The sequence below is a fragment of the Aureimonas sp. CAS genome, from assembly GCF_059838215.1.
Genome location: NZ_CM187563.1, coordinates 3074889 through 3185472 on the forward strand (window position 1 = coordinate 3074889; position 110584 = coordinate 3185472).

At 68.2% G+C, this 110584-nt stretch carries 110 protein-coding genes, 2 tRNA genes, 1 other RNA gene and 1 pseudogene (2 of these 114 only partly in view); 56 read left to right on the forward strand and 58 right to left on the reverse strand.

Features of this window, described 5'->3' with window-relative positions:
- Positions 1-1199, reverse strand: partial view of a DNA polymerase III subunit gamma/tau gene (locus tag AC6R2M_RS14795; RefSeq protein ID WP_500487615.1) — the 5' portion only. 796 nt of this gene lie to the left of the window's left edge; the window shows 1199 of its 1995 coding nt (coding positions 1-1199); the start codon lies at positions 1197-1199; its stop codon lies beyond the left edge, outside the window.
- A gap of 304 nt (positions 1200-1503) precedes the next feature.
- Here AC6R2M_RS14795 and AC6R2M_RS14800 point away from each other — a divergent pair, with 304 nt between their 5' ends.
- Positions 1504-2106: a methyltransferase family protein gene (locus AC6R2M_RS14800; RefSeq protein ID WP_500483426.1), complete on the forward strand. Its 603-nt coding sequence runs from the start codon at positions 1504-1506 to the stop codon at positions 2104-2106.
- 78 nt (positions 2107-2184) lie between these two features.
- On the opposite strand, the gene ffs is transcribed toward AC6R2M_RS14800, so the two are convergent.
- Positions 2185-2282, reverse strand: an RNA gene (gene ffs, locus AC6R2M_RS14805) — signal recognition particle sRNA small type.
- Positions 2283-2360: 78 nt separating this feature from the next.
- Between ffs and AC6R2M_RS14810 the strand changes: the two genes are divergently transcribed.
- The 3 genes from AC6R2M_RS14810 (at position 2361) to AC6R2M_RS14820 (ending at position 4046) form a co-directional block, all read left to right on the forward strand.
- Positions 2361-2771, forward strand: a complete 411-nt coding sequence (locus AC6R2M_RS14810) for an HIT family protein (RefSeq protein ID WP_500483427.1) — start codon at positions 2361-2363, stop codon at positions 2769-2771.
- Complete coding sequence (gene nudC / locus AC6R2M_RS14815; RefSeq protein WP_500483428.1) at positions 2768-3697, forward strand: NAD(+) diphosphatase; 930 nt, start codon at positions 2768-2770, stop codon at positions 3695-3697. The genes AC6R2M_RS14810 and nudC overlap by 4 nt, the downstream gene beginning before the upstream one ends.
- 199 nt (positions 3698-3896) lie before the next feature.
- Positions 3897-4046, forward strand: coding sequence for a DUF1127 domain-containing protein (locus AC6R2M_RS14820; protein WP_500483430.1), 150 nt, complete (start codon positions 3897-3899; stop codon positions 4044-4046).
- 178 nt (positions 4047-4224) lie between these two features.
- Here the strand turns inward: AC6R2M_RS14820 and AC6R2M_RS14825 are convergent, their stop codons facing one another.
- Together AC6R2M_RS14825 and AC6R2M_RS14830 are read right to left on the reverse strand one after the other, a co-directional pair.
- Positions 4225-5091 carry a prephenate dehydratase gene (locus tag AC6R2M_RS14825; RefSeq protein ID WP_500487616.1) on the reverse strand — a complete coding sequence of 289 codons (867 nt, stop codon included), beginning with the start codon at positions 5089-5091 and terminating at the stop codon, positions 4225-4227.
- Between the two features lie 6 nt (positions 5092-5097).
- A pseudogene (locus tag AC6R2M_RS14830) lies at positions 5098-5811 on the reverse strand (3-deoxy-manno-octulosonate cytidylyltransferase); the annotation flags it as partial.
- 257 nt (positions 5812-6068) lie between these two features.
- Between AC6R2M_RS14830 and AC6R2M_RS14835 the strand changes: the two are divergent.
- The 11 genes from AC6R2M_RS14835 to AC6R2M_RS14885 all read left to right on the forward strand — a co-directional run bounded on the left by AC6R2M_RS14835 (position 6069) and on the right by AC6R2M_RS14885 (position 18397).
- Positions 6069-6977 (forward strand): c-type cytochrome, encoded by a 909-nt coding sequence (locus AC6R2M_RS14835; RefSeq protein WP_500483431.1) that lies wholly within the window; start codon positions 6069-6071, stop codon positions 6975-6977.
- Between the two features lie 220 nt (positions 6978-7197).
- Complete coding sequence (locus tag AC6R2M_RS14840; RefSeq protein WP_500483432.1) at positions 7198-9237, forward strand: extracellular solute-binding protein; 2040 nt, start codon at positions 7198-7200, stop codon at positions 9235-9237.
- The gene (locus tag AC6R2M_RS14845) at positions 9234-11114 is read left to right on the forward strand and encodes an extracellular solute-binding protein (protein ID WP_500483433.1); all 1881 of its coding nucleotides are present in this window, start codon (positions 9234-9236) and stop codon (positions 11112-11114) included. Before AC6R2M_RS14840 ends, AC6R2M_RS14845 begins: the two co-directional genes overlap by 4 nt.
- A 33-nt stretch (positions 11115-11147) precedes the next feature.
- The gene (locus AC6R2M_RS14850) at positions 11148-12230 is read left to right on the forward strand and encodes a microcin C ABC transporter permease YejB (protein WP_500483435.1); all 1083 of its coding nucleotides are present in this window, start codon (positions 11148-11150) and stop codon (positions 12228-12230) included.
- A 73-nt stretch (positions 12231-12303) separates the two neighbouring features.
- The gene (locus AC6R2M_RS14855; protein ID WP_500487617.1) at positions 12304-13437 is read left to right on the forward strand and encodes an ABC transporter permease; all 1134 of its coding nucleotides are present in this window, start codon (positions 12304-12306) and stop codon (positions 13435-13437) included.
- 6 nt (positions 13438-13443) lie between these two features.
- Positions 13444-13683 (forward strand): hypothetical protein, encoded by a 240-nt coding sequence (locus tag AC6R2M_RS14860; protein WP_500483437.1) that lies wholly within the window; start codon positions 13444-13446, stop codon positions 13681-13683.
- A 173-nt stretch (positions 13684-13856) separates the two neighbouring features.
- A complete protein-coding gene (locus AC6R2M_RS14865; protein WP_500483439.1) occupies positions 13857-14102 on the forward strand; it encodes a type II toxin-antitoxin system VapC family toxin in 246 nt (81 codons plus the stop codon).
- Between the two features lie 2 nt (positions 14103-14104).
- Positions 14105-15160, forward strand: coding sequence for a cation diffusion facilitator family transporter (locus AC6R2M_RS14870; protein WP_500483440.1), 1056 nt, complete (start codon positions 14105-14107; stop codon positions 15158-15160).
- Positions 15161-15165: 5 nt separating this feature from the next.
- Entirely contained in the window at positions 15166-16812 is a 1647-nt protein-coding gene (locus tag AC6R2M_RS14875) for an ABC transporter ATP-binding protein (RefSeq protein ID WP_500487618.1), read from the forward strand.
- Positions 16809-17456, forward strand: a complete 648-nt coding sequence (locus tag AC6R2M_RS14880) for an NUDIX domain-containing protein (RefSeq protein WP_500483442.1) — start codon at positions 16809-16811, stop codon at positions 17454-17456. The genes AC6R2M_RS14875 and AC6R2M_RS14880 overlap by 4 nt, the downstream gene beginning before the upstream one ends.
- Entirely contained in the window at positions 17453-18397 is a 945-nt protein-coding gene (locus tag AC6R2M_RS14885; RefSeq protein WP_500483444.1) for a 2-hydroxyacid dehydrogenase, read from the forward strand. The genes AC6R2M_RS14880 and AC6R2M_RS14885 overlap by 4 nt, the downstream gene beginning before the upstream one ends.
- Here the strand turns inward: AC6R2M_RS14885 and copM are convergent.
- The 4 genes from copM to AC6R2M_RS14905 all read right to left on the reverse strand — a co-directional run bounded on the left by copM (position 18391) and on the right by AC6R2M_RS14905 (position 21547).
- On the reverse strand, positions 18391-18801 hold the full coding sequence (gene copM, locus AC6R2M_RS14890; RefSeq protein WP_500483446.1) for a CopM family metallochaperone: 411 nt from the start codon (positions 18799-18801) through the stop codon (positions 18391-18393). The two genes, AC6R2M_RS14885 and copM, sit on opposite strands and share 7 nt — an antisense overlap.
- Before the next feature lie 65 nt (positions 18802-18866).
- The gene (locus AC6R2M_RS14895; protein WP_500483448.1) at positions 18867-19739 is read right to left on the reverse strand and encodes a C40 family peptidase; all 873 of its coding nucleotides are present in this window, start codon (positions 19737-19739) and stop codon (positions 18867-18869) included.
- Positions 19736-20086, reverse strand: coding sequence for a MarR family transcriptional regulator (locus tag AC6R2M_RS14900; protein WP_500483450.1), 351 nt, complete (start codon positions 20084-20086; stop codon positions 19736-19738). Before AC6R2M_RS14900 ends, AC6R2M_RS14895 begins: the two co-directional genes overlap by 4 nt.
- Positions 20087-20170: 84 nt before the next feature.
- Positions 20171-21547: a leucyl aminopeptidase family protein gene (locus AC6R2M_RS14905; RefSeq protein WP_500483452.1), complete on the reverse strand. Its 1377-nt coding sequence runs from the start codon at positions 21545-21547 to the stop codon at positions 20171-20173.
- A 178-nt stretch (positions 21548-21725) separates the two neighbouring features.
- On the opposite strand from AC6R2M_RS14905, the gene AC6R2M_RS14910 reads away from it, so the two are divergent.
- Positions 21726-22532 (forward strand): tetratricopeptide repeat protein, encoded by an 807-nt coding sequence (locus AC6R2M_RS14910; protein WP_500487619.1) that lies wholly within the window; start codon positions 21726-21728, stop codon positions 22530-22532.
- A 100-nt stretch (positions 22533-22632) separates the two neighbouring features.
- On the opposite strand, the gene AC6R2M_RS14915 is transcribed toward AC6R2M_RS14910, so the two are convergent.
- The 9 genes from AC6R2M_RS14915 to AC6R2M_RS14955 all read right to left on the reverse strand — a co-directional run bounded on the left by AC6R2M_RS14915 (position 22633) and on the right by AC6R2M_RS14955 (position 31318).
- Positions 22633-23613, reverse strand: a complete 981-nt coding sequence (locus tag AC6R2M_RS14915; RefSeq protein WP_500483454.1) for a type II secretion system F family protein — start codon at positions 23611-23613, stop codon at positions 22633-22635.
- A 46-nt stretch (positions 23614-23659) separates the two neighbouring features.
- Entirely contained in the window at positions 23660-24655 is a 996-nt protein-coding gene (locus tag AC6R2M_RS14920) for a type II secretion system F family protein (protein ID WP_500483456.1), read from the reverse strand.
- 4 nt (positions 24656-24659) lie between these two features.
- The gene (locus AC6R2M_RS14925; protein ID WP_500483458.1) at positions 24660-26111 is read right to left on the reverse strand and encodes a TadA family conjugal transfer-associated ATPase; all 1452 of its coding nucleotides are present in this window, start codon (positions 26109-26111) and stop codon (positions 24660-24662) included.
- 52 nt (positions 26112-26163) lie between these two features.
- Positions 26164-27450: a CpaE/TadZ family protein gene (locus AC6R2M_RS14930; protein WP_500483460.1), complete on the reverse strand. Its 1287-nt coding sequence runs from the start codon at positions 27448-27450 to the stop codon at positions 26164-26166.
- Positions 27450-28106: a CpaD family pilus assembly protein gene (locus tag AC6R2M_RS14935; RefSeq protein WP_500483462.1), complete on the reverse strand. Its 657-nt coding sequence runs from the start codon at positions 28104-28106 to the stop codon at positions 27450-27452. Before AC6R2M_RS14935 ends, AC6R2M_RS14930 begins: the two co-directional genes overlap by 1 nt.
- Positions 28103-29686 carry a type II and III secretion system protein family protein gene (locus AC6R2M_RS14940; protein WP_500483464.1) on the reverse strand — a complete coding sequence of 528 codons (1584 nt, stop codon included), beginning with the start codon at positions 29684-29686 and terminating at the stop codon, positions 28103-28105. Before AC6R2M_RS14940 ends, AC6R2M_RS14935 begins: the two co-directional genes overlap by 4 nt.
- A gap of 2 nt (positions 29687-29688) precedes the next feature.
- A complete protein-coding gene (cpaB, locus tag AC6R2M_RS14945; RefSeq protein ID WP_500483466.1) occupies positions 29689-30495 on the reverse strand; it encodes a Flp pilus assembly protein CpaB in 807 nt (268 codons plus the stop codon).
- A gap of 132 nt (positions 30496-30627) precedes the next feature.
- The gene (locus AC6R2M_RS14950; protein ID WP_500483468.1) at positions 30628-31119 is read right to left on the reverse strand and encodes an A24 family peptidase; all 492 of its coding nucleotides are present in this window, start codon (positions 31117-31119) and stop codon (positions 30628-30630) included.
- 19 nt (positions 31120-31138) lie between these two features.
- Positions 31139-31318: a Flp family type IVb pilin gene (locus AC6R2M_RS14955; protein ID WP_500483470.1), complete on the reverse strand. Its 180-nt coding sequence runs from the start codon at positions 31316-31318 to the stop codon at positions 31139-31141.
- A 235-nt stretch (positions 31319-31553) separates the two neighbouring features.
- Here AC6R2M_RS14955 and AC6R2M_RS14960 point away from each other — a divergent pair, with 235 nt between their 5' ends.
- The 4 genes from AC6R2M_RS14960 (at position 31554) to upp (ending at position 34944) form a co-directional block, all read left to right on the forward strand.
- The gene (locus AC6R2M_RS14960) at positions 31554-32009 is read left to right on the forward strand and encodes a pilus assembly protein N-terminal domain-containing protein (protein WP_500483472.1); all 456 of its coding nucleotides are present in this window, start codon (positions 31554-31556) and stop codon (positions 32007-32009) included.
- 79 nt (positions 32010-32088) lie between these two features.
- A complete protein-coding gene (locus AC6R2M_RS14965) occupies positions 32089-33279 on the forward strand; it encodes a phosphopentomutase (RefSeq protein WP_500483474.1) in 1191 nt (396 codons plus the stop codon).
- Positions 33276-34280 carry an adenosine deaminase gene (locus tag AC6R2M_RS14970; RefSeq protein ID WP_500483476.1) on the forward strand — a complete coding sequence of 335 codons (1005 nt, stop codon included), beginning with the start codon at positions 33276-33278 and terminating at the stop codon, positions 34278-34280. Before AC6R2M_RS14965 ends, AC6R2M_RS14970 begins: the two co-directional genes overlap by 4 nt.
- A 34-nt stretch (positions 34281-34314) precedes the next feature.
- Positions 34315-34944: a uracil phosphoribosyltransferase gene (gene upp / locus AC6R2M_RS14975; RefSeq protein ID WP_500483477.1), complete on the forward strand. Its 630-nt coding sequence runs from the start codon at positions 34315-34317 to the stop codon at positions 34942-34944.
- Between the two features lie 196 nt (positions 34945-35140).
- On the opposite strand, the gene deoA is transcribed toward upp, so the two are convergent.
- From deoA to AC6R2M_RS15010, 7 genes are read right to left on the reverse strand one after another with little or no spacing between them, the layout of a single operon-like run.
- A complete protein-coding gene (gene deoA / locus AC6R2M_RS14980) occupies positions 35141-36454 on the reverse strand; it encodes a thymidine phosphorylase (RefSeq protein ID WP_500487620.1) in 1314 nt (437 codons plus the stop codon).
- A gap of 5 nt (positions 36455-36459) precedes the next feature.
- On the reverse strand, positions 36460-37224 hold the full coding sequence (gene deoC / locus AC6R2M_RS14985; RefSeq protein ID WP_500483479.1) for a deoxyribose-phosphate aldolase: 765 nt from the start codon (positions 37222-37224) through the stop codon (positions 36460-36462).
- A gap of 6 nt (positions 37225-37230) precedes the next feature.
- Complete coding sequence (locus AC6R2M_RS14990) at positions 37231-37983, reverse strand: purine-nucleoside phosphorylase (protein ID WP_500487621.1); 753 nt, start codon at positions 37981-37983, stop codon at positions 37231-37233.
- Positions 37984-38021: 38 nt separating this feature from the next.
- Entirely contained in the window at positions 38022-38417 is a 396-nt protein-coding gene (locus AC6R2M_RS14995) for a cytidine deaminase (protein ID WP_500483481.1), read from the reverse strand.
- 28 nt (positions 38418-38445) lie between these two features.
- Positions 38446-39411, reverse strand: a complete 966-nt coding sequence (locus AC6R2M_RS15000) for an ABC transporter permease (RefSeq protein ID WP_500483483.1) — start codon at positions 39409-39411, stop codon at positions 38446-38448.
- Positions 39411-40547: an ABC transporter permease gene (locus AC6R2M_RS15005; protein ID WP_500483485.1), complete on the reverse strand. Its 1137-nt coding sequence runs from the start codon at positions 40545-40547 to the stop codon at positions 39411-39413. Before AC6R2M_RS15005 ends, AC6R2M_RS15000 begins: the two co-directional genes overlap by 1 nt.
- Before the next feature lie 34 nt (positions 40548-40581).
- Positions 40582-42108, reverse strand: coding sequence for an ABC transporter ATP-binding protein (locus AC6R2M_RS15010; protein ID WP_500483487.1), 1527 nt, complete (start codon positions 42106-42108; stop codon positions 40582-40584).
- 156 nt (positions 42109-42264) lie between these two features.
- On the opposite strand from AC6R2M_RS15010, the gene AC6R2M_RS15015 reads away from it, so the two are divergent.
- Together AC6R2M_RS15015 and AC6R2M_RS15020 are read left to right on the forward strand one after the other, a co-directional pair.
- A complete protein-coding gene (locus tag AC6R2M_RS15015; RefSeq protein ID WP_500483489.1) occupies positions 42265-42699 on the forward strand; it encodes an acyl-CoA thioesterase in 435 nt (144 codons plus the stop codon).
- Entirely contained in the window at positions 42696-42902 is a 207-nt protein-coding gene (locus AC6R2M_RS15020; RefSeq protein WP_500483491.1) for a SlyX family protein, read from the forward strand. The genes AC6R2M_RS15015 and AC6R2M_RS15020 overlap by 4 nt, the downstream gene beginning before the upstream one ends.
- Here the strand turns inward: AC6R2M_RS15020 and AC6R2M_RS15025 are convergent.
- The 4 genes from AC6R2M_RS15025 to AC6R2M_RS15040 all read right to left on the reverse strand — a co-directional run bounded on the left by AC6R2M_RS15025 (position 42896) and on the right by AC6R2M_RS15040 (position 45987).
- On the reverse strand, positions 42896-43528 hold the full coding sequence (locus tag AC6R2M_RS15025) for an FMN-binding negative transcriptional regulator (RefSeq protein ID WP_500483493.1): 633 nt from the start codon (positions 43526-43528) through the stop codon (positions 42896-42898). The genes AC6R2M_RS15020 and AC6R2M_RS15025 overlap by 7 nt on opposite strands.
- Positions 43529-43594: 66 nt before the next feature.
- A complete protein-coding gene (locus AC6R2M_RS15030; protein WP_500483495.1) occupies positions 43595-44590 on the reverse strand; it encodes a BMP family lipoprotein in 996 nt (331 codons plus the stop codon).
- A gap of 409 nt (positions 44591-44999) precedes the next feature.
- On the reverse strand, positions 45000-45665 hold the full coding sequence (gene msrA, locus AC6R2M_RS15035; RefSeq protein ID WP_500483497.1) for a peptide-methionine (S)-S-oxide reductase MsrA: 666 nt from the start codon (positions 45663-45665) through the stop codon (positions 45000-45002).
- Positions 45666-45678: 13 nt separating this feature from the next.
- A complete protein-coding gene (locus AC6R2M_RS15040; RefSeq protein WP_500483499.1) occupies positions 45679-45987 on the reverse strand; it encodes a hypothetical protein in 309 nt (102 codons plus the stop codon).
- Positions 45988-46206: 219 nt separating this feature from the next.
- On the opposite strand from AC6R2M_RS15040, the gene AC6R2M_RS15045 reads away from it, so the two are divergent.
- The 3 genes from AC6R2M_RS15045 to AC6R2M_RS15055 all read left to right on the forward strand — a co-directional run bounded on the left by AC6R2M_RS15045 (position 46207) and on the right by AC6R2M_RS15055 (position 50374).
- Positions 46207-47880 carry an acyl-CoA dehydrogenase family protein gene (locus AC6R2M_RS15045; protein WP_500483501.1) on the forward strand — a complete coding sequence of 558 codons (1674 nt, stop codon included), beginning with the start codon at positions 46207-46209 and terminating at the stop codon, positions 47878-47880.
- Positions 47881-47890: 10 nt separating this feature from the next.
- Complete coding sequence (locus AC6R2M_RS15050) at positions 47891-49291, forward strand: FAD-binding oxidoreductase (RefSeq protein WP_500483503.1); 1401 nt, start codon at positions 47891-47893, stop codon at positions 49289-49291.
- A 150-nt stretch (positions 49292-49441) separates the two neighbouring features.
- Positions 49442-50374: a dihydrodipicolinate synthase family protein gene (locus AC6R2M_RS15055; protein ID WP_500483505.1), complete on the forward strand. Its 933-nt coding sequence runs from the start codon at positions 49442-49444 to the stop codon at positions 50372-50374.
- Between the two features lie 46 nt (positions 50375-50420).
- Here AC6R2M_RS15055 and AC6R2M_RS15060 read toward each other — a convergent pair whose 3' ends face one another.
- From AC6R2M_RS15060 to AC6R2M_RS15075, 4 genes are all read right to left on the reverse strand, one after another.
- Positions 50421-50612: a Trm112 family protein gene (locus AC6R2M_RS15060; RefSeq protein WP_500487622.1), complete on the reverse strand. Its 192-nt coding sequence runs from the start codon at positions 50610-50612 to the stop codon at positions 50421-50423.
- A 125-nt stretch (positions 50613-50737) separates the two neighbouring features.
- Positions 50738-51418: an LON peptidase substrate-binding domain-containing protein gene (locus AC6R2M_RS15065; RefSeq protein ID WP_500487623.1), complete on the reverse strand. Its 681-nt coding sequence runs from the start codon at positions 51416-51418 to the stop codon at positions 50738-50740.
- A gap of 98 nt (positions 51419-51516) precedes the next feature.
- Complete coding sequence (trxA, locus tag AC6R2M_RS15070) at positions 51517-52482, reverse strand: thioredoxin (RefSeq protein ID WP_500483507.1); 966 nt, start codon at positions 52480-52482, stop codon at positions 51517-51519.
- 15 nt (positions 52483-52497) lie between these two features.
- Positions 52498-53064 carry a prolyl-tRNA synthetase associated domain-containing protein gene (locus AC6R2M_RS15075; protein ID WP_500483509.1) on the reverse strand — a complete coding sequence of 189 codons (567 nt, stop codon included), beginning with the start codon at positions 53062-53064 and terminating at the stop codon, positions 52498-52500.
- Between the two features lie 78 nt (positions 53065-53142).
- Between AC6R2M_RS15075 and AC6R2M_RS15080 the strand changes: the two genes are divergently transcribed.
- Both AC6R2M_RS15080 and AC6R2M_RS15085 read left to right on the forward strand, forming a co-directional pair.
- Positions 53143-53217 (forward strand) — tRNA-Gly (locus AC6R2M_RS15080).
- Between the two features lie 230 nt (positions 53218-53447).
- Positions 53448-55028, forward strand: a complete 1581-nt coding sequence (locus AC6R2M_RS15085; protein ID WP_500483511.1) for a gamma-glutamyltransferase family protein — start codon at positions 53448-53450, stop codon at positions 55026-55028.
- Positions 55029-55076: 48 nt separating this feature from the next.
- On the opposite strand, the gene AC6R2M_RS15090 is transcribed toward AC6R2M_RS15085, so the two are convergent.
- Together AC6R2M_RS15090 and AC6R2M_RS15095 are read right to left on the reverse strand one after the other, a co-directional pair.
- The gene (locus tag AC6R2M_RS15090; protein ID WP_500483513.1) at positions 55077-56048 is read right to left on the reverse strand and encodes a Bug family tripartite tricarboxylate transporter substrate binding protein; all 972 of its coding nucleotides are present in this window, start codon (positions 56046-56048) and stop codon (positions 55077-55079) included.
- Positions 56045-57241 carry a CaiB/BaiF CoA transferase family protein gene (locus AC6R2M_RS15095; protein ID WP_500483515.1) on the reverse strand — a complete coding sequence of 399 codons (1197 nt, stop codon included), beginning with the start codon at positions 57239-57241 and terminating at the stop codon, positions 56045-56047. The genes AC6R2M_RS15090 and AC6R2M_RS15095 overlap by 4 nt, the downstream gene beginning before the upstream one ends.
- A 114-nt stretch (positions 57242-57355) precedes the next feature.
- Between AC6R2M_RS15095 and AC6R2M_RS15100 the strand changes: the two genes are divergently transcribed.
- On the forward strand, positions 57356-58312 hold the full coding sequence (locus tag AC6R2M_RS15100) for a LysR family transcriptional regulator (RefSeq protein ID WP_500483517.1): 957 nt from the start codon (positions 57356-57358) through the stop codon (positions 58310-58312).
- 59 nt (positions 58313-58371) lie between these two features.
- Here AC6R2M_RS15100 and AC6R2M_RS15105 read toward each other — a convergent pair whose 3' ends face one another.
- The 13 genes from AC6R2M_RS15105 to AC6R2M_RS15165 all read right to left on the reverse strand — a co-directional run bounded on the left by AC6R2M_RS15105 (position 58372) and on the right by AC6R2M_RS15165 (position 69963).
- Positions 58372-58839, reverse strand: coding sequence for a GreA/GreB family elongation factor (locus AC6R2M_RS15105; protein ID WP_500483519.1), 468 nt, complete (start codon positions 58837-58839; stop codon positions 58372-58374).
- An 84-nt stretch (positions 58840-58923) separates the two neighbouring features.
- Positions 58924-59337, reverse strand: a complete 414-nt coding sequence (locus AC6R2M_RS15110; RefSeq protein ID WP_500483521.1) for a curlin — start codon at positions 59335-59337, stop codon at positions 58924-58926.
- Positions 59338-59429: 92 nt separating this feature from the next.
- Positions 59430-59837, reverse strand: a complete 408-nt coding sequence (csgH, locus tag AC6R2M_RS15115) for a curli-like amyloid fiber formation chaperone CsgH (protein ID WP_500483523.1) — start codon at positions 59835-59837, stop codon at positions 59430-59432.
- 47 nt (positions 59838-59884) lie between these two features.
- Positions 59885-60322 (reverse strand): curlin, encoded by a 438-nt coding sequence (locus AC6R2M_RS15120; protein ID WP_500483525.1) that lies wholly within the window; start codon positions 60320-60322, stop codon positions 59885-59887.
- A gap of 195 nt (positions 60323-60517) precedes the next feature.
- Positions 60518-61519, reverse strand: a complete 1002-nt coding sequence (locus AC6R2M_RS15125) for an MBL fold metallo-hydrolase (RefSeq protein ID WP_500483527.1) — start codon at positions 61517-61519, stop codon at positions 60518-60520.
- 94 nt (positions 61520-61613) lie between these two features.
- Positions 61614-62744 (reverse strand): zinc-dependent alcohol dehydrogenase family protein, encoded by a 1131-nt coding sequence (locus tag AC6R2M_RS15130; protein ID WP_500483529.1) that lies wholly within the window; start codon positions 62742-62744, stop codon positions 61614-61616.
- A 7-nt stretch (positions 62745-62751) separates the two neighbouring features.
- The gene (locus AC6R2M_RS15135; protein WP_500483531.1) at positions 62752-63528 is read right to left on the reverse strand and encodes a glucose 1-dehydrogenase; all 777 of its coding nucleotides are present in this window, start codon (positions 63526-63528) and stop codon (positions 62752-62754) included.
- Between the two features lie 40 nt (positions 63529-63568).
- A complete protein-coding gene (locus AC6R2M_RS15140) occupies positions 63569-64249 on the reverse strand; it encodes an ABC transporter ATP-binding protein (protein ID WP_500483533.1) in 681 nt (226 codons plus the stop codon).
- Positions 64250-64254: 5 nt separating this feature from the next.
- Positions 64255-64998 (reverse strand): ABC transporter ATP-binding protein, encoded by a 744-nt coding sequence (locus tag AC6R2M_RS15145; protein ID WP_500483535.1) that lies wholly within the window; start codon positions 64996-64998, stop codon positions 64255-64257.
- Positions 64995-65954: a branched-chain amino acid ABC transporter permease gene (locus tag AC6R2M_RS15150; protein ID WP_500483537.1), complete on the reverse strand. Its 960-nt coding sequence runs from the start codon at positions 65952-65954 to the stop codon at positions 64995-64997. The genes AC6R2M_RS15145 and AC6R2M_RS15150 overlap by 4 nt, the downstream gene beginning before the upstream one ends.
- Positions 65954-66859 carry a branched-chain amino acid ABC transporter permease gene (locus AC6R2M_RS15155; RefSeq protein ID WP_500483539.1) on the reverse strand — a complete coding sequence of 302 codons (906 nt, stop codon included), beginning with the start codon at positions 66857-66859 and terminating at the stop codon, positions 65954-65956. Before AC6R2M_RS15155 ends, AC6R2M_RS15150 begins: the two co-directional genes overlap by 1 nt.
- A gap of 85 nt (positions 66860-66944) precedes the next feature.
- Positions 66945-68243, reverse strand: coding sequence for an ABC transporter substrate-binding protein (locus tag AC6R2M_RS15160; RefSeq protein ID WP_500483541.1), 1299 nt, complete (start codon positions 68241-68243; stop codon positions 66945-66947).
- A gap of 253 nt (positions 68244-68496) precedes the next feature.
- Entirely contained in the window at positions 68497-69963 is a 1467-nt protein-coding gene (locus AC6R2M_RS15165) for an aldehyde dehydrogenase family protein (RefSeq protein ID WP_500483543.1), read from the reverse strand.
- A gap of 337 nt (positions 69964-70300) precedes the next feature.
- On the opposite strand from AC6R2M_RS15165, the gene AC6R2M_RS15170 reads away from it, so the two are divergent.
- The 6 genes from AC6R2M_RS15170 (at position 70301) to AC6R2M_RS15195 (ending at position 77050) form a co-directional block, all read left to right on the forward strand.
- Positions 70301-70795 (forward strand): TadE/TadG family type IV pilus assembly protein, encoded by a 495-nt coding sequence (locus tag AC6R2M_RS15170; RefSeq protein ID WP_500483545.1) that lies wholly within the window; start codon positions 70301-70303, stop codon positions 70793-70795.
- A gap of 7 nt (positions 70796-70802) precedes the next feature.
- Complete coding sequence (locus AC6R2M_RS15175) at positions 70803-71345, forward strand: TadE/TadG family type IV pilus assembly protein (RefSeq protein WP_500483547.1); 543 nt, start codon at positions 70803-70805, stop codon at positions 71343-71345.
- 38 nt (positions 71346-71383) lie between these two features.
- Positions 71384-73186 (forward strand): pilus assembly protein TadG-related protein, encoded by a 1803-nt coding sequence (locus AC6R2M_RS15180; RefSeq protein WP_500483549.1) that lies wholly within the window; start codon positions 71384-71386, stop codon positions 73184-73186.
- 152 nt (positions 73187-73338) lie between these two features.
- Positions 73339-74298 carry a TAXI family TRAP transporter solute-binding subunit gene (locus AC6R2M_RS15185; protein ID WP_500483551.1) on the forward strand — a complete coding sequence of 320 codons (960 nt, stop codon included), beginning with the start codon at positions 73339-73341 and terminating at the stop codon, positions 74296-74298.
- 140 nt (positions 74299-74438) lie between these two features.
- Positions 74439-76601: a TRAP transporter permease gene (locus tag AC6R2M_RS15190; RefSeq protein WP_500483553.1), complete on the forward strand. Its 2163-nt coding sequence runs from the start codon at positions 74439-74441 to the stop codon at positions 76599-76601.
- Positions 76598-77050 (forward strand): DUF1850 domain-containing protein, encoded by a 453-nt coding sequence (locus AC6R2M_RS15195; RefSeq protein ID WP_500483555.1) that lies wholly within the window; start codon positions 76598-76600, stop codon positions 77048-77050. The genes AC6R2M_RS15190 and AC6R2M_RS15195 overlap by 4 nt, the downstream gene beginning before the upstream one ends.
- 114 nt (positions 77051-77164) lie before the next feature.
- Here the strand turns inward: AC6R2M_RS15195 and AC6R2M_RS15200 are convergent, their stop codons facing one another.
- From AC6R2M_RS15200 to AC6R2M_RS15215, 4 genes are all read right to left on the reverse strand, one after another.
- Positions 77165-78124: a D-2-hydroxyacid dehydrogenase family protein gene (locus AC6R2M_RS15200; protein WP_500483557.1), complete on the reverse strand. Its 960-nt coding sequence runs from the start codon at positions 78122-78124 to the stop codon at positions 77165-77167.
- Between the two features lie 116 nt (positions 78125-78240).
- On the reverse strand, positions 78241-79818 hold the full coding sequence (locus AC6R2M_RS15205; protein ID WP_500483559.1) for a tripartite tricarboxylate transporter permease: 1578 nt from the start codon (positions 79816-79818) through the stop codon (positions 78241-78243).
- 28 nt (positions 79819-79846) lie between these two features.
- On the reverse strand, positions 79847-80344 hold the full coding sequence (locus tag AC6R2M_RS15210; protein ID WP_500483561.1) for a tripartite tricarboxylate transporter TctB family protein: 498 nt from the start codon (positions 80342-80344) through the stop codon (positions 79847-79849).
- A gap of 83 nt (positions 80345-80427) precedes the next feature.
- Positions 80428-81420: a Bug family tripartite tricarboxylate transporter substrate binding protein gene (locus tag AC6R2M_RS15215; protein WP_500483563.1), complete on the reverse strand. Its 993-nt coding sequence runs from the start codon at positions 81418-81420 to the stop codon at positions 80428-80430.
- Positions 81421-81828: 408 nt separating this feature from the next.
- Between AC6R2M_RS15215 and AC6R2M_RS15220 the strand changes: the two genes are divergently transcribed.
- From AC6R2M_RS15220 to AC6R2M_RS15230, 3 genes are all read left to right on the forward strand, one after another.
- Positions 81829-83211, forward strand: coding sequence for an MmgE/PrpD family protein (locus AC6R2M_RS15220; RefSeq protein WP_500483565.1), 1383 nt, complete (start codon positions 81829-81831; stop codon positions 83209-83211).
- Between the two features lie 126 nt (positions 83212-83337).
- Positions 83338-84069 (forward strand): FCD domain-containing protein, encoded by a 732-nt coding sequence (locus AC6R2M_RS15225; RefSeq protein WP_500483566.1) that lies wholly within the window; start codon positions 83338-83340, stop codon positions 84067-84069.
- Between the two features lie 120 nt (positions 84070-84189).
- Complete coding sequence (locus AC6R2M_RS15230) at positions 84190-84396, forward strand: hypothetical protein (RefSeq protein ID WP_500483568.1); 207 nt, start codon at positions 84190-84192, stop codon at positions 84394-84396.
- A 109-nt stretch (positions 84397-84505) separates the two neighbouring features.
- Here the strand turns inward: AC6R2M_RS15230 and AC6R2M_RS15235 are convergent, their stop codons facing one another.
- The 4 genes from AC6R2M_RS15235 to AC6R2M_RS15250 form a co-directional block, all read right to left on the reverse strand.
- Positions 84506-85846: an HlyD family type I secretion periplasmic adaptor subunit gene (locus AC6R2M_RS15235; RefSeq protein WP_500483570.1), complete on the reverse strand. Its 1341-nt coding sequence runs from the start codon at positions 85844-85846 to the stop codon at positions 84506-84508.
- A gap of 10 nt (positions 85847-85856) precedes the next feature.
- Complete coding sequence (locus AC6R2M_RS15240; RefSeq protein WP_500483572.1) at positions 85857-88076, reverse strand: type I secretion system permease/ATPase; 2220 nt, start codon at positions 88074-88076, stop codon at positions 85857-85859.
- A 17-nt stretch (positions 88077-88093) separates the two neighbouring features.
- The gene (locus AC6R2M_RS15245) at positions 88094-90139 is read right to left on the reverse strand and encodes a type I secretion protein (RefSeq protein WP_500483574.1); all 2046 of its coding nucleotides are present in this window, start codon (positions 90137-90139) and stop codon (positions 88094-88096) included.
- A gap of 194 nt (positions 90140-90333) precedes the next feature.
- Positions 90334-92256, reverse strand: coding sequence for a hypothetical protein (locus tag AC6R2M_RS15250; protein ID WP_500483576.1), 1923 nt, complete (start codon positions 92254-92256; stop codon positions 90334-90336).
- Positions 92257-92830: 574 nt separating this feature from the next.
- Here AC6R2M_RS15250 and AC6R2M_RS15255 point away from each other — a divergent pair.
- The 11 genes from AC6R2M_RS15255 to AC6R2M_RS15305 all read left to right on the forward strand — a co-directional run bounded on the left by AC6R2M_RS15255 (position 92831) and on the right by AC6R2M_RS15305 (position 103228).
- The gene (locus AC6R2M_RS15255) at positions 92831-93601 is read left to right on the forward strand and encodes a helix-turn-helix transcriptional regulator (protein WP_500483578.1); all 771 of its coding nucleotides are present in this window, start codon (positions 92831-92833) and stop codon (positions 93599-93601) included.
- A complete protein-coding gene (locus tag AC6R2M_RS15260; protein WP_500483580.1) occupies positions 93598-94092 on the forward strand; it encodes a hypothetical protein in 495 nt (164 codons plus the stop codon). Before AC6R2M_RS15255 ends, AC6R2M_RS15260 begins: the two co-directional genes overlap by 4 nt.
- 688 nt (positions 94093-94780) lie before the next feature.
- Positions 94781-95302 (forward strand): hypothetical protein, encoded by a 522-nt coding sequence (locus AC6R2M_RS15265; protein ID WP_500483582.1) that lies wholly within the window; start codon positions 94781-94783, stop codon positions 95300-95302.
- A 249-nt stretch (positions 95303-95551) separates the two neighbouring features.
- Complete coding sequence (locus AC6R2M_RS15270; protein ID WP_500487624.1) at positions 95552-96112, forward strand: transglutaminase-like cysteine peptidase; 561 nt, start codon at positions 95552-95554, stop codon at positions 96110-96112.
- A 641-nt stretch (positions 96113-96753) separates the two neighbouring features.
- Positions 96754-97680, forward strand: coding sequence for a LysR family transcriptional regulator (locus tag AC6R2M_RS15275; RefSeq protein WP_500483584.1), 927 nt, complete (start codon positions 96754-96756; stop codon positions 97678-97680).
- A gap of 113 nt (positions 97681-97793) precedes the next feature.
- Positions 97794-98594, forward strand: a complete 801-nt coding sequence (locus AC6R2M_RS15280) for a carbon-nitrogen hydrolase family protein (protein ID WP_500483586.1) — start codon at positions 97794-97796, stop codon at positions 98592-98594.
- Between the two features lie 11 nt (positions 98595-98605).
- On the forward strand, positions 98606-99277 hold the full coding sequence (locus AC6R2M_RS15285) for an RraA family protein (RefSeq protein ID WP_500483588.1): 672 nt from the start codon (positions 98606-98608) through the stop codon (positions 99275-99277).
- 32 nt (positions 99278-99309) lie between these two features.
- Positions 99310-100365, forward strand: coding sequence for an ABC transporter substrate-binding protein (locus AC6R2M_RS15290; RefSeq protein ID WP_500483590.1), 1056 nt, complete (start codon positions 99310-99312; stop codon positions 100363-100365).
- 124 nt (positions 100366-100489) lie between these two features.
- Positions 100490-101548, forward strand: coding sequence for an ABC transporter ATP-binding protein (locus AC6R2M_RS15295; RefSeq protein ID WP_500487625.1), 1059 nt, complete (start codon positions 100490-100492; stop codon positions 101546-101548).
- Positions 101545-102423, forward strand: a complete 879-nt coding sequence (locus AC6R2M_RS15300; protein ID WP_500483592.1) for an ABC transporter permease — start codon at positions 101545-101547, stop codon at positions 102421-102423. Before AC6R2M_RS15295 ends, AC6R2M_RS15300 begins: the two co-directional genes overlap by 4 nt.
- Before the next feature lie 10 nt (positions 102424-102433).
- Entirely contained in the window at positions 102434-103228 is a 795-nt protein-coding gene (locus AC6R2M_RS15305) for an ABC transporter permease (protein ID WP_500483594.1), read from the forward strand.
- A 264-nt stretch (positions 103229-103492) separates the two neighbouring features.
- On the opposite strand, the gene AC6R2M_RS15310 is transcribed toward AC6R2M_RS15305, so the two are convergent.
- The 3 genes from AC6R2M_RS15310 to AC6R2M_RS15320 all read right to left on the reverse strand — a co-directional run bounded on the left by AC6R2M_RS15310 (position 103493) and on the right by AC6R2M_RS15320 (position 104605).
- A complete protein-coding gene (locus AC6R2M_RS15310; protein WP_500483596.1) occupies positions 103493-103711 on the reverse strand; it encodes a hypothetical protein in 219 nt (72 codons plus the stop codon).
- 28 nt (positions 103712-103739) lie between these two features.
- Positions 103740-104429, reverse strand: a complete 690-nt coding sequence (locus AC6R2M_RS15315; protein ID WP_500483598.1) for a hypothetical protein — start codon at positions 104427-104429, stop codon at positions 103740-103742.
- An 86-nt stretch (positions 104430-104515) separates the two neighbouring features.
- Positions 104516-104605, reverse strand: a tRNA-Ser gene (locus tag AC6R2M_RS15320).
- A 446-nt stretch (positions 104606-105051) separates the two neighbouring features.
- Here AC6R2M_RS15320 and minC point away from each other — a divergent pair.
- The 8 genes from minC to AC6R2M_RS15360 form a co-directional block, all read left to right on the forward strand.
- Positions 105052-105804 (forward strand): septum site-determining protein MinC, encoded by a 753-nt coding sequence (gene minC / locus AC6R2M_RS15325; RefSeq protein ID WP_500483600.1) that lies wholly within the window; start codon positions 105052-105054, stop codon positions 105802-105804.
- Between the two features lie 41 nt (positions 105805-105845).
- The gene (minD, locus tag AC6R2M_RS15330) at positions 105846-106664 is read left to right on the forward strand and encodes a septum site-determining protein MinD (RefSeq protein WP_500483602.1); all 819 of its coding nucleotides are present in this window, start codon (positions 105846-105848) and stop codon (positions 106662-106664) included.
- The gene (minE, locus tag AC6R2M_RS15335) at positions 106661-106939 is read left to right on the forward strand and encodes a cell division topological specificity factor MinE (RefSeq protein ID WP_500483604.1); all 279 of its coding nucleotides are present in this window, start codon (positions 106661-106663) and stop codon (positions 106937-106939) included. The genes minD and minE overlap by 4 nt, the downstream gene beginning before the upstream one ends.
- 186 nt (positions 106940-107125) lie before the next feature.
- Positions 107126-107287, forward strand: coding sequence for a hypothetical protein (locus AC6R2M_RS15340; protein ID WP_500483606.1), 162 nt, complete (start codon positions 107126-107128; stop codon positions 107285-107287).
- A 109-nt stretch (positions 107288-107396) separates the two neighbouring features.
- On the forward strand, positions 107397-108374 hold the full coding sequence (locus tag AC6R2M_RS15345; protein WP_500483608.1) for a 1-phosphofructokinase family hexose kinase: 978 nt from the start codon (positions 107397-107399) through the stop codon (positions 108372-108374).
- Entirely contained in the window at positions 108371-109189 is an 819-nt protein-coding gene (locus AC6R2M_RS15350; protein WP_500483610.1) for an inositol monophosphatase family protein, read from the forward strand. The genes AC6R2M_RS15345 and AC6R2M_RS15350 overlap by 4 nt, the downstream gene beginning before the upstream one ends.
- Before the next feature lie 135 nt (positions 109190-109324).
- On the forward strand, positions 109325-110185 hold the full coding sequence (locus tag AC6R2M_RS15355; protein ID WP_500483612.1) for a DMT family transporter: 861 nt from the start codon (positions 109325-109327) through the stop codon (positions 110183-110185).
- A gap of 98 nt (positions 110186-110283) precedes the next feature.
- Positions 110284-110584: the beginning of a phospholipase D-like domain-containing protein gene (locus AC6R2M_RS15360; RefSeq protein WP_500483614.1), read on the forward strand. 992 nt of this gene lie beyond the right edge of the window; only the first 301 of its 1293 coding nucleotides appear in the window; it begins with the start codon at positions 110284-110286; its stop codon lies off the right edge, out of view.

Here is a 110584-nt window from a genome sequence, read left to right on the forward strand (position 1 = left end):
AGCGCGGTGAGCGCGGCCGGCATCTCCGGCACCTGCCCCGAGCGCAGCATGGCGAGGAGCTCGCCGACGCCCGGCAGATCGGCCGCATGGGCGATGCGGATCAGAGCCATTTCGGCGGCCTGCATGGGCGAGGCGGCCTGACGGGCCTCCTCGATCGCCTTCAGGAGCATCTGCCAGGTCTGCGAGAGCGTGCGCACCGAAAGACGCGCCGCGAAATCGGCCCCGCGCTCGGCTTCGGCGGGCGCGAGCGAGGCGTCGGACGCCGCCTCCGGCACGTAGCGCAGCGACGTGACGAGATGGGTGAAGTCGGCCAGATCGGTCAGGACGACGACCGGATCGGCGCCGCTGGCATATTGCCCGCGCAGCTCGCTCAGCGCCGCGCCGCCGTCGCCGCGCATCAGGTGATCGAACAGATCGACGATGCGGGCGCGGTCGGCGAGCCCCAGCATGTCGCGCACCGCCTGGCCCGTCACGATGCCGGCGCCGTGGGCGATGGCCTGATCGGTGAGGGAGAGGGCGTCGCGCACCGAGCCCTCCGAGGCGCGTGCGATCAGGCGCAGCGCCTCCTCCTCGACCTCCACGCTCTCGGCCTGCGTGACCGCCCTGAGATGGGCGATCATCTCGGCGGCGGGGACGCGGCGAAGGTCGAAGCGCTGGCAGCGCGACAGAACCGTGATCGGGACCTTGCGGATCTCGGTCGTCGCGAAGACGAACTTGACGTGTTCGGGGGGCTCCTCGAGCGTCTTCAGCAGGCCGTTGAAGGCCTGCGTGGACAGCATGTGGACCTCGTCGATGATGTAGACCTTGTAGCGCGCCGAGACCGGCCGGTAGCGCACCTGCGCGATGATCTCGCGGATGTCGTCGATGCCGGTGTGGGAGGCCGCGTCCATTTCGACGACGTCGACATGGCGCCCTTCCATGATGGCACGGTCGTGGACGCCCTCTTCCGGCATCTCGACGCTCGGCCGGTCCACCGTGTCGGTCTGGTAGTTCAGCGCGCGGGCGAGGATGCGGGCCGTCGTCGTCTTGCCGACGCCGCGGACGCCGGTGAGCATCCAGGCCTGCGCGATCCGGCCGGCCTCGAAGGCGTTGGTGAGCGTGCGCACCATCGGCTCCTGGCCGATCAGCGCTTCGAAGCTCTGCGGACGGTATTTGCGGGCGAGAACCCGATAAGGCCCCGTGGACGCGCCCGGCGGCAAAGTGTCGAGCGAATCGGCCATCGCGTTTCGTTCGCTTCCTCAATGATCTGCGGCGGGCTGGGACCTGCGACCCGCGGCCGCCGATGGCTGGGCGGACCCTACAGCATCGGTCGGAAGCGCTTCAATCGCTTTTCGAGCCGCGGCGGTCCCGCGCCGGAGACATCCGGCCGTCTTCGCCATGAGATTGCCGCGATCCGATCCGTCATGTCGCGAAGGCCGGTCGCGGCCGCATGCCTCGGCTTCGAAAGGTCGGAACGGCGACCGGGCGTCCAAAGGGGCGCACGGCGCTTCGGGAACATCGCACATGACGATCAGCGAATATCAGAAACGCCGCCGCGCCGTTCTCTCCGGCATGATCCTTCTCGCCTTCCTGATCCTCCTCACCGTCGGCTCGGCTTGGAACCCGGCGGGTCACGAGGCCGTGGAGGCGGTCGGGCTGGCGGCGATCATGGTCGGCATTCTCGGGCGCGTCTGGTGCACGCTCTATATCGGCGGACGCAAGAACGAGGAGATCGTCCGCGAAGGGCCCTACTCGATGGTCCGCAATCCGCTCTACGTCTTCTCGACCGTCGCGGCGGCCGGCGTCGGCGCGCAGACCGGCAGCCTTGTCGTCGCCGTCCTGTTCCTGGCGGTCTGCGCCCTCGCCTTCTCCGTCGTCATCGACCGGGAGGAGCGTCATCTGACGGAGCTGTTCGGCGAAGGGTACAGGGACTACCGCAGCAGCGTCCCGCGCTTCATTCCCGACCCGCGCCTCTTCAGCGATCGTCCGCTCCTGGCGGCGCCGGCGGGACGGATCTACCGGACGCTGGGCGACGGACTGATGTTCCTGGCAGCGATCCCGGCCTTCGAGCTGGTCGAGCATCTGCAGGCCGTCAGCGGCCTGCCGGTCCTGCTCCGCCTCTACTGAACGGAGCCCGGACCGCCGCGGGCCCGAGGTCAGCGGCGCGTCGCCGGACGGGGACGCATCGTCAAACGGGGGAAAAGGGTGGGAGGCTGGCACGGTGACCCGTGCCGAGGCTCGTTGGGGCTGCTTCCTTCCGGACCTGACCCGGTTGGCGAGTGGCTCGTCCACCACCAACCTCCCGCGACTACATATCGTCCGTCGCCGTCCTAAATGCAACCCGCCCGACGCTTTCGGTCGGGTCCCGCCCCGGAACACCGATGCTCTCGCCCGCCCTCCATCCGCGACTCCAGTCCGACACGCTTCCCGTCGCGCAGCTGTCCCTCTCCGAACTGCGCCTGATGGCCGACAGCCGCTGGCCCTGGGCAATCCTCGTGCCGCGTCGCGACGGCACCGAGATTCACAGCCTCGCCCGGCGCGACCGGATTCTCCTGATGGAGGAGATCGCCGAGGTCTCCGCGGCGTTGAAGCGCGTGACGGGCGCGGCCAGGATCAATGTCGGCGCGCTCGGCAACATGGTGCCGCAGCTTCACGTCCACATCGTCGGGCGCAGCGAGGGAGACCCGAACTGGCCGGGGCCGGTCTGGGGCTACGGGCAGGCCGAGCCCTATGCCGGGCGCGAGGCCGAGGCGCTGGCCCAGCGCCTGCGCGACGCCGTGGTGCGGCCATGAGCGCCGTGCGGCCGGAGCGCGCCGAGGCGCTCGCCTATGCCGGAAGCCGGCTGTCGCGCGTCGCGGAGGAGCGCGACGAGGGAACGCTCGACCGCGCGCTCGCGAACCCCGCCGCCCGCTTCTACCTCCTGCGCGGACGCTCCTGGCTCGCCCGGTCCGGCGGGGGCGCGACCGATCCGCAGTTCACGCTGGAGGAGGCCCGCGCGCTCGGCGGCGATCCGGCGCAGGCGGTTCTCCTCGGCTGGACGCAGCCCGAGCTCTCGCCGCGCCTCGTCCTCGCTTTGCCGGCGGGAGCCGAGCTGCCGGACGGAATGGAGGAGATCGACCTTCGCGCGGCCGGCGTGAAGGGAAGCCTGCCCTCCGAGATCGAGGGCGATCTGGCGCAGGGCCAACACCTGATGAACTGGCATTCCCGCACGCTCTTCTGCGGTGCCTGCGGCGCGCCCGCCGTCTCCGCCCTCGCCGGCTACCGGCGGGACTGCACGAAGTGCGGCGCCCACCATTTCCCGCGCACCGACCCGGTCGTCATCATGCTCGTCCACGACGGCGCAGGCCGATGCGTTCTCAGCCGCGCGCATCACTACGAGGCCAAGCGCTGGTCCACGCTCGCGGGCTTCGTGGAGGCGGGCGAGACGATCGAGGACGCCGTGCGGCGCGAGGTGCGCGAGGAGGTCGGCCTGACCGTCGGGCGCGTCGAATACGTCATGTCCCAGCCCTGGCCCTTTCCGGGCTCGCTGATGATCGGCTGCATCGCGGAGGCGACGGCCGGCGATCTGACGATCCAGGCGAGCGAGCTGGAGGACGGGCGCTGGTTCGATCGCGGCGAGCTTCGCCTGATGATCGAGCGGACGCACCCTGAGGGGCTGGAGACGCCGCCGCCCTTCGCCATCGCCTACCATCTGGCGCGGAGATACGCCTTCGGGTGACGCCGCCGGCACGGTTCCGGCGGCCATGGGTTCGGCGGCATGATGGCGAACAGAACAGGAAAAAATTACCGAATCCTTACGCCCCGTGCGCGCAATCCATGCAGCGGATGCACAACTGACGTGCAATCTTTGCCGTTCAATTGGGCAGCCATGCGAATTATCTCATCGGTCAAGGAACACGCCTTTCTGGAACCGACCGATGATCAACCGCCTTGCCGCCCGCCTGAAGAACTACCGCAACTACTCGCGCAGCGTTCTCGAGCTCCGCTCGATGGACGACCGCATGCTCGCCGACATCGGCGTGATGCGCGGCGAGATCGGTCGCGCCGTCCGTCACGGCCGCGGCTGAAGACTGCCTCGAACGCAGCCGTTCGGGATTGCCGAGCCCCCGCCCGCGCGGGGGCTTTTGCGTTTCTGAGAGGCTCTTCAGCATCGGCTTGAAAATCGAAGTCGATTTTCGGAAAGCCTGATGCGTCGATTCAAAGAGATAGAACGCCCTTCGTGCGTCCGTTCGGACGCACGGCACTCTAGTTCCGCTCGGGCGCAGCCGGGTACACGCCGAGGATGGTGAGCTTCTTGGTGAAGAAGTCGAGCTCCTCCAGCGCGTTCGCGACGCCCTGGTCGTCCGGGTGCCCCTCGATGTCGGCGTAGAACTGCGTGGCGGTGAACTGACCGCCGATCTGGTAGCTCTCCAGCTTGGTCATGTTGACCTTGTTCGTCGCAAAGCCGCCCAGCGCCTTGTAGAGCGCTGCCGGAATGTTGCGCACCTCGAAGACGAAGGTCGTCACCGTCGGCCCGTTGCCGGACGGCGCCCAGAGGTCGCGCTCCCCCTCCCCCGCCCGCGACAGCACCACGAAGCGCGTCGTGTTGTGCTCGGCGTCCTCGACGTTCTCGGCCAGGATCGTCAGGCCGTAGAGCTCGGCCGCAAGGCGCGGGGCGAGCGCGGCGACGTCGCTCTCCTCCATCTCCGAGACGAGGCGCGCCGCGCCCGCCGTGTCGCCCGAGACGACCGGACGCCAGCCGTTGGCACGGAGGATCGTCCGGCACTGGCCGAGAGCGTGGACGTGGCTGTGGACCTCGCGGATGTCGGCCATCGCCGTGCCGGGCTTGGCCATCAGCTGGAAGCGGATGGGCAGGAAATACTCGCCGACGATGCGCAGCCCGCTCGGCGGCAGCAGGTGGTGAACGTCCGCGACCCGGCCCGCGAGCGTGTTCTCGATGGGGATCATGGCGAGGTCCGCCTCGCCCTTCGTCAGCGCCGCGAAGGCGTCCTCGAAGGTCGGGCAGGGCAGCGGCGTGAGATCCGGATAGCAGTTCCGGCAGGCCGTGTCGGAATTGGCGCCGAACTCGCCCTGGAAGGCGATGCGCCCGGTCGGCCCGGCGAGGGGCGACAGGCGGCGGCGCGCCTCCTCCAGCTGGACGGGCGTGTCGACGCCGAGCGGAACCGTGTCCACCACCGCCGCGTCGATGCGCATGCCGGCCTCCAGCGCGCGCAGCTGCTCTAGGCTCTCCCGGCGCTCGAGATCAGACGGACCGAGCGCGACGAAGCGCTCCAGGGCGCGGCGGCGATAGGCGTAGACGCCGATATGATGAAGGAGCTCGCCCTCGCCGGCCGGCGCGGTCGCTCGGGTGAAGTAGAGCGCGCGCAGACGCCTCGCCCCGATCGCCGAGCCGACGAGCTTGACCACGGCGGGATCGTCGCGCTCGCGCTCGTCGCTGATCGGGGCCGCGAGCGTCGCGATGTCGCACTCGGGCTCGGCGCGAAGAGCCTCGACCACGGCGCGCAGCGATGCCGGCTCGATCGTCGGCTGGTCGCCCTGCAGATTGACGACGATCTCGACCTCGCTTTGCGGGTCGAGGATGGTCAGAGCCTCGAAGGCGCGGTCCGAGCCCGAGAGGTGATGCGTGCCGGTCATCACCGCCTCGAAGCCGGCGGCCTCCACGACGCGCCGGACCTCGTCCGTATCCGTGGCCACGACCACACGTCCGATCCCGGCCTCGCGCGCCCGCTCGCAGACATGCAGGACCATCGGCCGCCCGCCGATCTCGGCGAGGGGCTTGCCGGGCAGACGCGTGGAGGCCATGCGGGCGGGGATGAGAACGAGAACGGTCATGGGGCTCGTCTGGATCGCTGCCGCTCGGACGGGCGGCGGTGGCTGGAAATGCAACAGAGGTCTCGGACAATGCGCCGCGAACGCTTGATCCGACCGCGCGGCAATGCCAAGAACAATTCCAGGCTCCGTGTCCGCGGCGCCTCGTGGGAGGGCTTACAGCTGTTGCCTCGATAGGGCAAAGCCCCTAGCTTCCCGCGCGTTTCGAAAGCGTCACGTCGGCCGTGCCCATGCCGGCCGATCAGGAGCCCGCCGTTTCCATGGATTCATTCGAGGCCAACAAGATTTTCGGCGCCGTTCTGGGCACCGTGTTCGTCCTCTTCGGCGGCAGCCTCCTGGCCGAGAACATCTTCCATTCCTCCGTGCCCCAGCAGCCGGGCTACGTGATAGAGGCACCGGAACCCGGCGAGGGCGGCGTGGTCGAAGAGGTCGCGGCGGTGCCCATCGCGACCCTGCTGCAGACGGCGGACGCCGAGGCCGGCGCGACGGTGTTCCGTCGCTGCCAGTCCTGCCATTCGAACGAGGAAGGCGCGCCCGCCGGCGTCGGTCCGCACCTCTGGAACGTGGTGAACCGGCCGATCTCCGAGGATCCCGGCTTCTCCTACTCGACCGCCATGGAAGCCTTCTCGGAGGGCGCGACGGTCGTCTGGGACTACGAGCACCTGAACGGCTTCCTGACCAATCCGCGCCAATACGTGCCGGGCACCTCCATGGGCTTTGCCGGCATCTCCAACGATTCGGACCGCGCGAACCTGATCGCCTATCTGCGCACCCTGTCGAACGATCCGGCGCCGCTTCCCGAGCCGCCGGCCGAGGAAGCGGCCGCGCCCGCCGAAGGCGAAGCCGCCGCCGAGGGCGAAGCCGCGCCCGCCGCCGAGGGCGAGGCCGCCCCGGCCGAGGACGTGACGACGCCGGACGCGACGACCGACCCCAACAACACGCCGCAGATCCCGGCCTCGACCGACCCGCGCGCCTCGGGCGCCGCACCGATCTCCGAGACCCCGCCTACGACGGGTCAGGCGACCGATCCGGAAGCCGCCGAGCCGAACGTGCAGGCGCCCGCCGAAGGCGGCGAGGCACCGGCCGAGGGAGAGGCGCCCGCCGAGGCTCCGGCCGCGGGCGATGCCGAGGCTCAGCCGCAGGGAACGACGATTCTGCCCGCGCAGTGACCGGCAGGACCCTCCGCTCGAAGTGATTTTCCGGACCCGGCCCTCGTGCCGGGTCTTTTCGTTGCGGGGCCCGGGCGCCGCCGGTTGCACCCACGGTGGACAGACGGCGGAGCGCGGTTAAACTTTCGTCATCATCGCCCGTGGCCGAAGGAAGGCCACAATGGACGACCTTGCTGACATCCCGCGCCCGATGAGCGCGCGCGATCTTCCGGAGACGTGAATGACGGTGCCCTCCTCCACCCTGCGCCTCCTCGGCCTGTCGGCGCTCCTGTCCTGCGCCCTCGCCGGCTCACCTCTGGCGCAGGAGGCTTCGGCACCGGACGCGGCGGAGGCCTCGCAGGGAGCGGAAGGGGAGGATGGGGCGGCGGAGGCGGCGGACACCGCGCCGGTGATGGGCGAATGGATGACGTCGTCGGGCATCATCGAGCCTTCGAAGTACCCGGCGGATTTCCCGCACTACGACTACGTCAACCCGGACGCGCCGAAGGGCGGAACGCTCAACTCGATTCCGACCGGAGAGACCTACGACAGCTTCAACCCGTTCATCGTAAGGGGAACGCCGGCCTTCGGCATCGCGACCTTCGTCTATGACGGGCTGATGACGCAGTCGACAGACGAGCCGGGCGTCAGCCATGCGCTGATCGCCGAAGCCATGCGCTTTCCCTCCGACTATTCCTCCGTCACGTTCCGCCTCGATCCGGAGGCGCGCTGGCACGACGGCGAACCGATCACGGTCGAGGACGTGATCTGGAGCTTCGAAACCCTCACCGAGATCAATCCGCTCTACGGCAACTACTACCGCAACGTCATCTCGGCCGAGGAGACCGGCGAACGCGAAGTCACCTTCCGCTTCGACCAGACGAACAACCGCGAACTCCCCAACATCATGGGCGACCTTGCGATCCTGCCGAAGCACTGGTGGGAGGGCACGGATGCGCAGGGGCGGCAACGCGACGTGACGCAGCCCTCCCTGGAGCCACCGCTCGGCTCGGGTCCGTACCGCGTCGGCGCCTTCACGCCCGGTTCGTCGCTGATCTACGAGCGGGTGCCCGACTACTGGGCTGCCGAGAAGGGCTCGCAGAAGGGGCGCTATAATTACGATCGCATCCGCTACACCTACTTCCGCGACCAGAACGCCGAATGGCAGGCGTTCACGCGGGGCGGGTACGAAGACTACCGGGTCGAGTATCGCGCGCAGCTCTGGGCGCAAGGCTACAATTTCCCGGCTTTCCAGGACGGCCGCGTGGTGCGGGACGAATTCCCGGACGGCGGCGTACAGCCGATGCAGGGCTGGGCGCTCAACACCCGCCGCCCGCAGCTCGCGGACCCGCGTGTTCGCCAGGCTCTGACGCTCGCCTTCAATTTCCAGGAGCTCGACCGCAACCTCTTCTACGGCCTCTATGCCCGGATCGAGAGCTACTTCCAGAACTCCGAGCTCGCCGCGACCGGCCTGCCCGAAGGACTTGAGCTGGACATCCTGAACGAGGTTCGCGACGAGATCCCGCCGGAGGTCTTCACGGAGCCCTTCACGCTCCCGGACTACAATCGCCCCGGCGCGGAGCGGGAGTATCTCCGGCAGGCCTTCGAGCTTCTGCAGGAGGCCGGCTGGCGCCGCCAGGGCTCGCAGCTCGTCAACGAGGCGGGCGAGCCGTTCCGCGTCGAGTTCCTGGCACGGGACCAGAACGCGACGCGCACCATCGAGCCCTACGCCAACTCGCTCCGCCGTCTCGGCATCGATGCGACGATCCGGGTCGTCGACCTCTCCCAATATGTCGCTCGGGTCCAGAACTTCGACTTCGACATCGTCTCGGCCGTGCTGGCGCAGTCGCTCTCGCCCGGCAACGAGCAGCGCGACTTCTGGTCGAGCCGGGCCGCGGACCAGCCGGGCTCGCGCAACGTGGCCGGCATCCGCAATCCCGCAGTGGACAAGCTGATCGACAAGATCATCTTCGCGCCCGACCGCGAGACCCTCGTCGCGGCGACCCGGGCGCTCGATCGCGTCCTTCTGTGGAACTTCTACCTCGTGCCGCAATGGCGAAACGACAAGCACTGGATCGCCTGGTGGACGAAGCTGGAGATGCCCGAGACCCAGCCCGAATACGCCGGCTACGACCCCTATTCCTGGTGGATCCGTCCCGACGCGGCGCCCGATGCCGCGCCCGAGCCGGAAGGTCTGCCGGAGGGCGCCTCGCCGCCGGCCGATGACGTCGAGCCCGGCGGTCTGACGCCCGAGGCGCCGGGAGAAGGTGCCGGCCAGTGACCGCAGCGCTCGGACGCCTCACCCGCCGCCACTTCGGCCAGCTCGCCCTCGGGCTGGCGACCAGCGCGGCCCTGCCGCGCTTGTCCTTTGCGCAGGTGCCGACCGAGACCCCGCTGCACGGGCTGTCGGCCTTCGGCGATCTCAAGTACCCGGCCGACTACGCCCGCTTCGACTATGCGAACCCGGACGCACCCACCGGCGGGCGCATCGTGATGACGGTCCCCTACTGGTACTTCAACCAGTCCTCGACGACCTTCGACACGCTCAACACCTTCGTCCTGCAGGGCAACGCACCCCCCCGTATCGAGCGCCTGTACGAGGGTCTGATGACCTCCGCATGGGACGAGCCCGACGCCCTCTACGGCTGCCTTGCCAAAACCGTCACCATGTCGGCGGACCGCAACCTCTTCACATTCGAGCTTCGGCCGGAAGCACGCTTCTCCACCGGCGAGGCGCTCAAGCCCGAGGACGTCGTCTTCTCCTACGAGACGCTGAAGGCGGAAGGGCATCCGCAGATCTCGACGCTTCTGACCGAAGTCGTCGAGGTCCGGGCCGAGGGCGAGGACAGCGTCTCGATCCGCTTTTCCGGCGAACAGACCATCGCGACGGTCCTTTCCGCTCTCACGATACCGATCCTTCGGGCCGGCTTCTTCGAGGGACGGGAGTTCGCGCGCACCGGCATGACCGAGATTCCGGGAACGGGTCCCTCGCGCGTCGGCGCCTACGAGCCTGGCCGATTCATCGAATACGAGCGCCGCGACGACTACTGGGCCGCGGACATGCCCTTCGCGCGCGGGCTCGACCACTTCCAGACGCTGCGGGTGGAGTTCTTCCGCAACCGGCAGGCCGAACTGCAGGCGTTCCAGGCGGGGCTCGTCACCTACCGGCAGGAGTTCACGACTGCCGCCTGGGCGACCGAGTACCGTTTCCCGGCGGTGACGCAGGGACGCGTCAAGCTCAACGAGTTCCCGCGCTGGCGCCGGCCGTCCTTTCAGTGCTGGGCCTTCAACCAGCGGCGTGAGCGCTTCGCCGATCCACGCGTGCGCCGGGCGCTCAACCTCTGCTTCGACTTCGAGTGGACCAACGCGAACCTGATGTACGGGCTTCGCATCCACAACGATTCGCCGTTCGAGAACTCCGAGTTCAAGGCCGAAGGAGTACCCTCTTCGGAGGAACTGGCGCTGCTCGAACCCTTGCGCGACCGCTTGTCTCCGGAGGTCTTCGGGGAGGTCTGGATCCAGCGGGTGACGGACGGCTCGGGTCGGGACCGGCAGGTCCTGCGGGAAGCTTCCGACCTTCTGGCAGAGGCCGGATGGACGCGTTCCGGACGCGGGCTGGTCAACGCGGCCGGCGAGACCTTCCGTCTCGAATATCTGATGAGCGATCCCGAGCAGGTGCGCGTCTACGGCCCGATGATCGAGAATCTGCGGCTCGTCGGGGTTCAGGCGGAAGCCCGGGTGGTGGACGCCGCGCAGTATCAGTTGCGCCGCGCCTCCTTCGACTTCGACATGATCCTGACGGCCTACGGTCTCCTCCCGACGCCGACGGCCGACTCGCTCTCCTACATCTTCGGCTCGCGCTCGGCGCAGCAGCAGGGGTCGTGGAATCTGGCTGGCATGGCGGACCCCGCCGTAGACGAGCTGATCCGAGCGGCGGGACGCGCACAGAGCCGCGAAGAGCTGGTGACCGCGATCCGCTGTATCGACCGCGTCGTGCGCACGGAACTCTATTGGGTCCCCAATATCGGCGCGTCGGCGGACAATGTCGCCCATTGGGACATGTTCGGCTACGCCGAAACACGGCCGGACTATTTCGCGCCACCCGAATCCCTCTGGTGGTACGACGCGGACAAGGCTCGCGCCATCGGCCGAGGATAAGCGGGTCCGAGAACCGCACGACGAAAGGCCGATATGGGCGCCTACATTCTGCGACGACTGCTCCTGATGGTGCCGACTTTGTTCGGCATCCTCGCGATCTCCTTCGTCGTCATCCAGTTCGCCCCCGGCGGTCCGGTCGAGCAGGTGATCGCGCAGTTGCAGGGCACGGCGGGCGACCGGCTGGGGGGCGGCGGATCGGACTTCCAGGCGCAGGGGACGGGCGCGGAGGCCTCCGGCTATCGCGGCGCGCAGGGGCTGGACCCGGCCTTCATCGCGCAGCTGGAGCGCCAGTTCGGCTTCGACAAGCCGCCGCTCGAGCGCTTCGGCATCATGGTCTGGAACTTCCTGCGCTTCGACTTCGGCGAGAGCTACTTCCGCTCGATCTCCGTCATCGACCTCATCATCGAGAAGCTGCCGGTCTCCATCTCGCTGGGCCTGTGGATCTCGCTCCTCTCCTACGGCATCTCGATCCCGCTCGGCATCCGCAAGGCGCTGAAGGAGGGGTCGAGCTTCGACACCTGGACGAGCGCGGTCATCATCGTCGCCTACGCGATCCCGGGCTTCCTCTTCGCCATCCTCCTCATCGTGCTCTTCGCCGGCGGCTCCTTCCTCGACTGGTTCCCGCTGCGGGGCCTGACCTCGGACAACTGGGCGCAGCTCTCCTGGCCCGAGCGCATCCTCGACTATCTCTGGCACCTGACGCTGCCGCTTCTGGCGCTGGCGCTCTCGGCCTTCGCCACGACGACGCTTCTGACCAAGAACTCCTTCCTCGACGAGATCCGCAAGCAGTACGTGACGACGGCGCGCGCCAAGGGCCTGACGGAGCGCCGCGTCCTCTACGGGCACGTCTTCCGCAACGCCATGCTGATCATCGTGGCGGGCTTTCCCGGCGCCTTCATCGGCGCCTTCTTCACCGGCTCGCTCCTCATCGAGACCATCTTCTCGCTCGACGGGCTGGGGCTTCTCGGCTTCGAATCGATCTACCGCCGCGACTATCCGGTGGTGTTCGCAACCCTCTACATCTTCTCGCTCATCGGCCTCGTGACGACGCTCATCTCCGACCTCACCTACACCTGGATCGATCCGCGCATCGACTTCGAGAAGCGGGAGGTCTGAGGTGACGACGGTGAACGAACGCCCGCTGCCCGAAGAGGCCAAGGCCGCCGACGCGCAGGCCGATTCCGCCGCGATCGCGCAGGCGGCCCCGGCCGCGCAGACGGTGAGGCGCCAGCGGATCTCGCCGCTCAACCGGCGCCGCTGGGAGAACTTCAAGGCGAACCGGCGCGGCTTCTGGGCGCTCTGGATCTTCCTGGCGCTGTTCGGCGCCTCGCTCTTCGCCGAGTTTCTGGTCAACGACCGACCGATCCTCGTCCAGTACCAGGGCGAGTACTACTACCCGACCTTCGTCGACTATCCCGAAGAGGTGTTCGGCGGCTTCCTGCCGGTGACGGACTATCGCGACCCCTTCGTGCAGGAGGAGATCGCGGCGAACGGCTGGGCCATCTGGCCGCCGATCCGCTACTCCTACCGCTCGGTGAACAACGACATCCCCTCGCCCGCACCCTCTCCGCCCGCCTGGACGATGACCAAGGAGGAGCGCTGCCAACGTTACCCGCTGGGGGCCGAGGACCCCAACTGCACCTTCGGCAACATGAACTGGCTCGGCACGGACGACCAGGCGCGCGACGTTCTCTCCCGCCTCGTCTACGGCTTCCGCATCTCGGTCCTGTTCGGGCTGATCCTGACGGCGGCCTCGGCCGTCATCGGTGTCGCGGCCGGCGCGGTGCAGGGCTATTTCGGCGGCTGGGTGGACCTCTCCTTCCAGCGCTTCATCGAGATCTGGTCGGCGATCCCGGTCCTCTACCTCCTGCTCATCGTCGCCGCGATCCTGCCGCCGGGCTTCTGGGTGCTGCTCGGCATCATGCTGCTCTTCTCCTGGGTGGCCTTCGTCGGCGTCGTGCGGGCCGAGTTCCTGCGCGCGCGCAACTTCGAATACGTGAACGCGGCCCGCGCGCTGGGCGTGAACGACTTCACCATCATCACCCGGCATCTCCTGCCCAACGCGATGGTGGCGACCCTCACCTTCCTGCCCTTCATCCTGAACGGCTCGATCACGACGCTGACCTCGCTCGACTTCCTGGGCTTCGGCCTGCCGCCCGGCTCGCCGTCGCTCGGCGAGCTCCTGGCGCAGGGCCGCAACAATCTTCAGGCGCCCTGGCTCGGCATATCCGGCTTCGTGGTATTGTCAGTGATGCTGTCGCTGCTCGTCTTCGTCGGCGAGGCCGTGCGCGACGCCTTCGATCCGCGCAAAAGCTTCAGGTGAGCTGAGATGGGACCGGCCAGGAAGATCGTTCTGGAGAACTACCCGGTGGACAAACTCCCGGAGGATTTCCGCATCGACAAGACGCTCGGCGACCGGGTTCGGATCACGATCGAGCAGGAAGCCGGCGACGACTGGTCGCCGCTTCTGGAGCGTATCAGCCGGTATCATCGCGACAACCCCGGTCAATCGATCACCACCGAGGAGGCCGTCGCCCGAATCCGGAAGCTCCGCGACGAATGGGACTGACGTGGTAGCCATCTATTGGGACGCTAACGCCCTCGTGGACGCCGTGGAAAAAGAAGGCTCCGCCCTGCCACGCGTCATGGCGCGGCTGCGGTCGAAGGGCTGGTCGCTGTTGACGAGCGAACTCTCGATCGCCGAAGTGCTCGTCGTGCCGATCCGCCAGGAAGGCGGAGCTGATGGCGATCTACGACGAGCTCCTCGGGAACGGCAGGCTCGTCGCGACGATTCCGGTGGACCGAGCCGTCCTGATCGAAAGCGCGGCGGTTCGGGCACGGTCCAGCCAGAAGCTTCCCGACTCCATCCACGTCGCGACCGCCAGCCTCGCCGGCTGCCGCTTCCTCGTCTCCTCCGACAAGGGCCTCCGCCTTCCCGAAGGATTGGACCGCGTCGCGATCGAAGACGCCGAAACGATCGGAACCTGAACATGACCGGCCATTCGCACGATCACGCCCACGACCATCACGACCATTCCGGCGGCAGCCGCTCGCGGATCGGCTGGGCGGCGGTCCTCACCGGCTCCTTCATGGTCGCCGAGGCCGTCGGAGGCCTGATCTCGGGATCGCTCGCGCTTCTGGCCGACGCGGGACACATGCTGGTCGACTTCGCCGGCCTCGCGCTCGCCTATTTCGCCATCGTCCTCGCCGCCCGGCCCGCGACCGCGCGCCGCACCTTCGGCTACCAGCGCCTGCCCGTGCTGATCGCCTTCTCCAACGGCCTCGTCCTCTTCTTCATCGCCGCCTGGATCATCGTGGAGGCGGTGCGGCGCCTGAACTCCCCGGTCGAGATTCTGGCCGGACCCATGCTGGCGGTCGCGATCGGCGGTCTCGTCGTCAACATCGCGGCCTTCTTCATGCTGCATGGCGGCGACCAGGAGGACCTGAACCTTCGCGGGGCGCTCCTCCACGTCATGGGCGACCTTCTCGGCTCGGTCGCGGCCATCGCCGCCTCCCTGACGATCCTCTACACCGGTTGGACGCCGATCGACCCGATCCTGTCGGTCCTCGTTTCGCTCATCATTCTGGGCAACGCCTACCGGCTGGTGAAGGCCTCCGCCCACATCCTCCTGGAAGGGGCGCCGGCGGGGGTGGAGGCGGCGGAGATGCGGGACCGGCTCGCAGCCGCAGTTCCCGGCCTTTCCGACATCCACCACGTCCATGTCTGGACCATCGCGCCGAAGAAGCTGGCCGCGACGCTGCATGCCCGCATGGCCGAGGGAGCGGACGGCGCGCTCGCCGTGCGGGCGCTCAAGCGGGAGCTTTCGTCCGCCTACGGCATCAGCCACGCGACCATCGAGATCGAGATCGGCGACGGCCCCTGCGCGGACGGAACCCATCACGGCCACGGCTGCGATCACGACCACGCCGACCACGACCATCCGGCCCCTCGCGCCGCGCACCGACACCCGCACGACGATGCCCATCGTCACGACCATGACGGTGCCCATCGTCATGCCCTCACCGCCGCCGGAGCCCCCGCTTGAGCGCCATGCCCGAGATTTCGCCGAAGGTCGCACCGCTCCTGTCGGTGCGCGACCTCTCCGTCGCCTTCCACCAGGGCGGGCGCACCACGACGGCCGTCGACCGCGTCTCCTTCGAGATCGGGCAGGGCGAGACCGTCGCGCTCGTCGGCGAATCCGGCTCGGGCAAGAGCGTGACCGCGCTCTCGATCCTGAAGCTCCTGCCCTATCCGGCCGCCAGCCACCCGTCCGGCGAGATCGTCGTCGGCGACACGGATCTGCTGAAGGTCGACGACAAGGGCCTGCGGGCCGTTCGCGGCAACGAGATCTCGATGATCTTCCAGGAGCCGATGAGCTCGCTCAACCCGCTGCACACGGTCGAGCGGCAGATCGGCGAGGTGCTTCGCATCCATCGCGGCATTTCCGAGCGCGAGGCGCGGGCCCGCACGCTGGAGCTCCTGACCCAGGTCGGCATCCGCGATCCCGAGACGCGGCTGAAGAGCTTCCCGCACCAGCTCTCCGGCGGGCAGCGCCAGCGCGTCATGATCGCCATGGCGCTCGCCAACGAGCCGAAGCTCCTGATCGCCGACGAGCCGACGACCGCGCTCGACGTGACCGTGCAGGCGCAGATTCTCGCGCTTCTCAAGACGCTCCAGACCGAGCGGCGGATGGGGCTCCTCTTCATCACCCACGACCTCGGAATCGTGCGCAAGATCGCCGACCGGGTCTGCGTGATGTACAAGGGCAAGATCGTCGAGGAAGGGCCGACCGCCCGCATCTTCGCGGAGCCCGAACATCACTACACCAGGCACCTTCTGGCCGCCGAGCCGAAGGGCCGCCCGCCCGCCGCCAACGCCAATGCGCCGCTGGTGATGGAGGCCAAGGACCTGAAGGTCTGGTTCCCGATCAAGACCGGGCTGATGCGGCGCACGACCGGCCACGTGAAGGCGGTGAACGGGATCGATCTCTCCGTCCGCGCCGGGCAGACGGTGGGCGTCGTCGGTGAATCCGGCTCGGGCAAGACGACGCTCGGCCTCGCCCTCACGCGCATGATCGCCTCCAAGGGCGAGATCCGTTTCGAGGGGCAGCGGATCGACGACCGATCCTTCAAGGCGATGCGCGAATTGCGCTCGGCGATCCAGATCGTGTTCCAGGACCCCTACGGCTCGCTTTCGCCCCGCATGTCGGTCGCCGACATCGTGGCCGAGGGGCTGGAGGTCCACGAGAAGCGCATCGGACCGGACGAGCGGGACGCGCGCGTGGTCGACGTGCTGCGCGAGGTCGGTCTCGACCCCGAGACGCGCTTCCGCTACCCGCACGAGTTCTCCGGCGGCCAGCGCCAGCGCATCGCCATCGCGCGCGCCATGATCCTCAAGCCGCGCTTCGTCATGCTCGACGAGCCGACCTCCGCGCTCGACATGAGCGTGCAGGCGCAGGTGGTGGACCTCCTGCGCGACCTGCAGAGGAAGCACGATCTCGCCTATCTCTTCATCAGCCACGATCTGAAGGTCGTGCGCGCCCTGGCGAACGAGGTGATCGTCATGCGCGCCGGCGAAGTGGTGGAGCGCGGCACCTCGGACGAGATTTTCGAGCGACCGAAGACCGACTACACCAAGGCCCTGATGGCCGCCGCCTTCGACATCGAGGCGGTGCCGACGGCGGCGGTCGCTTCGTGAGGGACGGTTTGCCAGGCGACGAGCCGCTCGATTTCAAGATCGTGTCGGAGGAGCATCTGGCGGGCGATTTTCGGCCGCTGAAGACGCTGGCCGTCGAACACGCCTCGCTCTCGGGCGGGGCGCCGCACCGCTTGAGCCGCGAACTGGTGCGGGCGGGAACGGCGGCGGCGATCCTTCCCTACGACCCGAAAACCGATTCCATCGTCGTCATCCGCCAGTTCCGGATCGGCGCGGCCTTGGCGACCCCGCACGCCGCCCCGCTGGAGCTCCCGGCGGGTCTTCTCGACGACGGCGAAAGCCCGGCCGAGGCGGCGCGGCGCGAACTCTTCGAGGAGACCGGACTGGAGGCTCGGGCGATGGAGGAGGCCTTCACCATCCTGTCCTCGCCCGGCCTCACCGACGAGGCGATCGTCGTCTTCCTCGCCCTCGTCGACGCTGCGAAGCTGGCGGGAACGGCCGGCATGGCGGAGGAGAACGAGGACATCCTGCCGCTCGCCTTTCCGGCGCGCGACCTCATATCCGCCTGTGACGAGGGGCGCATCGCCAACGGCTTTCTCTTCGCGGGCCTGCAATGGTTCGCCCGCCGGGGACGCGAGCGCGCGGACCGCCTCTCGCGGGCGTGGAACGGGAGACCAGCGACGTGACGATCCTTCTATCGGTGACCGGCTTCGAGCCGACCCGCTGGCTGCGGGCCCTGAAGCAGCATCTTCCGCAGGAGACCGTCGTCACGCGGCCCGAGCGCGCCGACGATCCGGCCATCGACTACGCCATCGTCTGGAAGCAGCCGCCCGGCGTTCTCGCCGATCTTCCGAACCTCAAGGCGATCTTCTCGCTGGGCGCGGGCGTCGATCACATCCTCGCGGACCGCACCGTGCCGCCGGAGCTGCCGATCGTGCGCATCGTCGCACCGGATCTGACGAGCCGCATGAGCGAATACGTGCTCTGGCGCGTGCTCGACCATTTCCGCAAGGGCATGACCTATCGCTCGCAGCAGTCGCGCCGGCTCTGGAACGAGCGCCTTCAGCCCTCGGCGGGCGAGGTGACGGTCGGCATCCTCGGTCTCGGCGAACTCGGCCGGGATGCCGCCCGCAAGCTCAATCTCGTCGGCTTCCAGATCGCCGGCTGGAGCCGCCGGCCGAAGAACCTGCCCGGCGTCGAGACCTTCCACGGCACCGACGGCCTGAAGGCCTGCCTTTCGGTCTCCGACATCATCGTCGTCCTTCTGCCGCTGACGCCCGACACGCGCGGACTGATCGACGACGACTTCCTCAGCCATCTGAAGGGCGAGACGCCGCTCGGGCGCCCCGTCCTCATCAATGCGGGCCGCGGCGGGCTGCAGAGCGATTCGGCCATCCTGCGCGCCCTCAACGACGGACGCCTGATGGAGGCCTCGCTCGACGTCTTCGAGCGCGAACCGCTGCCGCGCGACTCGGCGCTCTGGCGTCATCCGCAGGTCTTCATCACGCCGCACGCGGCCGCCTCGTCCGAACCCGAGGCGCTGGTGCCCCTGATGGCGCGGCAGCTGGAGGCCCATCGGCGCGGTGAGGCGCTGACGAACCTCGTGGACCGGAACGCCGGCTACTGAGCCGGCGCTTCTGCGTCCGGCGCGTTCTTTTCCAGCCATTCGCGCATCACCGCGATCTCGGCCTCCTGCGCCTCGACGATCTCCTCGGCCAAGGCCCGCATTTCCGGATCGTCGCCGTGTTCGAGGACGATGCGGGCCATGTCGATCGCGCCCTGATGATGGGGGATCATCGATCGGGCGAAGTCGATATCCGCGTCCCCGGTGAGTTGGACCGCCATGTTCTCGTGCATCGCAGCGTTCGCCGCCTCGAAGGCGGACCGGGCGTCGGCCTCCGATGTCGTTGCCGAAGCGCCGTGGCCGGCGTCATGGCCGGCGCCGTGGCCGGCCGAATGGTCCGTGCCTTGCGCGAGCGCGAGGGCGATGCCGGCCAGGAGGAACGGAGCGGCGAGAAAAGCGGCTTTCATCACAAGGTCTCCCGTGAACGCGAAGTCGGAAACCGTTGCAGGTAGGGCTTCCCCCTGCGGGAAGGTCAAGCCGCCTGTCTAAGATGCTCCGGCGCCCGGCGGACGGACGTGACGGGCGAGCCCCTCGCGCCGATGCGCGCCACCGCCTCGTCCAGCGGCTCGATCGCCGTCATCATGTGATGGGCGTTGGCATGGAGAAGCCGGGCTTCGTCGAGCATGATGCCGACATGGCCCTTCCAGAAGACCAGGTCGCCGCGCTGCCGGGGCGCGGCCGGGTCGATCTCGATCGCCCACGCCTCCTGCATGTCGGAATCGCGCGGCGCGGCGATGCCGGCCATGGCGAGCGCCATCTGCGTCAGCCCCGTGCAGTCGATCCCGAGCACCGACTTCCCGCCCCAGAGATAGGGCGCGCCCAGGAACCGCTCGGCCACGGCGACGAAATCCGGCGCCACCTCGGATGAAGGGGAAAGATGCTGCGCGACGACCGCGCCGAAGGGCGCGACCAGCCGGTAGTCGGCATTGTGGTCGCTCGCCTCCCCGATGATGGCGACGCGCGCGCCCATGGGCAGGGCGTCGAGCGGCGGCGCCTTGATGTCGGGGGCGGGGAAGACGAAGGTTCGTGGAACATGGACCTTGAACGGCAGGTCCCCGGTCGCCGGACCGAGCGCCTCGGTCGGCATGAAGCCGACATAGGAATCGGCCTCGAGCTGGACGAGCGACCAGCCCTCATCGCCCGTCTGGAAGATGAGGACGGCCTCGCCGAACAGCGCCTGCGTTTCCAGCGGCGCGTCGCTCGCCGGTCGCCTGCGAAGGTCGGCGATCGGAACGCGGACGTTGGCGCGTCGCCCTTCGACATAGCGTGCGGCCTCGACGCGGCCCTTCAGCCGCACGTCCGCCCAGTCCTCGCCATAGGCGTGGATGCGCTTGTCCAGGCTCATCGCGGCAGGCCCGCCGCTTCCTCCACCATGCGATCGGCGAGGCGCGAGACGTAGAGGCTGCCGGCGACCGTTCGCCGGATCAGGACGTTGCGCCGGTCCTCCGGGTCGCGTCGGCGCTCCAGAAGGTCGAGCCGGCCCATCGTGTCGAGGGCACGGGTGATGACGGGCTTGGTCACGTTCAGCTTTCCGGCAAGGCCGCGCACCGTGTGCGGCGGCGGCTCCAGATAGACGGTCAGGAGAAGCGCGGTCTGGCGCACGGTCAGATCCTGCTCCGCCTCGCGCGACTGCCGCAGCGCATTGCGGTGCATCAGCCGCAAGGCTTGCGCGGGACGCATCTCGATGCCCATCGCGCCGCCTCCACAGCTTTCGTTTCGGACCCGGTCCGGAACGCTATGCGGGTTCGCGCAAGCGCGCAAGGGCGCCGCGAACCGTCAGTCCAGCGCCGCGATGACGCGGGCCAGCGCCCGGATCCCCTGCGCCTCGCCGCCGACAGGGCCGGTCGGGCCCGCCTTCGGCCGCCAGCCATAGACGTCGAGATGGACCCAGGAACGGGCCCGTTCCACGAAGCGCTGAAGGAAGAGCGCCGCCGTCACCGAGCCCGCCATGCCGTCGCTGGTGACGTTGTTCGTGTCGGCGATCTTGGAGGAGAGGTTGCCGGCATAGGGACGCCAGAGCGGCATCCGCCAGAGCGGGTCGAAGAGCTCGCCCGACGCCTTCGCGATGTTCGCTGCGAGCGCGTCGTCGTCTGTGTAGAAGGGCGGCAGGTCGGGGCCGAGGGCGACGCGCGCCGCGCCCGTCAGGGTCGCCATGTCGATCAGGAGGCGCGGCGCCTCCTCGTCCGCGAGCGCCAGGGCATCGGCGAGGATCAGCCGGCCCTCGGCGTCGGTGTTGCCGATCTCGACCGTGCGCCCCGCGCGGCTCGTCAGCACGTCGCCGGGCCGGAAGGCGTTGCCGGAGATGGCGTTCTCGACCGCCGGGACCAGCACGCGGAGGCGGACCGGCAGGCGGGCGGCCATGACGAGACGGGCGAGCCCGAGAACGTTCGCCGCCCCGCCCATGTCCTTCTTCATCAGGAGCATGCCGGAGGCCGGCTTGATGTTGAGACCGCCCGTGTCGAAGGCGACGCCCTTGCCGACGAGCGTGACCTTCGGCGCGTCCGCAGCGCCCCAGGACAGGTCGATCAGCCGGGGCGCCTCGGCGCTGGCGCGGCCGACGGCGTGGATCATCGGCAGGTTCGCGGCCAGAAGCTCGTCGCCCACGACGGAGGAGACGTCCGCGCCGAAGGCTTGAGCGAGTTCGCGCACCGCCGCCTCGATCCCGGCCGGGCCGAGATCGTTGGTCGGCGTGTTGATGAGGTCGCGGACGAGATGCGTCGCGCGGGCGGTCTCGACGACCGATGCGACATCGGCGCCCTCGACGAAGAGACGCGCCGCCACCGGAGCGGAGGGGGCGAGATAGCGTTCGAAGCGGTAGCCGCCGTTCAGGACGGCGAGCGCGGCGAGATCGGGGTCGAGCGCGTCGGAACGCGACAGCGTCCAGTCGCCCGCGGGCAATGCGGCGGCGAGCGCGCCGGCCAGCATGGACCGCTCGGCCCGCTGCATCCGCTCGGCCTTGCCGAGGCCGAGCAGCGCGGACGCCGCCTCCCCCGCGTCGCCCGGCACGAGCAGCACCTCGCCCGCGCCCCCCGTGAACCGGCTGGCCTTGGCCCAGGCGCGCGTGGCGGGCGAGAGCTCGTCGAGCGCGTTCTCGTAGACGGGTGTGACGGGGCGTGCGCCTTCGGCGGCACGGTCGGCGAGGCGGTCCTGCATGGTTCGGCGGTCCTTCCGGTCTTCCAGACTGCAGCTGCTATCGCCTGCCTGCTTAACGGACCGTTAGGGTTAACGAAATATGGTCGGGCGGCGAGCGATCCCCGGCCGAGACGGCCCGGCGGACGTTCATCCGTTTCACGGGAGACGATCGATGACGAGACCGGTACCGGCGATCCGCATGTTTGCGCGCGCGCTCGCTCCGTCCCGTCCGATCCTCGGCCTTCTGGCCGCCGCGCTCCTTTCGGGCTGCGCCAACACCTCTTCCATGCACACCGGCTCGATCGCCTCGCGCCAGGCCGAAGCGGTGCTGCCCGCCGAACGCGTCGCCTCGATGAGCGCGGCCGAACTCGACACGATGACGCGCGCCTACGGCGCCTCCTACGAGACCAACCCGCAGGACAAGGCGACGGGCATGGCCTATGCCTCCAGCCTTCGCATGACCGGACGCAACGACCAGTCGCTCGCCGTCATGCAGCAGATGGCGATCGCCCATCCGCAGGACCGCGATGTTCTGGCCGCCTACGGCAAGGCGCTGGCCGGAGCGGGCGAGCTGGAGAAGGCGCTGGACGCGGTGCGCCGGGCGCAGACGCCGGACCATCCCGACTGGGGGCTCCTGTCCACGGAGGGCGCGATCCTGGACCAGCTCGGCCAGACGGGGCCGGCCCGCGTCCTCTTCCAGAAGGCGCTCGACATCCGCCCGAACGAGCCGTCGGTCCTCTCCAATCTCGGCATGTCGTATCTGATGGCCAACGACCTCGCGAACGCCGAGCGGGTTCTCGCGACGGCCGTCGTGCAGCCGGGCGCGGACAGCCGCGTGCGCCAGAACCTCGCCCTCGTCGTCGGGCTTCAGGGCCGTTTCGATGAAGCGGAGCGGATCGCGGCGGGCGAGCTTTCGCCGGAGGAGGCCGCCGCCAACATCGCCTATCTGCGCGGCGTCCTGTCCCAGCGCAACACCTGGGCCGAACTGGAACGCGACGGCGCCTGAGCGCCCCTCTCCCCGAGCGCTCCCGAAAGACGAAAGCCCGCGCCGGATCCCGATCGATCCGCGACGCGGGCTTCTTCCGTCCCCGACCCGGCGACGAGCGTCAGTTCAGCCCCATGCCCTGGATCACGGCCGGGCCGAGGATGACGGCGAAGAGCACCGGCAGGAAGAACAGGATCATGGGCACGGTGAGCTTGGGCGGCAGCGCGGCGGCCTTCTTCTCGGCCAGGGCCATGCGCATGTCGCGGTTCTCCTGCGCGAGCGTGCGCAGCGCGGTTCCCAGCGGCGTTCCGTATCGCTCGGCCTGGATCAGCACGACGCAGACCGTGCGCACCGATTCCAGATTGGTGCGCTTGGCGAGATTCTCGTAGGCCTGGCGGCGATCCGGCAGATAGGAGAGCTCCGCCGTGAGGAGCACGAGCTCCTCGGCCAGCGGCACGGACTGGATGCCGATCTCGTTCGCCACCCGCCGGAAGGCGGCCTCGGCGGAGTTTCCCGATTCCACGCAGATCAGCAGAAGGTCGAGCGCGTCCGGAAAGGCGCGCGTGATCGACTGGCTGCGCTTGGCGGCCTGGTTCTTGATGTAGAGGACCGGCGCGTAAAAGCCGGCGAAGCCGATGACGATGCAAAGGGCCAGCCGGACGAGCCCGCCCCAGTCCTGCAGGAGGCCGAGCCCGAAGACGTAGGCGAAGGCCAGGAACAGGAACAGCACCGGGAGGCACACGCGCGCGAAGAGGAAGACGGTCAGCGCGTTCTGCGATCGGTAGCCCGCGACGCGCAGGCTCTGGATCGTCTGCTCGTCGGCCAGGGCGCGCTTGAGGTCGAGCGCCCGCACGACCCTGGCGGCGATGCCGTCGTCGGGACGTCGCTGGCTGCGGCCCTTGCCCTGCTCGTTGGCGAGGCGCGCCCGCTCTCGCGCGCGCATCTTGTCGCGCTCGATGGCCACCGCCTTCATGCGGCTCTTCAGCTCGTTGCCCGCCAGGATCGGCAGCGCGAAGGTGACGAGCGAAAGGAAGACGGCGAGCGAGGCCAGCGCCCCCACGAGGATGCTGGGCGAGATGCCGTAGGCGTCGAGAATGTCCATCGTCCCCTCCGATCCGTGGAAACGAGCCCACGCCGGCCATCGATCTTCAGAAGTCGAACGCGATCATCTTCTTCATCACCAGCACCCCGATCATCATCCAGAAGAGGGAGCCGGCGAGAATGAGATTGCCCGTCAGCGTGGTGAAGAGGAGCATGATGTAGGCGGGCGTCGTCAGGAACACGAAGAACATGACGAGCGGGGGCAGCGCCGCGATGATCGCGCCCGACGCCTTGGCCTCCATCGACATGGACTGGATCTTGGCCTTCATCTTCTTGCGGTCGCGCAGCACCCGGCTGAGATTGCCGAGCGCCTCCGACAGATTGCCGCCGGCCTGGCTCTGGATCGCGATGACGATGGCGAAGAAGTTCGTCTCCGTCAGCGGCATGTTCTGGTACAGCCGCTCCACCGCCTCGGAGGTCGGCAGGCCGAGCGCCTGCGCCTCGACGACCCGGCGGAACTCGGACGCCACGGGCTCCTTGGCTTCCGTCGAAATCATCCGCAGCGTGTCGTTCAGGGGCAGGCCCGACCGGATGCCGCGCACGATCACGTCGATCGCGTTCGGAAACTCCTCGATGAAGAGGGCCTGGCGCTGCAGTCGCCGCCGTCGCAGGAACCAGCGGGGCAGGCCGAGCGCGGCCGACACGCCGACCAGAAGGGCGACGAGAAGCGAGAGGTTCAGGGCGAGGGCGAAGAAGAAGGCGAAGAGACCGACGCCCGTGCTCGCGCCGATGAAGGCCGGCAGGCCGATCGAGAGGCCCGCCTGCTGGATGCGCCGCTCCAGCGTCATGTGCGAGACGGCCTTGTCGTGCTGCTTCTGCTTGTCCTCGACCGCCTTGAGCGAAGCGTGGAGGGTGCGGCGCCGCTTGGCGATCTCCTGGTTGCGCTCGCGCAGGCTGCGCCGCGCCTCAAGGGTCGAGGACGGACCCTTCATGTGCGACAGGCGGTTCTCGGCGCGCTTCTCCATCGCGATGGCGGGCTGCAGCACCACATAGGCCAGCGACCCGACCGCCACGCCCGTGAGGAGCACGAAGAGCAGGATCATCGGATCACGAGGCCCCCGACACCGCTTCCGACGCGTCGAGGGCGGCCGCGAGCCGGTTCTCCTCGTTGAAGTAGCGCGCGCGGTCCCAGAAGGCCGGACGGGCGATGCCCGTGGAGCGGTGGCGGCCGAGCAGCTTGCCGCGCGAGTCCTCGCCCATGATCTCGTAGACGAACAGGTCCTGCGTGGTGATGACGTCGCCCTCCATCCCCGTGACCTCGGTGATGTGGGTGATGCGGCGCGAGCCGTCCCGAAGGCGCGCGGCCTGCACGATGACGTCGACCGAGCCGACGATGATCTCGCGCACGGTGCGCGGCGGCAGCGAATAGCCGCCCATGGCGATCATCGATTCCATGCGGTTGAGGCATTCGCGCGGGGAGTTGGAGTGGATCGTCCCCATCGAGCCGTCGTGGCCGGTGTTCATCGCCTGCAGGAGATCGAAGACCTCCGGGCCGCGCACCTCGCCGACGATGATGCGCTCGGGCCGCATGCGCAGGCAGTTCTTCACGAGGTCGCGCATGGTGATCTCGCCCTCGCCCTCGATGTTGGGCGGGCGCGTCTCCAGCCGCACGACATGCGGCTGCTGGAGCTGCAGTTCGGCCGAGTCCTCGCAGGTGATGATGCGCTCGTCGGCGTCGATGTAGCGCGTCAGGCAGTTCAGCAGCGTCGTCTTGCCCGAGCCCGTGCCCCCGGAGATGACGACGTTGCAGCGCACGCGCCCGATGATCTCGAGGATCGTCGCGCCCTCCGGCGTGATCGTGCCGTAGCGCACGAGCTGGTCGAGGGTGAGCTTGTCCTTCTTGAACTTTCGGATGGTGAGCGCCGCCCCGTCGATGGCGAGCGGGGGCGCGATGACGTTCACGCGGCTGCCGTCGGGCAGGCGCGCGTCGCAGATCGGCGAGGTCTCGTCCACGCGCCGGCCGACCTGGCTGACGATGCGCTGGCAGATGTTCAGAAGCTGCTGGTTGTCGCGGAAGCGGATGTTCGCCTCCTCGATCTTGCCGCCGACTTCGATGAAGGACTGGCGCGAGCCGTTGATCATGATGTCGGAGATGTCGTCGCGTTCCAGCAGCGGCTGCAGCGGCCCGTAGCCGAGCATGTCGTTGCAGATGTCGGCGAGCAGGTCCTCCTGCTCGGCGATCGTCATCGCGAAGTTCTTGATCGCGATGATCTCGTTGACGATGTCTCGGATCTCCTCCTTCGCCGTCTCCGCGTCCAGCTTGGCGAGCTGCGCCGGATCGACCGTGTCGATCAGCGCGGTGAATATCTGCGTCTTGATCTCGTAATAGCCGTCGGCGCGCCGCGGGCCCTTCGCGGGCGCGGGCTCGGGACGGGCGGCAGGGCGCGGCTCGGCCGCGCGTGCCGCCGGAACGTCGGCGACCGCAGGCGTGGCAGGCGCCGACGCCGGCCGTTCGGCGGGCGCAGGAGTTCCCGACGCGGGGCCGCGTCTACCGAACATCACCCGCCCTCCCCTTGCATCGAACCCCCGTCATGTCCGCCATCTCGTCCGCTCAGGCCCGCTTGCGCCGCACGAGGTCGAGCAGCATCGCCGCGCCCGTGCGCTGGGAGCGCTTCACCAGGGAGCGGCCCGTCACCAGATGGGCGAGATCGCGCATCGCCTCGTTCGCCGCATGTTTGGGCTCGGTCTCGGCGATCATCTGCCCGTTGTTGGCCGAGGTGCCGAACAGCTGCGGATCGAAGCCGATCGTCGCGGCGGCCTCCAGACCGATGGCGTCGAGGAATTCGCCGGCCGGGATCTCCGGCCGCTTGGGCGCGCCCACCTGATTGAGGACGATGCGCGGCGCCGGATCGTTCGGCCGCAGGACCTTGAGCGTATCGGCGAAGTTCTTGGCATTGCGCAGGTTCGCCAGATCCGGGATCGCGGTGAGCACGATCTCGTCGGCCTGCCGCAGCACCGAGCGCGTCCATTCGTTCCAGACATGGGGCACGTCGAGGACGACGACCGGCGTGGAGCGCTGCGCCGCCTCGATGAGGGCGGCGAAGGCATCGCCGGAAAAGTCGTAGGTGCGGTCGAGGACGGACGGCGCGGCCAGAAGCGACAGATGCTCGGCGCAGCGCACGAGCAGGCGGTCCAGAAGGATTTCGTCCAGCCGGTCCGCGGAGGACACCGCTTCCGCGATCCCCTGCGGCGGGTCCTGGTCGAAATTGATGTTGGCCGTGCCGAAGGGCAGGTCGAGATCGGCCAGAACGACCTCGGCGGAGAAGAGTCGCGCGATCGTCCAGGCGACGTTGTGCGCGATGGTGGATGATCCGACGCCGCCCTTGGCGCCGACGAAGGCGAGGGTCCGCCCGAGCGGAGCCGCCTCGTCGTCGACGAAGATGCGCGCGACGGGCTCCAGAATGTCGACGAGCGAGACGGGCGAGACGAGATATTCGGATATCCCGCGCTGCATCAGCTCGCGATAGAGGCGAACGTCGTTGTGGCGCCCGATCACGAGCACCCTGGTGCCCGCGTCGCAATGCTGCGCCAGCGCTTCCAGCTCGGCGAGCAGCGCATCGGGGTCGAGGGCGCTTTCCAGGATGATGAGGTTCGGCGTCGAGGCGCCGGCGTAATGCGCGCAGGCCGCCTTGATGCCTCCGTTCTGGACACGCACCTGAGTCTTGGCCATGCGCCGGTCCCGGCCGGCCTCCTCGATGGCCTCGTAGGTCTGGGCGGTCTCGACGAAGGCCTGGATGGAGATGCGCGGCAGGGGCCGCATGGCGCCGATCGCCGGGCCGGCCGCCTCGTCCAGATCGATCTGCGCGGCATGCGCGCCCGAGGATGCGAGAGAGGCCATCAGTATTTCACCTCCCCGGAGACGGGAAACGGAGCGCCGGCGCGATAGCGCCCAAGCGCGCTGGTGCGGCGCGAGGCGTCGATCTCGCTGCGTCCGCGCGGGGTCAGAAGGTCCTGCGGATCGGCGATCTGCGCGGCGAGGTTCGACTGGCTGGCGCAGCCGAAATTGAAGTAGTTGCGGTTCTCGTGGGTCGAGGCGAGGTCCTCCGGCCAACGGCCGCAAGGAGCGACGCTCGCCTGGAGCGAGGAGAAGGCGAGGCGCAGCGGCACCGGCCCCGAGATGCCGCCCGTCGGATAGCTGGAGACGAGGATCCTGTCGTGCGGCACGCCGTTCGCCCGCAGGCGGGAGACGGCATCGACCGCCGCGAGCCGGGCCGCCGACTCGTTCAGCGATCCGACCGGCACCATCACGCGGATCGCGGCGGAGCGGGCATGGCGGAAGCGGCCGGCGAACTCGTCGATGCGCGAGGCGGAGCCCAGCGTCAGCTTGGTGTCGCGCGAGGTGACCGGAATTTCGAGAACGCTCTCGCCTTCCGAGACGACGATCGGATGCTGCGTGCGGTAGTCCGAGGGGACCGCGCCCACCTCGATGTTGTGGACGTTGGCGCAGCCGGCCAGAAGGGTGGCCGCGACGAGGGGGGTGAGCAGCCGAATCATTTGTAGATGTATCCGACATGGCCGTTGTAGCGGCCGGGAGGAAGGTTCGTCTCGGTCGCTCCGTAGACGCGGTTGATGCGGCCGAGAAAGTTGGCAGAGCCGTCCGAGGTGAAGGCGAGCCCGTCGTCGGGGCGCGTCAGCTCCTGCCGCGCGACCGGCCGCACCAGATAGGGCGTGACGATGACGACGAGCTCCGTCTCGTAGCGCTGGAAATCCCTGGAGCGGAAGAGCGTGCCGAGGATCGGCAGGCGCGACAGACCGGGGAAGCCGGAGACCACCTGCCGCACCTCGTCGCGCACCAGACCGGCGATGACGAGGCTGCCGCCCGAGGGGAGTTCGACGGTGGTGTCGGCGAGGCGCTTGCGGATGCCGGGCACGTTGAGCCCCGGCGCTACGCCGCCGGGAATGGTGAAGGGCGATTCGAACGTCGGTTCGGAGACGGCGGTGCGAACCTTCAGGCTGATGCGGCCGGGACCGAGAACGACCGGCGTGAAGTCGAGACCGATGCCGTAATCGACCTGGCGGGACTGGTACTCCACCGACGGGGGAGAGACATCGTAGCCGATGATCGCTCCGTTCTGCCCGAGGATGGGCGTGCGAGTTTCCGGTGTCTCGCGCTTGCCGGAAGCAATGGCGAACTCGCCGCCGACCAAGAAGCTCGCGCTCTCTCCCGAGATCGCCGTCAGGCTCGGCTCGGCGAGCGTGCGCATGACGCCGGCCTGCTCCAAGGCCGAGAGCTGGGCCGTGATCCCGTTGCGGCCTCCCGAATTGAGGAGGGAGCCGCCCGAGGTCGTGATCGCCTTGCCCAGGCCGAAAGGATTGTCGCCGATCGCGTTGAACGCGATGCCGTCGATCGAACCGGCGCCGATCCCGTCGATGCCGAGCTGCTTGATGATCGAGCGCTGGACCTCGGCGACCGTCACCTTGAGCGTGACCTGATCCTCGCCCTGGATGTCGAGAAGGTTGACGATCTGCGAGCGCTGACGGGTTTCGGCGGCCTGCGAGACGCCCGAGCCGAGCCCTGCCGCGGCCTGGCCGGAAGCGGCGACGATATACTGGCTCGTCGTCGCCTCGCCGCCCGCTACGTAGATCTCCGCCAGACGCACGGCCTGCGCGGCGTCCTGCGGCGTCATCACCGTGCCGGTCAGAACGACGTTGTCGTTCAGCATCTCGGCGCGCACCTCCGCCGTCGGCAGGAAGCGGCGGATCGTGTCCTCCAGCCCGGAGATGTCCCGCTCGACACGGATGTCGAGAACGGCGATCTCCTGGCCGGTGCCGTCGAAGACGAAGATGTTGGTCTGCCCGATGCGCTTGCCGAAGATGTAGATCCGGCGCGCGGTCCGCGTCACCGCGTCCGCGACGGCGGGATTGGCGACGAGGATGTCGTGCGCGTCGCGCGGCAGGTCGATGACGCGCGACTTGTCGAGGCCGAGCGAGATGGACTGCTGCGGCCGCGTGACGGCGACGATGGCGCTGTCCTGCGCGCGGACGGGCGCGGCCGAAAGGCAGCTCAATCCTGCCAGCGCGGCCAGGGCGAAGGCGCGAAGGGAAATGGGGCGGAGAGGCTTCATCGTCGACATCCTCAGTTCCCCGTCATGACGTCGCTGGTCCGCCCGTAGCGCACGAGCTTCACGCGCGTTCGCTCGGGCAGTTCCTGCTCGAGAAGGAAGCGGGCATAGCCCGCGCTCCCCGGCACGGAATCGCTCAGCGAGCGCAGCGAGAGGACGAGGCTCTGGGACATCTCCTGGGCGACGGTCAGCGCCTCGGCCTGCGCCGGATCGACCTCGAGCGTCGCGGTCGAACCGACGACGACGCTCGTCCCGTTCTGCTCCTCGATGGTCTGGTCGATGGCGAGGACGCGCAGATTGCGCAGCACCGTTTCGGTCTCGTAGCGATTCTGATCGACGAGGCGTGTCATGATGACGTCGACATGGTCGTTCGGCAGGATGAAGCCGCCGGCCGAGGTCTCGGCCGCGATACGCACGGCGACGGCGCGCTTGCCGCTCGGAAGGATGGCGGACATGAAACCCCGGTCCGCGCGCACGAGCTTGGTCTCGCGCACCGGCTCGCCGGAGAAGAAGCTCTGCCGGGCGATGGACCGCCCGATCTCGCTGATTGCCTCGGGGCGGGTTTCGCGCAGGATCAGATCCTCGCCCACCGCCTCCTTCGGCCAGGTCCGCCAGGCGAGAGCGCCCTCGACGGTGTGGCCCATGGGCAGCGCGCGGGTCGTCGTCAGCACTTCGACGAGGGGAACCTGCGGCTCGGCCGCGGGGGCCGTGATGATGATCGGCTCGGACGGCTCGCGCGCCGTCATGTTGACCGCGACGAGACCGGCGCCGGCCGCCGCCAGGATCGCGATCCCGAAAACCGCAAGACGCGCCAGCTTCATCCGATCCCTCGCCTGCCGGCCTGCCCAAGCGACAGGACCTCCGGTTCGTTATCGGCGGCAAACCCTCAATGTATGGTTAACGAAACTCTACACCTGCATTCGACCGAAGATATCTTGGGATCGTCGCAAGCCTCAGGAGAGGACGGAGGACCAGTCGGCCGATAAGGCCACGACGATGGCGGCTCCGCCGAGGGCGACGCCATAGGGCACGCCGTTGGAGCGGGACAAAAGCCGATCGAGGAATGCAAGGCCCGTCGCGGGCTGCAGGAGCGCCCGGGCCGACAGGACGACCAGGGTCACCACGCCGCCGAGAAGCGTTGCGAGAAGCAGATAGTCGAGGAAGAGCGCGCTCGGCCCGAACCAGAGCGCGGTCGCGGCGATCAGCTTGGAGTCGCCGCCCCCCATCCAGCCGAGCGCGAACAGCGCGGCGGTCGCGGCAAGAATTGCGAGGGCGAAGAGGATGTGAAACGGCGCCGCGGTCCCCGGCATGCCGGCCCAGAGGGCCGACAGCGCGAAGACCGTGACGAGAGCGATGTTCAGACGGTTCGGGATCGTCATCGACGTGATGTCGGACATCATGGCCAGTGCCATGAGAGCCACGAACAGGACGGTCGCTACGATCACGAACGTATCGTCCTTGAACTTATGCGCTGGGAACAGACGACAGCTGGGTGCCGATGTTCGTGAACGCGGTCGTGATGCCGTCGCCGATAAGGGCGATGGCGCCGATCACGACGACGGCCATCAGGGCGGCGATCAGGCCGTACTCGATCGCGGTGGCGCCCTTCTCGTCGCGCCGGAAGCGAGCGAAGAACTTGGACATTGGGAACTCCTTACAGTCCGTTTGTAAATCCACTCCCGTCGACAAGTCCCGTCGATCGGATGCCTCCAATCTACGAAAAGCCCCCTTCCGTTTGGCTAAAGGACAGCGTCTATGATTGGTAAATCGACCTCCATCTCTCGCAGGGTAAAGTTTCGGTGCGCTCGCTTCGTTAAACTTGATGTAAACGGTAGCCGGTTAGCCTGACGGTCGTAGCGAAAGTCGCGAGGTTCCGTCCGTGTCGTCCCGATCCGTCCTTCTCGCCGTCTTCGCCGCCGCCTTGGCCCTGTCCTCGGGCGTCGAGGCACAGGAGAGCGGCCCCTCGATCACGGTCTCGATCGACCAGGCCCGCATCCTCAAGATCAATGACGCGGCCGCCACGATCGTCGTCGGCAACCCCGCCATCGTCGATGTCGCGATCCACGATTCCAAGACGCTGATCCTCACCGGCCGCTCCTTCGGCGTCACCAACATCGTCGTGCTCGATACGGCGGGGGAGCCGGTGCTCGACGAGATGGTGGCGGTGAACAATGTCGAGCTGTCGTCGGTGCGCGTCTATCGTCAGGCGCAGCGCAGCACCTATTCCTGCTCGCCCAATTGCGAGCCCTCCGTGACGATCGGCGACGCTCCGAGCGGGTTCGAGGCCGCGATCGGACAGTTCGCCGCGCGCGAGGCGCGCGCGCGCGCCGACTAAGGTCTGTCCCTGACCCGGCCGGGATTGCCCGGACGCGCGGCCCCGTGGCATCCTGACATCTTTGCCTGAAAGGGCGGCGATGTCCCGCGCGATCCTGATCGTCCTCGATTCCTTCGGCGTCGGAAAGGCGCCCGATGCCCGCGCCTATGGCGACGAAGGCTCCGACACCTACGGCAACATCCGCCGGGCCGCCGAGCGCGGGCAGGCCGACCGGGACGGTCTGCGCTCCGGTCCCCTGCGCCTTCCCCATCTCGACAGGCTGGGTCTGTCTTGCGCCGCCGGCTTCGACGGTCCGGCCCCGGAAGGGCTCTTCGGCACCGCCGCCGAGACCTCCAACGGCAAGGACACGCCCTCCGGCCATTGGGAGATCGCCGGCCTGCCGGTCGCCTTCGACTGGGCCTATTTTCCCGAGACGATCCCGACCTTTCCGCCCGGGCTGATCGAGGCGATCGTGGAGGAAGCGGAGCTTCCGGGCGTCCTCGGCAACCGGCACGGCTCCGGCACGCAGATCATCGAGGAGTTCGGCGCGGAGCATGTCGTGACCGGCAAGCCCATCGTCTACACCTCGGCCGATTCGGTCTTCCAGATCGCAGCGCACGAAACCGCCTTCGGCCTCGATCGCCTCTACCGGCTCTGCGAGATCACGCGGACCCATGTCGATCCGCTCAATATCGGCCGCGTGATCGCGCGGCCCTTCGTCGGCGAGAGCGCCCGGACCTTCAAGCGCACCGCCAATCGGCGCGACTACGCCACCCCTCCCCCGGAGGAGACGCTGCTGGACCGCGTCGAAGCCAGCGGCGCGCGTGTCATCGCGGTCGGCAAGATCGAAGACATCTTCGCCCACAAGGGCGTGACGAAGGTGCTGAAGGGCGCCGGCAACATGGCGCAGTTCGACAAGCTGCTCGAAGCGGTGGCCGAGGCGCGGGACGGCGACCTCGTTTTCGCGAACTTCGTCGATTTCGATTCCGAGTTCGGCCACCGGCGCGACGTTCCGGGCTACGCCGATGCGCTGGAGCGCTTCGACGCGCGCCTGCCCGAACTTTACACGGCGCTTCGGCCCGGGGACCTTGCCATCATCACCGCCGACCATGGCTGCGACCCGACCTATCGCGGCAACGACCACACGCGCGAGCGCGTGCCGGTGCTCGGCTTCGGTCCGGGCGTGGCTCCGCGCGACATCGGCCAGCGCGCGACCTTCGCCGACATCGGCGAGAGCGCCGCGGCCCATCTGGGTCTGGCGCCCGGCCGGCACGGGACGAGCTTCCTGTGAGCGCGGAGCCGAAGGCCGAGTTGCACGTCCATGTCGAGGGCACGGCCTCGCCGGCTCTCGCGCGGGACATGGCGGAGAAGCACGGCGTCGATCTCGGCGACCTGGCGAGGGGCGAGCGCTATCGCTGGGACGGGTTCACCGGCTTTCTGGACGCCTACGACCGGGTCGCTGCGCTGTTTCGCGACGAGGACGACTATCGCCGCCTCGCCTTCGAGTATCTTACCTCGATCGCGGCCGAGGGCGCGATCTACGCCGAATTCTTCGTCTCGACCGATCACGCCCGCACGGCCGGGCTGTCGCCGGACGCCTATCTCGCCGGTCTCGCGGAGGGCGTTCGCGAGGCGGAGGCCAAGAGCGGCATCGTCTCCCGGCTGATCCTCGTCGGCGTTCGCCATCTCGGCCCCGAAGCGGTGGAGGAGACCGCGCGGCTCGCGGCCCGGCTGGCCCATCCTCTGGTCACCGGCTTCGGCCTTGCCGGCGACGAGCGCAAGCACCGCCCACGCGACTTCGCGACCGCCTTCGACATCGCGCGGGACGCAGGGCTGCGCCTCACCGCCCATGCGGGCGAATTCGCCGGTCCCGAGGCCGTCGCCGAAACGCTCGAAAGCCTTCGCGTCTCGCGTCTCGGCCACGGCGTGCGCGCGATCGAGGACGAGGCGCTGGCCGCGCGGCTCGTGGCCGAGGGCGTCACGCTGGAGGTCTGCCCCGGCTCCAATCTGGCGCTGGGCGTCTTTCCCTCACCCGAAGCCCATCCGCTGCGCGCGCTTCACGAGGCGGGCGTGCGCGTGACCGTCTCCTCCGACGATCCGCCCTTCTTCGGCACCTCGCTCGCCGAGGAATATGCCTTCGCCAAGGACGCGGGCTTCACCGCGCCGGAGCGGCTAGCGCTGACGCGCAACGCCATCGAGGCGGCCTTCGTCGACGAGGAGACGCGCGGTTCGCTCCTGGAGCGCCTCGCGATGGACGCCATCCGGCTTGGCGCCCCGAAGTCCATTGGATAGAACGCCCCTCGATCCCCCGAAGGAGCACTCCCGCATGAACGGTGTCACCGTCGTCGACCATCCGCTCGTCCAGCACAAGCTGACGCTCATGCGGAAGAAGGAAACCTCCACGGCGAGCTTCCGGCGGCTCCTGCGCGAGATCTCGACGCTGCTCTGCTACGAGGTGACGCGCGAGCTCGACCTCACCACCATGCGGATCGAGACGCCGATCATGGAGATGGACGCGCCGATCCTGGAGGGCAAGAAGCTCGTCTTCGCCTCCATCCTTCGGGCCGGCAACGGGCTTCTGGAAGGCATGCTCGACCTCGTTCCGGCCGCGCGCGTCGCCCATATCGGGCTCTATCGCGACCACGACACGCTGGAGGCGGTCGAGTACTACTTCAAGGCGCCGGAAGACCTCGCCAACCGCCTCGTCATCGCCGTCGATCCGATGCTGGCAACCGCCAACTCGGCCATCGCGGCCATGGACAAGCTGAAGGAGCGCGGCGCGAGGAACATCCGCTTCCTGTGCCTTCTGGCCGCACCCGAGGGCATTGAGCGGTTCCGCGCGGCCCATCCGGACGTGCAGGTGTTCACCGCCTCGATCGACGAGAAGCTGAACGAGAAGGGCTACATCATCCCCGGCCTCGGCGACGCCGGCGATCGGATGTACGGCACGAAATAGAATCCGGAGCCCTGGCTCGGCATCTCCGAGTCCTCCAGGCCCTCACCCGGCGCTTGGCGCCACCCTCTCCCCAAGGGGAGAGGAAGGGGCGCCTTTCCGTTCAAACGTAGGTTCGGCATCGAAGCTGCCTCCTTCTCCCTGAGGGGAGAAGGTCCCGGCAAGGGGATGAGGGCGTCGAAGGGCGCCGAAGCGCCGACTACGCCCCGAACCGGTCGATGACCGCCGGACTCTCGGCCACCGCCGCGTCGCCGATGCGGTAGGCCTGCCGCACCATCCGTTCGGCCTCCGCGAAGTCCGCCTCGCTGCGGGCGTGGACGAAGCAGAGCGGGCGGTCGGCCGAGACCGCCTCGCCGATCGCAGCCAGACCCGTCAGGCCGACCGCGTGGTCCACGCCATCCTGCGGCCGGGTGCTGCCGCCGCCGAGCGCGACGACGGCAAGGCCGAGGCCCCGCGTATCGACCGCCGCCACCGGACCGCTTTGCGCCGCATGGACGGGCCGGACGAGATCGGTCTTCGGAAGATGGTGATCCATCCGTTCGATGAAGTCGGACGGGCCGCCGAGCGCATGGACCATACGGCCGAAGATGTCGGCCGCCCGTCCGTCGGCGAGCGCGGCGGTGGCCTTGGCGAGGCCCTCCTCGCGCGTCTCCGCAAGGCCCGCCAGTTCCACCATCTCGCCGGCCAGCGCCAGCGTCACCGCCTGCAGGCGCACGTCCCGGTGCTCGCCCGTGAGGAAGCGGACCGCGTTGCGCACCTCCACGGCGTTGCCCGCGTCGGAGGCGAGCGGCTCGTCCATCCCCGTCAGAAGCGCGGTCGTCTTCAGTCCGGCGCCGTTCGCGACCTCGACGAGGCTCTGCGCCAGTTCGCGCGCGCCCGCCTCCGTCTCCATGAAGGCACCCGAGCCGGATTTGACGTCGAGGACGAGGCCCTGCAGGCCGGCGGCGAGCTTTTTCGAGAGGATCGAGGCGGTGATGAGCGGGACCGACTCCACCGTCGCCGTCACGTCGCGGATGCCGTAGAACCGCTTGTCGGCGGGGGCCAAGCGGCCGGTCTGGCCGATGATCGCGCAGCCGATCTCGTCGGTGACCTTCCGGAACAGGGCATTGTCCGGCGAGACCGAATAGCCCGGGATCGATTCCATCTTGTCGAGCGTGCCGCCGGTGTGGCCGAGGCCGCGCCCGGAGATCATCGGAACGCCCGCGCCGCAGGCGGCGACGATGGGCGCGAGCATCAGCGAGACGTTGTCGCCGACGCCGCCGGTCGAGTGCTTGTCCACGATCGGGCGGTCGATGCCCGACCAGTCAAGGACGTCGCCGGAATCGCGCATGGCGAGCGTCAGCGCGACGGTCTCCTCGCGCGACAAGCCGTTGAAGAAGACCGCCATGGCAAGGGCTGCGATCTGTCCCTCGGTGACGCGCTCGCCCTCGAAGCCGTCGATGAAGGCCTTGATCTCGACCGGATCGAGCGGCTTTCCGTCGCGCTTGAGGCGCACGAATTCCTGCGGCAGCATCGGCATCAGTAAGCGTCCTTCACATCGGGGCGCCGTTCGCCCTTCGCAACCGCGATCAGATCCGTCAGGACGCCGGAGGCGCCGAGCCGGAAGATGGAGGGTTTCGCCCAGCCCTCCCCCATCACCTCGTCGGCGAGCGCCCTGTAGGCGAGCGCGTCCTCGAAGCTCCTGATGCCGCCGGACGGCTTCAGGCCCACCGCGCGCCCGTCGTGCTGCAGGATCGAGCGCAGGAGGATGCGCACGGCCGGAAGCGAGGCGCCGGTGCCGGTCTTGCCGGTGGAGGTCTTGAGAAAGTCGGCGCCGCCGCGAAGGGCGGCGACCGCCGCCATCTCGATCAGCGCCGGGTCCCTGAGGTCGCCCGTCTCCAGGATCGTCTTGAGCGTCGTATCGCCCGCCGCCTCGCGAACCCTGGCGACGTGATCGGCCGTGTAGCCCGGATCGTTCTCCACGCGGCGCCAGGCGACGACATAGTCGATCTCGTCGGCCCCGTCGTCGATCGCGCGCCTGACCTCGTCCCGAACCGCCTCGATGTCCTCGCCACCGTCCGGGAAGTTGACGACGGTCGCAAGCTTCATGCCCTGCGGCAGACGCGGCCGCGCATGGGCGACGAAACGCGGCCAGATGCAGATCGCCGCGACCGGCCCTTCCGGCGTCTCGGCCCGTTCGATCAGGGCGTCGACGTCGCTCGAGGTACAGCCGTCGTCGAGATTGGTCAGGTCGAGGCAGGCGATCAGCTCGCGCGCCCGGCTGGCGAATTCGGTCTCGCTCATGCGTTCTTAGAACTCCGGCAGGGCGGCCTTGAGGATCTGGGCGAGCTTCGCCCCGCCCCTCGGCGCCACGTCCTTGGTCTCGTCGTGGGAGAGTTCGTCGCCGGTCATCCCGGCCCCGAAATTGGTGATGACGGAGGCGGCCACGACCCGAAGGCCGAGGAAGCGCGCCAGGATCGTCTCCGGGACGGTGGACATGCCGACCGCGTCCGCCCCGAGCCGGCGCGCCATGCGGATCTCGGCCGGCGTCTCGAAGGAGGGGCCGGAGAACCAGACGTAGACGCCCTCGTGCAGCGCGACGCCGATCCGCTGCGCCGCGTCGATCATCGCCTTGCGCAGATCCCTGTCGTAGGCCGTCGTCATGCCGGTGAAGCGGGCTTCGGACCGCTCGCCGATCAGCGGATTGAGGCCCGAGAAGTTGATGTGGTCCTCGATCAGCATCACTTCGGCGGGCGCAATGCCGGGATTGACCGACCCGGCCGCATTGGTGAGCACCAGCGTCTCGATGCCGAGCGCCCTCAGCGTCTCCAGCGCCGGACGCATCGCCGCCGGGTCGCCCGCCTCGTAATAGTGGATGCGTCCCGAGAGGATCAGCACCTCGACTCCGGCGAGCCGTCCGGCGACGAGCTCCCCGGCATGTCCGGTGACGGCGCTCTGCGGAAAATCCGGGATGTCGCCGTAGGGAATGCGGATCGCGTCCCCGACCTCGGAGACGAGCGAGCCGAGCCCCGATCCGAGAACGAGGGCGACCTTGGGCTGCATGCCTTCGATGCGCCCGGCGATGTGGGAGGCGGCGGCGTTCACGAGACGGCATCCTTCGGAAAGGCGTGGGGCAGAAGCGCGCCGAGCGTGACGGTCTCGACCACGCCCTCCTGCGCGTCGCACAGATGGACCAGCGTTTCGGCAGAGCCGAACTCGGCGAGGCGCTGGCGGCAGCCGCCGCAGGGCGAGCAGGCGCGGAGCTTGGAGGCGACGACGGCAACTTCGGCGATCTTGCCGCCGCCGTCCATCACCATGTGGCCGATCGCGGTCGTCTCCGCGCACCAGCCTTCGGGAAAGCTCACCACCTCGATGTTGCACCCCGAATAGAGCCGGCCGTCGGCCGTGCGGATCGAGGCACCCACGGGAAAGTTCGAATAGGGCGCGTGGCATTTGGCCATCGCGCGCCGGGCGAGGTGGAAGAGGTCGTCGGACATGATACCGAAGTGAAGTCCCCGAAGGCGGCTAACGTTCCTTCACGTATGGCACACCGCCGGCCTTCGGGGGAACGGCCCGGCCGATGAAGCCGGCGAGAAGAACGACCGTCAGGATGTAGGGCAGCGCCTGGATCGCCTGCGGCGGCACCTGCCCGATCAGCGGGAAGGTCATGTTCTGCGCCCGGATCGCGAAGGCGTCGAGGAAGCCGAAGAGCAGGCAGGCGAACATCACCGGCACCGGCTTCCACTTGGCGAAGATCAGGGCCGCGAGCGCGATGAAGCCGCGTCCGGCCGTCATGTCGCGGTTGAAGCCCGCCGCCTGGACGAGCGCGATATAGGTGCCCGCCGCCCCGGTCAGGAGCCCGCAGACGACGACCGCGCGGTAGCGCAGGAAGGTCACCGAGATGCCGGCGGTGTCGACCGCCGCCGGGTTCTCGCCGACCGCGCGAAGGCGCAGGCCGAAACGGGTGCGGAACAAGACCCACCAGGAGATCGGCACCATGGCGAAGGCGAGATAGACGAGAAGGCTCTGCCCGGAAATCACGTTCGAATAGAGCGGCCCGAGCACCGGCACGGAAGCGACCTGATTTGCGAAGGGCAGCGTGATTTCGGGAAAGCGCTGGCTTGCCGTCAGCGGCGGGGTGCGCCCGCCCTGCCCGAACCAGGCGCCGCCGAGGATGATGGTCAGCCCGGCGGCGATGAAGTTGATGGCGACGCCGGACACGATCTGGTTGCCGCGATAGGTGATCGAGGCGAGCCCGTGGACGAGCGCGAAGAGGACGGCCGCGCACAGGCCCGCCAAAAGCCCGTAGAGCGCCGAGCCGGTGACGGCGGCGGCCGTGGCGCTGGCGAAGGCCGCGATCAGCATCTTGCCTTCGAGCGAGATGTCGAAGACGCCGGCCCGCTCCGAATAGAGACCGGCGAGCGCGGCCAGAAGCAGCGGCACCGAAAGGCGGATCGTCGAATCGAGGAGGTTGAGGAAGACCGCGTCCATCAGCTCTTGGTCTCCACGCCGCCCGCCTGCGGATTGCGGAATCGCACCGCCTGGAAGGCCGCGCCGATGCCGGGCCGGAACATGTTCTCCAGCGCGCCGGCAAAGAGGATCACGAGGCCCTGGATGATGACGATCATGTCTCTGGATATCTGCGGCATGTCGAAGGCGAGCTCTGCCCCGCCCTGGTAGAGGACGCCGAAGAGCAGCGCAGCGGGAACGATGCCGGCCGGATGGCCCCGCCCCATCAGCGCGACCGCGATGCCGACGAAGCCGGCGCCGGCCGGAAAGTCGATCTGCAGCCGGTACTGGTCGCCCATCACCGGGTTCAGCGCCATCATGCCGGCGAGACCGCCGGAGATGAGCATGATGATGACGATCAGCTTCACCTGCCGCATGCCGGCATAGCGCGCGGCCGACGGGGAGAATCCTAGCGTGCGGATCTCGTAGCCGAGCCGGGTGCGCCAGATCAGCACCCAGACCAAAAAGGCGGCGACGAGCGCGACGAAGAAGGAAACGTTCAGCGGGGCCCCGCCCATGGAGGCGCCGAACCAGTCGAAGAGCGGCCCGAGCTTGGGCAGCTGGCCGCCTTCCAGAAAGCGGCGCGTCTCGGGCTGCATGGTCTGCGCCGGGCGCAGCACGTTGACGATGAGATACACCATCAGCGCCGTGGCGATGAAGTTGAACATGATCGTCGTGATGACGACGTGGCTGCCCCGCTTGGCCTGGAGGATCGCCGGGATGAAGGCCCATGCGGCGCCGAAGGCGGCGGAGGCGAGGACCGCGAGGGGCAGGTTGATCCACCAGGGGAAGGTGCCGTCGAGGTTCAGCGCCACCAGCGCGACGCCGAGCCCGCCGAGATAGGCCTGCCCCTCGCCGCCGATGTTGAAGAGCCCGCCATGGAAGGCGACGGCGACCGCAAGCCCGGTGAAGATGAAGCTCGTCGTGTAGTAGAGCGTGAAGCCGAGGCCCTCGCCGTAGCCGAAGGCGCCGCGCAGCATCAGCCGCGCCGCCTCGATCGGGCTCTCGCCGACGGCCAGCACCACCAGTCCGGCGACGAGGAAGGCGACCACGACGTTGACCAGCGGAATGACGCCGTGGTCGATCCAGCCGGGCAGCTTGGCATAGGGACGGCTCATTCTGCGGTCTTTCGTCCTGTCGTGTTCGAAGCGCTCACGCCGCGTCCCTTCCCTCGGCGCCGGCCATGAGGAGGCCGAGTTCGCCCTCGTCGGCATCGGGGCCGCGCTCGCCCACGATCCGGCCGTCGAACATCACGAGGATGCGGTCGGAGAGTGCGCGGATCTCGTCGAGCTCGACCGAGACCAAAAGGATCGCCTTGCCGGCGTCGCGCATCTCCACGATGCGGCGGTGGATGAACTCGATGGCGCCGACGTCCACGCCGCGCGTCGGCTGCCCGATCAGGAGCACGTCCGGATCGCGCTCCATCTCGCGCGCCAGCACGATCTTCTGCTGGTTGCCGCCCGAGAAGTTGGCGGTCTTCAGGTCCGGCGAGGGCGGGCGGATGTCGTAGGTGGCGATCTTCTCCTCCGCCTCGCGGCGCATCGCGCCCATGTCGAGGAGCGGCCCGCGCGAGAAGCGCGGCTCGTTGTGATAGCCGAGGATCGCGTTCTCGGCCTCGGTGAAGGCGAGGACGAGGCCCATATGGTGCCGGTCCTCGGGAACGTGGGCGAGGCCCATGGCGCGCAGCATGGAAGGATCGCGCTCGGCGGCGGGGTCCAGCGGGCGCCCGTTCAGCTCGACCGCGCCCGACTTGGCGCGCCGGATGCCCGACAGCGCCTCCAGAAGCTCCGACTGTCCGTTGCCGGCGACGCCCGCGATGCCGACGATCTCGCCCGCGCGCACCTTAAACGAGACGTCCTTGGTCATCGTCACGCCGCGCCCGTCCTCGACGGACAGGTTGCGCACGTCGAGCTTGACCGCGCCGGGCCGCGCCTCGCCCTTTTCCACGCGCAAAAGGACGCGGCGGCCGACCATCAGCTCGGCCAGCTCGCCGACGCTCGTCTCCGAGGTCTTGCGCGTGGCGACAATCTCGCCCCGCCGCATGACGGAGACCGCGTCCGTCACGGCCATGATCTCGCGCAGCTTGTGGGTGATCAGGATGATCGTCTTGCCCTCGTCGCGCAGCGCCGTCAGCACGCCGAAGAGCTGGTCGGCCTCCGCCGGGGTGAGGACGCCCGTCGGCTCGTCGAGGATCAGGATCTCGGCGCCGCGATAGAGCGCCTTGATGATCTCCACCCGCTGCTGGAGCCCGACCGGCAGCTCGCCGACGACGGCGTCCGGGTCGATGGAAAGGCCGTGCTCGGCGGCGAGATCGCGCAGCTGCGCGCGCACCCGCGCGATGCCGGGGCGCAGGAAGGCAGACTGCTCGGCGCCCAGCATGACGTTCTCCACGACCGTGAAGTTCTCGACCAGCATGAAGTGCTGGTGGACCATGCCGATGCCGGCCGCGATGGCCGCGTTCGGATCGGCGATGGAGACGGCCTTGCCGCCGACCCGGATCTCGCCCCGGTCGGCCTGGTAGAAGCCGTAGAGGATCGACATCAGCGTCGACTTGCCGGCGCCGTTCTCGCCCACGATGCCGTGGATCGTTCCCTTCTCCACCGTCAGGTGGATGTCTCGGTTGGCGCGGACCGCGCCGAAGCTCTTGTCGATGCCGATGAGCTCGATCGCTGCCGCCATGCGCTCCTGCCGGACCTTTGGACGTTCGAGGGAAAGTAGAGGCATGCAGGCGAAAGAGCCAGACGCGAGTTGCCGCGCCGCCTTGCCCAAAGCCGTTGCGCGCGCACGCCCGTCCTGTCAACTGACGGACACGTAAACGTCGCGTCAGGAGACCCAATGTCCGAAACGAAGCCGAGGCGGCAGCGCCGCTCCGACTACAAGGCCTTCGTGCCCATCACCTCGCGCTGGTCGGACAACGACATGTTCGGCCACTTGAACAACGCCGCCTACTATTCCTACTTCGACACTGCCGTCACGAGCTGGCTGTTCGGATCGAGGCTTCCGGCGGACGGGAGCCGGCTGTTCTTCGTCGCCGAGACCGGCTGCCGCTATCTCGCCGAGGTCCGCTTCCCGGACCGGATCGAGGTGGGTCTGCGGATCGCCAGGCTCGGCACCTCGTCGGTGACCTACGAGATCGGGGTCTTCCGCAACGGGGAGGACCAGACCTCGGCCGAAGGCCTGTTCGTCCATGTCCACATCGACCCTTCGACGCGGCGGCCCAAGCCCCTCGACGAAGAGGCGAGACAGATCCTTTCGGAGATCGCCCTATGAGCAACGATCCGGCCATCCTGGCGCTGCAGGAACTCACCGCCCATCAGAGCCGCACGATCGAGGACCTGTCCGAGGAGGTGCGCCGACAGGGCGAGACGGTCGACCGGCTGGAGAAGACGCTGCGCGAGCTGGCGCAGCGGTTCCTCTCCTTGGAGGAGGTGGCGACGCCTCGTCCGGAGATCACCAAGCCCCCGCACTACTGAGGATCGACCGGCATCATCTCGCCCACCCGGCGATCGCTCTCGCGAGCGCTCGCCGACAGGCCGTTCACGACGCCTTCGCGGTCCACGGACGATCGGTTCTGGCTGAGCTTGCGCTTGCCCTCCAGCCTCGAGATCGGCAGGCGCAGCCCGACGATGCCCTTGAGCTGAGATTTCACGAAGGGCGCGGGCGCGTCGCCGACCGCCCAAGGCCCTTCTCGCGGCGCTTCGTGAAGATCGGTCAGCCGCATGACCACCTCGTGCAGCCGGGCCTCGTCGTCGAAAAACTCCGGCGTGCCATAGGCGTGGACGGCCGCGTAGTTCCAGGTCGGCACGACCTTTCCGTGCTCGGCCTTCGAGGCGTACCAGGACGGGGTGACATAGGCGTCCGGCCCGGCAAAGATCGCCAGCGCCTCCGCGGTCGGCGCGGCGCGCCATTGCGGATTGGCTTTCGCCAGATGACCGTAAAGGACGCCGTGCTCGCCTTCGCTCGCCTCAAGGAAGAGCGGCAGGGGCGTCGCCATCAGCCCCTCGGCGGTCGCGGTCACGAGCGTCGCCAGACCCGTTTCGCGGATCATCGCAGCGAGGACGAGCGGATCGTCCTCTCGAAAGGCGGGCGGGGTGTACATTCGAACCCGAAGTCCGTCCTCTGGAAGCGAAGAAGGGCGGCCGTCCGGCCGCCCTTCGGATGAGCCTCAGTAGGGGCAGGTCGAGTCCGACATGTAGTCGTGGACCTCGATCTCGCCGGAGATGATGGCGGCCTTCGCCTCCTCGGCGGCGGCGATCATCTCCGGGGTCAGGAGATCCTCGTTGTTCTCGTCCACCGCATAGGCGACGCCGTCGTCCGACAGGCCGTAGGTCACGACGCCCGCCGTCCACTGGTCGTTGGCCGCGTCGGTGAGGGCCGAGACGACCGCGTTGTCCACGCGCTTGACCATGGAGGTCAGCATGTGGCCCGGATGCAGCGCGTTCTGGTTGGAATCGACGCCGATGCCGAAGATGCCGGCATCCGCCGCCGTCTGCAGGACGCCGATGCCCGTGCCGCCGGCCGCGTGGAAGATCACGTCCGCGCCCTGGTCGATCTGCGAGCGGGCGAGCTCGCCGCCGCGCACCGGGTCGTTCCAGGCCGAGCCCGTGGTGCCGGTCATGTTCTCGATGACGGTCGCGTCCTCGCGCGTGGCCAGAACGCCGCCCTTGTAGCCGCAGGCGAACTTGCGGATCAGCGGAACGTCCATGCCGCCGACGAAGCCGACCGTGCCGCTTTCCGACTTCATCGCCGCCAGAAGGCCGACGATGTAGGAGCCCTCCTCCTCCTTGAAGAGGATCGAGCGCACGTTCGGCAGATCGACGACCGAATCGACGATGGCGAAGTCGATGTCCGGGAACTCCGGCGCCACGGCCTCCAGCGCGGCCTGATGGCCGAAGCCGATGGCGATGATCGGCGAATGGCCGTCGCGCGCGAAGCGGCGAAGCGCCTGCTCGCGCTGCGCGTCGTCCTGGATCTCGAAGTCGCGGAACGCGGTGCCGGTCTCCTCCTGATAGCGCTGCGCGCCGACATAGGCCGCCTCGTTGAAGGAGCGGTCGGTGCGCCCGCCGCGGTCGTAGACGATCGCCGGATTGATCTCGGCGAAGGCGCCGGCGGTGCCGGAGAGGAGCGTGGCGGCCGCGAGGCCTGCGAGAATCATCTTCATGAAGCGGATCGTTCCCTGTTGATCGAAGCGCGGCTGGCGCGAAAGACGGCACCGGTCGGTCTCGCGAAGAGACGCCCGGCGTCCATGTGCCGAAATTGGCACGGCTTTCCGGCCGATGCACCAAGATTCAACAGGGGCGACGCGCAAGAACGGAGGAGTGATCGCCAGGGTGTGTGTGTGTGTGTGTGTGTGTGTGTGTGTGTGTGTCAGGGCTTGGCGGGAGGCGGCGGCAGCTCACCCCCCTCTGCCCTGCCGGGCCTCTCCCCCTCGGAGGGGGATATCATTCGCTTCTACGAGGGCACCCGACCTCGAGGGGAGTTCGAGCGTTCAAGCCGCGATCTCCCCCATTGAGGGGAGATGGGCCGCGGCCCAGAAGGGGACTGGATCGAGACGACCCGCGCGGAACGCCTTACGCCGCGACGCCGGTCCCGATCGGGCAGGACACGCCCGTGCCGCCAATGCCGCAATAGCCGCGCGGGTTCTTGGCGAGGTACTGCTGGTGGTAGTCCTCGGCGTAGTAGAATTCCGGCACATCGACGATCTCGGTCGTGATCGTGCCGCGGTGCCCGGCCTTGGCCAGCGCCTCCTGATAGACGGCCTTCGCCGCCTCGGCGGCCTGCCGCTGGCTTTCGGAATTCACGTAGATGCCCGAGCGGTACTGGGTGCCGACATCGTTGCCCTGGCGCATCCCCTGCGTCGGGTCGTGGGCCTCGAAGAAGAGCTTCAGAAGCTCCTCGTAGGTGACGCGCGCGGGGTCGAACACCACGAGGACCACCTCGTTGTGGCCAGTGCGGCCCGAGCAGACCTCCTCGTAGGTCGGGTTCGGCGTGTGGCCGGCGGCATAGCCGACCGCGGTAGAGAGAACGCCGTCGCGCTGCCAGAACTTGCGCTCCACGCCCCAGAAGCAGCCGGCGCCGAAGATCGCCGTCTGCGCGCCGTCCGGGAAAGGGCCTTTCAGCGGCGCGCCGTTGACGAAATGCTCCGAGGCCGTCGGCAGCGGCGTGTCGCGGCCGGGCAGAGCGTGTTCGGCGGACACCATCTCGGACTTGCCGAAGATGCGATCCAGAATGTTCATGGCGAAGGCTCCTTCACAGCGAATGGGGACGGTGTTCGCGTCGCCGCGCCAGAAGCAGGACGAGGATCGCGATGGCCGCCAGCGTCGGCGAGACCGGCCATTGTGACACGACCGACCAGATCTGTTCGGTTCCGCCGCCCGCCGCCACCTGCGGCGTGCCCGCCCGCACCCACTGCTCTTCCGAGAGATACCCGGCCGCCTCGGCGACCGTCGTCAGGCGGAGGGATTCGGCACTCAGGGAACGGGCGATGTCGCCGATGGCGAACAGTGTGGCGGCCGCGAGCACGAGGCAGCCCAGCGTTCGAACGATAAATCCAAGCATCAGGTCGGCATCCGGGAGAGGAGCGTCAAGGGGTCCGGGCGAAGCGCGCCGGACCCCGCCAAGCTACATGATCGCTCCCGCGCGGGAAATCGTCCGGTCGCGGCCCTGTGCCGGACCTTCTGCCTCCCGGCGCTTGCCTGTCTTGCGCGCATCGTGACACGAAGAGCGCATGCCGGCCGCCTCGTGCGGCCGCGCGACGAATGCCCCGGGAGGAACGACATGAACGCCGCAAGCCCTGACGCCGTGCCGGTCACCGAGCACGCGAGCCGCGCCGCCGACGCCGCGCGGCGGTTCGCGGAAGCCGCGGCGAGGACCGTGCGCCAAAAGGTCGCCGGGCCGGACGGGCGGATCGGCGCCGAGGCCGTGAACGACGAGCAGCGCGCCGTCCACGGGCTCGCCTGGATCGCCACCTATGCCGAGACGCTCGCGCGGCTGGCGGCCTGGGCCGAAGCGCGGTCCGGTGCCGGCGGTCTGTCCCGGGCGGACGAGCTCGTCGTCCTGATCGGCTTCGGCGAGTTCCTCGCCTCGCTTCTCGACGGCATCGCGATGAGCCAGAACGAGATCGCGCGCCCTCGCGAGCTCGGGCTCGTGGACGCGGCTGCCGAACTCGGCGCCGATCCGGCTGTGGCCTTCCTTCTGGAACACGGCAACACGGCCGCGCATCGCCGCGAACTCGCCTCGATCCTCGCCGGCGGCGGCGCGATCTCCCACACGCTCGGCGACGACGATCTCGACATGATCCGGGAGCAGTTCCGGCGGTTCGCTCGCGAGCGCATCGCCCCGGACGCACACCGCCTGCATCTGGAAAACGCCCTGATCCCGATCGAGACGGTCGCCGAGATGGCCGAGATGGGCGTCTTCGGCATCTGCGTCGATCCGCAGTTCGGCGGCATGGGCCTCGGCAAGCTCGCCATGTGCGTGGTGACGGAAGAGCTGAGCCGGGCCTGGGTCGCGGCCGGCTCGCTCGGCACCCGATCCGAGATCGCCTGCGAGCTGATCGCGCTGGCCGGAACGCCGGAGCAGAAGGCCCGCTGGCTGCCGAGGATCGCCTCCGGCGAGGTGCTGCCGACCGCCGTCTTCACCGAGCCCGACACCGGCTCGGATCTGGCGCACTTGCGCACCCGCGCGACCCGGCAGGCGGATGGAAGCTGGCGCGTGGACGGCGCCAAGACCTGGATCACCCATGCCTCGCGCTCCGACGTGATGACGCTTCTGGCGCGCACGAACCCGAACGAGCCAGGGCATGCCGGCCTCTCCATGTTCATCGCGCCGAAGCCTCGGGGCCTCGAAGAGGACCCGTTTCCGGCCGACGGTCTGTCCGGCGGCGAGATCGAGGTGCTCGGCTATCGCGGGATGCGCGAATACGAGCTCTCCTTCGACGGCTTCGCGATCGAGGCGGACGGGCTCCTCGGCGGCGTCGAGGGCGAGGGCTTCAAGCAGCTGATGCAGACCTTCGAGGCCGCGCGCGTCCAGACCGCCGCGCGCGCCGTGGGCGTTGCCTGGAACGCCTTCGAGCTGGGGCTCGCCTATGCGCTGGAGCGCCGGCAGTTCGGCGAGGCGATCGTCCGCTTCCCGCGCGTCTCCGACAAGCTGGCGATGATGGCGGTCGAGACGGTGATGGCGCGCGAGCTGACCTATTTCGCGGCCCGCGAGAAGGACAGCGGCCGGCGCTGCGACGTCGAGGCCGGCATGGCCAAGCTCCTGGCCGCGCGCGTCGCATGGTCGAACGCCGACACCGCGCTGCAGATCCACGGCGGCAACGGCTACGCACTCGAATACGACATCAGCCGCGTCCTGTGCGATGCTCGCATCCTGTCGATTTTCGAAGGCGCGGCCGAGATCCAGGCGCAGGTGATCGCGCGCGGACTTCTCGCCAGCCACCGCAACAATTGAGGTCCGAGCGATGAGCCTGGCACGAAAGAGCGAGAGCGCCTACGGCGCCGTGGAACCGGCGGTCGCGGCGCTGCGCGAACGGTTCGGCGACAGGCTGTCGAGCGCGCAGGCGGTGCGCGACCAGCACGCGCACAATCTCAACTGGATCAGGCCGCTCGCGCCCGACGCGGTGGTCTTCCCGCGCGACACGCGGGAGGTGCAGGCGATCGTCGAGATCTGCCGGGACGCCCGCGTGCCCATCGTGCCCTACGGGGCGGGCAGCTCGCTCGAAGGGCACGTCAACGCGCCCTTCGGCGGAATCACGGTTTCGACGCGCGAGATGACGGACATCGTGGAGGTGAACGCGACCGATCTCGACGTCGTCGTGCAGCCAGGCGTCTCGCGCCTGACGCTCAACCGGGCCCTTCGCGAGACCGGGCTCTTCTTTCCGATCGATCCGGGTGCCGACGCCTCGCTCGGCGGCATGGCCGCGACACGCGCCTCCGGCACCAACGCGGTGCGCTACGGCACGATGAAGGACGTCGTCCTCGGGCTGACGGCCGTGCTGGCCGACGGCTCGGTCGTCAAGGCGGGCGGGCGGGCGCGCAAGTCCTCGGCGGGCTACGATCTGACGCGGCTCCTGGTCGGCTCGGAAGGCACGCTCGGCATCATCACCGAGCTGCGGCTGAAGCTCAGCGGCATTCCCGAATCCGTGCTCGGCGGCATCTGCCCCTTCCCCAGCGTGCGCGCGGCCTGCGAGGCGGCGATCACGACCATCCAGGCGGGCGTGCCCATCGCCCGCGTCGAGCTCCTCGACGCCCCGGCCGTGCGCGCCTCCAACGCCTATTCGAAGCTGACGCTGCCCGAGACGCCCATGCTGTTCGTGGAATTCCACGGCACGCCGACCGGCGTGAGGGAACAGGCCGAACTCTTCGCGGGCATCGCCGAAGAGTGCGGCGGCGGGCCGTTCGAAGGCTCGACCGACGCCGACGAGCGCAACCGGCTCTGGCAGGCGCGCCACGACGCCTACTGGGCGAATCTCTCGCTGCGGCCGGGCGCGACGAATCTGGCGACCGACGTCTGCGTGCCGCTCTCCCGCCTCGCCGACTGCGTGGCCGAAACGGCCGAGGACCTCGATGCCTCCGGCATTCTGGCGACCATCGTCGGCCATGTCGGCGACGGAAACTTCCACGTCGCCCCGCTCTTCGACCGCGATTCGAAGGACGAGATCGCGACCGTGAAGGCCTTCGTGGACCGGCTCGTGGAGCGCGCGCTCGCCATGGGCGGCACCTCGACCGGCGAGCACGGGGTCGGACAGGAGAAGCGCAAATACATGGCCGCCGAGCACGGGGACGCCGCGCTCGCCGCCATGCGCGCCGTCAAACGGGCGCTCGACCCGCTCGGCATCATGAATCCCGGCAAGATCCTTTGACCGAACGGCCGGGCCGGTGATTTCGTGCGGCCCGCGGCGCGCGGCAGGGGAAAGAGCCTTTTCGGCCCGCCTTCGACCGGCTAAAGCGGATGTCGCCGCGCGATTGGGAGCTCGACGCGGCCACCCCGAATCGATGCGAGATCCGCCGCCATGACGTCACCGTCCCCGTCGCCGCGTTTCAGCGGCCTCTTTCCCGTCGCGCCGACGCCCTTCACGCAGGACGGCGAGCTCGACCTCGAAGGCATGCGCCGCGTCATCGACTGCATGGTCGATCAGGGCGTCGACGGCATCTGCATCCTCGCCAACTATTCCGAGCAGTTCCTCCTCACCGACGAGGAGCGCCGCACGCTCACGCGCCTGTGCCTCGAACAGGCGGCGGGACGCGTGCCGGTCATGGTCACCTGCTCGCACTTCTCCACCCGCATCGCGGCCGAGCGCTCGCGCGAGGCCGCCGAGATGGGCGCCGCCCTCCTGATGCTCATGCCGCCCTATCACGGCGCGGCGCTGAAGGCCGACGAGGCGCTGACCTTCGAGCACTTCGCGAAGGTCTCCGAGGCCGCCGGCATTCCCGTCATGGTTCAGGACGCGCCCTTGAGCGGCGTCACCCTTTCGGTGCCCTTCCTCGTGCGCCTCGCCCGCGAATTGCCGCTGGTGCGCTACTTCAAGATCGAGACGGCCTTCGCCGCCGCCAAGCTGCGCGCGCTGATCGAGCTGGGCGGCGATGCGATCGAGGGGCCCTTCGACGGCGAGGAGGCCATCACCATGATGGCCGATCTCGACGCGGGCGCGACCGGCACGATGTCGAGCGCCATGCTGCCCGACCTGCTTCGGCCGGTGATCGACAACCACAGGGCGGGCAACCGCGCCGAGGCCGCGAAGGCCTATGCCCGCGTGCTGCCGCTGGTGAACTACGAGAACCGCCAGTGCGGTCTTCGCGCGGCCAAGACGGTGATGATGGAAGGCGGCGTGATCGCCAGCGACCATGTGCGCCACCCGCTGGAGCCGCTGCATCCGCAGACGCGCGCCGGGCTCCTGGAGCTGGCCCGCGAGGCGGACCCGATCGCGCTGCGCTGGGGCCGCTGATCCCCGGCAGGAGGAACGTCCGTCGCCCCCGACCGGGCGGCGGGCTCTACTTGCCCGATAGCGCAGGACCGTCCTCGATCCTCCGGGCCTCGGAGGGCAGCATGATCGGGATTCCGTCGCGGATCGGATAGGCGAGCCGGGCGCCCTTCGAGACGAGCTCGCCCCTTCTCGCGTCGAAGGCGAGCGGGCCCCGCGTGACCGGGCAGACCAGAAGCTCCAGAAGCTTCGGGTCGGGCATCACGACCCGTCCGTTGCGAACCGGAGTCTCGGCCGCCGCCTCGCTGCCCGTCTCGTCCCCCGTTGCCGCCTCGTCCGTCATCGGGACACCTTCGTTCCGCCCTTCGCGCCGAGCCTCGGGGCCGTCTACTGCAGCGTCGGGCCGTTGCCGTCGTCGCCGCTCTCTCGCGCCAGGGAGATTTCGGTGATCGCGACCAGCGTCTCGGCGCGCGTCTTCAGATCGGGCGCTTCGAGCAGCGCCTGCTTCTCCGCCGCTCCGTAGGGCGACATCATGCAAAGGGCGTTGACCAGCGTCTCGTTGGACGCCTTGGTCACGCTCTCCCAGTCGGCCTCGAGCTGGTTGGCCTCGAGATAGAGCCGGAAGGCGGCCAGCAGCGATTCGCGATCGACCTCCGCCGCCTCCTTTTCCAGCGAGAGGTCGGCGAGGAAGCTTTTGACCCTGCAGATCCGGTAGGGCTCCTTCGTCTCGATCTCCTCCTCGACGCGGAAGCGCGCCACGCCGTGGAGCGTGATGAGGTAGCGCCCGTCGCCGGTCTCGGTCAGCGAGGTGATCCGCCCCAGGCACCCGACGGAACAGAGCTCCGGCTCGCCCGCCTCGTTCCGGTGGCCCGACAAATGCGGCTGGATCATTCCGATGATCCGCGAGCCGGCCATCGCATCGTCGATCATCTGCAGATAGCGCGGCTCGAAGATGTTGAGCGGCATCTGCCCGCCCGGCAGGAGAAGCGCGCCTTCCAGCGGAAAGACGGCCACCACCGAAGGGATCTCGCTCTCCGTCGTGTAGTTCCGGTTGCCCGCCTGAGCCACGAGGCACCTCGTCTCGTTCAATCGTTCGCGCCATCAACTGGCGCGCGCCCCCGTCCCCGCAAGGGGCGCGACGAAGGGCTCCGCCCCTCGTCCTGCGCTCAGGAGAAGAGGAGCGAGGAGAGCTTGCGACGCGCGTCCTTTGTCGCTGGGTCCATCGGGCCCCACACGTCGAAGAACTCCAGAAGCTTTCGACGCGCACCGTCGTCGTCGAAGGTCCGGTCGCGCCGGATGATCTCCAGGAGATGGCCGGCGGCCTCGTCGCGCTCCCCCCTCGCCTGCGCGATGAGGGCGAGGTCGAAGCGCGCCTGATGATCGTCGGGATCGCCCTCCAGCCGGGCCTGCAGCGCGACGGGATCGCCCAGCGCGGCGGTCTCGTCGGCGAGCTTCAGGCTCGTCAGGACGCTCGCGAAGGCCGGATCGGCGAGCATTTCGGGCGTCATCTGCTCGGTGACGGCGCGCGCGCCCTCGATGTCGCCGGAGGCGACGAAGGATGAAGCGAGGCCGGCGGCCGCCTTGACGTTCTCCGGGTCGTGCTGGAGGACCGCGCCGAAGATCTGCGCGGCATTGGCCGCGTCGCCCGCCTTCAGGCGCTCCTCGGCCTGGGCCAGCGCCTCAGCGACCGGATCGGACGCCGCGCCGCCCGAGGCGCCGGGCAGGCGGTCGATGAAGGCCTTCACCTCGCTTTCGGGCAGCGCGCCCATGAAGCCGTCCACCGGGCGTCCGCCGACGAAGGCGAAGACGGCCGGGATCGACTGCACGCCGAGCTGGCCGGCGATGGAGGGATGCTCGTCGATGTTCATCTTGACGAGCTTCACCTTGCCGCCGGCCGCCTGCACGGCCCGCTCCAGGATCGGCGTCAGCTGCTTGCACGGGCCGCACCAGGGCGCCCAGAAGTCGACGAGAACCGGCTGGTTGCGCGATTCGCGGACGACGTCGTCGGCGAACTTCGCCGTCGTCGTGTCCTTCACGAGAGCGTTCGTCCCGCCCGCGTCGGCGGCGGCGATCGGCGTCGTGGTCTGGCGGCCGTAACCGCCGCTGCCGGGCGCGTAGGAATTGTCGCTCATGGGACCGATCCGTTCTTAGAGGCTCTCGGGTGCGCTCGCACCGAAGTCGACGACGAGTGGTCGATGTCCGCCGGCCTCGATGAAAGTCAAGAGGTCCTGCCGCCCGATCGAGGTCGTGGCGCGGTTCGTCAGCGGGTGGGCGTTGATCGTCTTCTGCGCGAGAATCGCCTCGTCGAGGACGATCGTGACGGCGCCCTCGCGGTCGTTCATCGCGCAGAAGACGGTGACGGAGCCGGGCGTGACGCCGAGATGGGCCGCCATCGCGTCGGGCCCCGCGAAGGAGACCCGCCCCTGCCCGCCGACCAGCCGATGGACGCCCTTCAGATCGACCGACGTGTCCTTGTCGCAGACGAGAAGGAAGAAGCGGCCCTTCTTGTCCTTCACGAAGAGGTTCTTGGTGTGGGCCCCGTCGATTCGCTCGTAGAGCGCGTCGCTTTCGCCGACGGTGAAAACCGGCTCATGCCAGACCGTCGTCGTTTCGATGCCGAGTTCGGTCAGCCGGGCGAAGAGCGGAGCGGCCAGAACCTGCGCTTCCTCAAGGCTGGGAAGGGGTCGATCGGAAGAAGTGATATCGTGTGTCATTTTCGATTTGCATTCCGCTGAGGCTTGGGTCATATAGCCCCCGTTCGCGGCGCTTTGAAGCGCTTCCGCGAGGAGCGGGCGGGTGTAGCTCAGGGGTAGAGCACAACCTTGCCAAGGTTGGGGTCGAGGGTTCGAATCCCTTCGCCCGCTCCAGTTTTTCTCAGACATCGCTGTGACATTCTCTGACGCCCGAGCGACGTTCGGCGCTTCCGATCGGCGTTCGCGTCCTGGCGACGCATCGGCCGGACGCGAACGGATACGGGGTCGCGGGACGCCGGGCTTCGTGCAAGATGCGCCCCGCGATTCCGATTCCGTCCCGGAGCATTCGGTGCGGATCGAGCCGCCGCCCGCTTCCGGACAGATCACGACGAGGCCCCGACCCGATGTTCGATTTCTTCTCCGCCCGCCGCCCATCGACCTACGCCGGACGGGCGATGGTCGCGACGTCGCATCCCCTGGCGACCTCGGCGGGGCTGGAGACGCTGCAGAGCGGCGGCAAAGCGGTGGATGCGGGGCTGGCGGCGCTCGCGGTCCAATGCGTGGTCGATCCTTTAATGACCGGGATCGGCGGAGACTGCTTCGCGCTCTACACTCCCAAGGGCGGAACGCCGAAGGCGCTGAACGGCTCGGGCCGGGCGCCGGCGGCGGCGACGATCGAAGCCCTGCGGGAGACGGGGCTGACGGACGAGATTCCCCGCACGAGTCCGCATGCGATCACGGTGCCCGGCGCGGTCTCGGGCTGGTGCCGTCTCCACGCCGACCATGGGTCGAAGCCGCTGTCCGACATCTTCCGCCGCGCGATCGGCTATGCGCGCGAGGGCTACCCCGTCACGCCGCGCGTCGCGGCCGACTGGGCCGGGAGCGCCGAGATCGTCGGCGGCGACGAGAACGCGGCGGCGGTCTTCCTGCCGGACGGAAGGCCCCCGGTCGCGGGCACGCGCCACAGCCAGCCGCGTCTCGGCGATCTCCTGTCGCAGATCGCCGAAGGCGGCGCGGCGGCGTTCTACGAGGGCGCGACAGCCGAGACGATGGTCGCCTATCTCTCCGGCCTCGGCGGCCTCCACACGATCGAGGATTTCGCGGCCGGGCGCGACGGCGCCGAATGGGTTGAGCCGATCCACGCGAACTATCGCGGCTTCGACATCTACGAATGCCCGCCGAACGGCCAGGGGCTGGCCGCGCTCCTGATCCTCAAGATCCTGGAGGGCTTCGATCTCTTTGAAATGAACGAAGCGGACCGCATCCATCTGCAGGCCGAGGCGACGAAGATCGCCTATCACCACCGCGACGCGCTGCTGGCCGATCCGAGCGTCTGTCCGGGCCTCGCCGAACGGCTGCTCGACCCCAAGGCCATCGCCGCCATGCGGGCGCGGATCGACATGAAGCGCGCCCTCGCGCCAGCGCTCTGGGACGAGCCCGAACACCGCGACACGATCTATCTCAGCGTCGTCGACGAGGACGGAAACGCCCTTTCCCTGATCAACTCGCTCTTCCACGGCTTCGGATCGACGCGGCTCGACCCGAAGACCGGCATCCTCTTCCACAGCCGCGGCGCCTCGTTCCGGCTGATCGAAGGGCACCCCAACGCCATCGGCCCGGGCAAGCGCCCGATGCATACGATCATTCCGGGCATGGTGATGCGGGAGGGTCGGCCGGTCATGCCCTTCGGCATCATGGGCGGACATTATCAGGCGGCCGGGCACGCCGCCTTCCTGTCCGCCGTCATCGACCGGGGACTCGATCTCCAGGCCGCGATGGACGAGCCCCGCAGCTTCGCCTTCGACGGCGTACTGGAGGTGGAGCCTACGATCCCCGAGGCGGTCCGGGCCGAGTTGCAACGGCGCGGCCACGTCCTGAAGATCGTGACGAGCCCGATCGGCGGCAGCCAGGCCATCCGCATCGGCGATCAGGGGCTCGAAGGCGGGTCCGACAGCCGCAAGGACGGCATGGCGCTCGGCTTCTGAGCCTTCCGTCGACGGGGCGGCGCGATCGGCGCATCGCCCCTCCCCGTCTTATTGCGGTTCAATGCCGGCGGCGCGGATGACCTCGCCCCAGCGCTCCGATTCGGCGATCTGGAAGGCCGCGAGCTCTTCCGGCGTCGAGGTGAAGATTTCCGCCCCGCCGGTCTCGCGGATCGACTGCATGACCGGCTGGTCATTCGCCGCGATGAACATCTCGTTGAGCTTGGCGACGGTCTCGGGCGCAACGCCCGCCGGCAGATAGGTCGCGAACCAGAACGAGACCTCGTAGCCTTCCACGCCCTGTTCCGCGACGGTCGGCAGGTCCGGCAGGTTCGGGGCGCGCTCGGCACCGGTGAAGCCGAGCGCGCGCAGCGCCCCGCCCTGAACGTGGGGCAGCGTGCTGGCGACGTCGGAGAAGACGACGTCGATGCGTCCGCCCATCAGGTCGAGATGGGCGTTCGGGTTGCTCGGATAGGGCACGTGGACCATGTCGATGTCGGCGAGCTGCTTGAACATCTCGGCCCCGACCCGGCTCGACGACGAGCCCTCGCCGAAGGAGAGCTCGCCCGGACGGGCCTTGGCCTCCTCGATGAACTGCGCGACCGACTCGATCGGCGACTGCGCGTTGACGACCATCAGCATGGCGCCGCGCGCCAGCAGCGTCACCGGCTGGAAGTCCTCGACCGGATCGTAGGAGAGGTTGGCGTAGAGATGCGGATTGGCCGCATGCGTGGAGTTGGTGGACAGAAGCACCGTGTGGCCGTCCGGCGCGGCGTTCGCCACGTCCTGCGCCCCGATGGAGCCGCCGGCGCCCGGCTTGTTTTCCACGATCACCCGGATGCCGTACAGCTCGGTCAGCGCCTGCCCGAGCCCGCGCGCGATCTGGTCCGTCGCGCTGCCCGGCCCGAAGGGGACGACGAGGCGCAGAGGCTGCGCATTGTAGTCCTGCGCGGACGCTGCGCCCGGCAGGGCCGCCGCCAAGGCGACGGCGAACGCCGCCGCGATCTTCGAACTCATCCTCATGGTCTCTCTCCTCCCGGCTTTCCCAAGCCTTTTTGTTGCGTCACCGCGCCCGGTGCAACGGTCTGCGCGCGCTCGTCGTGCTCTCCGAGCCGCGGCGCGGGGCCGGCCGGGCTCGCCCGCACGCCGTCGAGGCTGAGCGGCAGCGCCGTCAGCGCGAAATCCTCCCCCGGCACGCGCCGGTGGATGCCGAGCGCCTCGACCTGCGGCTCGGCCAGCGCCTCCGGCAGGCTGTTGACGGGCGCGCTCGGGATCCCGGCCGCACCGAGCCGTTCGAGCCAGCGCGCGCGCGTATCCTGCGCAAGAATCGCGCGGATCTGGCCGAGGAGGTCGTCCTTGTTCAGGAGGCGGTCGCGATTGGTGCGAAACCGCTCGTCCTCCACCCAGTCCGCCCGATCGAGGAGCCGGGCGAGCTTGGCGAAGAGCCGGTCGTTGCCGCAGCAGATCAGCACCGGATGGTCCGAGGTGTCGAAGGCCTCGTAGGGCACCATGCCCGGATGGCCGGAGGCGTGACGCGCCGGAAGGCTCCCCTCGTTGACGAAGGCGTCGGCCTTCTGCGCCGCCCAGCTCATCGCGGTTTCCAGGAGCGAGGTCTGGACGAGACCGCCTCGGCCCGTCGTCCGGCGGCGTTCCAGAAGCGACAGCGCCCCGATCACGGCCCACATGCCCGAGCCCTGGTCGCAGAGCGAGGCGCCCATGCGCGTCGGCGGATCGTCCGGCCCGCCATTGATGGCGGAGAGTCCGCTATAGGCCTGGACGAGCGGCTCGTAGCCGGGGCTCCGCGACAGCGGCCCCAGATGGCCGAAGGCGGAAATCTCGCAATAGATCAGGCGCGGATGGCGTGCGCAGAGCGAGGGTCCGTCGATCCCGAGCTTGTCGGTCACGCCCGGCCTAAGATTGTGGACGAGGATGTCCGCTTCGGCGGCCAGCCGCTCGAAGGACCCAAGGCCGTCCGGCGACGTCAGGTCGAGCGCGATCGACTTCTTGCCGCGATTGAAGATGTGGAAGGTCAGGGCGTCGCCGTGCCGGAAGTCGGCGCCCATGCGGCGCGCGTCGTCGCCCCCGTCCCGACGCTCGATCTTCAGGACCTCGGCGCCGAGATCGGCGAAGATGCTGCCGGCGAAGGGACCCGCGAGGACCTGGCCGAGCTCGATCACCCGGATGCCGGCCAGGGGCCGTGCCGCACTGTCTGACACGCTCGCCTCCCCGCTCGCGTTCGGATCACCATGGGTAGCGCCCGAGACTGATGCCGGGAAGTGAATTGTCCTGATCGGTGTGATACGTTTTTCGCATCACCGGAGGACTTCATCATGTCGATCCGGATCGACCTGACCCCGCAGCAGCTCAAGGCCTTCCTCGGCGTCGCCGAGACGATGAGCTTCCGCCGCGCGGCCGAGCGCAGCTTCGTCTCGCAGCCCGCACTCAGCCGGACCATCGCCCATATCGAGGCGACGCTCGGCGCTCGCCTCTTCGACCGCGACACGCGCAAGGTGGCCCTGACGGCGGCCGGGCAGGAGCTTCTGCCGATCGCCCGGCGCATCGTCGCCGAGTTCGACGACAGCTTCTCCGATCTGGTGCGGCTCGTCGAAGGCCGGAGCGGACAGGTGGTCCTCGGCACGCTTCCCTCGCTCGGCGTCCACATGCTGCCGGCCGCCATGGCGCGGTTTCGCACGCGCTATCCGGACGTGCGCTTCCGGCTCGTCGGCCGCACCGCCGCGATCCTCGTCGCGGCGGTCGAAAGCGGGGACGTCGATTTCGTCGTCTCGACCCCGCCCCCGCCCGGCGGGCGGCTCCTGTTCGAGCCGCTGGCCGATGACGGCTTCGTCCTCGTCTGCCGGAGCGACGATCCGCTCGCCGCGGCGCGTGATCTTCCCTGGTCGGTCTTCACCGAGCGCCCCTTCATCGCCACGCCGCCTTCGAGCAGCATTCGCCCGCTCACCGAGGAGGCCTTCCGGCAGGCGGGGCTGTCGCCCGCGCCGGCCCTCGAATGCGACGGTGAACTGCCGATCTGCGGCGCGATGGTCCGCGCCGGGCTCGGCATTGCCGCCGTGCCGCGCCTCGCCATGTGCCTGATGGGAACGGAGGGGCTCGCGGCGATCCCCCTGCGCGCCCCGGTCAAGACGCGCGTCATCGGCATCGTGCGCCACGAAGGCCGAAGCCTTTCCACCGCCGCGCAGCGCTTCCACGACCATCTGGTCGAGGCCGCCCGCGAGACGGAGCGCTACAGCATCGGCCCGAAAATCGATTCCGATTTTCGGAAAGCCTGATGCGCAGATTCATAGATAGTGCGTCCTTTGTGCGTCCGTACGGACGCACAAAGGACGCACTAGATCTCGATCGCGACGATCACGGCGTCATGCGGCCCGGCGCGGACGCTCTCGCCCTCCTCCTTGCCGACGAGCTGGCGTGCGATGGGCGAGAGGTAGGAGATGCGGCCCTCGCGCGGGTCGGCCTCGTCGATGCCGACGATCCGGTAGGTCTGGATGCCGCCGTCCTCGCGCTTGAGCGACACCGAATGGCCGAACTGGACGATCTCGCTCTCAGCCTCGGGCACGACGAGCTGAGCGGTCGAGCGACGCGCGCGCCAGTAGCGCAGGTCCCGGTTGAGCATGGCGACCGCGATCTTGTCGCCGGCCGCGCGCGCCGTCTCTAGCGCCGCCTCGCTCCTGGCGATGGCCTCGTCCAGAAGGGCGAGACCGCGTTCGGTGACGAAGTTCGGATCGGTGCCGAGATCGCGCTCGGGCAGCGCCTCGACCTGATCCTCGTTCGGCTCCTTCACGAACGCGACGCTCATTTCGCCCTCCTCCGGCATCACCCGGACGAAACGATCCGGGATCACCGCATATAGGAAGCGCGAGCGCCGATGTCCGCGCCCCGATCACCAGCCGTAGGTGAAGGTCGCGCCGGAATTGCCGTTGCCGGACTGCACCACGGCGTCGCGCGCGCCGCGCCCGAACTGGAAGAGGCCGTAGGCGTTGCGGTCGCCGTTCTGCTCCAGCGTGCCCGAATGGCCGTTGCCGCGCTGCTGCACGATGCCGAGATTGCCGCGGCCGCGCTGGGCGAGCCCGGCGCTGTTGTCGTGCCCGCGCTGGCGGATCGAGCCGTCCTTAATGCCCTTGTAGAGCGAATAGAGCCGAAGCCCCGTCTCCACCGTGCCGGCGCTCTGCCGGTCGGTCGGCGCGAGGGAGAAGGAAATCTGCCCGGCGGCCGCCGCGGGCGCCGGCAGGGTCATCGGGGCCGCGAGCCCGAGGACGAGAGCGGTCGCGGCGGCTTTCAGGAATGCGGTCGTCATGGAGGTCTCCGGTGCCGGGCTCATGCCGGGCGTTGTCGTTCGATCGGTCCGAAGGCCCGCCGCCCGGCTGAGCGGCGGACTGGATGTTCCCGTCAGCTCCCGCCGCCGATGCGGCGCGAGCAGGAGATCGTCTTGCCGCCGACCTTGATGTCGAGGTCGGCGACGTAGGCCGCTCCGCCGCTTCCGAGCGTCACCATGCCGAGCTCGGCGGTGCCGCCCGGGCCGGTGGCGAAAGGCCCGCCCTGGCGGATGTTCGTTCCGCGTCCCGAGACGCGCAGATCGTACTCGCCCTCGGACCCGCTCGCCGCATGGGCGAGCGCGAGGAGTTCCACCGATCCGACCCCGCGCGTGACCTGCAGTTCGCATTCGGCGGCGGAGGACGACCTCCCCGCCGCCGAAGGGCCGGAAGAGGTGCCGGCCGGGGCGGCGATGGCGGCGCCGGCGGCACCGAGAAGAACCAGGACGGCGGCGAGCCGGCGGTGACGACGCATCGGAAGCATGGCGGACCTCATGAACGGGAGCGGAAGGGAAGGCGAAGGCTCGAGGCTCAGTCGCAGGCCTGGACGAAGGCCGTGACGTTGCCGCTGCCGCGCTGGGCGACGTCGGCGGAGCAGCCGCGCCCGACCTGCACCCCTGCCGCGATGTTGCCGTTGCCGTCCTGCGTCAGGATCGAGGTGTGATTGGTGCCGAACTGGCCGATGCCGGCCGAGTTGCGGTGACCCGTCTGGTAGGTCGCGCCGTGATTGTTGCGCCCCTCCTGGCCGACGACCGAGAGGTTGCGCGTGCCGCGCTGGTCGCCGACCGAGCGGTTGTAGCGGCCGTCCTGGTGGACGCGGATGCGGTTGCGGTAGCCGTTCTGCGTGCCGCCGACGGAGTTGGACCAGCCATACTGGTCGATGCGCACGTCGTTGGCGGAGGCGGGCGCCGTGGCGGTGAGGCCGGCGAGGACGACGAGGGCGGCGGTGGCGAGGGGCAGGCGGATCATCGGGGCATCTCCGGCAAGAGCGCTTCGGCTCGTGGAAGGAATGCCCGCACCTTGAGCCCGGCCGGCGGAACGCGTGCTGAAGGCCCCGTTCACACGCCGTTCAGCGCCGCGTGAACGAGGGCGGGAGAGGCAGCACGAACAAAAAAACGGCGGCGTTGCCGCCGCCGTCCGGTCCTCTCGGTCCCGCAAGAGCCTTCAGGTCAGGTCCATCGCCTTCGGAACATAGGTGAAGGCGTTGCCGCTCGGCCGGATGTTGCCGATGCCGGGGAACGGGAAGTGATAGCCGACCATGGTCAGCCGGTCCGCCGAGGCCCGGTCGAACAGGCGCTTTCGCGTCTGGGCCGCCTGCCCCGGATCGGTGTCGAAGGCGAACTCCCATTCCGGGTGCAGGAAGAGGAGCGCGTAGTGATGAACCACGTCGCCGACGAAGAGGTAGCTCGTCCCGTCCGATTCGATCAGATAGGAGGTGTGGCCGACCGTGTGCCCCGGCGTCGAGAGCGCGGTGATGCCGGGCAGGACCTCGCCTTCGTCCTTCACGTAGATCATCCGGTCCCGGTTCGGCAGGAGATTGCGCCGCGCGCCTTCCACGAAGGTCGGCAGGAAGCCGTCCGCCGAGAGCTTGGCCTCGTCGGTCCAGAAGTCGAAATCGGCTTCGCTCATGTAGATCTGCGCATTGGGGAAGTTGCGCGTCCCGTCGTCCGCCATGATGCCCCAGCAATGGTCGAGATGGCCGTGGGTGAGGACGATGGCGTCGATCTGGTCGGGCTCGATCCCGGAGGCGCGGATGTTGTCCAGGAGACGGCCCGAGAGAGGGCCGAAATTCTGCGCCGTGCCCATGCCGGTGTCGAAGAGGACGAGCTTGTCGCCGGTGTTCAGCACCATGGCGTTCTGCTCCAGCATCATCGGGGCGACCGGCAGGAACTCCTCGTCGAGGATGCGGCGGATCGTCTCCGGGTCGGCTTCGGGAAACTGGTCGTTCGCGCTGCCGAGATCGAGGCGCCCGTCGGAGACGACCGTCGCCTCGAAGGCGCCGATCGGAAAGCGATACCAGGCCGGCGGGCGGTTTCCGAGCATCGGAGCCGCCGCCCGCGCGGGCTGGGCGAGGCCGCTGCCGAGGGCGGAGGCGCCGAGGCCGAGCGCGGCCGCGCCGGTGAGAAAGCCGCGCCGATCGGTTCTGAAACGATGACTGAGCTGCATGTTCCTTTCCTCCCACGTCGCGCCGGCCACCCGGCGAGCCTTGTAGGCGACAGCGAGCGGGCTCCCCGCAGGCCCGCTCGCCAGCGCCGGAACCTCAGAGCCTCAGCACGTGGCGGACCGTGCGGCCGGCGGCGAGCGCCTCGAAGCCCTCGTTGATGTCGTCGAGCGTGCCCGTGCTCGTCATCAGGCGGTCGACCGGAAGCCGGCCGGACCGGTGGAGCGACACGAAGCGCGGAATGTCGCGGGAGGGAATGCAGCTCCCGACATAGGAGCCCTTGAGCGTGCGCTCCTCGGCGACGAGCCGCAGCGGCGAGAGCGCCATGGTGGCGGAGGGCGGCGCGAGACCGGCGGTCACCGTCGAGCCGCCGCGCCGCGTCACGGCGAAGGCGAGCTCCAGCGCGCGCGCCGAGCCGGCGAGTTCCACCGCATGATCGACGCCGCCGCCGGTCGCAGCGCGCACCGCATCGATCGTTCCGGGATCGGCCGCGTCGAAGGCGTCGGTCGCGCCGAGGCCGCGGGCGATGTCGAGCTTCTCGGCCGAAAGATCCAGCGCGACGATGCGAGAGGCGCCCGCCGCCACCGCCCCGATGAGGGCAGCGAGGCCAACGCCGCCGAGGCCGATGATCGCGACGCTCTCGCCCGCCTTGACGCCCGCCGTGTTGATGACGGCGCCGACCCCCGTCAGCACCGCGCAGCCGAAGAGGGCCGCGATCTCGAGCGGAATGTCCTCGTCGATCTTCACCAGGGAGCGGCGCGACAGAACCGCATGTTCGGCGAAGGCGGAGACGCCGACGTGATGATGGACCGCCCCCCCGTGCCAGCGCAGGCGCCGCGCGCCGGAGAGGAGCGCGCCCTCCCCGTTTCTTGCGTTGCCGGGCTCGCAGAGCGCGGGGCGCCCTTCGGCGCAGGGGCTGCAATGGCCGCAGGAGGGCACGAAGACCATCACCACATGGTCGCCGGGCGCCAGATCCTCCACGCCCGGTCCCAGCGCCTCCACCACGCCCGCCGCCTCGTGGCCGAGCACCATGGGAACCGGGCGCGGGCGCACCCCGTCGATCACCGAAAGGTCGGAATGGCAGAGCCCGGCGGCGCGGACCCGGACGAGCACCTCGCCCGGCCCCGGCTCGGCGAGTTCCACCGTCTCGATCGAAAGCGGCCGGGTCTCGTCGAAGGGACGCCCGACGGGCGAGGAGCGCAGGAGGGCGGCGCGGGTGGAACGGCTCATGGCGGCGTCAGACCGTGCGCCCGCCATCGACGGGCAGGAGCACGCCGGTGATGAACTCGGATTCGTCGCTCGCCAGATAGAGCGCCGCCCGCGCGATGTCCTCGGGCCGCGACAGGCGGCCGAGCGGGATGGTGGAGACGAATCGCGCCCGGTTCTCCGGCGTGTCCTCCACGCCCATGAAGGATTCCAGGAGCGCGGTCTCCCCCATCACCGGGCACAGCGCGTTGACGCGGATCTTCATCGGCGCGAGCTCGACCGCGAGCGACTTCGACAGGAGGTTCACCGCCCCCTTGGTGCCGTTGTACCAGGTCAGGCCGGGGCGCGGCCGGATGCCGGCGGTGGAGCCGACATTGACCACCGAGCCGCCCTTCTCCTTCATGAGCGGCACCGTCGCCATGGTCATGAGGTAGATCGACTTCACGTTGATGCGGAAGACCTTGTCGAAGGTCTCCTCGTCGATGTCGAGGAGCGCCTGATTGCGGTGGGTCCAGCCGGCATTGTTGACGACGACGTCCGGCGCGCCGAAGGCGCTCGCCGCCTCCGCCACGGCCCTGTCCACCTCGCTCTTCACGCCGACGTCGCAGATGAAGGCGCGGGCCGAGCCGCCGATGGCACCGGCCACGCGCTCGGCGTTCTGGCGATTGATGTCGAAGACGGCGACCGTCGCCCCTTCGCGCGCGAAGAGATGGGCGATCGCCTCGCCGAAGCCCGAGCCCGCACCCGTGACGATCGCGACCTTGCCGGAGAGACGCCCCGCGCCGTTCGACTGTGTTTCGCTCTGCATTTGTCGTTTCCTCCTCGATCTTTCGCGGGACCCGCCCCGTTCAGGCCGCGGACGCGGCCGTCCTCCGGTCGGAGGCGATGGCGCCGCGTTCGATGGTGATGGTGCGCACGGCGAAGCGTTCGAGCAAGGCCGGGTTGGACTCGGTGATGATGACGGCGATGTCCGGCGCCACGTCCCGCAGGCGGCCCAGCGCCTCGGCGTAGCGCTGGGCCAGCACGGGGGCGAGGCCCTGGAAGGGCTCGTCGAGGAGAAGAAGGCGCGTCGCCAGCATCAAGGCGCGGCCGAGCGCGACCATCTTGCCCTGCCCGCCCGAGACCGAGCCGGCGGGCCGCTCGGCCAGGGTCTTCAGTTCGGGCAGGACGTCGTAGACGCGGCCGAGCCGGCGCGCCGTCTCCTCGGCCGAAAGCTTCGCCACGCGCGCCGGAAGGAGCACGTTCTCCTCCACCGTGAAGCGGGAGAAGAGCCGCCGGTCCTCCGGCGCGTAGCCGAGGCCGAGCGCCGGCCGGGCATGCGGCTCGACGCGCGCCAGATCCTGCCCGCGAAAGAGGATGCGCCCCGCCACAACGTCGGTGAATCCCATCACCGAGCGCAGCGTCGTCGTCTTGCCCGCGCCGTTGCGCCCGACGAGCGCCACGGTCTCGGCCTCGCCGATCTCGAAGCCGATGCCGCGCAGGATCGGAATGCGCTGGATGGAGACGTCCACCTGCTCGAATGCCAGCATCGCGCTCATCCTCCGATCACCGTGCGGATGACGTCCGGGTCCGACAGGACCTTGGCCGGCTCGCCCGCCATCTGGATCCGCCCCTCGCTCCAGACCGCGACGCGGCTGGCGTAGCGCGTCACCATCTCCATGTCGTGCTCCACGAAGACCGAGGAGACGCCGGCCGTCTTCAGCGCCGCGACGAGGATCTCCATCACCTGGAACTTGTCGGCCGAGGCGACGCCCGAGGTGGGCTCGTCCATCAGGAGAAGCCGGGGTTTCAGCGCCAGGGCGATGGCGATGTCGACGAGCTTGCGCTGGCCCTCCGGGAGGTCGGACGCCTTCCGGTCCGCCAGATCGGCGCAGCCGACGAGCGCGAGAAGGTCCAGCATCTCGCCCTTCTGCGGCAGGGCGTGCAGCGCGCGGAACGGGTTCCAGGCGCGCTCGCGCACGGCGGCGGCCAGAAGCATGTTCTCCAGGACCGTGTGCTCGACGAAGAGCTGCGGGATCTGGAAGGCGCGTGCGATGCCGAGCCGCGTGATGCGGCGCGGCGGCTGGCCGAGGAGTTCGGCGCCCCGAAACGTGACCGACCCCGCCTGCGGCTTGAGATAGCCGGTGCAGATGTTGAGGAAGGTCGTCTTGCCGGCGCCGTTCGGGCCAATGATGGCGAGGTTCTCGCCTTCGTTCACGTCGAGGTCGATGCCGTTGGCCGCGACAACGCCGCCGAAGCGGATTTCGAGGCCGCGGGCCTGCAGGAGGGCCGCGCTCATCGTCCGGCTCCCCCGCCGCTCGCCGGCCCGTCCTTGCGCAGGCCGAAGCGGCGCGGCAGATCGATGATGCCGCCGGGCGCGCCGAGGATGATGGCGATGAGGACGATGCCGAGGATCAGCTGCCAGCTGTCCTCCAGAAGGGCCGCCGCATAGAAGCGGACCAGCTCGTAGACGAAGGAGCCGGCGAAGGCCCCGACGACATGGCCGGTTCCGCCCAGAACCGCGATGAAGACGAATTCGGAGGAGCGCGTCCAGAAGGTGTAGTCGGGCGTCGCCAGCCCCTGCACGATCCCGAGCGACAGGCCGCCCAGCCCGCACAGGATCGCCGAGAAGACGTAGGCGGCGAGAATCGTGTTGCGCGCCGACAGCCCGATATATTCGAGCCGCGTCTCGTTGACCTTCAGCGCCTTCAGCGCCTGTCCGATGGGCGAGCGCAGATACTGCCAGACGAGGACGGCGGAGACGAGCGCCAGCGCCAGGACGAAATAGTAGAGGACGAGGTCGAACTGGCCCCGGCCGAACTCGAAGCCGAGCAGCGTCGGGCGCCGGATGCGGATGCCGTCCGTGCCGCCCGTGAGGTGGAAGAACTTCTCCAGCACCGCGAAGAGCACCATCGAGAAGGCCAGATTCAGCATCCCGAAGAAGATGTAGCGGTAGCGGGCGACGAAGAGCCCGACGAGAAGGCCGCCGACCCCCGAGACGGCGATCGCCGCCAGCGTCAGGAGGATGAGATCGGCGTCGCGCCACCAGCCGCCGATATAGGCGACCGAATAGGCGCCGACGGCGAAGAACATGCCGTGGCCGAAGGAGACCTGCCCCGCCTGGAGCAGGAGGAAGACGCCGAGGACCGCGAGCGCCTTGGCGAGGACGACGGTGGAGAGGGTCAGAAGGCCGCCCGCGAAGAACGGCAGGGCGAGGAGCGCGGCGACGGCGATGAGAAGGGCGATCCGGCGCATCAGATCTTCCTCGCCTGGACCGTGCCGAACAGGCCGAAGGGGCGGAAGAGCAGGATCAGCACCATGATGAGATAGGGCATCAGCACTTCCAGCTCGGGCGCCAGATAGACGGCGAAGGAGCGGGCGAGGCCGATGACGAGGGCGGACAGCGCGGCACCTTCGATCTGCCCGAGCCCGGCGCTGGCGGCGACCGCGAAGGAGAGGACGATCATGTTCGCCCCCATGCCCGGCACGACGGAGGTCGTGGGCGTGGCGAGCGCGCCGCCGAGGGCCGCGAGGATCGCGCCGACGACGAAGGTGACGAAATAGACCCGCGTCGCGTTGATGCCGATCGCGGTCGCCGCCTCCCGGTCCTCGGTGACGGCGAGGATCTGCGCGCCGGCATTGGTGCGCCGCAGGAACAGGCGAAGGCCGATGAGCGTCAGGACGGCCAGCGACGGCAGGAGGATGGTCTGGTAGGCGGTGTAGTTGATCCCGAAGACGCTGACATTGCCGAGAAGCTGCAGCGGCGAGGCCATGTAGTAGGGCTGCACGCCCCAGACCATGCGCTGGACGTTCTCCAGGATCATGAAGACCGCGAAGGTGACGAGGAGCTGGAGGACCGGGTCCTTGTCGTAGATGCGGCGCAGAAGCAGCTTCTCGATGAGCCCGCCGACGACGATGCCGACCACGAGCGCGGCGGCCAGGAGCGCCGGGTAGGTCAGCCACGGGTTCCAGCCATTGGCCGTCAGATGGCCGCCGAAGGTCGCCGCCGTGTAGGCGCCGAGCGCGTAGAGGCTGCCATGGGCAACGTTCAGGACGCCAAGAACGCCGAAGATCAGCGTCAGGCCGACGGCGACGAGGAAGATCAGCGAGGCGTAGGACAATCCGTCCAGGATCGCGATCAGGGCGATGTTCAGCGTCATGGGCGCGGCGGGACCTCTCGATGCGGGGAGGCAAGGGGCGCCGGCCGGACCGGCGCCCTCGCAGGACGTTGCCTTCCGGGCGGCCTCAGTCGCCGTGCTGGAAGCGGTCGCCGCGGATTTCGAGGAAGTCCGGCCCCAGACCCTCGATCCAGTCGATCGACTCCTCGCCGACCGGCGGCATGATCTGCGTGGCGTCGTAGATCGCCATGTCGTCGATGATCTTGAACGGATAGGCCTCGTCGGATCGCGTGATGCCGACGAGCTGCGCCTCGACGCCCTGATTGTCCTCGCGGATCGTCAGGGGTCTGCCGAAGCCCTGGAACTCCAGCCCGTCCATCGCCTCGCGGACCTGCTCTCGATCCGGGAAGGCGCCGCCATTGGCCTCGGCGGCCTTGTCGTAGACCGCTTCGAGCGCGGCGAAGGCCTGCGCCATGTGGAAAACCGAGTAGATCGGCCAGCTGTTGGTCTGATCCCGGAACGCATCGACGAAGGCGCGGAAGTCCTCGTCGTCCTTGCGCTCGGGGTGCAGGAAGTAGTGGTCGCCGCGCGCGCCCACGATCACGCCCTCCGGCAGGTCGGTTCCCAGACGCTCGAGCGAGGATTCGGCGAGCGGCAGGACGAACTGCGAATTGGCGAAGAGCCCGCGCTGGTTCGCCTGGCGCACGAAGGTGTCGAGGTCGCCGCCCCAGGAGGTGGAGAGGATGACGTCGGGCGAGAGCGCCTGCAGGCGCGACACCTCGGCCGAATAGTCCGGCGCGCCGAAGGCCGGGAACAGCTCGGCGACGATCTCGACGTCGGGCTTCAGCGTCTTCAGCGCGGTCGAGAAGATGTGCCAGCTGTCGCGGCCCCAGGCATAGTCCTGGTTCACGACGGCGATGGTCTGGAAGTCGGAATTGTGCTCGATGAGGTAGAGCAGCGGCGCGAGGACTTCGGGCGTCGCATTCGCCTGGGTGCGGTAGACCCAGTCGTACTCGTCCTCCTCGAAGATGCGCTGCGTGCCGCAGTCCCACATGAAGTTGAGGATCTCCAGATCCTCCGCCAGCGGCGCGATGTTGTTGCAGACGCCGGACGAGATCGAGGCGAACATCACGTCCACCAGATCACCGTCGACGAGGCGCCGATATTCGGACGTCAGCGTCTCGACGCCCGCGCCCTCGTCGATGAAGGTCAGCGAGACCGGCACGCCCTGGATGCCGCCGCGCTCGTTGAGCTGCGCGGCCAGCATCTCGGCGCCGCGCCGCGCCGGAACGCCGAAGACCGAGGCCGGACCGGACGAATAGGTGGTGATGCCGATCCGCAGTTCGGACGGCTTTTCCTGAGCGAAGGCCGTCGAGGCCGCCAACGCAAGCGCCAGCACCCCCAAGCCCGTTGCGGTACGCGTCATGTCTTCCTCCCTCGCCGCTCCCCCGCGGCAGGGAAAGACTGCCCCCCAAGACATTCGCTTTGCCAATAGGCTTTCGCTGCCCGAGCGATAAGGAAGCGGTATGCCTGCGATCGCGGCGGCGGGACCGGGAAACGGCCTGCAACCTGGGGTCTGCACCCTTCCCGCGCGCGAAACGGGACGCCTGTCGCGCAGCGCAGACGCATCCGTTCGATCAGCCTCGGCAAGCGCTCTTGCGAGCGCCGGCCGAGCCCGTTCAGCCGTGCTTGACGATGGTGGTTCGCAGCGTCGAGAGGTCGTGAAGCGCGGCGAAGCCCTTCTCGCGGCCGTGGCCGGACTTCTTCATGCCGCCGAAGGGCAGCTCGATGCCGCCGCCCGCGCCGAAGGCGTTGATATAGACCTGCCCCGCCTTGATCTGGCGTGACACGCGAAGCGCGCGGTTGCCGTCATGCGACCAGACGGCCGCCATCAGCCCGTAGTCCGTGCCGTTGGCGAGGCCCACCGCGTCGGCCTCGTCGTCGAAGGGCAGCACCGAGAGAACCGGGCCGAACACTTCGAGCGTCGCCAGCTCGTTGGCGCGCGGCACGGGCCCGTAGATGCGGGGCGCGATGAAATAGCCGCCGGGCGGGACGCCGTCGGCGATCCGCCCTTCGGCGAGCACGGGCACGCCCGCCGTCTCGGCCCGCTCGAAGAAGCCCTCGATGCGCTTCTTCTGTCTGGCGTTGATGACGGGGCCGAGCTCCAGGTCCATCTCCGGCGTGCCGGCGGTCAGCTTCGAGAAGCGGGCGGCGAGGTCCTCGACCACCCGGTCGTAGGCGCCGCGCTCCACCAGAACGCGCGACCCGGCCGAGCAGGTCTGGCCGGCATTCTGCACCATGGTGGTCGCGATCACGCCGGCGGCTGTTTCGAGATCGGCGTCCCCGAAGAGGATGTGCGGCGACTTGCCGCCGAGCTCGAGCGTGCAGCCGATGTGGTTCTTCGCCGCCGCGATCTGCACCATCGTGCCGACTTCCGGCGAGCCGGTGAAGGACAGGAAATCGACGCCGGGATGGGCGGTGAGCGCAGCGCCGGCCTCTTCGCCGAGCCCCGGCACGACGCCCAGAGCGCCGTCCGGCAGGCCCGCCTCGGCGGCCAGCTCGGCCAGCCGGAGCGGCGTCAGGCACGCGTCCTCGGCAGGCTTCATCACGCAGGCATTGCCCATGGCGAGCGCCGGGCCGAGCGTGCGCCCGAACATCTGCGCGGGATAGTTCCACGGAATGATCTGGCCGGTCACGCCGTGGGCCACGCGCTCGGTGGCGACGAAATAGCCGGGCAGGAAGGGGATCGTCTCGCCGTGAACCTTGTCGGCCGCGCCGCCGTAGAACTCGAAATAGCGCGCCGTCGCGACGATGTCGGCGCGGGCCTGGCGCATCGGCTTGCCGGTGTCGCGGGCCTCGAGCTGCGCCAGCTCCTCCGAATTGTCGGCGATCAGGATCGCCAGACGCGACAGGATGCGGCCGCGCTCCACCGCGCTCATGCGGCCCCAGGCTCCCTCGTCGAGCGCGCGCCGGGCGGCCTTCACCGCCCGGTCCACGTCCTCGGCGCTGCCCGCCGCGATCTCCGCGAAGGTCTCGCCGGTGGCCGGCGCCTTCACCTCGATGGTGCGGCCGGTCGATCCGGCGGTCCACTCGTTGTCGACGAAGATGCCCTTCGCCTTGATCGTCGCGCTCGTCTGGGCGTCCATCGGTTCCTCCCGGCTCGCGGACGGAGGCGCGCCCGGCGCGGCCCTGTCCGGCGCGGCCCCGACCCGCGCATGCCATAGCGGCTCATTCTTCCGCCGCCGGGTCCGCGCGCGCAACCGGTCGCACGAGACAAGTTTTGTCGCCTCCCGATATCGGCACCCTATGGGCGGACGCGAAGCTCCGCCGCCACAGCCTCATGGAGAAGAAATCATAGGTCGAAATCGCTTCTGAGATTTCAGGCTCTTTTTATGGTTTTGCGGTCCATTCGGGCGCATGAGCCGTTCGCCGAGCCCCACGCTTCGAGCCTTTCTCCGACGCTTCCGGCGCGACCGGTCGGGCGTGACCGCCGTCGAGTTCGCGCTCATCGCCGGCCCCTTCTTCTTCATCATCTTCGCCATCATCGAGACCGCGCTCGCGACGACGGCGGGGGTGTTCCTGAACGACGCGGTCAACACCGCCGCCCGCAACGTCCTCACCGGGCAGGTCCAGGCGAGCGACATGGACGCGGACGGCTTCCGTGCCCAGATCTGCGACCGCGTGGATATCCTGATGTCCTGCGACCGGCTGAAGCTCGACCTTCGGACCTATCCGGCCGGAACCCCGATCCCGGACTTCCAGATGAAGGACGGCAGCATCGACTCGTCCACCTTCTGCTTCGATCCGGGCGCTCAGGACACGATCACGGTGCTGCGCGCCTACTACGAATGGCCCTGGACGACCGCCGTCCTGAACCGGCTGGCGTCGGACACCAACGGCAATGCCATCCTCTATTCCGTCGCCGCCTTCATGAACGAGCCGTTCGGGAGCGTGACGAGCCAGCACGTGACCTGTTGAGCCCGGCATGTCGCCCTTGAAGCGCCTCCTCTCCCGTTTCAGGACCGACCGCCGCGGCGCGGTCGCGGTGGAGTTCGCCCTCATCCTGCCGGTGATGCTCCTCTTCTACCTCGGCACCTTCGAGGCGTCCCAGGCGATCATCGCCAAGCGCAAGGTGGACAGCGCGGCGGAAACCGTCGGCGGCATCATCGCCCGCTCGCCGGCCATGAATTCCACCCGCATGGCCAATGTCATGCTGGTCTCCAACGCCCTCGTCGGCACCTCCGGCAGGGACAAGCTCGAGATCACCGTCACGACGGTGACCGTCGACGCCGACGGGAAGGCGACCATCGACTGGGAACGGCGCGGATCGGTCGCCGGGCGTGCGAAGGGCACCCGCTACACCCTGCCGACCGAGCTCCGGGGCATCAAGGACGCCTATTTCGTCCTCTCGACCGTCAGCTACACGCACCGCCCCCTGTTCGATTTCGCAATTCCCGAGGCGGGACTGCGCTTCGAGCGGACCTTTTCGCACCGTCCTCGCAGGGGCAGCGTCATCCCATGGTCCTGAACTCCGATCCCATCCGCAGAGAGCGTCGGGGACGCGGTATGAAGGCGATCGGCAGGCTCGCCCTCGACCGCCGGGGCAACGTCGCGATCATCTTCGCGCTTCTGACGCCGCTCTTCGTCATCGTCGCGGGTCTCGCCGTCGACACCTCCAAGGTGGAGGCGGCGAAGTGGAGCATGCAGCGCTCGTTGGACGCGGCGGCGCTCGGCGCAGCCAAGGAGTTCGGCCGCACCTCCGACCATGCCGAGATCGAGAAATGGGCGCGGGCGATGTTCTTCGCCAACGAGGCTCGCGGCGCGCAGGACAACACGGACTTCGTCTATGAGGGCGTCACGCGGGTCGGCGGCGACAACGTCCTGCGCGTTTCAGCCTCGCGCGACGAGCCGACCTTCTTCGGCACGGCGATCAAGGGGCTGACCGGCGGCCGGATCGACCACGAGACCTGGCATCTGGCGATGTCGAGCGAGGTCGTCGTGCGCAACCGCTCGGTCGAGATGGCGCTGGTTCTCGACAATTCCGGCTCGATGAGGGACCCGCCCGCCGGCGGCGGGACCGTCAAGATGACGACGCTGAAAGACGCGACCGAGCGCCTCGTCGAGCAGCTTCTCGCGCCGCGCCCGCTGGCCAACAACGTGGACCCCGTCAAGATTTCGGTCGTGCCCTTCGCGGGCTCGGTGAATGTCGGCACGCAATATGCCAACGCCTCATGGATGGACACAGTCGGCATCAACCCGATGCATCACGACGACCTCGATTGGACCAATTGGCGGGTGGGTGGCCGGATGGCCGTTCGCTGGGTCGACGGCTCATGGCGCGATACGCTGGGCAACCCGCTAACCCGTTTTACGATGTTCGAGCGCACACGATCCCTGGGTGGATCCAGTTGGGGATGGGGCGGGTGCATCGCCTCACGGCCCGAAGGCCATGCGGTAACCGATGCCGCGCCCACCTCAAGCCGACCCGCAACTCTCTTTGTACCGTTGTTTTCGCCTTCCGAGTACTATTGGTACAATACTTACTGGTATCTGCGAAATGGATACATGGACGATTCATCGTCGTCCAGCGGTGACCTTAACAACCTGAGAGTCCAACGTGACGTCCGCCGATACTTTGACTCTTCGCGCATCAACAATCGCTCGCCTGGCTCAGGCATTCCGGCTCCAAGCCCGAACTATCTTTGCACCACGACCCCGATCACACCACTCACGGCGTCGCGCTCGAACGTTCTTTCAGCGGTCCGCGCCATGCAGCCTTTGGGCGGCACGAACATCGCCGAGGGTCTCGCTTGGGGCTGGCGTACGTTGTCGAGCGGCGAGCCGTTTACTGAAGGTCGTCCCCGCGACACGAAAGAGAACCTGAAGGTTCTCGTCCTGATGACGGATGGCGAGAACACCTACAATGCAGGTTCTCCTCAGATAGAAATGAACAACGCTAACAGATCGGCTTTCGGCACCTACGGCTTCGGCCAGATCATTGAGAAGAATCCGCTGACAGGTCACGAGATTCTTCGCACGGGACGCATGTTCGAGGCGACGCCCTCGGTCCAAGCGAGAGCTGCGATCGCCAACATCACGGAGTCGATGAACGTGGCGATGAGCCTCGTCTGCGAGAACATGAAGAAGGACGGCTCGAACGACGACGGCGGCGACGGCGTGGTGGTCTTCACCATCGCCTTCGACCTCAAGGACGGCAGCCCGGTGAAGGAGCGGCTACGCAACTGCGCCTCGAACGGCATCGATGGAAGAGGCGCCAAGCTCTACTACGACGCGCGCAACTCCAACGATCTGCTCGCGGCCTTCTCCGCCATCAGCGACGAGATCTCGGCCCTTCGCATCGCGCGCTGAGAAGCGTCGGACGGGCGCGGCGGACTGTCCCGAAACCCGGCCATCGGGCGATGCCCGCTTGTCATGCCCGCAGGGTCGTTGTAGCGCTCGTTGGAGGGCGATCGGGTGCCGCAAGGGGAGCTCCGTACGGTCGCCGCGTTCTGGGAGGAACAATGCTGAACCTACGCCATAGAGCCGCCATCGGCGCCTTCGCGCTCGCCTTCGCCGCCTCCGCGCCCGTCGCGGCCAAGGCCCAGGACTTCATCAACGTGCTGACGGGCGGCACCTCGGGCGTCTACTACCCGCTCGGCGTCGCGCTTTCGGAAATCTACGGCGAAGGCATCGAGGGCGCGCGCACGCAGGTCCAGGCCACCAAGGCGTCCGTCGAGAATCTGAACCTTCTCGAGCAGGGCCGCGGCGAGATCGGCTTCTCGCTCGGCGATTCGCTGGTCGCCGGCTGGGAGGGCGACACCGAGGCGGGCTTCCGCCAGCCGCTGACCAAGCTGCGCCGCATCGCGGCGATCTATCCGAACTACATCCAGCTCGTCGCGACCGCCGACAGCGGCATCACCACGCTCGAGGATCTGCGCGGGAAGAGCCTGTCGGTCGGCGCGCCGGCCTCGGGCACCGAGCTGAACAGCCGCGCGATCCTGGAAGCGGCCGGCATGAGCTATTCCGATCTCGGCCAGGTCCAGTACCTGCCCTTCGCCGAGTCGGTCGAGCTGATGAAGAACCGCCAGCTCGACGCGACGCTCCAGTCCGCGGGGCTCGGCGTCGCCTCGATCCAGGATCTGTCGACCACCAACCCGACCACGATCGTCGAGATCCCGGCCACGCTGGTCGATTCCATCGGGGCTCCCTATCAGTCGGCGGTCATCCCGGCCGGCACCTATCGGGGCCAGGATGCGGATGTGGAGACGGCGGCGGTCGTCAACTTCCTGGTGACCCATGAGGACGTCAGCGACGAGACGGCCTACCAGATGACCAAGCTTCTCTTCGAGAACCTGCCGCGCATGGTTTCGGCCCATTCGGCCGCATCGGCGATCTCGCTGGAGACGGCGGTCGGCGAAAGCCCCGTCCCGCTGCATCCCGGCGCCGAGCGCTATTATCGCGAGGTCGGCGCGATCCAGTAGCGGATCGGCCGCTGAGCTCGAAGGTTGGCTGACGGGCAGAGCGTCGTGCGTCCGGATCGGACGCGCGGCGCTCTGCCGTCGCCGTTGGGTTTCGATCGGCAACGCGGGGGCGGCAGCCCGCCGCACGAGGTCAGGCGCAGATGACGACGCATTCGAAGGTCGATGGCGCGCGGGCCGAAGAGGCGCTCGGGCAGGCGCCGATGGCCGCATCCGCCGAGGCGCCGTCCGACGCCGAACACGGCCTGCCGGGCGGTTTCGGAACGGGCCTGACCGGAACGATCGTCTTCGGCATCGCGATCGCCTTCTCGGTCTTCCAGCTCTGGGTGGCGGCCTATCACTCGATCCCGAGCCAGGTCGTGCGGTCGATGCATGTCGGCTTCGTGCTTCTGCTCGGCTTCACGCTCATCGCCAATCTGACGGGCGGCTCGGCGCTGAAGAAGGCGATGCTCTGGACCATGGGCATCGTCGGTTTCGGGGTCGGCGCCTATTACTGGGTCTTCTACGCCGATCTGATCCTTCGCGAAGGCGGCTTCCTCGAGCCGCAGGATCTGGTGGTCGGCACGCTGCTGATCGTCCTCGTCTTCGAGGCGACGCGGCGTCTGATGGGCCCGGCCCTGCCGATCGTGGCGGGCATCTTCCTCCTGTACGGGCTCTTCGGGGAGTATGCGCCGGGCGTCCTCGCCCATCGCGGCTACGGCTTCGACCAGATCATCGGCCAGCTCGGCTTCGGCACCGAGGGCATCTACGGGACGCCGGTCTACGTCTCGTCGAGCTACATCTTCCTGTTCATCCTGTTCGGGGCGTTCCTGGAGCGCGCCGGGATGATCAAGCTCTTCACCGACGTCTCGCTCGGCATGGTGGGACACACCAAGGGCGGACCTGCGAAGGTCGCGGTGGTCTCCTCCGCGATGATGGGGACGATCTCGGGCTCGGGCGTGGCCAATGTCGTCACCACCGGCCAGTTCACCATCCCCCTGATGAAGCGCTTCGGCTACAAGCCGGCCTTCGCGGGCGGCGTGGAGGCGGTGTCCTCGATGGGCGGCCAGATCATGCCGCCGGTGATGGGCGCGGTCGCCTTCATCATGGCCGAGACCCTGAACATCCCCTACGCGCAGGTGGTCCTGGCCGCGATCATCCCGGCCGCCCTCTACTTCTTCTCGGCGTTCTGGATGGTGCATCTGGAGGCGGGAAAGCGGAACCTCCGCGGCATGAGCGCGGCGGAACTGCCGAGCGCGATCGGCGCGCTGAAGGCCGGCTGGTACCTGATCATTCCGCTCGCCGTCCTCGTCTATCTCCTGTTCTCCGGCTACACGCCGCTCTTCGCCGGCACGATGGGTCTGGCGCTGACCGCGGTCCTCATCCTCGGCGGCGCGATCAGCCGCGGCCTTCCGCACGAGGCGGTCCGCTACCTGTTCTGGATCATGCTCGGGCTGATCTGCGCGTCCTTCTTCCGCTACGGCATCAACGTCGTGCTCATGACGATCGCGGCGCTCGTCGCGGTGAACTTCGTCGTGAAGGGCGGCCGCGAGACGCTCGTCACCGCGCGCGACGCGCTCGCGGACGGCGCCAAGAACGCGCTGCCCGTGGCGATCGCCTGCGCGATGGTCGGCGTCATCATCGGCACGCTCAGCCTCACCGGCTCGGCCTCGACCTTCGCCTCCTTCATCGTGCGCATCGGCGAGCACAGCCTGTTCGTCTCGCTCGTCCTGACCATGCTCACCTGCCTCGTGCTCGGCATGGGCATCCCGACGATCCCCAACTACATCATCACCTCCTCGATCGCCGGACCGGCCCTGCTGGAACTCGGCGTCCCCCTCCTCGTCAGCCACATGTTCGTCTTCTACTTCGGCATCCTGGCGGATCTGACGCCGCCGGTCGCGCTCGCGGCCTTCGCGGCCGCGCCGATCGCCAAGGAATCCGGCATGAAGATCGGCATGCAGGCGTTGAAGATCGCGCTGGCCGGCTTCGTCATCCCCTTCATGGCCGTCTATACGCCGGCCTTGATGCTGCAGGACGGCGGGCCGCTGGCGGCATCGATCGGCTATGCGCCGGCGGTCGCCTACATCGTCCTCAAAGCCGTGCTCTCGATCGTTCTGTGGGGCGCGGCGGCCATCGGCTTCCTTCTGGTTCCGCTTGCGTGGTGGGAACGCCTGCTGGCGACCACTGCCGCGTTCACCCTCGTTCTGGCGCTGCCGGTCACCGACGAGGTCGGCTTCGCGCTCGCGGCCCTTGCGATCGGCCTGCAGGTCTGGCGCAGCCGCGCCGCCACCGCCGCGAAGGCCGGCACGATCACCCCGCGATGACGCTGTGCCTTGGGGCGGGCGCCGCCACGCTCGCTCTGACGCTGGGCAGCTTCACCCTGAGCTGGACGCATTCGGTCGAGCGGATCGAGTGGCGCGAACACTGGGCCGTGGAGCGCGACGGGCTCGTCCTGCGTCAGGCCGCGGTGAAGGGATCCGGGGCGGGCATGGAGGTGCCGGACGACGCGATCCTGCGCGATGGCTTCTGGTTCTACGAGCCCCGGCTTCCGCCGCAAACGCGCGTCTCCTTCGCCGATGCCGGTCGCGCCGGGTCGGACTGGACGCTCTGCGACGGCGAGCGCTGCGCGGCGCTGCGCTCGCTCCTGCCCGTCGAGGGCAACGGGTTCTCGATGGAAGCCTGCGAGCGGAGCGGCATCGGGCTCTCGCAGGCGATCGCCGAAGCGGGCGACCGCCGACCTCTGGCCGGAGAGCATCCGATCGGAGCGCGCTGAGGCGGGACCGCTGGCCGCCCTTGGCCTCGCCTCGCCGTGATCACTCCACGCCCGCGTTCGGCACGATTTGGGCGTCGCTCGTCTCGGCGTCGGGCGCATCGGACCGTCGATGCGTCACGGCTCCTCGGCCTCGATCACCCGGATGGGCGCGCCGGCGCGGAACGCCTCGATGGCATCCACGAAGCCGGTGTAGAAGATCGAATAGGCCTCGCGCGTGACATAGCCGATATGGGGCGTCGCGATCAGGTTTGGCACGCGGCGGAGCGGATCATCCGCCGGCAGCGGCTCGGTGTCGTACACGTCCAAGGCCGCGTTACGCAGCCGGCCCTGCGTGAGGGCCTCCGAAAGGGCCGCCGCATCGACGATGGGCCCGCGCGAGGTGTTGATCAGCGAGGCGTCCGGCTTCATCAGCGCCAGCTCGGACGCGCCGACGAGACCCTGGCTGCGCGCCGACAGTACGAGGTGGATGGTGACGAAGTCCGCCGTGCGGAACAGTTCGTCCTTCTCCACCCTACGGACGCCGACCTCCTGCGCCCGCTCGCGGGTCAAGTTGGGGCTCCACGCGACGACGTCCATTTCGAGCGCGCGGGCAAAGCGCGCCACGCGGGCTCCGAGCTTGCCGAGACCGACGACGCCGAGCGTGGCGCCGGCGAGATCGCGCCCGACCCCCGTCTGCCAACCGCCCTCGCGAACCGACTGGGCCTCCGACACGAGATCGCGCGCACATGCGAACAGGAGCCCCAGCGTCAGCTCCGCGGCGGCCGGGCCGGAGCGGGGCGTGCCGCAGACCGGGATGCCTCTTCGCGTCGCGGCCCCCACGTCGATCGACGCGTTGCGCTCGCCCGCCGTCACGATCAGCTTCAGCTCGGGCAGCCCCTCGATGACGTCGGCGGGCAGCGGTGTCCGCTCGCGCATGGCGCACACGACGTCGAAGCCCCGCAGCGCCTCGACGAGCCTCGCCTTGTCGGCGATGTGCTCGCGGAACGGGACGATCTGACAGTCGCCGGGCAGGCGGTCCCAATCCGCCATCGACAAGGCGAGTCCCTGATAGTCGTCGAGCACCGCGATCTTCATTCCGTTCTCCCTCGGTTGTCCCCGCCAACGATCGGACGGCGCACGGGCCCGGCGCGACCGACGATCGCGCCGAGCCGTTCGGCATCCCGGCGCCGACGCGCCGACGGCGGCCGCCCTCAGTTCCGCCCCGCCGCTCCCGCGCCGGTGTCCGGCATGTCCGCCTGACGGGCCAGCGCCTCCATCGCCGCGCTCTCGGCCTCCTCGGCCCGCACCTGCTTGCGCTTGCCCCAGGCGGTCATCGCCATGGAGAAGAACATGATGGCGAACAATGCCATCGCTCCCGGGCGCTGGAACAGATAGGTCGGGTCGCCGCCGGACAGCTGGTAGGAGCGAAGGAACTCCGTCTCCAGCATGCTGCCGAGCAGGAGACCGACCACGACCGCCGCGACCGGATAGTCGAACTTCACGAGCAGGAAGCCGATCAGCGAAAAGACGAAGAGGGTGATCGGACCGGAAATCGAGCCCTCGACCGCATAGGTTCCCATCGTGGCGATGACGAGGATCGCCGGCAGGATGAACCGGGTGCGCACCCGCACGATGTTGGACACGGCGTAGATGAAGCCGATGCCGACGACGAGGAGGACGATCGCCTGGACGATGTTGTTCAGGATGATCGCGTAGACCATGTCCTTCTGCGTCTCGATGAACTGCGGGCCCGGCACGATGTTGTGCATCATGAAGGCGGCCAGCAGGATCGCCGTGGCGCCGCCGCCGGGAATTCCGAGGGCCAGCATCGTGGCCATCGAGCCGCCCTCGGAACTCGCGACCGCCGATTCGGCCGCGATGACGCCCTTCGGATTGCCCTTGCCGAAGCTCGACGGGTCCTTCGACGTGCGCTTGGTCTCGGCATAGGCGATCAGATTGCCGAGCGAGGAGCCGACGCCCGGAACGGCGCCGATGACGATGCCGATGATCGAGCCCCGGAACAGGACGCCGGGATGGCGGAACGTCTGCCAGCAGCCCGACAGGATGCGGCGGATCGAGACCTCCCGGGAGCCCTCAGCCTCGATGATGTAGTCCTTGCCGGTCAAAGACAGGAGCTGGCCCGAGGCCAGAAGGCCGATCATCGCGGGGATGGGCGAGATGCCGTCGAGCAGCGTCGGCATGCCCATGGTGCCGCGCACGAAGCCCGCCGTGTTCATGCCGATGCCGCCGAGGAGCAGGCCGAAGGCGGCGGCGAAGAGGCCCCGGCTGATATATCGCGAGCCGAGCGAGCCGATCAGGAGCATGCCCCACACGGCGACCGCGAACATTTCCAGCGGTCCGATCCGAAGCACGACGTTGGCGAGCGGCTCCACCACGACGAGAAGCAGGAGATAGCCGACGATGCCGCAGATCGTGGAGGCGAAGAGGGCGTAGCCGAGCGCCTCGTTGTGCTGGCCCTTCTTCGACATGGCGTAGCCGTCGAAGGTCGTGGCGTAGGACGAGGGCGAGCCCGGAATGTTCATCAGGATCGCCGGAACCGACCCGCCGAACCCCGCTCCCGTGTAGACGGACGTGAGGAAGACGATCGCCGGGAAGAAGTCCATGTAGAGGGACATCGGCAGGACGATGGCCATGGCCATCGTGATGGAAACGCCGGGAATGGCGCTGAAGATCAGCCCGATGATGAGGCCGGGGATGATCCACCCCCAGGAGCCGGCCGACGTGGCCATGATCCCGAAGGCGCTGAAGAGGGCGTCCATGTCGATCATGTTGCGGATGTCCTTGAGAGGGCCCGGCTCACAGGAGCGCGGTGACCATGGGGTAGGGCATGAGCGCCCGGAAGCCGTAGACGGTGACCAGCGTCACGATGAGCGGGTAGAGGACGAGGAAGAGCGGGCGGCGCTCGCCGCAGATGAGCATCGTCACGAGCGAGAAGACGAGGATGCCGACGTCGAACCCGACGGTCTTGAGCGTGAAGACGAAGACTCCGAGAGCGACGCCCAGCATCGCGACACGCGCCAGCGCCCGGCCTTCCGGGAGTTTGGGCTGAAGCGGGTCGTCGAGGGGAGCGGCCTCGGCCGCAGGCTCGACGTCGGCCCGCCGGACGCACTGGACGGCGATGAAGACGTAGAGGATCAACAGCGTGATCGAGAGGGGCTGGACGAGCAGCAGGTTGTTGATGCTGAGCGAGACCGAGCGTGCGTCCAGGAGATACCAGAGCACGAAGGCGGCCATGGTCGTGACGAAGGCCAGATGCAGCCAGTCGACATGATATTGCTGACGCAGGATGCGCATGGAACGGCTCCGGTGGAAGGAAGGCTGGGGCGCCCGCCGCGCCGGGAGACGGTCCGGGGCGGCGGACGAGGACGACGGAGCGCTCACTCGCCCCTGAAGAGAGCCTCGTGCCTCTGCATGGTCGCGGCGTTCTCGAGGAAGGCCTGCGTCGAGGCCTCGGGGCCGTACCAGGTGGCGGAGAGCTCCTGGAGGCGAAGCGCCTCGATGGCCTCGGGGTTCTGGGAAGCCCTCTCGATGGCGCCGAGCAGCGTGGCGTAGACCTCGGGCTTCTCCTCCTTCACGGCGGAGGCCAAGACCCAGCCGCGCTGCGACCCGTCGACAAATTCCTGCTCGATGCCGAGCGAACCGATCGTCTGGGCGTCCGGCCACCAGTCCGGCGCCTCCTCGGCATAGACCGCCAGCGGCTTGATCTTCGTCTTGAGGGGCACGAACCCCTCCCCGCCGACGAAGGCGAGATCGACCTGTCCGCCCGCGGCCGCGTTGCGGACCGGCCCGCCCCCGTCATAGGTCACGATGCGGAGCCGGTCGGTTTCGACCCCGGCCGCCTGCATCGTCAGCATCATGTTCACGTAATCCGCCGACGCCGGCTGCACCCCGATCGACAGGCTGGTGGGATCGGCCTTCAACTGCTCGAGCGCCGCCGGAAGGCTCTCGATCTCGCTGTCGGCATGGGTCGCGGCGAAGGTGAAGTCGCGCGAGGGCAGGTTGATGACCGCGAAATCCTCGATCGCGTAGGGCGCGTTCTGGAGGAGGATGGTCAGAGGAATGAAGGGCGACACGGAGGTGCAGAGGATCGTGTAGCCGTCCGGCTCCTGCATCAGCGCGTAGGTGTGCCCCAGCTGGGTCCCGGCCCCTTCCTGATTGACGATCACGAGCGGCTGACCGATCTCGCGTTCGATGTAGGGCGCGAAGGCACGAGCCAGACGGTCGTTGTAGCCGCCGGCCTTGAAGGGCACGACCACGTTGATCGGGCGCGAGGGATAGTCCTGCGCGACGACGGGCGTCGGCGACAGGAGGGAGACGGACAGAAGGACCGCTCCCCCCAGCGCGCCGATGCGGCGGATGGCACGTCGCATGGATAGGTTCATTGTGTTCCTCCCGTTGAGACCCGTCGGCGCGCGATTGCCGCCGCCCGACCGGATCGATGACCGGAGACCCTCCCGCTCCGAACGGGCCAACCCTGCGTCCGCTTCATCTAATTGTCAACAGTTTGCGAAACGAGAAAGATCGGAAACTTTCCGTTCGTTGTTTTACACCGAGACGTTCGTCAGCGGTCATCGCCTGCAAATAAGCCCGTTCCGCTCCTTCTACCCTTATACTGCCCGCCTCGTCGGCCGCCAGAGCAACATCCGTTAATTGTCGACAGTTGACATATGAGGCAACGGATGCGTAGGTCGGCTTCCCCGATACGCTGCGAACGGACCGGTCGGTCCGGCCGCATCCGACCCGCGCAGCCGCGCGCCAACCGACGAAGGATCGAACCCATGACTGAGACACAGGTGACACGGCGCCTCGCCGAGTGGATCGCCGCTCCCCGCGACCTTTCGGACATCCCGTCATCGGTCCGGGACGAAGGCGTGCGGACCTTCTTCAACTGGCTGGGCTGCGCCGTGGGCGGCGCGACGCATGAGACCGTCGATCGGGCCATCGCCGCGATCAGCCCCTTCGCCGGGCCGGCGCAGTCGAGCCTTCTGGGACGCGGCGAGCGTCTCGACGTGCCCCACGCGGCGCTCGTCAACGGCATCTCCAGCCACGTGCTCGACTACGACGACACGCATCTGAAGACGATCATCCACCCCGCCGGGCCTGTGGCGTCCGCGATCCTCGCGGTCGTGGAACACCGGCCCGTCGATGGACGGCGCTTCCTCGAAGCCTTGATCACGGGCGTGGAGGTGGAATGCCGCATCGGGAATTCCGTCTACCCGGATCATTACGATCGCGGCTGGCACATCACCGGCACGGCCGGCGTCTTCGGCGCGGCGGCGGCCGTGGCGCGCCTGCTCGATCTCGACGTGCAGCGCACGAGCTGGGCGCTCGGCATCGCCGCGACCCAGGCCTCGGGGCTTCGCGAGATGTTCGGCACCATGTGCAAGAGCTTCCATCCCGGCCGCGCCGCCCAGAACGGCCTGATGGCCGCCGTCCTGGCCGAGGCCGGCTTCGATTCCTCCGAGCGCGCGATCGAGGCGCCGCGGGGTTTCGCCAACGTCCTGTCCACCAAGCAGGACTATTCGCAGATCCTCGACGGGCTCGGCGAAGCCTGGGAGGCCGGGCTCAACTCCTACAAGCCCTTCGCCTGCGGCATCGTCATCCATCCCGCCATCGACGGCTGCCGGCAGCTGAGAGACGAACTCGGCGCCGAGACGATGGCCGGCGTGACGGCGGTTCGCCTGCGCACGCATCCGCTCGTTCTGGAACTGACCGGCAAGACCGAGCCGCGCACAGGGCTGGAGTCGAAATTCAGCGTCTACCACGCGGCGGCCTGCGCGCTTCTGCGCGGAGACGGATCACCGACCGCCTTCACCGACGAGGCGGCGAACGCGCCCGAGCTCGTCGCCCTGCGCCGCCGGGTCGCCGCCACGACCGATGAGTCGATCGAGGAGGATCAGGTCGCGATCGAGGTGGAGCTTTCCGATGGCCGGACGGTGACGCGCTTCGTCGAGCACGCGCTCGGCTCCATCCACCGCCCGCTTTCGAACGACCAGTTGACCGAGAAGTTCGCCCGGCAGGCGAACCCCGTGATCGGCGAGGGACCGACCATCGTCCTCATGGACCTGGCGTGGCATCTTGCCGACCTTCCCGACGCATCCATGGTGGCCCGCACGGCGGCATTGCGGGACGATCGTGCCATGGCCGCGGCGGCCGAATAGGACGCCTGCCGGGCCTGCCGCGGGCGGCGTCGGGCCCGGTATGCCTTTCTGTCGTCGGCCCTCGGCCGGCGGCAAAGGCGGGATGGCCGACGACCGCATTGTACATTCGGAGCGGTTTCCGCATAGATGAGCGAACTGTCGACAATAGGCATGAGCATGAGCGCTTCGACGACCCGATTTGCGGACGAACTGGCGGTCGTGAAGAGCACGTCCCTCACGAGCGCCCTCGTGGGAGAGATCGAGCGGCTGATCCTCTCCGGCGAACTCGAGCCGGGGTCGCGGATCAACGAGATCCATCTGGCCAATCGCTTCGGCACGAGCCGTGGCCCGATCCGCGAGGCGACGCGCAGCCTAGAGGCGAAGGGCCTCGTGGAGGTCGTGCGCAATCGCGGCGTCTTCGTGCGGCAGTTGACGAAGGAGGAGGCCGTCGAGATCTACGACGTGCGCTCGGCCTTGTTCGCCCAGGCCGGACGGCTTCTCGCCGAACGCATGACAGACGACATCCTGGCCCGCCTGACAGGCTTCCTGACCGAGATGGACCGGCTGGCCGAGGCCGGCGCCTTCGACGCCTATTATCCGCAGAACCTCGCCTTCCACAGCTACATCGTGGATTCGGCGGGCAACGGGACCCTGGCGGTCGAATACCGCCGCTTCGTCGACAAGCTCCATCTTTTCCGGGCGCGCAGCCTGGTTCAGGGCGGGGGTCTCGCCGTCTCCAACCGCGAGCACCGCGAAATGGTGGACGCTCTGGCATCGGGCGACGGCGAGCGCGCCTTCATCGCGCACTGGCGGCATGTCGACCGGGCCAAGAAGCGCCTGCTCGCGGCCATCGACCCGACCTCGCGCGCATCCGTGTGACGCGCTTATTTCTTACGTCTTACTATTGGCGCAACCTGCCGGCCTGCTACGGGCATCATGCATCGCGGACCCTCTCGCTAGGAGCCCGGCGAGGTCGGCTCTTCGATCGCGATTGCGGGTATGACGATCGAGGCAGGCGATCTCGTCCTCGGTGACCTTGACGGCGTCGTCTCGATACTTCGCTTCGACGCCGATGATGTTCTCTCGCGCACGCGAAAGAAGAACGAGGGCGAGACCCGGCGGATGGAGGCGACGATGGCCGGAACCATCGATCGCTCCCGAATCGACAAAGCCTTGATCGAGGCCGGCTGCGAATTCGTCGATTGAGCAAACGTTCCTCTGGCGATCTCGATCTCTTCGAAGATCGGTCGCGGTGACGCGATGACCGCCAGTTTGTGGCAGTCGCTTGAGTCACAACAATCGGTCCCGGACGCTCTCAATGCTCGTTGAAGGCTCGGGACATGGAATCGCGGATCGGCTTGGTGATGTAGTCGAAGAACGTCCGCTCGTCCGTCTTGACCAGCACCTCCGCCGGCATTCCGGGCGTCGGGGCAAAGCCCGGAATGCGGGCGATCTCGCTCGGCGAGACCTCGACGCGGGCGACGTAGACTTCCCTACTCTCCATGCCGGCCGCGACCTGAACCGCGTCGGCCGAAACGTAGAACACGCGCCCCGTCAGGATCGGCGTCGTTCGCTGGTTGAGCGCCGTCAACCGGACCGAGGCGTCCTCCGAGACCCGCACCAGATCGATGTCGGTCCGCGGGATCTGCGTCTCGATGATCAGCGGAACGTCGGAAGGCAGGATTTCCATGATCGGCTTGCCGTTCTCCACGACGCCGCCGACCGAGTGGTAGTAGAGCCGGACGACCGTGCCGGACGAGGGCGCGGAAATGGTCGTGCGGTCGAGCACGTTGCTGGCTTCCAGCATCTTCTCGCGAACCGTATCGAGCTCGGCTTCCACGGTCTGCAGCTCTTCGAGCGCGGCCTGCCCATAGGTGTCCTTCGCCTGAGCAACCTGCTGCTCGACGCGCGTGATCTGTGCGTTGGTCTCCGAAATCTCCGCCTGCAGGCGTCCGGCCTGGCCCTCTGCGTCGGCGATGGCACGCCGGAGCGCCGAGATCTCCGGGCGGCGCAACAGACCCTTGTCGAGAAGTTCCTGCTTTCCGACGAGCTCCTCCTGAAGAAGATCGAGCTGACGGTGCACGGAATCCAGTTGCTGCGCGTAGCCTTCGGTGCGGAACCGCAGCGAGGCGGCGTTCTGTTCGAGCAGGCCGACATCGGTGCGCAGCTTGACGCGCGTCGAGGCGAAGATCGTCTCCTGGCTGGCGCGGATGGCCGCGATGTCGGCATCGTCGAGATGGTCCTCGATCATCGACGGGAAGGCGATGGGCGCGTCGCCGACGAGCGGGGTCTTCAGGCGCGCGACCACGGCCTCCAGCCGCGCGCGGCGAAGGTAGAACTGCCGCTCGTCCGCCAGTGCGGCCGTCTCGTCGAGGCGCAGCAGCGGCTGGCCGGCGACGACCCGGCTGCCCTCATCGACCAGGAGCTCCTTGATGACGCCGCCGCCGAAGTGCTGGACGATCTTGTTCTGGCCGGTCGCCACGAAGCTGCCTTGCGCGATGATGGCGGCGGAGAGGGGAGCGGTCAGGCCCCAATAGCCGAAGCCTCCGAAGGTCACGCCCATGAGAAGGAGGCCGACGACGGTCTGCTTGCGGATGGAGCGCGGCACCTCGGAGTACCATGCGACGTCGTGGAAACTGGCGATCTCGGTGCCCATCGTGGTCTTCCTACTGGATCTGTCCGAGCGGCCCGCCGCCGTCGAGCCGCGTGCCCCGCGCCGAAAGGGCCGAGAGCACGTCCTGCCGCATGCCGAAGAGGGCAACCGTGCCGTTCGACAGGACGAGGATCTTGTCGACGCTCTGCAGGAGCGAGGGACGCTGAGTGATGGTGACGACGGTGATCGCCTGCGACTTGGCATGAGCCAGCGCCTTGGCGAGCGCCGCATCGCCGGCGCTGTCGAGGTTGGAGTTCGGCTCGTCGAGGACGACGAGGCGCGGATTGCCGAAGAAGGCGCGGGCCAGAGCGATGCGCTGCTTCTGCCCACCGGAAAGCGGCGCGCCGTCGGCCGCGACGAAGGTCTCGTAGCCGTGGGGCAACGAGGAGATCATCTCGTGGACGTCGGCGAGCTGGGCGGCCTGGTAGATGTCGGCATCGCTCGCCTCGTCCCGCATGCGGGCGATGTTCGCCTTCACCGTGGCGGGAAAGAGCTGCACATCCTGCGGCAGGTAGCCGATGTTCTCGCCAAATTGGCGCTGGTCCCAGTTGCGAAGGTCCATCAGGTCCAGGCGGACATTGCCCGAGGTCGGCAGGATCGACCCGACCAGCATCTTGCCGAGCGTCGTCTTGCCGGCTCCCGAATTACCGATGATGGCGAGAGAGTCGCCCGGCTGGAGCGAGAAGGACAACCCGTTCAGCACCACGCGCTTGGTGCCCTGCGGAACGTAGAGCAGGCGTTCGACGTCGAGCCGGCCTTCGGGGCGGGGCAGGTTCAGGCGCTCGAAGTTGAGCGGGGAGCCCTGGAGGAGGCTCGCGATACGCCCGTAGGCGCTTCTGGCTTGCGAGAAATTGTTCCAGCCGTCGATGGCGCCCTCGATCGGGGCGAGTGCGCGGCCCGCGATGATCGACGCCGCGATCACCATGCCGCCGGTGAGCTGGCCCTCGAGCGCCAGATAGGCGCCCCATCCGAGCATCGTCACCTGCGTCAGCATGCGCGAGCCGCGTGAGAAGGCCGCAAAGAGGATGTTCCTGTCCTGTGCCTCGACCTGCGCCTTGAGGGAGCCGGCCGTATCCCGCCCCCAGATCCGGACGGCCTCCGGGATCATTGCCAGCGCGTTGATGATCTGAGAGTTCCGCGACATGGAGTCGAGATGCAGATTGGCCTTGGACTGGTGGAGGTTGGCTTCGGCGAAGGGGGCGGCCGTCGCGCGCTGGTTCAGGAGAGTTACGACGAGAAGCACCAGAGAGGAGACGACGACGATCCAGCCGAGATCGGGGTGGATGAGGAAGGTCGCGGTCACGAAGATCGGGGCCATCGGCGCGTCGAGGAAGGAGAGGAGCGTGCCGGAGACGAGGAAGCCGCGCAGTTGCTGGACGTCTCCCAGCGTCTGGTACTCGCGCCCGTTCGAGTGAAGGGAAGCCCTTGCCGCCGCGCTCAGAACGGGGCCGCCCAGCTGCGCCGCGACCTCGACCGCCGTGCGCATGAGGATGAAGCGGCGGATGGCATCGAAGGCGGACTGTAGGATCACGGCCCCGACGATCAGCATCGTCAGCATGACGAGCGTGTCCACCGACCGGCTGGTGAGCACGCGGTCGGAAATCTGGAAGAGGTAGATCGGGATCGCGAGGACGAGAACGTTCGTCGCGACGGTGAAAAGCATCACGATCATCAGATTGCGCCGGATCGCCTTGATCGCGTTCTTGAGGATCGCGCCGAAATCCACCGGACCGAGGCGCTTGTGAAAGACGCCAGCACCACCGCCGTTCCCGCCATGGCCGCCTCCTCCGCCGCGCGAGGCCGGCGGCTGCCCGCCGCCCGTCGTCGGAAGTGCGGGGATCGGGCCGCTGTCGCCGTCGATCGTGATCATACCGGGAGGTGCTTTGGGGGCCGTTCCGTCGCGGGCTTCCGGCGCCTTGGCCTCGGGCACCCTGGTCTCAGGCCCCGCGGCCGGCGGGGGAATGGTCTGCGCCCCTCCGCTCTCCTCGACGAAGGCATGCGGTGTCGCGGGAGAGGAGACGGGCGTCGTGTCCGCCCAGCTGTCTTCCGGCGCGGCCTCCTCGCGTGCGGGCGGCTCCAGAATGGCATCGACCGCCCGGCGGATGCGGAACAGCGATCGTTCGATCTCGTCGTCGAACCGGCGGAGATCGTCGTCTCGTCCGCCTCCGCCGTCACCCGTCGAGGCGATCTCGTCGGCTCCGAGACGAGCGAAGCGGTTGTCGCGGTCGTCCATCGTCCTGTCCCCCGGCTTCAGGCGAGCATGGTCTGCATCGGGTCGGCGGACGACAGGTCCGCAGACGGCGCGATGGAATGGATGGGGGCGTCGGGCGAACCGTCGGCGGCGCCGTCGTCGAGGAAGGCGACGGCCTCGCTGACGAGCTCGTCGGCGCTTCGGCCTGCGAGATCGAGGGCCGGCGCGTCGGAGACGAGCTCGGCCTGGATCAGGATCTCGTCGGAATAGATCTCGCCACCGACATAGGTCTTGCCCAGGGCATCGACGTCGAGGATCTGAGCGAAATTGACGAGCGTGTTCGCCCCGGTCGAGACGCTCCATTGCGCATCCGGCACCGCCTTCGCCGCATCCATCGCCAGGGCCACCTGGTCGCTGTCGCCGAGGACGTTGGTCTGCTTGACGAAGTTCAGATTGATGATGTCGCCGGTGATGTAGAGCACCTTGAGCGCGCCCGATCCGGCGAAGGCGGGATCGGACAGGACACCGGCCGGCGCGCTCCGGTCGCCGTTCGCCAGGGCGGAGGCCGCGTCCCGGTACGGCTGCGTCATCGGTTCGAACCGGTCGGCGGCGCCGACATTGGCGATGCCTGCCTCGTTCCACAGTAGGTTGCCGGCCGTGGCGACACCGCTGCCCCCTGCCGCGCCACTAAAGCCCGAGACCGCGCCGATCAGGTCGTCGTCGAGGAGAACGTTCATCTGATAGATGACGCTGGCGTCGTAGACGCTGCCGCCGATGACGATGAGGTCGTAGGCATGACCGAGTTCGGCGAGCGACACGGCATTGCGCGCCCCGTTCTCGCCGGTGATGATTTCGGCCTTCGATCCCGTTGCCGACAGGACCGCCAAGTCGTTGTCGGTCATGAAGGTCATCTGCTCGATCCAGTTGAGGATCACGAGATCACCCGTGACCTGCGTGACGACCCAGAAGCTCGGGAAGTCGTCGGCGGGCGCCGAGGCGTCTCCGCCGTCGTCCGGGTCGATCCGCTCGAAGCTCGCGATATTGAAGCCGAGCGTCGCTGCATCCTCGGCCGAAACCCCGATCGCACCGGTCACATGGTCGATGTCCGACCAGACGTTCACCTGGACGATGGCGTTGAGCTCGACATGGTCGCCGACGATCGCGGTGACCGTCGCGGCCAGCCAGCTGGAGTTCAGCGTCACCGAATTCACCAGCGTGTTGCCGCCGGCCTGAAGCTCGACCGAAGGCTGCGGACCGCTGGCAACGCCCGGAGCGTCGTCCATGCTCTCGTCCAGGGTGCGGCCGAGCGGCCGGTCGGGCGCGCTCGGCTGCCATCCGTTCTCGAAAACGCCGTCTTCCTCGCCGCTCTCCTGCGGGCGGTAGACGCTGAAGTCGGGCGTCTGTTCGACGCGTGCTCCGTTCACGAAAACGCCGTCGAGGGTCGAGCCCTTCACGATGGCGATGTCGGCCGCCAGATGGTCCGCCGTCTCGTAGGCGTCCAGCGTCTCGCGCAGCGATACGACGAAATCCTTGATCGCCTGCGGCGTGCCGGGCTGGTCGAGTTCCATGCCGAGAGACAGGGCGTCGGCCTTGTCGGCCAGCGCGTCGAGCGCGGCCCCGGGGTTCAGGATGCCCTCGAAGGTCAGGCCGTGGCCGCCGTAGGACAGGCTGTCGTCGTCCGACATCATGGCCGCCTGTTTGGCGACCACCGCGACCGAGCCCGGCGGCTGGAGCTGCGGCAGGCGGACGGAAATGGCGTCGAAAGCGGCGACCGGCGGGGCGGGCAGCCGAGGGCCTGACAGGTGCTGCCAGAAGTTCGGCGCCGCCAGTTCCGCGTCGAGGCGCCGGTCGATCAAATCGAGGCCGGTCCAGCGAGGCTCGAGGGGCGGCGGGACCGGCGCGTAAGGGATGTAAGGGTCGAAGCCGTCGAACTCGTGCGGGGAACGGATGGCGACGCCGCGCGGATCGAGCAAGGGGGCTTCGTCCTCATGCGCGGGTCGGACATCGAACTTGCGGTGGGTCTCCCGCAGCCGCATCTCTTCGATCGCGATGTCGAAGAGACCGGCGAAGTGGGCGATCGTTTCGGTGATCCTGTCGAGGGCCATCGGACTTCCTCCATTCCGGGCGGCGGGTGCCGTCGGGCAGAAGGGCTGCGCGACGTCTTGGGGCCGCGCAGTCCGTTGTGGTTCTTCCATTGAGAGTGAGGGCGTCCGCCCGGCGGACCGCGAGGGGGATTGGAGCGCGGTGCCGGCAGCGGCAAGCGCCGCGGATCCGGGGGAAGATCCGCGGCGCTCTCGGATCAGCTGTTGGCGTGATCCGTGCCGCCATCCTCGCCGGCGAGGGTGGAGTGGAAGTTCCCGCCGACCACCGTCATATCGACGGTGTTGCCCTGCAGGTTCGCGCCCATCACGATCTGCTGGTTGAAGGCGTTGGTATCGATGATGCCGTCGGCCGAGGCGTGGCTGGTGCCTTCCACGAAGCCGTCGTCACCATTGTCCGAGCCCCAGGAACCGGCCGCGCTGCCCGCGCCGCCATATCCGGTGGAGGCCATGCCTCCGGCTCCGCCGAAGCCGCCGGTCGAGCCCCAGGCGTCGCCGCCCGCAGCCGCTCCGCCGGTTCCGCCGCCGGCCCAGGTGCCCGTCAGCGCGATCCCTCCGCCGGCCCCGCCGGTCGCGTCACCGCCGAGGGCCTGGCCGGCCGTCGAGGCGCCGCTGGTGCTGTCGCCGGCATTGGCCATGCCGCCCGCACCGCCGGCCCCGCCGGTGGCATAGCCGTTGCCGCCGCCCGTGCCCGAGCCGTCTCCGGCGCCCGACCCGTAGTCGCCGGCTCCGCCGTCGCCGCCCGCGCCGCTGGCACCGCCCGCACCGGTGGCACCGCCCGCGCCGCCGGCTCCGCCGCCGCCACCACCGCCGCCACCGCCGGCCCCGCCGGCACCACCCTGGTTATGAGCGGCCTGGTCGCCGTCGTCGTCGCTCGACGAGCCGCTGCGCGGCGTCGTGCCATGGCCGAAAAGCGGCTGGTACCCGCCGCCCATCGAGGGCGTGCCGTCGATGTTCGTCGCCGAGGCGTCACCGCCGTCGCCGCCGGACCCGCCCTTGCCGCCGTTTCCGCCGTCGCCGCCGTAGCTGTCGCCGGACGATCCGCCCTTGCCGGAGGAGTCGCCGGCTCCGCCGTCGCCGCCTTCGCCCCGGCCGTAGCCGACGCCCAAGCCGACGCCGAGCCCGACGCCGTAGGCCGCTGCGCCAGCCGCGCCCGCGCCACCCGAGGCGTTTCCGCCCGAGCCGGACCCGTTGGAGGCATTGCCGCCCTGCGTCGACCCGCTCGTGGCGCCTCCGCCCGTTCCGACGCCGGAGGCGGAACCGCCCTGAGCATAGCCGCCCTTGCCCATGCCTCCGTCCGCCGAACCGCCATTCAGCGATCCGCCACCATAGCCCTTCCCGCCGATCGAGGCGGCGCCGCTACCCCCGCTACCGCCGCCGCCGCCGGCATCGATGCCGTCGTCGGAGGTGGCATGGCCGCCGCTCGCGTTGCCGCTCTGCGTCAGCGTGCCGTCGTTCGAGACGTTCGACAGATGATCGTCGTCCGAAAGATAGGCGTTCTGGCTGATGACGTTGCCGACATCGTTGCCTTCGCCGGTCAGGGCGTTGTTCAGGATGTTGTCGAAGTCGACGTTGAACATGCCGTCGATCGAGGCGTGATCCTGCAGGTCGATGTCGGCGAAGTCGTCGTCGGTCGGGTCGTATCCATCGAGGTTCAGCCCAACATTCACGTCCACCGTCGTGTCGCTGGTCGTATGGCTGGTGACGTTGTTCGAGCTGTGATTGCTCGTGTTGTTGGTATTGGTGTTGTCGTTGCGGCCGACGCTGGAGCTTTCGCTACCGGCGTTGGAGCCCGAGTTCGAACCGGAGTTGCTGCCGGCGTTCGACCCCGCGTTCGATCCTGCATTGCTCCCCGAGTTCGAGCCGGAGTTGCTCCCCGCGTTGCTCCCTGAGTTCGACCCGGCATTGCTTCCCGAGTTCGCACCGGAGTCGCTGTCCGCCGAATTGGACGAGTGGTTCCAGTTGCCGTTCTCGTTTGAGTTCCACTGACCCTGGATCTGGCCTTGGCCCTGACCCTGCAACTGGCCCTGACCCTGACCCTGCAGCTGATCCTGGCTCTGGTCCTGATCCTGGTCGTAGTTCGGGCCGTGGTAGCCCATGTTGTTTTGCGGTCTCGTGTTCATGGTCTTACTCCCTGGAGATGCCGCGCACGAGGACCGCCGTCTGTTTCAAACGGTCATGTCGTCGCGGCCATGTTGAAGATGAATTTCAATAGAGACATGTATTCCTGGCCACCTGCCCGAGGGGACGAGCGTTCAAGCGACCACACCGAATGCTGGTTGTATTGACTCCTCCATCGTTCCGATGGCGCGAAGGGCGAATCGATATTTAACCCCTCGCGTCTCGCAGCGATCGCCGGCTGGATTCAGCAAGCTTCTGTTTTCGCTTCGGAACGGCGGCAAATCTGGACGCAGGTTTAACGAAAAGTAACCTGCTATTTGGAGCTAGCCCCGCCGTGGGGCGCTCAACGAGAGGTCCGCATGCCCTTCGAGCTCGGGCTTAGACGGACGGAGTCCATTGTAGAATCAGGCGAGTCACGGGACGTTTAGCGACTCGGCTGGTACTGCGGGTTTCCGTAGCGTCGATTGCAAAAGCTGCTCCCAACGCCAGAGAAATAGCCTTAACGGATTATATCTTTTAGGAGTTTGAATAGTTATTGATGGGTGTGCGCGCAGCGAACGTACAGGACTTACCGAGATGGGTGGCTCGGCGGGGATCGAACGGAGGAACGGGGACAGGCAGGCCGCCGAGCGGTCCGGGCGCCGCTTTCTCCTCATCGTGTCGGAAGACGACCGCTACGTCTCCCCATGCCTCGTCCAGGCGATCCAGCACGAATTCCCCTGGCTCGACGTCCTGTCGGTCGCCTCCATCGAGCAGGTCTGTACGATGCCGGTGCGCGTCGAGCCGCTTCTGCTGATCGACTTCGCCCTCTGTTCCCAATACGAGGCCATGATGGACGATCTTCAACGCGCGCACCCGCACGCGGCGGTGGCCTTTCTGGCGAAGGGCGCGCGCGTTCCGGCAGCCGATCAGGTCCTCTGCCTTTCGGGCGTGCGCGGGGTCCTTCCGATGAGCCTCGCCCTGGATGTCTGGCTTGCGGCTCTGCGGGTTCTCATCCTGGGCGGTGAATATTTCTCAGCCGCCTTCCTTCTGGCCGCCGTCCGGTCCCGCAGCGCGTCGAGCGAGCCCCATCCTCCGCTCGCTCGTGGTGAGGAGACGCCGACACTGCGAGGGCTGACCGCGCGCGAGCTGCAGATCCTGGACCTCGTCTCCCGCGGGCAGCAGAACAAGCTGATCGCCGCCGCGCTCCGCCTGTCGGAGAATACGGTGAAGATCCACATCCACCACATCATTGCGAAGCTTGGAGTGCACAACCGGACGGAGGCTGCAGGCTTCTATCTCGAGATGCCGAAATCGGTCCGAGAGCGAGCTTTGAGCATGGCCGCGGCCGGGGGCGGCGGCCCATGACCGCCGCGGTTGCACGCCTTCCGGACGTTCTCCTCCTCGTCGGCCAGCTGAACTACAGCTGGACGAACACCGAAAGCCTGCTGATCCATTTGATCGCGGGCCTCGCACGTGTCGACAAGGAAACGGCGATCGTCATCTTCCTCACCTTGAACACGAGCAAGGCCCGGATCGACCTCGTCGAGCGGTTGGCCAAACTGCAGCGGACGCCGCTCGATCTGCGGGTCGCCGTCCTGTCGGCGACCGAACGGCTCACGCGACATTCGCGGCTGCGCAACCGTTACAGCCACTGCATCTACTCCTTCGATGAAACCGGTTCGCACGGCTCGACGCAGTTGATGCGCATCGTCGACGCAAAGGACGCGATCCACTACGGGAAAATCGAGGAGCTGGGCCCGTCGCAGTTGCGGGCGATCGCCAAGACGGTCGATGAGATCGCAAAGACCAATCGCGCCATCTGGGCCGTGGTCGATGCCTACGACTTTCCAAGATAGTCGTAGGCCAGTTGGAATTATATCGTTCTTAGAGAGAGAACGTTCGGGCGACGATCTTTCCTTGGCCGAGGGACATCGCGTCCTGTATCAAATATCGTCGTCATTTCCCTCGATCGCTGAGCCCTAAGTCGTCGATTTCGGCTCACCAGAGATTGCGAAACTCTCTCTTTCCTGACATCCTCCTCAACGGCCCAGATAGGCCTTTCCCTTCGCGCACCAATGAAAAGGGGACGGGAGCGCTTTTTCCAACTCAAGGAGGAAGTCATGCGCCTGTACCCGATTTTCTGTTCGTCTGCGGCTTTTGCCGCTCTGACCTGCACCCTCGCGGTTTCGGCATCCCCCGGCTCGGCCCTGGCCCAGCAGTCGGTCCGTCCGATCATGTCTGCCGGGCAGTGCCAACCGCTGACGCAGGGCAATTACGAAATGTGCTGCATCGCGGCCAACCGGACGTCGATCCTTTCGTCCGACGATCTCGCACGGTGCCCTCCGCTGACGACGTCCTTCGTCGCCCGCGCTCTCGACCGAGACGGTGAAGGCGGGCGGGAGGGAGCCAACAGCCTTTTCGCTGACGACGATTCCGGCCTCGAATTTTCCGGAGGCCCTGGATCGGGCGGCGGCGGCAACCCCGGCGGTGGCGGTGCGGCCGGTGGCTCGGGCGGCGGCGGGAGCTCCGGCGGCGGGAATCCCGGTGGCGGAAATCCTGGCGATGGCGGCAGTCCTGGCGGCGACAATCCGGGCGGCGGAGACCCAGGCGGGGGTACTCCGGGCGATGGCGGTAGCTCTGGCGGCGGTGGCTCCGGCGGAGGCGGTGGTGGTGGAGGCTCCGGGGGCGGCGGTTCCGGCGGCGGAGGCGGCAGCTCAGGATCTGGGGGCGGAAGCGGCGGTGCCGGCGGCGGCTCCGGCAGCAGCGGCGGAGGCTCCGGAGGGGCCGGCGGATCGGGAGGTGGCGCTGGCGGCTCCGACGGGGGATCGGGCGGTTCAGGGGGATCCGGCGGCGCGGGCGGCGGCTCAGGATCTGGCGGCGGAAGCGGCGGTGCCGGCGGCGGCTCCGGCAGCGGCGGCGGAGGCTCCGGAGGGGCTGGCGGGTCGGGAGGTGGCGCTGGCGGCTCCGACGGGGGATCGGGCGGTTCAGGGGGATCCGGCGGCGCGGGCGGCTGATAGAGCCGCGAAGGATCGCATCATCGAACGGGCGCTTCGGCGCCCGTTTTGATTCCGAGCGCCGTCACCCCCTCGTTTCGTCAGCCAGAAGCAAGGGTTCGCCTTCAATTTTGTCGCATTTGGCATGGAGTTCGCACTCGAAGGGGACTGAAGGGGTGATCGCGCAGATGGCGGACGGGACCGCACGCGTTCGACATGACCGATGACCGAGGGGGCCATCGTTCGAATCGACGGTAAATCCTTGGCGCCATCTTCATTCAGCCCGTCCATCCTGCCGGTTGCGAAACGGGGGATCGCCTGGATGCGGTTGTCGATCGGCATGCTCGCTCTCTCAGTCCTGGCCGGCTGCTCGGGAGCCGCTTCAACGAACCTGACGATGTCGACCTACGGCTATGCCTTCCCGCCGCCAGCCTTCAACGAATTCTGCCGGCTAGAGCCGGGGCTCTGCGCCTCGACGTCCGGGGAGCGGATCACCGCGTTGACGCCGGAGAAGCGCGAGGAGCTCGAGCGGGTGAACGCGAGCGTCAATCGCCGCATCGCCCAGCGCGACGACGGGCCGGACGGCAACAGAGGCGACCGCTGGCAGTCGGCGCTGACGGCTGGCGACTGCGAGGATCTCGCGATCCGCAAGAAGAGCGAACTGCTGGCGCTCGGATGGTCGCCGTCTTCGCTGCTCCTGACGGTGGCGCGGATGCCGCGAACTGGTACCGGGCACACAGTGCTGACGGTCCGCACCTCCGAGGGCGACCTTATCCTCGACAGTCTCGACAACCGCGTCCGCCCCTGGTCGCGCACGCGCTACGAGTACTTCGCACGCCAATCCCAGGACACGCATGGCAAATGGGAGCAGATCCGCAGCTAGCCGGCAACTTTCGAGTTTCGTGCCAGTCAGTGGACTGGCAAGTTCGAGCGGCGAACGACGCCAATCTCACCGGGAAGATCAAGCGCATTATCCTGGGCGGGGACGTCGAGCTCAGTTTCCCGTGACTTTCCTTGCAGCAGCGGCCCGTGCGTTCGCCGACCATCCCTCAGACTGGAGGCATGGGCTCAACCGCTCTGCGAAGGACTCCATTCGTTGAAGGAACCGCACATCCCGAGCGAATGGCATTCAGCGTCGCAACGCCTGCCCGCAAATGCGATCGCTTCATTTGCGGCCTGGAAATGATTTCTCTAACTCGTCACGTGTCATTTCTCACTCTCCGCAACGCAGGGTGGCAGTGAACGAGCCGTAGCAGCCACGTCCGCAAGCCCTCCAGCGCGGGCGGTTCGAACCGGACGTAAGTCCGGTCAACGAGCCGCTCATAGTCAAATCGGACTTGACCAGCGGCACAGGTAGAATGTTTCCGGCTCACGCTCTTGTGGTCCTCTCTTAAACGCATTTCCACTGACGCTCGCCGAGCGTCTGCATTCGAACGCATGGGGCAGGCCATTGCGGCGGCTCGACTTGCTCGGTTGAATTATCCGGGTCCTACTGTGGTGGCCCTGCCGACTATGGGAGCCGCTATGAACGTACGGTTTTTGGAAACGTTCATCTGGGTCGCGCGGCTCAGGAGCTTCTCGGCAACCGCCGAGCGCATGAACGCGACCCAAGCCGCGATCTCGGCTAGGATCGCTTCACTGGAGGACGAGCTGGGCGTCAAGCTCTTCGACCGGAGCGGTCGCGATGTGACGCTGACCTCCGAGGGGCTGACCGCGCTGGAGAGGGCCGAGACGATCGTTCGGCTGACCCAGCGCCTCTGCTCGGACCTGCGAGATCCCGCGACCCTGCGCGGAACCCTCAAGGTTGGCGTCATCGACACCATCTCGCACACTTGGCTCGTTCAGCTCATCGAGCTCGTCCGGCAGCGCTATCCGAACATCCGCCTGCAGCTCTACGCCGACACCAGCCTCGTCATCGCCGAGCACATCATGCGGCACGAGGTCGATCTCGGCCTTCTCATGGGGCCGGTCGCCGGGCCGTCGGTCGCCAATATCGACCTGTGCTCCTACGGCTGCATCTGGGCCGCCTCGCCCTCCCTTCCCATTCCCGAAGGCCGGCTCGGACCGAAGGAGCTCGGTGCATACCCGATCATCTCCTTCCCGCCGGCCTCCACGCCGCATCAGACGCTCTTGCGCCAGTTCCGCGAGTTCGAGGACGACGAGGTTCTGTTCTACACCTCCAATTCGCTCGCTACGATCATCCGCATGGTCCGGGACGGGATCGGCGTCGCAGCCTTGCCCACCGTCCTTGTACAGGACGAGATCGCCGACGGCAGCCTGCGTGTCCTCGACGTTGAGCCAACCTTCCCGCCGATCCCCCTGCACGCCTGCTTCGTGGAAGGCGGTCATTCGCTGCTTGCGTCGACGGTTGCGGAGCTCGCGAAGGATGTTGCGACCGCCTTTTGCGGGAGGCTACCGGATACGGTCGCGTGGTGCGGAGATTCTGCTTGAGAACCGCTACAAGAAATTTTTGTGCTTAGGACGGAAGTTTTTGAGTTGGACGACCTGAAAAATTGAGCGTCACCTGAGCGACATATTCCGAAGACGCTGGAGCAACGGGTCGGATGAAAGTCGCTCAGATACAGATGAACAGCCAGGGCGACAAGTCTTCGAACTTGTCGGAAGCCCGTCGCCTTCTCGATGAAGTTGCCCTGGACAAGCCGGACCTCGTGGTACTTCCAGAATACTGGGCCCTGCTCGGAAACGGTGCCGCCGAGTTCCACGACAGCGCGGAAGTCTTCCCCGACGGCGAGGCCTATCTTCTGATGCAGGAGATGGCCGCCAAGCACGGCTACGTCCTGCATGGCGGCTCGATCGTTGAGCGCGACGGCAATTCCTTCCACAACACCACCGTCGTCTTCGGTCGCGATGGGTCGCAGATCGCGCGCTACCGCAAGATCCACCTCTTCGACGTGGACGTGCCCGGCGGCGCCCGCCACCGCGAGAGCGAAACGATCGCCGCCGGCAACGAGGTCGTGACCTACGAGGTCGACGGGCGCACCGTCGGCTGCTCGATCTGCTACGACATCCGCTTCCCGGAACTCTTCCGCGCGCTCCGCGACAAGGGCGCCGAGGTGATCGTACTGCCGGCGGCCTTCACGCTGATGACCGGCAAGGATCATTGGGAGCTGCTGGCGCGGGCTCGCGCGGTCGAGACGCAGACCTACTTCCTCGCCACCGGCCAGTACGGCTTCCACGCCGATGGCACCAAGGCTTGCTACGGCCACACGATGGCGATCAACCCGTGGGGCCACATGATCGCGCAGGTCGGCGACCATGTCGGGTCGTCCATCTCGGTGCTCGACTTCTCTTACCTGGAGAAGGTCCGCCAGAACCTTCCCGTCGCCAACCACCACGTTCTGTGAGAAGCACTGCCATGTTCACGATCAATCCCCTGCCCGAGCAGGTCCCGGACGACGTCGTCGCGCTCCTGGAACAGGTCGAGACCGCGACCGTCGGCCACTTCCTGCATTCCGGCTTCGTCGACCAGCGCCTTCGCGCCGTCCTGCCGGAGAAGCGCGTAGCGGGAACGGCGGTGACGCTGCGCATCCCCGGCGCCGATTCCACCCTTCTCCACCACGTGCTGTCGCTCGTGCGCCCCGGCGACTTCCTCGTCATCGACCGCTGCGGCGACGTCAAGCATGCCTGCTGGGGCGGTGTCGTGACCCATGCGGCCAAGATCGCCGGCATCAAGGGCGGCGTCATAGACGGACCGGCTACCGACTTCTCGGAGGTCCGCAAGGTGGGCATGCCGCTCTGGTGCGCCGGCCCCTCGCCGATCACGACCAAGCTCCTCGGCCTCGAAGGCGCCTTCAACGTACCGGTCAGCGTCGGCGGCCAGACAGTGGAGCCGGGCGACGCGATCCTCGCCGACGAAAGCGGCGTCCTCGTCCTGAAGCCCGCCGAGGCCCGCGCTGTCGCCGAGCGCGCCATCGGCATGCAGGAGAACGAGGTCAAACTTCTGGAGCGCCTGCGTAATGGCGAGAAGCTGCCGGAGATTTCCGGTGCGACCGCCAAGATCGAGGCCGCTAACGCGAAAGCCGCCTGACGCGAAAACCGAAACCAACGGAGGAAGATGCCATGAAACGAACGACGCTTCTGACAGGAATTGCCGGTCTTGCCCTTCTCTCCGCCTCGGCGGCCGCGAACGCCCAGTCGGGCGAAGTCACGGTGGCGGCCTATGACGGCATCTTCCAGACCGAATACATGGCGACGGTGATCGCCGGCTTCGAGGAGGCCTTCCCCAACATCAGCGTCAACTACTACCCGATGCCGAACTCGGCGACCACGCTCGGCACCATGCGCGCCCAGCGCGCCGGACCCCAGCTCGATGTCGTCATCTTCGACGTCTCGGTCGCGAAAGCGGCGACCGACGAAGGCCTGCTGGCGCCCCTCGACGAGGCGGCGGTGCCCAACCTCGCCGATCTCGCCGACAACGCCTTCACCGAGGGCGTGAACGCGGCGGCGGTGACCTTCGACAACCTCGTCCTCCTCTACAACACCAAGACCATCGCGGAGGCCCCGACCAGCTGGGAAGCGCTCTGGGATCCCGCCCATGCCGGGCGCGTCGTCATACCGGCCGCACCCGACATCCAGGGCGTCGGTCTGACCATCATCGCCGACGCCATCGCCGGCGGCACCGATTACACGGCCGGGCTCGACGCGGGCGTGGAGCGCATGGGCGAGCTCGCCCCGAGCGTCCAGACCTGGGATCCGAGCCCCGACCCCTACCAGCCGATCATCACCGGCCAGGCCGACATGGGCATCGGCTGGAACGCGCGCGGCCAGATCTTCTCCGACCAGTCCGACGGCGCGATGGGCGTCGTCATCCCGGAGGAGGGCTCGATCTTCCAGGTCAACGTCATCGGCATCACCGAGGGCGCCCCGAACCTGGAGGCGGCGCAGACCTTCATGAACTACGCGCTCTCGCCGGAGGCCCAGGCCGCCTTCACCGAGCGCATGTTCTACGCGCCGACCAACGAGAAGGCCGAGCCTGCCGCCGAGGCGCTGGAGCGCACGGCCTCGACGCCCGAGCGCCTGGCCGCGATGATGGACATCAACTGGCTGCAGGTGGCGCAATTCCGCGAGGCGCTGACCGAGCGCTGGCGTCGCGAGGTGATCCCGCTGAGCCGCTGACGGCGCGCTGAAGATCCAAGGCAGACGACCCCGTCCAAGGAGTGGCGACGTGACGACCTTAGAGACGACCCCATCGCTCGAAGCACGGAACGGACGGGACAGGACGGAAGACGGCGAGGCGCATCTGCGGCTCGTCGACCTCGTCAAGAACTACGCCGCGGTCTCGGTCGTGCAGAAGCTGAACGTGGAGGTGCGGCGGGGCGAGCTGATCGCCCTCCTCGGCCCTTCCGGCTGCGGCAAGACGACGACGCTGCGCATGATCGCCGGACTCATCGCGGCGAGTTCAGGGCGCATCCTCGTCGATGGGCGGGAGGTGCAGAACCTTCCCGCCCATTCGCGCGACATGGGGCTCGTCTTTCAGAGCTACGCGCTCTTCCCGCACATGACGATCGCCCGCAACGTCGCCTTCGGGCTGGAGATGCGGAAGGTCCCGAAGGCGGACATCGCACGCCGCGTGAAGGCGGCGCTCGACCTCGTCCAGCTCGGCCATCTCTCCGAGCGCCGGCCCCGCGAACTCTCCGGCGGCCAGCAGCAGCGCGTCGCGCTCGCCCGCGCCCTCGTCGTCGAGCCGAGCATCCTGCTCCTCGACGAGCCGCTGTCGAATCTTGACGCCAAGCTGCGAGACCAGATGAGGGTCGAGATCCGCGACATCCAGCAGCGCCTCGGCATCACTACCGTCTTCGTCACGCACGACCAGGTCGAGGCCCTGTCCATGTGCGACCGCATCGCGGTCATGGAGGGCGGGCGGCTGGCGCAGATCGGCACGCCGAACGAGATTTACGAGGACCCCGCGACCCCGTTCGTCGCCGAGTTCGTCGGGCGCATCAACAAGCTGCCGGGCCGTGTGGGAGCGGACGGCGCGGTGGAGATCGGCGCCCACCGGTTCCGACCGCGCGCCGGCTCGCCGGCTTCGGGCGTGGCGACGCTGATGGTGCGCCCGCACCGGATCCGCATTTCCGACACACCCGCCACTTCGGGCGGGCTCAACGCGGCTGCCGGCACGGTCACCCGCGCGACCTATATCGGCGACATCGTCGAATACGCCGTCGACGTCGGCGGCTCGGCGCTTCAGGTCGAGCATGCCACCGGCGGCGGGCGCCGCACCTTCGCGGCCGGCGACCGCGTCCATCTCGACTGGTCGCCCGAGGATACGCTCCTCTTCTCCCAGGGAGGCGAGCGGTGAGCGCGGGGGTCGCGGAGGGCGGGATCGGCTCGAGCTTCGCGCAGACGCGCACGATCGCCCTCCTGATCCTGCCGATCATCCTCGTCAACGCCATCTCGTTCCTGTGGCCGACGCTCAGCCTCTTGCGGATGAGCTTCAACGAGCCGATCGCGGGCGGCGCGATTTCCGAGACGCTGACGCTTTCCAACTATCTCGGCGTGATGACCGATGGCTTCTATCTCGAGCTCGTCTGGAACTCGCTCTACCTCTGCACGATCATCACGCTCGCGACGCTCGTCCTGTCCTATCCGATCGCGCTCTTCATCCACCGGGCGCAGCCGCGCTGGAAAAGCCTTCTCGTCCTCCTTGTCATTTCGCCGCTCCTCGTCAGCGCTGTCGTTCGCACCTACGGCTGGATCATCATCCTGTCCGACCAGGGGCTGATCAACGCGACGCTCGTGAGCCTCGGCCTGATCGAGCGGCCGATGCGGCTGATATTCAACGATTTCGGCGTGGTGGTCGGGCTCGTCGAGATCCTGATGCCCTACATGATCCTGTCGCTGATGGCGGGGTTCGGACGGCTCGACGCCAATCTGGAGGACGCCGCGCAGTCGCTCGGGGCCAGGCGCTGGACGATCCTGTGGCGCGTCACCATCCCGCTGACCGCACCCGGGATCGCGCTCGGCTGCCTTCTCGTCTTCGTCCTGTCGATCTCCTCCTTCGTGACGCCCAAGCTCCTCGGCGGAGGCCGGGTGTTTCTTCTCGCCACTGAAATCTACGATCAGGCGATCGTCCTGTTGAACTGGCCGCTCGCCGCGACGCTTTCGATGCTCGTCCTCGTGATTTTCGGCGCCGCCCTCGTCGTCTACTCGCGCGTCGTGAAGGCGCTGGACTGAAGGACCGGTCATGGAAAAGAAGAACTCCGTCCCCTTCACCCTCCTCGTCGCGCTGCTCTTCGTCTTCTTGCTCGCGCCGGTCCTCCTCGTCGTGCCGATGAGCTTCTCCGGCGACAACTTCATGACCTTCCCGCCCTCCTCCTGGAGTCTTCGCTGGTACGCGGCCCTGCCGCAGAACCGGGTGCTGATCGGGGCGCTCTGGACGAGCCTCGGTCTGGCGACCGTCGTGACGGTGCTCTCCCTCGTCATCGCCATCCCGGCGGCCTACGCCATGGCGCGCATCCCCTTCGTCGGGCGCGACGCGCTGCTCTCGCTTTTTACCGCGCCGCTGCTCCTGCCCTCGATCGTGCTTGGCCTCGCCATCCTGATCGTCTTCGTCGAGGTGCAGTTCGTCGCGACCTTCCACGGCCTCGTCCTCGCCCATCTCGTCGTGACGCTGCCCTACGCTCTGCGTGTCCTTGTCACCGCGCTCTCCACCCTTCCGCCTTCCGTGGAGGAAGCTGCCGCGAGCCTCGGCGCCAAGCCCCTCGCCGTCTTTCGCCGTGTGACGCTGCCCCTGATGACACCCGGCATCGTCGCGTCCGCGGCCCTCGCCTTCCTCGTCTCCTTCGACGAGGTCGTGATCTCGCTCTTCGTCGTCGGCCCGCGGATCACCACGTTGCCCGTCGAGCTCTACCGCTATGTTGACACCCGCTCCGACCCGTTGGTGGCGGCGGCCTCGGTGTTCCTGATCCTCGGAACGCTTTTGATCGTCGTCCTCGTGGAGCGGACCATGGGTTTGAACCGCGCCGTCGGCAAAGGCTGACCCGACCAACTCGCTGATGGGCGAGCTGATGCCCGCCCACGCGGTCGGCCGCGGCGTGGCCGGCTTCGTCCTCTACGGCGCCATCCTCGACGCTGCCGATTCGCCTTGCGCAACTTGCCGGTCTACGCCACAGGTGTGACCCACCGCGCCCTTTATCGCGAAGGGGCTAACGAGACGGATTTCCAAGCGCCATCGAAGGCATGACGATCGAACTGGGCGATCTCCATCCTCGGCGATTTCGACGGCGTCGTCTCGGTGCTTCGTTCAGGCACGGAAGACGTCCTCGCTCGCACTCGGAAGAAGAACGACGCCGAGACGCGGCAGATAGAGGAGACGACGGCCGGAACCGTCGATCGCTCCCAAGTCGATGTCGATCGCTCCTGAGTCGATAAGGTGTTGATCGAAGCAGGTTGCGAATTCGTCGACTGACCACCAATGCGGGCTTTCGAACTGTTCGGCTCTATCCACGCTGGAAAAACGCATAGCCGTCCAGGCGCGAAGTGTAGAACCTCTACTCTAGCAACTTAAGGCTTGAAGACGACAACACGTACAAGCCCCTTGGTCCCGATGGAAGGTGCGAAAATTGGAAGCGGCGATCCGGTCTATCGACGGTCGCCGCTTCCAGCTTGGCTTCAATTGCCCCGGCTTGAACGTCCGAGGGAGCGGAAGCGCAGACGTGACGGATGGTCCGTTGACAGATGCACACTGTTTCTCGCCACCCGCTTCGTCCGTCCTGTGCCCTCCGGCTCACCAGTATTCGGATTGACGTCGTACTTCGGTGGGGTTCGGGCAGTTCCCCTTTGATCCGCTGGTACATAACCTTCATGTACCCGCGCATCTCGATCATGACCTGCTTCGGGTCGTCACCGGAGAACATCGGCTCGATCTCGGGCACGGGGCCTTTCGCGTCGTCCTCGCTCATACGGCGGGCCTCGATCCGAGCGAACTCGGCGCGCGCGAGTGCTGCAAGGATGCCGGCGATGCGCCGCGCGTCATGCGCCGGACGCGCACCGATGCCGATCCGGATCGGCGGCGTTGCCCGGCCGCCGCCGAGCGCGATCGGCAGCCGAATCTGGAAGAGGTAGCTCGTGCCGCACCGCACGAGATTGGGCTCGGGACCGCGGGACGCGACGCGCCGGCGAGGGCCGTCCGCCCCTGTCGGCAACGATACAATGCTCGATACACCACCCGATCCACGCACGTTTCGGCCACCCTTAGTAGGGCGCCCCGATGAGCAGAATCCCGGAAGAGCCGGGGTTTTGGAATTGGCGGAGTGTGAACCCTAAATGGCGGAGAGGGAGGGATTTGAACCCCCGATACGGTTGCCCGTATGCCGCATTTCGAGTGCGGTGCATTCAACCACTCTGCCACCTCTCCGTCCGAGGTGAAACGCCAGGGCCGCATGGCCGAGCGCGCTTCAGAAAGCGTCGGGCCACAGGGGCCCGGTGGTCGTCGCCTTTCGGCGTGCCGGGCTCTGTACCAAAACCGCGCCCCGTCCCGCAAGGCCTCGTTTCGCTTCGGTCGCGACATCGGGCTCGGAGCACGCTGGTAGCCCCGTCGAGGCGCGGAAGGTGCCGAGCGCGGACGTGTGCCGACGCTGATCCGTCCGCACCGGGCAGTCGGGCTCAGAGCCGGTGGTCGGCGGGTTCTGACTAGCGGTGCGGTGCGGCTGCGGGAGCGCCGCCGTGCGCGATGCCGGCGGCGTCGGGGCGACACCCGCTTGGGCGCATCCGCCATCGCCCCAGGCGGCGTCCCGATCGCCGGGTTAAGCTCCCGTTAAGGATCGGGTGCGACTGTCGGTTCGAAACCAAACGTTAACGAAGATGACCGAACCGTTGAGCTCCAAGAAAGCCGTCCGCCTGCGCGGCCGCTCCTTCCTCGCCCTGGCGCTCTCGCCGGAACTGCCGTTCTCCGAATGGCTGGCGGGGCTGGACGACCTGGCGCGCCGCTCGACCGGCTTCTTCCTGGGAAGGCCGATCATCCTCGACGTCGCGGGATTGAAGGTCAGCCGGGACGAACTCGCCTCGCTGGTCGAGGAACTGACCAGGCGCAACGTGCGCATCATGGGCATCGAAGGCGCCCTGCCCTCCCAGCTCGGCCCCGGCATGCCGCCCGAGATGCGCGGCGGCCGGCCGGCCGGGGAGATCGAGGTGCCCGAGGGCGAGGAGGCGGCCGCCGCCCCCTCCCCGGCCGGCGCGAAGGCCGCCGAGGCGCCGCGCGCCGTCACCGTGGCGGCCGTGCCCCAGTCGCATTCGCTCATCATCGAGGAATCGGTGCGCTCGGGCCAGTCGATCATCTTCCCCGAGGGCGACGTCACGGTCCTCGGCTCGGTGGCCTCCGGGGCCGAGATCATCGCCGGGGGCTCGATCCACGTCTACGGCGCGCTGCGCGGCCGCGTGCTCGCCGGCTCGGCCGGAAACCCCAACGCGCGCATCTTCTGCCGCAAGCTCGAAGCCGAGCTGATGGCGATCGACGGCCTCTACAAGACGGCCGAGGACATTCAACCCGATCTCGTCGGCAAGCCGATTCAGGCCTGGCTGGAGGGCGACGCCCTCATGGCCGCCTCCTTGGCCTGATACCGGCGCGAAACGAACACGAACGAAAAGGATGCCGTGACATGGCAAAGGTGATGGTGGTCACGTCGGGCAAGGGCGGCGTCGGCAAGACGACCTCCACGGCGGCGCTCGGCGCGGCGCTGGCGCAGGGCGGGGCGAGCGTCGTCGTCGTCGATTTCGACGTCGGCCTGCGCAATCTCGATCTGGTGATGGGCGCCGAGCGGCGCGTGGTCTACGACCTCATCAACGTGGTCCAGGGCGACGCCAAGCTCGCCCAGGCGCTGATCCGCGACAAGCGCTGCGAGACGCTGCATCTCCTTCCGGCCTCGCAGACCCGCGACAAGGACAATCTGACCGCCGAGGGCGTGGCCCGCGTCATGGACGAGCTGCGCGAGCGCTTCGACTGGGTCATCTGCGATTCGCCGGCCGGCATCGAGCGCGGCGCGACCCTCGCGATGCGCCATGCCGACGTCGCGGTCGTCGTCACCAATCCCGAGGTCTCCTCGGTGCGCGATTCGGACCGCATCATCGGGCTGCTCGATTCCAAGACCGAGAAGGCCGAGCGCGGCGAGCGCATGGAGAAGCACCTCCTTCTCACCCGCTACGACGCCCTGCGCGCCGAGCGCGGCGACATGCTGAAGGTCGACGACGTCCTGGAAATCCTGTCGATCCCGCTCCTCGGCATCATCCCCGAGAGCGCCGACGTCCTGCGCGCCTCCAATCTGGGCGCGCCGGTCACCCTGTCCGACGCCGGCTGCGCGCCGGCCCGCGCCTATATCGACGCGGCGCGTCGCCTCAAGGGCGAGACCATTCCCATGGCAGTTCCGAGCGACCGCAAGGCCGGTCTCTTCGGCAAACTCTTCGGAAGGAAGGCGGCATGAACCTTTTCGGCTTCTTCCAGAAGCGCCAGGACACCGCGCCCGCCGCGCGCGAGCGTCTCCAGGTGCTTCTCGCCCACGAGCGCGCCACGATCGGCCAGTCCGATCTCGTGGCGACCCTGCGCGAGGAAATCCTCGCGGTGATCGCCAAGCACGTGTCGATCGACCGCGAGAAGGTGAAGGTCAAGATGGACCGGCGCGACCAGATCTCGACCCTGGAGGTCGATATCGAGCTGCCGGGCATGACCGGGGTCGTGCCGCGCTCGGCGGCCGCCTGACGAAACACCGGGCGGGCCGGCACCGAGCGGTGCCGGGCCGCTTCCAACGCGTTGCCGGCTCACCCGGACAGGGTGCTGCCGCGCATGCCAGCCGTCGGAGCCTCCCGCTCCGGCGCGACCCCTTCCGCCCGCGCAGCCGTCGCGGCCGGAAGGTCCATGACACCGGCACAGAGCTTGGAGGTTCCCATGAGCCGAGCCGAACTCCTCGAGCGTCTTCAGGTCCTGCAGGGCCTGCCCGAACTGCAGGGACGCAACATCCGCTCCATCGCCCCGATCCTGTCCACCGACGCGCTGCTGCGGCACGTGGAGGCCTGCGAGGCGACCGCCGAGCGCATCCGTCGCCAGTAGGACCTCCGCCCCGCGCGGACGGCGAGCCTGCACTCATCGAACGACGCCGCCGCAACCACCGGCGGCGTCGCGACTTACCGGACACGACCACAACTTAGTCCGGACCTCCATGCCGACCCCTTCCCCCGCTCCGAACGACGCCCCCTCCCGCGCTGGCTCCCTCGACGCGTGCAGCGACATCGCCGTCTTCTCTCCCTGGCCGCTCTTCACCGTCACCATCGAACATCTGGCCCAGGGCGACGAGATCTACCTCCACGCCGGGGGACAGGGCGTCTGGGTCGCCCGGATGATCGAGGGACTCGGCCGGGAGGCCACGCTCGTCGGACCCTTCGGCGGAGACCAGCGGCACGTCATCGAGGCTCTGGCGCGGGGCGAGGGAATCCAGCTGCGCTCCGTTCCCATCCGCGGCTCGAACGGCGGCTACGTCAACGACCGCCGGGGCGGCAGCCGCGTGGAGATCGCCAATTCCCGGCCGCCGCGCCTCGACCGGCACGAGGTCGACGACCTCCACAACGCCATGCTCGCCGAAGGCATCCGATGCGGCACGGCCGTCATCACGGGCATTCCGGACGGCGAGGTCATGCCGCCCGCCGTCTACGGGCGGCTGGTGAAGGATCTGAAGGCCAACAAGGTCAAGATCGTCGCCGACGTCGCCGGTACCGTCCTGGAGGCGATCGAGGACGGCCTCGACATCCTCAAGGTGAGCCACGAGGAGCTTCAGGCCGCCGGGCTGGCGCAGGACGACAGCGAGGCGTCCCTGATCGCGGCGATGGACGCCCTGCGCGGCAAGGCCGCGTCCATCGTCGTCAGCCGAGCGGGCGCGGGATGCCTCGCGCTCATGGAGGGCGAGCTTCTGGAGGCCATCGGACCGACGCTGACGCCCAACGACCCGACGGGCGCCGGCGATTCGATGACGGCCGCGCTCGCCGTCGCCCTCGCCTGCGGAATGACCGGCGTGGAGGCGTTGCGCCTTGCCACGGCGGCCGGGGCGCTCAACGTTACCCGTCACGGACGCGGAACCGGAAAGCTCGACGACATCCGCGCCCTTTCGACCTCCGTCGAGATCAAGAAGGTGCGCGCGTCATGAGAGAGACCGACGGCGAACTCGCCGCCATCCAGTCGCTGGCCTTCGAGCTGGCCCAGCTCGCGGGAGCTCAGATCGTCGGCTCGCTCGGCCGCACGCTCGCCATCCGCTACAAGAAGCTGACGGAGGACGAGGAGGCGGTGTTCCGCGATCCGGTCTCCGAGGTCGATCAGGCGGTGGAGGCGGTCCTTCGCGCAAGGCTCGCGGATCGGTTCCCCGACCACGGGATCATCGGCGAGGAGGTCGAGGAGACCAAGGGGTCGTCGGACTACACCTGGGTGATCGACCCGGTCGACGGCACGGCCAATTTCGTCAACGGCTTTCCGCTCTTCGCCGCCTCCATCGGCGTCGTGCGGGCCGGCGTTCCGGTCGTCGGCGCGGTCTGGTGCTCCACCAGCCATGCGCTGCGTCAGGGCGTCTACCATTCGCGCGAGGGCGGACCGCTCTACTTCGACGAGGAGAAGATCGTCGCCGTCGATCGCCAGAACGTCCACCGCCGCCTCGTCGGCATGCCTCAGACGGGGCTGGCGCCCGGCGCGGCACTGGAAGGGCGGCGCACCGGCTCCTCGGCGATCGAATGCTCCTTCGTCGCCGCCGGCCTCCTCACCGGCTCGCTCCAGATCATGCCGAACGTCTGGGACGTGGCGGGCGGCATTCCGCTTCTGCGCGCCATCGGCGCGGATATCGTGACGCGCACCGACGGCGGCGAATGGGCGCCCTTCGAAACCTTCGCCACCGGAACCGGTGGCGATTCGGTCGCGTCCTGGAAGCAGGACCTTCTGATGGGCCAGCCGGGAACGGTCGCCGCCATGCGATAGGCCGGCGCGGCCCCGCGAAAGGCGCTGCGCTTTCGCAGAAGCGCTGATAGAAGGAGCCATAAAGCTTCGGCCGCCTTACGGTGGGTGCATCGGCGCCCCTTTACCGACAGCCTGCGCCCCATCGAACGGAACGGCATGGACCGCACGAATCTTCTGGCCGGAATCGTGCTGACGATCCTCGCCGGCTCGCTCTTCGCCACGATGGACATGGTCGGCAAGCATCTGACGACGCTCGTGCCCGTCCTGATGGTCGTCTGGGGGCGCTACGTCTCGCAGACGATCGCGGTCACGGCGGTCCTGGCGAGCCGCAACGGCTTCGGCTTCCTGAAGACGCGGCATCCGCTGCTGCAGCTGGCGCGCGGCGGCGCGCTGCTCTCGGCGACCTTGTGCATGTACACGGCGCTTTCGAGCGTGCCGCTCGCGGACGCGACGGCGACGCTCTTCCTCTCGCCGATCCTCGTCACCGTCTTCTCGGTGCTCTTTTTGGGCGAGCGCATCGGCATCCACCGCACCGGCGCCGTTCTTTTCGGGTTTCTGGGCGTTCTTCTCATCGTGCGGCCGGGTTCGAACGGCGCCGATCCGGCGATCCTCTTCGCCGTCGCGGCATCCGTTCTGAATGCCGCCTATCTCCTCCTGACGCGCCGGCTGGCCGGCGCGGACGATGCGGCCTCCACGCAGTTCAACACCACGGCGGTCGGCGCGGTCGTCCTGACGGCGCTCGTCGCCCCAAGCTGGCAGACACCCGAGCCCGCGGTCCTGGCGCTGATGGTCGCCGCCGGGCTGATCGGTTCGGTCTCGCATGTCTGCCTCGTGCGTGCCTTCGCCCATGCGCCGGCCTCCCTGCTGTCGCCCTTCCTCTACGCCCAAGTGCTCGTCGCGGCGCTCTTCAGCGTTCTCGTCTTCGGCGACCCGCTGCATCCGGCGATCGTGGCGGGAACGGCGATCCTGGTCGCGAGCGGCCTCTACATCTGGTGGCGCGAAGTCAGGACGCACTGAGCGCCGGGCGGCGCCCTCGACGCCCGCGCCTTTCGGCATATCTCCCGCGCTCGACGAGCGAGGAGACCATCGCGCGTGAAGGGCGGAACGGGCGCGCGATGACGATGAAGACCTTCCTTTCCAACCGCTGGACGATCGCCTTCGGCTGCCTCCTCCTCGGCGCGCTGGCGACCGTCGCGATCTTCAATCTCGTGCCCGAGCAGCGCTATCTGGAGCGTCCCGTCCAGCACGCCTTCGGGGTCTCCGACCCGCAATTTTCGCTGACGATGGAGGGCATTCTCGGCGCGCGGATCGATCGCGGAACGAGCATCCAGACGCTGGTCAACGGCGACGAGATCTTCCCCGCCATGCTGGGCGCCATCGAAGGCGCGCGCGAGACCGTCAATTTCGAGACCTACA

Bases quoted from the DNA above. Each gene is read 5' to 3' on its own strand.
- AC6R2M_RS14800 (WP_500483426.1), top strand. From the start codon at position 1,504: ATGACGATCAGCGAATATCAGAAACGCCGCCGCGCCGTTCTCTCCGGC.
- AC6R2M_RS14810 (WP_500483427.1), top strand. From the start codon at position 2,361: ATGCTCTCGCCCGCCCTCCATCCGCGACTCCAGTCCGACACGCTTCCC.
- nudC (WP_500483428.1), top strand. From the start codon at position 2,768: ATGAGCGCCGTGCGGCCGGAGCGCGCCGAGGCGCTCGCCTATGCCGGA.
- AC6R2M_RS14820 (WP_500483430.1), top strand. From the start codon at position 3,897: ATGATCAACCGCCTTGCCGCCCGCCTGAAGAACTACCGCAACTACTCG.
- AC6R2M_RS14835 (WP_500483431.1), top strand. From the start codon at position 6,069: ATGGATTCATTCGAGGCCAACAAGATTTTCGGCGCCGTTCTGGGCACC.
- AC6R2M_RS14840 (WP_500483432.1), top strand. From the start codon at position 7,198: ATGACGGTGCCCTCCTCCACCCTGCGCCTCCTCGGCCTGTCGGCGCTC.
- AC6R2M_RS14850 (WP_500483435.1), top strand. From the start codon at position 11,148: ATGGGCGCCTACATTCTGCGACGACTGCTCCTGATGGTGCCGACTTTG.
- AC6R2M_RS14860 (WP_500483437.1), top strand. From the start codon at position 13,444: ATGGGACCGGCCAGGAAGATCGTTCTGGAGAACTACCCGGTGGACAAA.
- AC6R2M_RS14865 (WP_500483439.1), top strand. From the start codon at position 13,857: ATGGCGATCTACGACGAGCTCCTCGGGAACGGCAGGCTCGTCGCGACG.
- AC6R2M_RS14870 (WP_500483440.1), top strand. From the start codon at position 14,105: ATGACCGGCCATTCGCACGATCACGCCCACGACCATCACGACCATTCC.
- AC6R2M_RS14875 (WP_500487618.1), top strand. From the start codon at position 15,166: ATGCCCGAGATTTCGCCGAAGGTCGCACCGCTCCTGTCGGTGCGCGAC.
- copM (WP_500483446.1), bottom strand. From the start codon at position 18,801: ATGAAAGCCGCTTTTCTCGCCGCTCCGTTCCTCCTGGCCGGCATCGCC.
- AC6R2M_RS14895 (WP_500483448.1), bottom strand. From the start codon at position 19,739: ATGAGCCTGGACAAGCGCATCCACGCCTATGGCGAGGACTGGGCGGAC.
- AC6R2M_RS14900 (WP_500483450.1), bottom strand. From the start codon at position 20,086: ATGGGCATCGAGATGCGTCCCGCGCAAGCCTTGCGGCTGATGCACCGC.
- AC6R2M_RS14905 (WP_500483452.1), bottom strand. From the start codon at position 21,547: ATGCAGGACCGCCTCGCCGACCGTGCCGCCGAAGGCGCACGCCCCGTC.
- AC6R2M_RS14910 (WP_500487619.1), top strand. From the start codon at position 21,726: ATGTTTGCGCGCGCGCTCGCTCCGTCCCGTCCGATCCTCGGCCTTCTG.
- AC6R2M_RS14915 (WP_500483454.1), bottom strand. From the start codon at position 23,613: ATGGACATTCTCGACGCCTACGGCATCTCGCCCAGCATCCTCGTGGGG.
- AC6R2M_RS14920 (WP_500483456.1), bottom strand. From the start codon at position 24,655: ATGATCCTGCTCTTCGTGCTCCTCACGGGCGTGGCGGTCGGGTCGCTG.
- AC6R2M_RS14925 (WP_500483458.1), bottom strand. From the start codon at position 26,111: ATGTTCGGTAGACGCGGCCCCGCGTCGGGAACTCCTGCGCCCGCCGAA.
- AC6R2M_RS14930 (WP_500483460.1), bottom strand. From the start codon at position 27,450: ATGGCCTCTCTCGCATCCTCGGGCGCGCATGCCGCGCAGATCGATCTG.
- AC6R2M_RS14935 (WP_500483462.1), bottom strand. From the start codon at position 28,106: ATGATTCGGCTGCTCACCCCCCTCGTCGCGGCCACCCTTCTGGCCGGC.
- AC6R2M_RS14940 (WP_500483464.1), bottom strand. From the start codon at position 29,686: ATGTCGACGATGAAGCCTCTCCGCCCCATTTCCCTTCGCGCCTTCGCC.
- cpaB (WP_500483466.1), bottom strand. From the start codon at position 30,495: ATGAAGCTGGCGCGTCTTGCGGTTTTCGGGATCGCGATCCTGGCGGCG.
- AC6R2M_RS14955 (WP_500483470.1), bottom strand. From the start codon at position 31,318: ATGTCCAAGTTCTTCGCTCGCTTCCGGCGCGACGAGAAGGGCGCCACC.
- AC6R2M_RS14965 (WP_500483474.1), top strand. From the start codon at position 32,089: ATGTCCCGCGCGATCCTGATCGTCCTCGATTCCTTCGGCGTCGGAAAG.
- upp (WP_500483477.1), top strand. From the start codon at position 34,315: ATGAACGGTGTCACCGTCGTCGACCATCCGCTCGTCCAGCACAAGCTG.
- deoA (WP_500487620.1), bottom strand. From the start codon at position 36,454: ATGCTGCCGCAGGAATTCGTGCGCCTCAAGCGCGACGGAAAGCCGCTC.
- deoC (WP_500483479.1), bottom strand. From the start codon at position 37,224: ATGAGCGAGACCGAATTCGCCAGCCGGGCGCGCGAGCTGATCGCCTGC.
- AC6R2M_RS14990 (WP_500487621.1), bottom strand. From the start codon at position 37,983: ATGCAGCCCAAGGTCGCCCTCGTTCTCGGATCGGGGCTCGGCTCGCTC.
- AC6R2M_RS14995 (WP_500483481.1), bottom strand. From the start codon at position 38,417: ATGTCCGACGACCTCTTCCACCTCGCCCGGCGCGCGATGGCCAAATGC.
- AC6R2M_RS15000 (WP_500483483.1), bottom strand. From the start codon at position 39,411: ATGGACGCGGTCTTCCTCAACCTCCTCGATTCGACGATCCGCCTTTCG.
- AC6R2M_RS15005 (WP_500483485.1), bottom strand. From the start codon at position 40,547: ATGAGCCGTCCCTATGCCAAGCTGCCCGGCTGGATCGACCACGGCGTC.
- AC6R2M_RS15010 (WP_500483487.1), bottom strand. From the start codon at position 42,108: ATGGCGGCAGCGATCGAGCTCATCGGCATCGACAAGAGCTTCGGCGCG.
- AC6R2M_RS15015 (WP_500483489.1), top strand. From the start codon at position 42,265: ATGTCCGAAACGAAGCCGAGGCGGCAGCGCCGCTCCGACTACAAGGCC.
- AC6R2M_RS15020 (WP_500483491.1), top strand. From the start codon at position 42,696: ATGAGCAACGATCCGGCCATCCTGGCGCTGCAGGAACTCACCGCCCAT.
- AC6R2M_RS15025 (WP_500483493.1), bottom strand. From the start codon at position 43,528: ATGTACACCCCGCCCGCCTTTCGAGAGGACGATCCGCTCGTCCTCGCT.
- AC6R2M_RS15030 (WP_500483495.1), bottom strand. From the start codon at position 44,590: ATGAAGATGATTCTCGCAGGCCTCGCGGCCGCCACGCTCCTCTCCGGC.
- msrA (WP_500483497.1), bottom strand. From the start codon at position 45,665: ATGAACATTCTGGATCGCATCTTCGGCAAGTCCGAGATGGTGTCCGCC.
- AC6R2M_RS15040 (WP_500483499.1), bottom strand. From the start codon at position 45,987: ATGCTTGGATTTATCGTTCGAACGCTGGGCTGCCTCGTGCTCGCGGCC.
- AC6R2M_RS15045 (WP_500483501.1), top strand. From the start codon at position 46,207: ATGAACGCCGCAAGCCCTGACGCCGTGCCGGTCACCGAGCACGCGAGC.
- AC6R2M_RS15050 (WP_500483503.1), top strand. From the start codon at position 47,891: ATGAGCCTGGCACGAAAGAGCGAGAGCGCCTACGGCGCCGTGGAACCG.
- AC6R2M_RS15055 (WP_500483505.1), top strand. From the start codon at position 49,442: ATGACGTCACCGTCCCCGTCGCCGCGTTTCAGCGGCCTCTTTCCCGTC.
- AC6R2M_RS15060 (WP_500487622.1), bottom strand. From the start codon at position 50,612: ATGCCCGACCCGAAGCTTCTGGAGCTTCTGGTCTGCCCGGTCACGCGG.
- trxA (WP_500483507.1), bottom strand. From the start codon at position 52,482: ATGAGCGACAATTCCTACGCGCCCGGCAGCGGCGGTTACGGCCGCCAG.
- AC6R2M_RS15075 (WP_500483509.1), bottom strand. From the start codon at position 53,064: ATGACACACGATATCACTTCTTCCGATCGACCCCTTCCCAGCCTTGAG.
- AC6R2M_RS15085 (WP_500483511.1), top strand. From the start codon at position 53,448: ATGTTCGATTTCTTCTCCGCCCGCCGCCCATCGACCTACGCCGGACGG.
- AC6R2M_RS15090 (WP_500483513.1), bottom strand. From the start codon at position 56,048: ATGAGGATGAGTTCGAAGATCGCGGCGGCGTTCGCCGTCGCCTTGGCG.
- AC6R2M_RS15100 (WP_500483517.1), top strand. From the start codon at position 57,356: ATGTCGATCCGGATCGACCTGACCCCGCAGCAGCTCAAGGCCTTCCTC.
- AC6R2M_RS15105 (WP_500483519.1), bottom strand. From the start codon at position 58,839: ATGAGCGTCGCGTTCGTGAAGGAGCCGAACGAGGATCAGGTCGAGGCG.
- AC6R2M_RS15110 (WP_500483521.1), bottom strand. From the start codon at position 59,337: ATGACGACCGCATTCCTGAAAGCCGCCGCGACCGCTCTCGTCCTCGGG.
- csgH (WP_500483523.1), bottom strand. From the start codon at position 59,837: ATGCTTCCGATGCGTCGTCACCGCCGGCTCGCCGCCGTCCTGGTTCTT.
- AC6R2M_RS15120 (WP_500483525.1), bottom strand. From the start codon at position 60,322: ATGATCCGCCTGCCCCTCGCCACCGCCGCCCTCGTCGTCCTCGCCGGC.
- AC6R2M_RS15125 (WP_500483527.1), bottom strand. From the start codon at position 61,519: ATGCAGCTCAGTCATCGTTTCAGAACCGATCGGCGCGGCTTTCTCACC.
- AC6R2M_RS15130 (WP_500483529.1), bottom strand. From the start codon at position 62,744: ATGAGCCGTTCCACCCGCGCCGCCCTCCTGCGCTCCTCGCCCGTCGGG.
- AC6R2M_RS15135 (WP_500483531.1), bottom strand. From the start codon at position 63,528: ATGCAGAGCGAAACACAGTCGAACGGCGCGGGGCGTCTCTCCGGCAAG.
- AC6R2M_RS15140 (WP_500483533.1), bottom strand. From the start codon at position 64,249: ATGCTGGCATTCGAGCAGGTGGACGTCTCCATCCAGCGCATTCCGATC.
- AC6R2M_RS15145 (WP_500483535.1), bottom strand. From the start codon at position 64,998: ATGAGCGCGGCCCTCCTGCAGGCCCGCGGCCTCGAAATCCGCTTCGGC.
- AC6R2M_RS15150 (WP_500483537.1), bottom strand. From the start codon at position 65,954: ATGCGCCGGATCGCCCTTCTCATCGCCGTCGCCGCGCTCCTCGCCCTG.
- AC6R2M_RS15155 (WP_500483539.1), bottom strand. From the start codon at position 66,859: ATGACGCTGAACATCGCCCTGATCGCGATCCTGGACGGATTGTCCTAC.
- AC6R2M_RS15160 (WP_500483541.1), bottom strand. From the start codon at position 68,243: ATGACGCGTACCGCAACGGGCTTGGGGGTGCTGGCGCTTGCGTTGGCG.
- AC6R2M_RS15165 (WP_500483543.1), bottom strand. From the start codon at position 69,963: ATGGACGCCCAGACGAGCGCGACGATCAAGGCGAAGGGCATCTTCGTC.
- AC6R2M_RS15175 (WP_500483547.1), top strand. From the start codon at position 70,803: ATGTCGCCCTTGAAGCGCCTCCTCTCCCGTTTCAGGACCGACCGCCGC.
- AC6R2M_RS15180 (WP_500483549.1), top strand. From the start codon at position 71,384: ATGAAGGCGATCGGCAGGCTCGCCCTCGACCGCCGGGGCAACGTCGCG.
- AC6R2M_RS15185 (WP_500483551.1), top strand. From the start codon at position 73,339: ATGCTGAACCTACGCCATAGAGCCGCCATCGGCGCCTTCGCGCTCGCC.
- AC6R2M_RS15190 (WP_500483553.1), top strand. From the start codon at position 74,439: ATGACGACGCATTCGAAGGTCGATGGCGCGCGGGCCGAAGAGGCGCTC.
- AC6R2M_RS15195 (WP_500483555.1), top strand. From the start codon at position 76,598: ATGACGCTGTGCCTTGGGGCGGGCGCCGCCACGCTCGCTCTGACGCTG.
- AC6R2M_RS15200 (WP_500483557.1), bottom strand. From the start codon at position 78,124: ATGAAGATCGCGGTGCTCGACGACTATCAGGGACTCGCCTTGTCGATG.
- AC6R2M_RS15205 (WP_500483559.1), bottom strand. From the start codon at position 79,818: ATGATCGACATGGACGCCCTCTTCAGCGCCTTCGGGATCATGGCCACG.
- AC6R2M_RS15210 (WP_500483561.1), bottom strand. From the start codon at position 80,344: ATGCGCATCCTGCGTCAGCAATATCATGTCGACTGGCTGCATCTGGCC.
- AC6R2M_RS15215 (WP_500483563.1), bottom strand. From the start codon at position 81,420: ATGCGACGTGCCATCCGCCGCATCGGCGCGCTGGGGGGAGCGGTCCTT.
- AC6R2M_RS15220 (WP_500483565.1), top strand. From the start codon at position 81,829: ATGACTGAGACACAGGTGACACGGCGCCTCGCCGAGTGGATCGCCGCT.
- AC6R2M_RS15225 (WP_500483566.1), top strand. From the start codon at position 83,338: ATGAGCGAACTGTCGACAATAGGCATGAGCATGAGCGCTTCGACGACC.
- AC6R2M_RS15230 (WP_500483568.1), top strand. From the start codon at position 84,190: ATGACGATCGAGGCAGGCGATCTCGTCCTCGGTGACCTTGACGGCGTC.
- AC6R2M_RS15235 (WP_500483570.1), bottom strand. From the start codon at position 85,846: ATGGGCACCGAGATCGCCAGTTTCCACGACGTCGCATGGTACTCCGAG.
- AC6R2M_RS15240 (WP_500483572.1), bottom strand. From the start codon at position 88,076: ATGGACGACCGCGACAACCGCTTCGCTCGTCTCGGAGCCGACGAGATC.
- AC6R2M_RS15245 (WP_500483574.1), bottom strand. From the start codon at position 90,139: ATGGCCCTCGACAGGATCACCGAAACGATCGCCCACTTCGCCGGTCTC.
- AC6R2M_RS15250 (WP_500483576.1), bottom strand. From the start codon at position 92,256: ATGAACACGAGACCGCAAAACAACATGGGCTACCACGGCCCGAACTAC.
- AC6R2M_RS15255 (WP_500483578.1), top strand. From the start codon at position 92,831: ATGGGTGGCTCGGCGGGGATCGAACGGAGGAACGGGGACAGGCAGGCC.
- AC6R2M_RS15260 (WP_500483580.1), top strand. From the start codon at position 93,598: ATGACCGCCGCGGTTGCACGCCTTCCGGACGTTCTCCTCCTCGTCGGC.
- AC6R2M_RS15270 (WP_500487624.1), top strand. From the start codon at position 95,552: ATGCGGTTGTCGATCGGCATGCTCGCTCTCTCAGTCCTGGCCGGCTGC.
- AC6R2M_RS15275 (WP_500483584.1), top strand. From the start codon at position 96,754: ATGAACGTACGGTTTTTGGAAACGTTCATCTGGGTCGCGCGGCTCAGG.
- AC6R2M_RS15280 (WP_500483586.1), top strand. From the start codon at position 97,794: ATGAAAGTCGCTCAGATACAGATGAACAGCCAGGGCGACAAGTCTTCG.
- AC6R2M_RS15285 (WP_500483588.1), top strand. From the start codon at position 98,606: ATGTTCACGATCAATCCCCTGCCCGAGCAGGTCCCGGACGACGTCGTC.
- AC6R2M_RS15290 (WP_500483590.1), top strand. From the start codon at position 99,310: ATGAAACGAACGACGCTTCTGACAGGAATTGCCGGTCTTGCCCTTCTC.
- AC6R2M_RS15305 (WP_500483594.1), top strand. From the start codon at position 102,434: ATGGAAAAGAAGAACTCCGTCCCCTTCACCCTCCTCGTCGCGCTGCTC.
- AC6R2M_RS15310 (WP_500483596.1), bottom strand. From the start codon at position 103,711: ATGCGTTTTTCCAGCGTGGATAGAGCCGAACAGTTCGAAAGCCCGCAT.
- minC (WP_500483600.1), top strand. From the start codon at position 105,052: ATGACCGAACCGTTGAGCTCCAAGAAAGCCGTCCGCCTGCGCGGCCGC.
- minD (WP_500483602.1), top strand. From the start codon at position 105,846: ATGGCAAAGGTGATGGTGGTCACGTCGGGCAAGGGCGGCGTCGGCAAG.
- minE (WP_500483604.1), top strand. From the start codon at position 106,661: ATGAACCTTTTCGGCTTCTTCCAGAAGCGCCAGGACACCGCGCCCGCC.
- AC6R2M_RS15340 (WP_500483606.1), top strand. From the start codon at position 107,126: ATGAGCCGAGCCGAACTCCTCGAGCGTCTTCAGGTCCTGCAGGGCCTG.
- AC6R2M_RS15345 (WP_500483608.1), top strand. From the start codon at position 107,397: ATGCCGACCCCTTCCCCCGCTCCGAACGACGCCCCCTCCCGCGCTGGC.
- AC6R2M_RS15350 (WP_500483610.1), top strand. From the start codon at position 108,371: ATGAGAGAGACCGACGGCGAACTCGCCGCCATCCAGTCGCTGGCCTTC.
- AC6R2M_RS15355 (WP_500483612.1), top strand. From the start codon at position 109,325: ATGGACCGCACGAATCTTCTGGCCGGAATCGTGCTGACGATCCTCGCC.